General features: G+C 65.6%; 100 protein-coding genes, 2 pseudogenes and 2 riboswitches (2 of these 104 running past the window's edge). Of the genes and pseudogenes, 44 read left to right on the forward strand and 58 right to left on the reverse strand.

From position 1 onward, the window contains the following. Positions 1-451 carry the 5' portion of a cytochrome b/b6 domain-containing protein gene (locus ACN0V4_RS07110; RefSeq protein WP_417674447.1) on the reverse strand. It extends 155 nt beyond the left edge of the window, so 451 of the gene's 606 nt are visible here — the first part of the coding sequence; the start codon lies at positions 449-451; its stop codon lies beyond the left edge, outside the window. Between the two features lie 3 nt (positions 452-454). Beyond that, positions 455-739: a PepSY domain-containing protein gene (locus tag ACN0V4_RS07115; RefSeq protein ID WP_417674449.1), complete on the reverse strand. Its 285-nt coding sequence runs from the start codon at positions 737-739 to the stop codon at positions 455-457. A gap of 190 nt (positions 740-929) precedes the next feature. On the opposite strand from ACN0V4_RS07115, the gene ACN0V4_RS07120 reads away from it, so the two are divergent. After that, positions 930-1,403 carry a ferritin family protein gene (locus ACN0V4_RS07120; RefSeq protein ID WP_417674451.1) on the forward strand — a complete coding sequence of 158 codons (474 nt, stop codon included), beginning with the start codon at positions 930-932 and terminating at the stop codon, positions 1,401-1,403. Positions 1,404-1,561: 158 nt separating this feature from the next. On the opposite strand, the gene ACN0V4_RS07125 is transcribed toward ACN0V4_RS07120, so the two are convergent. The 7 genes from ACN0V4_RS07125 to ACN0V4_RS07155 are packed head-to-tail and all read right to left on the reverse strand — an operon-like array spanning position 1,562 to position 9,439. Then, positions 1,562-3,064 (reverse strand): succinylglutamate desuccinylase/aspartoacylase domain-containing protein, encoded by a 1,503-nt coding sequence (locus ACN0V4_RS07125; protein ID WP_417674453.1) that lies wholly within the window; start codon positions 3,062-3,064, stop codon positions 1,562-1,564. Beyond that, positions 3,061-4,038 carry an ABC transporter ATP-binding protein gene (locus ACN0V4_RS07130; RefSeq protein ID WP_417674455.1) on the reverse strand — a complete coding sequence of 326 codons (978 nt, stop codon included), beginning with the start codon at positions 4,036-4,038 and terminating at the stop codon, positions 3,061-3,063. Before ACN0V4_RS07130 ends, ACN0V4_RS07125 begins: the two co-directional genes overlap by 4 nt. Beyond that, positions 4,031-5,008 carry an ABC transporter ATP-binding protein gene (locus ACN0V4_RS07135; protein WP_417674457.1) on the reverse strand — a complete coding sequence of 326 codons (978 nt, stop codon included), beginning with the start codon at positions 5,006-5,008 and terminating at the stop codon, positions 4,031-4,033. The genes ACN0V4_RS07130 and ACN0V4_RS07135 overlap by 8 nt, the downstream gene beginning before the upstream one ends. After that, positions 5,005-5,832: an ABC transporter permease gene (locus ACN0V4_RS07140; protein WP_417674459.1), complete on the reverse strand. Its 828-nt coding sequence runs from the start codon at positions 5,830-5,832 to the stop codon at positions 5,005-5,007. The genes ACN0V4_RS07135 and ACN0V4_RS07140 overlap by 4 nt, the downstream gene beginning before the upstream one ends. Positions 5,833-5,843: 11 nt before the next feature. Then, positions 5,844-6,776, reverse strand: a complete 933-nt coding sequence (locus ACN0V4_RS07145; RefSeq protein ID WP_417674461.1) for an ABC transporter permease — start codon at positions 6,774-6,776, stop codon at positions 5,844-5,846. A gap of 57 nt (positions 6,777-6,833) precedes the next feature. Continuing rightward, positions 6,834-8,498 carry an ABC transporter substrate-binding protein gene (locus ACN0V4_RS07150; protein WP_417674463.1) on the reverse strand — a complete coding sequence of 555 codons (1,665 nt, stop codon included), beginning with the start codon at positions 8,496-8,498 and terminating at the stop codon, positions 6,834-6,836. Further along, positions 8,495-9,439: a hypothetical protein gene (locus ACN0V4_RS07155; protein ID WP_417674465.1), complete on the reverse strand. Its 945-nt coding sequence runs from the start codon at positions 9,437-9,439 to the stop codon at positions 8,495-8,497. The genes ACN0V4_RS07150 and ACN0V4_RS07155 overlap by 4 nt, the downstream gene beginning before the upstream one ends. A 140-nt stretch (positions 9,440-9,579) precedes the next feature. Here ACN0V4_RS07155 and ACN0V4_RS07160 point away from each other — a divergent pair, with 140 nt between their 5' ends. Together ACN0V4_RS07160 and ACN0V4_RS07165 are read left to right on the forward strand one after the other, a co-directional pair. After that, positions 9,580-10,512, forward strand: a complete 933-nt coding sequence (locus tag ACN0V4_RS07160) for a LysR family transcriptional regulator (RefSeq protein ID WP_417674467.1) — start codon at positions 9,580-9,582, stop codon at positions 10,510-10,512. 61 nt (positions 10,513-10,573) lie between these two features. Next, a pseudogene (locus ACN0V4_RS07165) lies at positions 10,574-11,077 on the forward strand (LysR family transcriptional regulator); the annotation flags it as partial. Positions 11,078-11,170: 93 nt separating this feature from the next. On the opposite strand, the gene ACN0V4_RS07170 reads toward ACN0V4_RS07165, so the two are convergent. Together ACN0V4_RS07170 and ACN0V4_RS07175 are read right to left on the reverse strand one after the other, a co-directional pair. Further along, positions 11,171-12,253, reverse strand: coding sequence for a 2Fe-2S iron-sulfur cluster-binding protein (locus ACN0V4_RS07170; protein ID WP_417674469.1), 1,083 nt, complete (start codon positions 12,251-12,253; stop codon positions 11,171-11,173). Between the two features lie 6 nt (positions 12,254-12,259). Next, positions 12,260-13,498 (reverse strand): aromatic ring-hydroxylating oxygenase subunit alpha, encoded by a 1,239-nt coding sequence (locus tag ACN0V4_RS07175; RefSeq protein WP_417674471.1) that lies wholly within the window; start codon positions 13,496-13,498, stop codon positions 12,260-12,262. Positions 13,499-13,655: 157 nt separating this feature from the next. On the opposite strand from ACN0V4_RS07175, the gene ACN0V4_RS07180 reads away from it, so the two are divergent. Then, positions 13,656-14,540: a LysR substrate-binding domain-containing protein gene (locus tag ACN0V4_RS07180; RefSeq protein WP_417674473.1), complete on the forward strand. Its 885-nt coding sequence runs from the start codon at positions 13,656-13,658 to the stop codon at positions 14,538-14,540. Between the two features lie 77 nt (positions 14,541-14,617). On the opposite strand, the gene ACN0V4_RS07185 is transcribed toward ACN0V4_RS07180, so the two are convergent. The 4 genes from ACN0V4_RS07185 to ACN0V4_RS07200 form a co-directional block, all read right to left on the reverse strand. After that, the gene (locus tag ACN0V4_RS07185) at positions 14,618-17,179 is read right to left on the reverse strand and encodes a GcvT family protein (RefSeq protein WP_417674475.1); all 2,562 of its coding nucleotides are present in this window, start codon (positions 17,177-17,179) and stop codon (positions 14,618-14,620) included. Between the two features lie 146 nt (positions 17,180-17,325). Next, complete coding sequence (gene folD / locus ACN0V4_RS07190) at positions 17,326-18,210, reverse strand: bifunctional methylenetetrahydrofolate dehydrogenase/methenyltetrahydrofolate cyclohydrolase FolD (RefSeq protein ID WP_417674477.1); 885 nt, start codon at positions 18,208-18,210, stop codon at positions 17,326-17,328. Positions 18,211-18,243: 33 nt separating this feature from the next. Further along, positions 18,244-19,179 (reverse strand): electron transfer flavoprotein subunit alpha/FixB family protein, encoded by a 936-nt coding sequence (locus ACN0V4_RS07195; protein WP_417674479.1) that lies wholly within the window; start codon positions 19,177-19,179, stop codon positions 18,244-18,246. A gap of 21 nt (positions 19,180-19,200) precedes the next feature. Then, the gene (locus ACN0V4_RS07200) at positions 19,201-19,950 is read right to left on the reverse strand and encodes an electron transfer flavoprotein subunit beta/FixA family protein (RefSeq protein WP_417674481.1); all 750 of its coding nucleotides are present in this window, start codon (positions 19,948-19,950) and stop codon (positions 19,201-19,203) included. 396 nt (positions 19,951-20,346) lie between these two features. On the opposite strand from ACN0V4_RS07200, the gene ACN0V4_RS07205 reads away from it, so the two are divergent. Then, positions 20,347-21,306, forward strand: a complete 960-nt coding sequence (locus tag ACN0V4_RS07205; protein ID WP_417674848.1) for a GlxA family transcriptional regulator — start codon at positions 20,347-20,349, stop codon at positions 21,304-21,306. A 72-nt stretch (positions 21,307-21,378) separates the two neighbouring features. On the opposite strand, the gene ACN0V4_RS07210 is transcribed toward ACN0V4_RS07205, so the two are convergent. Further along, positions 21,379-23,001: a BCCT family transporter gene (locus ACN0V4_RS07210; RefSeq protein ID WP_417674483.1), complete on the reverse strand. Its 1,623-nt coding sequence runs from the start codon at positions 22,999-23,001 to the stop codon at positions 21,379-21,381. 671 nt (positions 23,002-23,672) lie between these two features. Here ACN0V4_RS07210 and ACN0V4_RS07215 point away from each other — a divergent pair. The 7 genes from ACN0V4_RS07215 to purU are packed head-to-tail and all read left to right on the forward strand — an operon-like array spanning position 23,673 to position 32,429. Then, positions 23,673-24,926, forward strand: coding sequence for a sarcosine oxidase subunit beta family protein (locus ACN0V4_RS07215; protein ID WP_417674485.1), 1,254 nt, complete (start codon positions 23,673-23,675; stop codon positions 24,924-24,926). A gap of 27 nt (positions 24,927-24,953) precedes the next feature. Continuing rightward, on the forward strand, positions 24,954-25,256 hold the full coding sequence (locus tag ACN0V4_RS07220; protein WP_417674487.1) for a sarcosine oxidase subunit delta: 303 nt from the start codon (positions 24,954-24,956) through the stop codon (positions 25,254-25,256). Beyond that, positions 25,253-28,243, forward strand: coding sequence for a sarcosine oxidase subunit alpha (locus ACN0V4_RS07225; protein ID WP_417674489.1), 2,991 nt, complete (start codon positions 25,253-25,255; stop codon positions 28,241-28,243). Before ACN0V4_RS07220 ends, ACN0V4_RS07225 begins: the two co-directional genes overlap by 4 nt. 13 nt (positions 28,244-28,256) lie before the next feature. After that, complete coding sequence (gene soxG, locus ACN0V4_RS07230; protein WP_417674491.1) at positions 28,257-28,811, forward strand: sarcosine oxidase subunit gamma family protein; 555 nt, start codon at positions 28,257-28,259, stop codon at positions 28,809-28,811. Between the two features lie 19 nt (positions 28,812-28,830). Further along, positions 28,831-30,105, forward strand: a complete 1,275-nt coding sequence (glyA, locus tag ACN0V4_RS07235; protein WP_417674493.1) for a serine hydroxymethyltransferase — start codon at positions 28,831-28,833, stop codon at positions 30,103-30,105. A 1-nt stretch (position 30,106) separates the two neighbouring features. Then, on the forward strand, positions 30,107-31,522 hold the full coding sequence (locus ACN0V4_RS07240; protein WP_417674495.1) for an L-serine ammonia-lyase: 1,416 nt from the start codon (positions 30,107-30,109) through the stop codon (positions 31,520-31,522). Positions 31,523-31,544: 22 nt separating this feature from the next. After that, entirely contained in the window at positions 31,545-32,429 is an 885-nt protein-coding gene (purU, locus tag ACN0V4_RS07245; protein ID WP_417674497.1) for a formyltetrahydrofolate deformylase, read from the forward strand. 47 nt (positions 32,430-32,476) lie between these two features. Here purU and ACN0V4_RS07250 read toward each other — a convergent pair whose 3' ends face one another. The 9 genes from ACN0V4_RS07250 to ACN0V4_RS07290 all read right to left on the reverse strand — a co-directional run bounded on the left by ACN0V4_RS07250 (position 32,477) and on the right by ACN0V4_RS07290 (position 46,582). Continuing rightward, positions 32,477-33,694, reverse strand: coding sequence for a serine hydrolase domain-containing protein (locus ACN0V4_RS07250; RefSeq protein ID WP_417674499.1), 1,218 nt, complete (start codon positions 33,692-33,694; stop codon positions 32,477-32,479). A gap of 99 nt (positions 33,695-33,793) precedes the next feature. Further along, entirely contained in the window at positions 33,794-34,807 is a 1,014-nt protein-coding gene (locus tag ACN0V4_RS07255; RefSeq protein WP_417674501.1) for a helix-turn-helix domain-containing protein, read from the reverse strand. Between the two features lie 184 nt (positions 34,808-34,991). Next, positions 34,992-36,311: a type III glutamate--ammonia ligase gene (glnT, locus tag ACN0V4_RS07260; protein ID WP_417674503.1), complete on the reverse strand. Its 1,320-nt coding sequence runs from the start codon at positions 36,309-36,311 to the stop codon at positions 34,992-34,994. Between the two features lie 69 nt (positions 36,312-36,380). Next, positions 36,381-37,706: an FMN-binding glutamate synthase family protein gene (locus ACN0V4_RS07265; RefSeq protein ID WP_417674505.1), complete on the reverse strand. Its 1,326-nt coding sequence runs from the start codon at positions 37,704-37,706 to the stop codon at positions 36,381-36,383. Positions 37,707-37,716: 10 nt separating this feature from the next. Next, a complete protein-coding gene (locus ACN0V4_RS07270) occupies positions 37,717-38,400 on the reverse strand; it encodes a protein GlxC (protein ID WP_417674507.1) in 684 nt (227 codons plus the stop codon). 2 nt (positions 38,401-38,402) lie between these two features. Continuing rightward, positions 38,403-39,290, reverse strand: coding sequence for a class II glutamine amidotransferase (locus tag ACN0V4_RS07275; RefSeq protein WP_417674509.1), 888 nt, complete (start codon positions 39,288-39,290; stop codon positions 38,403-38,405). A gap of 176 nt (positions 39,291-39,466) precedes the next feature. Further along, complete coding sequence (locus tag ACN0V4_RS07280) at positions 39,467-40,114, reverse strand: helix-turn-helix domain-containing protein (protein WP_417674511.1); 648 nt, start codon at positions 40,112-40,114, stop codon at positions 39,467-39,469. 464 nt (positions 40,115-40,578) lie between these two features. Continuing rightward, entirely contained in the window at positions 40,579-44,364 is a 3,786-nt protein-coding gene (gene metH, locus ACN0V4_RS07285; protein WP_417674513.1) for a methionine synthase, read from the reverse strand. 637 nt (positions 44,365-45,001) lie between these two features. Beyond that, on the reverse strand, positions 45,002-46,582 hold the full coding sequence (locus ACN0V4_RS07290; protein ID WP_417674515.1) for a glucan biosynthesis protein: 1,581 nt from the start codon (positions 46,580-46,582) through the stop codon (positions 45,002-45,004). Positions 46,583-46,764: 182 nt separating this feature from the next. Here ACN0V4_RS07290 and ACN0V4_RS07295 point away from each other — a divergent pair. Beyond that, positions 46,765-47,324: pseudogene (locus ACN0V4_RS07295) on the forward strand (flavin reductase family protein); the annotation flags it as partial. Positions 47,325-47,443: 119 nt separating this feature from the next. Here ACN0V4_RS07295 and ACN0V4_RS07300 read toward each other — a convergent pair. The 6 genes from ACN0V4_RS07300 to ACN0V4_RS07325 all read right to left on the reverse strand — a co-directional run bounded on the left by ACN0V4_RS07300 (position 47,444) and on the right by ACN0V4_RS07325 (position 52,646). Then, complete coding sequence (locus ACN0V4_RS07300) at positions 47,444-47,845, reverse strand: phosphoribosyl-ATP diphosphatase (RefSeq protein ID WP_417674517.1); 402 nt, start codon at positions 47,843-47,845, stop codon at positions 47,444-47,446. Then, positions 47,845-48,822, reverse strand: a complete 978-nt coding sequence (nrdF, locus tag ACN0V4_RS07305) for a class 1b ribonucleoside-diphosphate reductase subunit beta (protein WP_417674519.1) — start codon at positions 48,820-48,822, stop codon at positions 47,845-47,847. Before nrdF ends, ACN0V4_RS07300 begins: the two co-directional genes overlap by 1 nt. Before the next feature lie 78 nt (positions 48,823-48,900). Beyond that, entirely contained in the window at positions 48,901-51,054 is a 2,154-nt protein-coding gene (nrdE, locus tag ACN0V4_RS07310; RefSeq protein WP_417674850.1) for a class 1b ribonucleoside-diphosphate reductase subunit alpha, read from the reverse strand. Beyond that, positions 51,051-51,467, reverse strand: coding sequence for a class Ib ribonucleoside-diphosphate reductase assembly flavoprotein NrdI (nrdI, locus tag ACN0V4_RS07315; protein ID WP_417674521.1), 417 nt, complete (start codon positions 51,465-51,467; stop codon positions 51,051-51,053). Before nrdI ends, nrdE begins: the two co-directional genes overlap by 4 nt. A gap of 8 nt (positions 51,468-51,475) precedes the next feature. Further along, positions 51,476-51,697, reverse strand: a complete 222-nt coding sequence (nrdH, locus tag ACN0V4_RS07320; RefSeq protein WP_417674523.1) for a glutaredoxin-like protein NrdH — start codon at positions 51,695-51,697, stop codon at positions 51,476-51,478. A 120-nt stretch (positions 51,698-51,817) separates the two neighbouring features. Beyond that, positions 51,818-52,009: riboswitch (cobalamin riboswitch) on the reverse strand. A 100-nt stretch (positions 52,010-52,109) separates the two neighbouring features. Beyond that, positions 52,110-52,646, reverse strand: coding sequence for a hypothetical protein (locus ACN0V4_RS07325; RefSeq protein WP_417674525.1), 537 nt, complete (start codon positions 52,644-52,646; stop codon positions 52,110-52,112). A 632-nt stretch (positions 52,647-53,278) separates the two neighbouring features. Between ACN0V4_RS07325 and rnk the strand changes: the two genes are divergently transcribed. The 5 genes from rnk (at position 53,279) to ACN0V4_RS07350 (ending at position 56,196) form a co-directional block, all read left to right on the forward strand. Beyond that, positions 53,279-53,734 (forward strand): nucleoside diphosphate kinase regulator, encoded by a 456-nt coding sequence (gene rnk, locus ACN0V4_RS07330; RefSeq protein WP_417674527.1) that lies wholly within the window; start codon positions 53,279-53,281, stop codon positions 53,732-53,734. Next, a complete protein-coding gene (locus tag ACN0V4_RS07335) occupies positions 53,731-53,949 on the forward strand; it encodes a hypothetical protein (RefSeq protein ID WP_417674529.1) in 219 nt (72 codons plus the stop codon). The genes rnk and ACN0V4_RS07335 overlap by 4 nt, the downstream gene beginning before the upstream one ends. A 128-nt stretch (positions 53,950-54,077) precedes the next feature. Beyond that, on the forward strand, positions 54,078-55,301 hold the full coding sequence (locus tag ACN0V4_RS07340) for a GTP-binding protein (RefSeq protein ID WP_417674531.1): 1,224 nt from the start codon (positions 54,078-54,080) through the stop codon (positions 55,299-55,301). Further along, on the forward strand, positions 55,301-55,912 hold the full coding sequence (locus ACN0V4_RS07345; protein ID WP_417674533.1) for a DUF1826 domain-containing protein: 612 nt from the start codon (positions 55,301-55,303) through the stop codon (positions 55,910-55,912). Before ACN0V4_RS07340 ends, ACN0V4_RS07345 begins: the two co-directional genes overlap by 1 nt. Then, positions 55,909-56,196, forward strand: coding sequence for a DUF6525 family protein (locus ACN0V4_RS07350; RefSeq protein ID WP_417674535.1), 288 nt, complete (start codon positions 55,909-55,911; stop codon positions 56,194-56,196). The genes ACN0V4_RS07345 and ACN0V4_RS07350 overlap by 4 nt, the downstream gene beginning before the upstream one ends. A 5-nt stretch (positions 56,197-56,201) precedes the next feature. Here the strand turns inward: ACN0V4_RS07350 and ACN0V4_RS07355 are convergent, their stop codons facing one another. From ACN0V4_RS07355 to ACN0V4_RS07365, 3 genes are read right to left on the reverse strand one after another with little or no spacing between them, the layout of a single operon-like run. After that, entirely contained in the window at positions 56,202-56,522 is a 321-nt protein-coding gene (locus tag ACN0V4_RS07355) for a DUF1992 domain-containing protein (protein WP_417674537.1), read from the reverse strand. A 9-nt stretch (positions 56,523-56,531) separates the two neighbouring features. Continuing rightward, a complete protein-coding gene (locus ACN0V4_RS07360) occupies positions 56,532-57,962 on the reverse strand; it encodes an MFS transporter (RefSeq protein WP_417674539.1) in 1,431 nt (476 codons plus the stop codon). Next, complete coding sequence (locus tag ACN0V4_RS07365; RefSeq protein ID WP_417674541.1) at positions 57,952-58,578, reverse strand: TetR/AcrR family transcriptional regulator; 627 nt, start codon at positions 58,576-58,578, stop codon at positions 57,952-57,954. Before ACN0V4_RS07365 ends, ACN0V4_RS07360 begins: the two co-directional genes overlap by 11 nt. 310 nt (positions 58,579-58,888) lie before the next feature. Between ACN0V4_RS07365 and ACN0V4_RS07370 the strand changes: the two genes are divergently transcribed. Continuing rightward, positions 58,889-59,950 (forward strand): 3-deoxy-7-phosphoheptulonate synthase, encoded by a 1,062-nt coding sequence (locus ACN0V4_RS07370; RefSeq protein WP_417674543.1) that lies wholly within the window; start codon positions 58,889-58,891, stop codon positions 59,948-59,950. A 4-nt stretch (positions 59,951-59,954) separates the two neighbouring features. Here ACN0V4_RS07370 and ACN0V4_RS07375 read toward each other — a convergent pair whose 3' ends face one another. From ACN0V4_RS07375 to ACN0V4_RS07385, 3 genes are all read right to left on the reverse strand, one after another. Then, the gene (locus tag ACN0V4_RS07375) at positions 59,955-61,073 is read right to left on the reverse strand and encodes a THUMP domain-containing class I SAM-dependent RNA methyltransferase (protein ID WP_417674545.1); all 1,119 of its coding nucleotides are present in this window, start codon (positions 61,071-61,073) and stop codon (positions 59,955-59,957) included. Between the two features lie 63 nt (positions 61,074-61,136). Next, positions 61,137-62,018 carry an N-carbamoylputrescine amidase gene (aguB, locus tag ACN0V4_RS07380; RefSeq protein WP_417674547.1) on the reverse strand — a complete coding sequence of 294 codons (882 nt, stop codon included), beginning with the start codon at positions 62,016-62,018 and terminating at the stop codon, positions 61,137-61,139. A gap of 33 nt (positions 62,019-62,051) precedes the next feature. Next, complete coding sequence (locus ACN0V4_RS07385) at positions 62,052-63,716, reverse strand: amidohydrolase (protein WP_417674549.1); 1,665 nt, start codon at positions 63,714-63,716, stop codon at positions 62,052-62,054. A gap of 345 nt (positions 63,717-64,061) precedes the next feature. Here ACN0V4_RS07385 and ACN0V4_RS07390 point away from each other — a divergent pair, with 345 nt between their 5' ends. The 5 genes from ACN0V4_RS07390 to ACN0V4_RS07410 all read left to right on the forward strand — a co-directional run bounded on the left by ACN0V4_RS07390 (position 64,062) and on the right by ACN0V4_RS07410 (position 69,607). Continuing rightward, positions 64,062-65,180 carry an ABC transporter ATP-binding protein gene (locus tag ACN0V4_RS07390; protein ID WP_417674551.1) on the forward strand — a complete coding sequence of 373 codons (1,119 nt, stop codon included), beginning with the start codon at positions 64,062-64,064 and terminating at the stop codon, positions 65,178-65,180. A 3-nt stretch (positions 65,181-65,183) separates the two neighbouring features. Then, entirely contained in the window at positions 65,184-66,125 is a 942-nt protein-coding gene (locus tag ACN0V4_RS07395; RefSeq protein WP_417674553.1) for an ABC transporter permease, read from the forward strand. Beyond that, the gene (locus tag ACN0V4_RS07400) at positions 66,118-66,945 is read left to right on the forward strand and encodes an ABC transporter permease (protein WP_417674555.1); all 828 of its coding nucleotides are present in this window, start codon (positions 66,118-66,120) and stop codon (positions 66,943-66,945) included. Before ACN0V4_RS07395 ends, ACN0V4_RS07400 begins: the two co-directional genes overlap by 8 nt. An 80-nt stretch (positions 66,946-67,025) precedes the next feature. Then, on the forward strand, positions 67,026-68,048 hold the full coding sequence (locus tag ACN0V4_RS07405; RefSeq protein ID WP_417674557.1) for an extracellular solute-binding protein: 1,023 nt from the start codon (positions 67,026-67,028) through the stop codon (positions 68,046-68,048). A gap of 140 nt (positions 68,049-68,188) precedes the next feature. Beyond that, a complete protein-coding gene (locus ACN0V4_RS07410) occupies positions 68,189-69,607 on the forward strand; it encodes an amidase (RefSeq protein WP_417674559.1) in 1,419 nt (472 codons plus the stop codon). A 25-nt stretch (positions 69,608-69,632) separates the two neighbouring features. Here the strand turns inward: ACN0V4_RS07410 and ACN0V4_RS07415 are convergent, their stop codons facing one another. Next, complete coding sequence (locus ACN0V4_RS07415) at positions 69,633-71,780, reverse strand: malate synthase G (RefSeq protein WP_417674561.1); 2,148 nt, start codon at positions 71,778-71,780, stop codon at positions 69,633-69,635. 216 nt (positions 71,781-71,996) lie between these two features. Here ACN0V4_RS07415 and pepN point away from each other — a divergent pair, with 216 nt between their 5' ends. From pepN to gatB, 5 genes are all read left to right on the forward strand, one after another. After that, entirely contained in the window at positions 71,997-74,549 is a 2,553-nt protein-coding gene (pepN, locus tag ACN0V4_RS07420) for an aminopeptidase N (protein ID WP_417674563.1), read from the forward strand. A 3-nt stretch (positions 74,550-74,552) separates the two neighbouring features. Continuing rightward, the gene (locus tag ACN0V4_RS07425; protein ID WP_417674565.1) at positions 74,553-75,296 is read left to right on the forward strand and encodes a glucose 1-dehydrogenase; all 744 of its coding nucleotides are present in this window, start codon (positions 74,553-74,555) and stop codon (positions 75,294-75,296) included. Continuing rightward, positions 75,277-75,723, forward strand: coding sequence for a hypothetical protein (locus ACN0V4_RS07430; protein ID WP_417674567.1), 447 nt, complete (start codon positions 75,277-75,279; stop codon positions 75,721-75,723). The genes ACN0V4_RS07425 and ACN0V4_RS07430 overlap by 20 nt, the downstream gene beginning before the upstream one ends. Positions 75,724-75,928: 205 nt before the next feature. Then, positions 75,929-77,182, forward strand: a complete 1,254-nt coding sequence (locus tag ACN0V4_RS07435) for a hypothetical protein (protein ID WP_417674569.1) — start codon at positions 75,929-75,931, stop codon at positions 77,180-77,182. 64 nt (positions 77,183-77,246) lie between these two features. Further along, a complete protein-coding gene (gene gatB, locus ACN0V4_RS07440) occupies positions 77,247-78,758 on the forward strand; it encodes an Asp-tRNA(Asn)/Glu-tRNA(Gln) amidotransferase subunit GatB (RefSeq protein ID WP_417674571.1) in 1,512 nt (503 codons plus the stop codon). Between the two features lie 108 nt (positions 78,759-78,866). Here the strand turns inward: gatB and ACN0V4_RS07445 are convergent, their stop codons facing one another. From ACN0V4_RS07445 to metZ, 5 genes are all read right to left on the reverse strand, one after another. After that, a complete protein-coding gene (locus ACN0V4_RS07445) occupies positions 78,867-80,315 on the reverse strand; it encodes a TrkH family potassium uptake protein (RefSeq protein ID WP_417674573.1) in 1,449 nt (482 codons plus the stop codon). An 82-nt stretch (positions 80,316-80,397) separates the two neighbouring features. After that, entirely contained in the window at positions 80,398-81,132 is a 735-nt protein-coding gene (locus tag ACN0V4_RS07450) for a hypothetical protein (RefSeq protein ID WP_417674575.1), read from the reverse strand. Next, complete coding sequence (locus ACN0V4_RS07455) at positions 81,129-81,359, reverse strand: hypothetical protein (protein ID WP_417674577.1); 231 nt, start codon at positions 81,357-81,359, stop codon at positions 81,129-81,131. The genes ACN0V4_RS07450 and ACN0V4_RS07455 overlap by 4 nt, the downstream gene beginning before the upstream one ends. A gap of 293 nt (positions 81,360-81,652) precedes the next feature. After that, positions 81,653-82,756, reverse strand: coding sequence for a GTP cyclohydrolase FolE2 (gene folE2 / locus ACN0V4_RS07460; RefSeq protein WP_417674579.1), 1,104 nt, complete (start codon positions 82,754-82,756; stop codon positions 81,653-81,655). Between the two features lie 126 nt (positions 82,757-82,882). After that, entirely contained in the window at positions 82,883-84,070 is a 1,188-nt protein-coding gene (gene metZ, locus ACN0V4_RS07465; RefSeq protein WP_417674581.1) for an O-succinylhomoserine sulfhydrylase, read from the reverse strand. A gap of 66 nt (positions 84,071-84,136) precedes the next feature. After that, positions 84,137-84,213, reverse strand: a riboswitch (SAM riboswitch). A gap of 136 nt (positions 84,214-84,349) precedes the next feature. Between metZ and ACN0V4_RS07470 the strand changes: the two genes are divergently transcribed. Beyond that, complete coding sequence (locus ACN0V4_RS07470; RefSeq protein ID WP_417674583.1) at positions 84,350-85,285, forward strand: alpha/beta hydrolase; 936 nt, start codon at positions 84,350-84,352, stop codon at positions 85,283-85,285. A 23-nt stretch (positions 85,286-85,308) separates the two neighbouring features. After that, positions 85,309-86,010 carry a glutathione S-transferase N-terminal domain-containing protein gene (locus tag ACN0V4_RS07475; protein WP_417674585.1) on the forward strand — a complete coding sequence of 234 codons (702 nt, stop codon included), beginning with the start codon at positions 85,309-85,311 and terminating at the stop codon, positions 86,008-86,010. Positions 86,011-86,145: 135 nt separating this feature from the next. On the opposite strand, the gene ACN0V4_RS07480 is transcribed toward ACN0V4_RS07475, so the two are convergent. Further along, the gene (locus ACN0V4_RS07480) at positions 86,146-86,658 is read right to left on the reverse strand and encodes a peptidoglycan-binding domain-containing protein (RefSeq protein ID WP_417674587.1); all 513 of its coding nucleotides are present in this window, start codon (positions 86,656-86,658) and stop codon (positions 86,146-86,148) included. Positions 86,659-86,861: 203 nt separating this feature from the next. On the opposite strand from ACN0V4_RS07480, the gene ACN0V4_RS07485 reads away from it, so the two are divergent. Next, entirely contained in the window at positions 86,862-87,185 is a 324-nt protein-coding gene (locus tag ACN0V4_RS07485; RefSeq protein WP_417674589.1) for a 2Fe-2S iron-sulfur cluster-binding protein, read from the forward strand. Beyond that, positions 87,185-87,931, forward strand: coding sequence for an FG-GAP repeat domain-containing protein (locus ACN0V4_RS07490; RefSeq protein WP_417674591.1), 747 nt, complete (start codon positions 87,185-87,187; stop codon positions 87,929-87,931). Before ACN0V4_RS07485 ends, ACN0V4_RS07490 begins: the two co-directional genes overlap by 1 nt. On the opposite strand, the gene ACN0V4_RS07495 is transcribed toward ACN0V4_RS07490, so the two are convergent. From ACN0V4_RS07495 to purD, 3 genes are all read right to left on the reverse strand, one after another. After that, a complete protein-coding gene (locus ACN0V4_RS07495) occupies positions 87,928-88,389 on the reverse strand; it encodes a GNAT family N-acetyltransferase (protein ID WP_417674593.1) in 462 nt (153 codons plus the stop codon). The two genes, ACN0V4_RS07490 and ACN0V4_RS07495, sit on opposite strands and share 4 nt — an antisense overlap. 1 nt (position 88,390) lies before the next feature. After that, on the reverse strand, positions 88,391-88,996 hold the full coding sequence (locus ACN0V4_RS07500) for a LuxR C-terminal-related transcriptional regulator (protein ID WP_417674595.1): 606 nt from the start codon (positions 88,994-88,996) through the stop codon (positions 88,391-88,393). A 161-nt stretch (positions 88,997-89,157) separates the two neighbouring features. After that, positions 89,158-90,429 carry a phosphoribosylamine--glycine ligase gene (purD, locus tag ACN0V4_RS07505; protein WP_417674597.1) on the reverse strand — a complete coding sequence of 424 codons (1,272 nt, stop codon included), beginning with the start codon at positions 90,427-90,429 and terminating at the stop codon, positions 89,158-89,160. A gap of 87 nt (positions 90,430-90,516) precedes the next feature. On the opposite strand from purD, the gene xseA reads away from it, so the two are divergent. Next, the gene (xseA, locus tag ACN0V4_RS07510) at positions 90,517-92,007 is read left to right on the forward strand and encodes an exodeoxyribonuclease VII large subunit (RefSeq protein ID WP_417674599.1); all 1,491 of its coding nucleotides are present in this window, start codon (positions 90,517-90,519) and stop codon (positions 92,005-92,007) included. 160 nt (positions 92,008-92,167) lie between these two features. On the opposite strand, the gene ACN0V4_RS07515 is transcribed toward xseA, so the two are convergent. Both ACN0V4_RS07515 and ACN0V4_RS07520 read right to left on the reverse strand, forming a co-directional pair. Then, complete coding sequence (locus ACN0V4_RS07515) at positions 92,168-92,563, reverse strand: hypothetical protein (protein ID WP_417674601.1); 396 nt, start codon at positions 92,561-92,563, stop codon at positions 92,168-92,170. Positions 92,564-92,606: 43 nt separating this feature from the next. Then, entirely contained in the window at positions 92,607-93,650 is a 1,044-nt protein-coding gene (locus ACN0V4_RS07520; protein WP_417674603.1) for an alkane 1-monooxygenase, read from the reverse strand. Between the two features lie 117 nt (positions 93,651-93,767). Between ACN0V4_RS07520 and ACN0V4_RS07525 the strand changes: the two genes are divergently transcribed. From ACN0V4_RS07525 to ACN0V4_RS07545, 5 genes are all read left to right on the forward strand, one after another. Then, positions 93,768-94,400 carry a lysoplasmalogenase gene (locus tag ACN0V4_RS07525; RefSeq protein ID WP_417674605.1) on the forward strand — a complete coding sequence of 211 codons (633 nt, stop codon included), beginning with the start codon at positions 93,768-93,770 and terminating at the stop codon, positions 94,398-94,400. 66 nt (positions 94,401-94,466) lie between these two features. Beyond that, on the forward strand, positions 94,467-95,663 hold the full coding sequence (gene ftsY / locus ACN0V4_RS07530) for a signal recognition particle-docking protein FtsY (RefSeq protein WP_417674607.1): 1,197 nt from the start codon (positions 94,467-94,469) through the stop codon (positions 95,661-95,663). 90 nt (positions 95,664-95,753) lie between these two features. Beyond that, positions 95,754-96,656, forward strand: a complete 903-nt coding sequence (locus ACN0V4_RS07535; RefSeq protein WP_417674609.1) for an EamA family transporter — start codon at positions 95,754-95,756, stop codon at positions 96,654-96,656. Between the two features lie 22 nt (positions 96,657-96,678). Further along, positions 96,679-97,293, forward strand: a complete 615-nt coding sequence (locus tag ACN0V4_RS07540) for an inner membrane-spanning protein YciB (protein ID WP_417674611.1) — start codon at positions 96,679-96,681, stop codon at positions 97,291-97,293. 105 nt (positions 97,294-97,398) lie between these two features. Continuing rightward, the gene (locus ACN0V4_RS07545) at positions 97,399-98,073 is read left to right on the forward strand and encodes a Crp/Fnr family transcriptional regulator (protein WP_417674613.1); all 675 of its coding nucleotides are present in this window, start codon (positions 97,399-97,401) and stop codon (positions 98,071-98,073) included. A 511-nt stretch (positions 98,074-98,584) separates the two neighbouring features. On the opposite strand, the gene ACN0V4_RS07550 is transcribed toward ACN0V4_RS07545, so the two are convergent. The 7 genes from ACN0V4_RS07550 to ACN0V4_RS07580 form a co-directional block, all read right to left on the reverse strand. Further along, on the reverse strand, positions 98,585-100,060 hold the full coding sequence (locus ACN0V4_RS07550) for a DegQ family serine endoprotease (protein ID WP_417674615.1): 1,476 nt from the start codon (positions 100,058-100,060) through the stop codon (positions 98,585-98,587). Positions 100,061-100,475: 415 nt separating this feature from the next. Beyond that, entirely contained in the window at positions 100,476-100,679 is a 204-nt protein-coding gene (locus ACN0V4_RS07555) for a DUF2065 domain-containing protein (RefSeq protein ID WP_417674617.1), read from the reverse strand. Continuing rightward, positions 100,679-101,563 carry a protease modulator HflC gene (gene hflC, locus ACN0V4_RS07560; RefSeq protein WP_417674619.1) on the reverse strand — a complete coding sequence of 295 codons (885 nt, stop codon included), beginning with the start codon at positions 101,561-101,563 and terminating at the stop codon, positions 100,679-100,681. The genes ACN0V4_RS07555 and hflC overlap by 1 nt, the downstream gene beginning before the upstream one ends. Then, a complete protein-coding gene (gene hflK / locus ACN0V4_RS07565; protein ID WP_417674621.1) occupies positions 101,563-102,726 on the reverse strand; it encodes an FtsH protease activity modulator HflK in 1,164 nt (387 codons plus the stop codon). The genes hflC and hflK overlap by 1 nt, the downstream gene beginning before the upstream one ends. Before the next feature lie 85 nt (positions 102,727-102,811). Continuing rightward, complete coding sequence (gene gor, locus ACN0V4_RS07570; protein ID WP_417674623.1) at positions 102,812-104,170, reverse strand: glutathione-disulfide reductase; 1,359 nt, start codon at positions 104,168-104,170, stop codon at positions 102,812-102,814. Positions 104,171-104,182: 12 nt separating this feature from the next. Continuing rightward, on the reverse strand, positions 104,183-104,971 hold the full coding sequence (rpiA, locus tag ACN0V4_RS07575) for a ribose-5-phosphate isomerase RpiA (RefSeq protein WP_417674625.1): 789 nt from the start codon (positions 104,969-104,971) through the stop codon (positions 104,183-104,185). A 61-nt stretch (positions 104,972-105,032) separates the two neighbouring features. Further along, positions 105,033-105,509 carry a MarR family winged helix-turn-helix transcriptional regulator gene (locus ACN0V4_RS07580; RefSeq protein ID WP_417674627.1) on the reverse strand — a complete coding sequence of 159 codons (477 nt, stop codon included), beginning with the start codon at positions 105,507-105,509 and terminating at the stop codon, positions 105,033-105,035. An 81-nt stretch (positions 105,510-105,590) separates the two neighbouring features. On the opposite strand from ACN0V4_RS07580, the gene ACN0V4_RS07585 reads away from it, so the two are divergent. Further along, entirely contained in the window at positions 105,591-106,037 is a 447-nt protein-coding gene (locus ACN0V4_RS07585; protein ID WP_417674629.1) for a hypothetical protein, read from the forward strand. A 43-nt stretch (positions 106,038-106,080) separates the two neighbouring features. Here ACN0V4_RS07585 and ACN0V4_RS07590 read toward each other — a convergent pair whose 3' ends face one another. Beyond that, entirely contained in the window at positions 106,081-107,226 is a 1,146-nt protein-coding gene (locus ACN0V4_RS07590) for an NADH:flavin oxidoreductase/NADH oxidase (protein WP_417674631.1), read from the reverse strand. Positions 107,227-107,508: 282 nt separating this feature from the next. Between ACN0V4_RS07590 and ACN0V4_RS07595 the strand changes: the two genes are divergently transcribed. Both ACN0V4_RS07595 and ACN0V4_RS07600 read left to right on the forward strand, forming a co-directional pair. After that, positions 107,509-108,882 carry an L-serine ammonia-lyase gene (locus ACN0V4_RS07595; RefSeq protein ID WP_417674633.1) on the forward strand — a complete coding sequence of 458 codons (1,374 nt, stop codon included), beginning with the start codon at positions 107,509-107,511 and terminating at the stop codon, positions 108,880-108,882. Positions 108,883-109,079: 197 nt separating this feature from the next. After that, on the forward strand, positions 109,080-110,000 hold the full coding sequence (locus ACN0V4_RS07600; RefSeq protein WP_417674635.1) for a DMT family transporter: 921 nt from the start codon (positions 109,080-109,082) through the stop codon (positions 109,998-110,000). On the opposite strand, the gene ACN0V4_RS07605 is transcribed toward ACN0V4_RS07600, so the two are convergent. Further along, positions 109,984-110,649, reverse strand: a complete 666-nt coding sequence (locus ACN0V4_RS07605) for a thiamine diphosphokinase (protein WP_417674637.1) — start codon at positions 110,647-110,649, stop codon at positions 109,984-109,986. The two genes, ACN0V4_RS07600 and ACN0V4_RS07605, sit on opposite strands and share 17 nt — an antisense overlap. Positions 110,650-110,786: 137 nt before the next feature. On the opposite strand from ACN0V4_RS07605, the gene ACN0V4_RS07610 reads away from it, so the two are divergent. Both ACN0V4_RS07610 and ACN0V4_RS07615 read left to right on the forward strand, forming a co-directional pair. Further along, on the forward strand, positions 110,787-112,835 hold the full coding sequence (locus tag ACN0V4_RS07610; RefSeq protein WP_417674639.1) for a chemotaxis protein CheA: 2,049 nt from the start codon (positions 110,787-110,789) through the stop codon (positions 112,833-112,835). 162 nt (positions 112,836-112,997) lie between these two features. Then, positions 112,998-113,039, forward strand: partial view of a hypothetical protein gene (locus ACN0V4_RS07615; RefSeq protein ID WP_417674641.1) — the beginning only. Its footprint extends 201 nt past the window's final position; 42 of the gene's 243 nt are visible here — the first part of the coding sequence; the start codon lies at positions 112,998-113,000; its stop codon lies off the right edge, out of view.

Here is a 113,039-nt window from a genome sequence, read left to right on the forward strand (position 1 = left end):
GGGACGCATGGAGGTTTTCAACCCAGATCACGCCCCAGAACATGTCGAGTTTTTGCATCCACCCGGTCAGGCAGAGCCCAGCCAGCATGACCATCATCAGCAGCATCATCGCGCCACCGGCGGGGTTGTGGCCGATATAGCGTGGGTCGCGCCCGCGCAGGGTGGCGACGAGATGCCGGATCACCCGGGCTGGCGATGCCACGAAATCGCGGAACCTGGCGTGCCTCGTCCCGATGAAGCCCCAGATCACCCGCAGGAGCAGGAGGCCGGCGATGCCATAGCCGATATAGCGATGCGCCAGCTTGCCGGGCTCCACTACCGCCTCGTTCAGCAGCACGCCGGTCACGATGCTCCAATGAAACACCCGGACGAAGGGATCCCAGACGCGGATCCGACCGTCCGGGCCGGATGCCGCCCCAGGGCGGACGGCTCCTGTGTCAGACAGGGCCATGGCTCAGTTCAGGTTCTCTTCGACGATCTCGCCGGTGACCGGATTGAAATAGACCTCGGCCCGCACCCCGTCCTTGTTATAGCCGTAGATTTCATAGCAGCCGGTGGTCGAGGTACGGAAAACCTTGATTTCGCGATAGCCCATCTCGGCGATCTTCTCTTTCATCTGCGCCTCGGTCAGCCAGGCGGATTTGGGCTCGGTGGTGCAGGTGGGGCTGGCAAATGCCGCTCCGGCGACGAGGCCGAGGCCAGAGACGAGAGCGGCAAGACTGATCTTAAAGCGCATCATTCAGGAGATCCTTTCTGCGACTGAGCGACTGCCCCGATCCGGGACTGTGCACAGAGTGCCGGGCGGAGCTGACAGAGACCTGACGGGACGGCAGAAAAAATCGCGACCACCGTCAGGATGTTGTCAGCGCGCGGAGCGAGGCTTGTGGCGTTGCCCCCGAAGGCAGCCTTCGAAACATGGAGCCAAACCAATGAAAACTCTCCGCATCCTCCTGCTCAGCGGCCTTGTCGCAGCCCCGCTCGCCGGCAGCCCCGCCCTTGCCGAGAACACGCTCAACCCGCAGACGGTCGAAAATCTGAAAACCGCCATGCATGGCGAGGCCTTCGCCAACCTCAAATATCTCGCCTATGCTGAATTCGCCCGTCGCAACGGCAATCCCGAGCTGGCGGCGCTGTTCAGCGAGAATGCCAACGTCGAGGCGAACGAACACTTCGATCGCGAGGCCTCGGCGCTGGGTCTGGTCGAGGGCAATGAGGCCGACCTGCTCGACGCGATGGCGGGCGAGCATTACGAGAACACCGTGATGTACGTGAAATTCGCCGAGCAAGCCCAGGCGGCCGGCGACACCAAGGTGGCCGAGATGTTCCGCCAGATCGCCGCTGATGAGGGCGACCACTACGCCTCTTACAAGGCCGCGCTGGAAACCCTCAAGGCCGGCAATTGATCCCTGGCCGCCCCGACCCCCGGTCCGGGGTCCGGGGCGGCTCAAAAATCGAATGCGATGATCGCGCTTCACGACCGTTCCGGCCTGCTTGTCTCCCGGCTGCCGATGGCAGTCCCTCTGCCCGGACAGGCCTTGCGACGGTGGCGCGGCGCCGGAGCTTAAGCGAACCGATCCGAGGGGCGGCAGAGGAAGGCCAGTTCGGTTCCCGCTGTCGCGGTCTCGCTGGCGAAGATGATGGCGCCATCCTCGGGGGCCAGGATTGGCGTGCCATCGGCGCGATGCCCGAGGATTTCGTCTCGCACGACGGGTTCCCCGGCGGCGAATTGGCGGATCATTCGGTCATCGTCATCGAGCGCCAGCAGCGCCTTGCCGATCTCGAGCCCGCGCGGCGGGGCGAGGTCGGGCAGGGGCCGGGCGATCATCCCGAGATGCGACAGCCCGTTCAGGATGACCTGCCAGCCGACCTCGGGCGCCTGCGGGTCGAGGTGTTGGCCGCATTCCACCGTCACCGCATAACCGCCGGCGAAGCGCATGAATTCCGTGGTACCGACGCCATGCGCGGCCACCCCGGCCGGGCCGCCCACGGCGCGACGCTGGGCCAGTGCCCCGGCATGGGCCGGCAGCCAGCCATGAACCACCAGCGGCAGGCCAAGGGCGCGGGCCAGCGCGGTTTCCTCGCGGGCGTGGTGGAAGGGTTCGAGGCTGCCATCGTTGTCATGGGGGCCGCAAAGCGCGAAGGCCTCACCCGGTGCCGAAAAGGAATGCAGGTCGATCAGCACGTCATGGGCGCGCAGGATCGGGCAGATCACATTGCCCAGCCGGTCCTCGTTGTCCTCGGGCATCGGGCGCTCGGCCAGGGCACGGTTGAGATTGCGCTCTCCCTCGCGGCTGTTCCGCGCCCAGGCGAGCGGATTCATCACCGGCACGAAGGTGACCGTGCCACGGGTCAGCCGCAGCGCGCCCGAACGGAAAGCGTCGATCGCGCGCGAGATGGCGAGGGGGCCGGCGGGTTCGTTGCCATGCACCGCCCCGGTGATCAGCAGTCGCGGCCCGGGCCGGGTGGCATGGAAGGTCACGCTTTCCAGCCCGGAATCGAGCGGGCTGGCCGCTTCCGCCGCACCCTCGGCGCGCCGGATGTCGATCAGCATCCCCGGGCGCAGCCGCCGCGCCAGCTCCATCAGATGTTCATGCGCCACCGCGACGCAGCCGGCAGTGCCCGAGAAATCGGGTCGCGCCGCGTGCATCAGGATGCCGCTGCCCTTGCCGCGCTCGGGCGTCGCGTCGTTCCAGCCGACCGGCACGAACAGGTCGAACAGCGCCTCGTTGTCGCGCGGTGCATCGGTGGGATATTGCGCCAGCCGGTTATAGAGCGGATCGGCCGCATCCTCGATCCAGTGCCAGTCCGCAGGCTTGGGAACGAAGGGGAACTCAAGCCCGCGCGGCGCGTCGCCGAAGATGGCGGAATCGTAGAAGCCATAGCGCAGCGGGAAGGTGCCGATCGGCGTGCAGCCGTCGCCCTCGCGTTTCAGCGCAGGCTCGGCCAGCCCGTTCCTGCCGGTGGCGCAGGGCACCTCCCAGTCGCCGATCCGCAGCGTGCCGCGATGCGGCGCCTTGCTGTCGGCGCCGCTGCGCACCTCGATTACACTTGCCCGATCGGTCATGCGGGGTCTCCTTGGGTCAACAGGTGGCAGCGGGCGCGGTGCCCCTCGGTCAGGGGGGTGAAGCCGGGCACGGTGCCGCTGGTGCAGGGGCCGAAGGCCCGGCTGCACCGGGGATGAAAGGCGCAGCCGGCGGGTGGGGTCAGCGCCGAAGGGGTTTCGCCCTGCAACCGTTCCCAGCTGTCCGCGGGGCGCGTCGGGTCGGGTATCGAGGCGATCAGGGTGCGGGTATAGGGATGGGCCGGGGCGGTGAAGATGTCGCGCCAGCCACCTTCCTCGACGATCCGGCCGAGATACATCACCGCGATACGGTCGCTCATGTGTTCGACCACGCCCAGATCGTGCGAGATCATCAGGAGCGCCACGCCCAACTCGTCCTTGAGCTGCAGCAGCAGGTTGATGATCTGCGCCCGGATCGACACGTCCAGCGCCGAGACGGGTTCATCGCAGACGACCAGCTTGGGGTCCACGATCAGGGCCCGGGCGATGCAGATCCGCTGTCGCTGGCCGCCGGAGAATTCATGCGGATGGCGCTTGGCGGCATCCGGATTCAGCCCGACCTTGCGCAGCATCTCGGCGACCCGGTCTTCGCGCTCCGAGCGGTTGGAAAACCCGTGGAGCTTCAGCGGGCCGGCAAGGCTCTGGCCGATGGTCTGGCGCGGATTGAGCGACGAGAACGGGTCCTGGAACACCATCTGCACGGTGCGGGCGCGGGCGAGCATGTCGTCGCCCCAATCCTCGCGTCCGGTCAGTTCGATCCGGCCCGAGGTGATCGGCACCAGCCCCATCACCGCCTGCGCCAGAGAGGATTTGCCACAGCCGGATTCCCCAACGAGGCCAAGGCATTCGCCGCGCCCGATGGTCAGATCGACGCCATCGACCGCCTTCAGCGCGCCCTGGGTGAAGCCATGGCCAAGGCGGACCGGGTAATGAACCTTGAGCCCTTCGAGGCGGAGCACGTCGTCTTTGTCAGTCATGGAGGAAGCACCGTATCCGACCGTCCTGCGGCAGTCGCCTTGTCTCGGGGAGGGCGGCGGCGCAGCGCGCCATCGCCTGCGGGCAGCGCGGCGCGAACCGGCAGCCCTGACCATAGTCGAGGATCGCGGGCACCGTGCCGGCGATCTCGGTCAGCGGCGTCTGGCCTTCTGTCAGGCGGCGGCCGAGGCGTGGCAGCGCCCCCACCAACCCGCGGGTATAGGGGTGTTGCGGCGCGAGAAAGATCTGTTCGGCCGGCTGCTCCTCGATCAGGTGGCCTGCATACATCACCGCCACCCGGTCGCAGATCCGCGCCACCAGCCCGAGATCGTGCGAGATCATCAGGACGGCGGTGCCGCGTTCGCGGCAGAGCCCGAGGATCAGGTCGATGATCTCGGCCTGGATGGTGACGTCCAGCGCCGTCGTCGGTTCGTCCGCGATCAGAAGGGCCGGGTCGCAGGCCAGCGCGATGGCGATCATCACCCGCTGCCGCATGCCGCCCGACAGCTGATGCGGATAATCGTCGACCCGCCGCGCGGCGCCCGGCACCTGCACCTGTTCCAAAGCCCGGATCGCTGCCTTGCGGGCGGCGCGGCGGCTCAGGCCCCGGTGCAGCACGAACATCTCGCCGATCTGGTCGCCGATGGTCATCAGCGGGTTCAGCGCCGTCATCGGCTCCTGGAAGATCATGGCGATGCGGTCGCCGCGCAGCGCCTGCATCGCGCGGGCGGGCAGGGCGACGACATCGCGTCCCTCGACCAGGATACGGCCGCCGGCGACATGCATCGGCGCGCTCAGCAGCCCGGCGATCGCCAGCGCCGTCAGGCTCTTGCCGCAGCCGGATTCGCCCACCAGGCCCACGACCTCGCCGCGCCCGATCGTCAGGGTCAGCCCGTCGACGGCGGGATGGTCCTGCCCCTCGACACGCAGGGCGATGCGCAGATCCTCGATCTTCAGGGTCGCCTCGCTCATCGTCTCGACCTCCCTTGCGGATCCAGCAGGTCGCGCAGCCCGTCGCCCATCAGGTTGAAGCCCAGCACGGTCAGAAAGATGGCGAGGCCCGGAAAGATGGCGATCCAGGGGGCGATGATCAGCTGTTCGCGCGCGCCCGACAGCATCGCGCCCCAGCTTGGCGCCGGTGGCATGACGCCCAGCCCGAGGAAGGACAGCGAGGCCTCGGCCATGATCGCCGAGCCCACGCCCATGGTCGCCACCACGATCAGCGGGCCGGCGATATTCGGCAGCAATTCGCGCGTCATGATGTGCATCGGACCATAGCCCATGGTCCGGGCCGCCTGCACGAAGGGGCGCGACTTCATCGACAGCACCTGGGCGCGCGAGATCCGGCAGCTATAGGCCCAGTCGGTCATGCCAAGCGCGATCAGCAGGCTGGGGATGCCGGGGCCCAGCACCGCCATCAGCGCCAGGGCGAAGACGATGGTGGGCACCGCCAGCATAACGTTGGTCAGCCCCTGCACGCATTCGTCCCACCAGCCGCCGAAATACCCGGCCGAAACGCCAAGCGCGATGCCGATCATCGCGTTCATTCCCTGCACCAGCAGGCCGATGATCAATGCGATCCGCGCGCCATAGAGCAGGCGCGAGAGGATGTCGCGCCCCTGATCGTCGGTGCCGAGCAGGAAGTCGGGGCTGGGCGGCTCGCCCGCGTACATCAGATTGGCATCCAGGATCGGGTCGTGCGGCGCCAGCAGCGGTGCCAAGAGGGCGACCAGCACCAGCAAAAGGACAATGCTGCCGCCGATGGCGAGGTTGGGGCGGAGGAGGCGCCTGAGCATCGGTCGTGACCTCACTTGTAACGGATGCGGGGGTCGATGATCAGATAGGCGATATCGACCAGCGTGTTGACGATGAGGAAGAACAGCACGATCACCAGGATGCAGCCCTGCACCACCGGGATGTCGCGCTGATCGACCGATTGGATCAGCAGCGAGCCGACGCCGGGCCAGGCGAACAGGCTTTCGATCACCACTGATCCGCCCATCATCGAGCCGAACTGCAGCCCGATCATGGTGAGGATCAGCACGAAGGCGTTGCGGGCCAGGTGCTTGCGCACCAGCCGCGCCTCGCCCATGCCTTTCGAGCGGGCGGTGCGGATGAAGTCGGCGGTCTGGGTTTCCAGAACGGCGGCACGGGTGGTGCGCGCCAGCAGCGCCATCGGGGCGATCCCCAGGGTCACCGCCGGCATGATCAGATGCGCCAGATCGCCACGACCATAGCCGAAGGTCGGCAGCCAGCCGAGCTGGAGCGACAGCAGGTACATCAGCAGAAGACCCAGCCAGAACCCCGGCACCGACAGGCCGGAGACGGCAAAGACCATTGCCAGCCCGTCGACCCAGCGGCCCTGCCGCGAGGCGGCGAGATAGCCGAGCGGCAGGCCCACGACGATGGCAAAGCACATCGCCGCCACCGCCAGCCGGAACGAGGCCTGGATGCGGCCGCCCAACATTTCGGCCACCGGTTGCTGGGTGGCGAAGGAGAACCCGAGATCGCCGCGCAGCAGTCCCGTCAGGTAACGGCCGAGCCGCACCAGCACCGGATCGTTCAGATGCAGCTGTGCCGCGATCCGCTCCGCCACGGCGGGGTCGATGGCGCGCTTGTCGGCCATCATCGAGCTTACGTAATCGCCGGGGATCACACTGAACAGCAGGAAAACCAGAGTCAGAACCACCGCGACAGTGATCAGCGCCTGCGCGAGGCGCCTCAGGATCACCAGGGCCATAGGGTCTCCTTATCGAAGGCCGACGCCGGACACGGGGGCCGGCGTCGGAAGGTCATGTCACTTGCGGCCCGGGGCGTCTTCGCCCAGCCAGAGCGTGTCGACCTCAAGGATCGCGGCCTCGGTCACATTGCCGCCGACACCGTTGATCCAGGGCTGCGAGGCAACCACGGCCTTGTTGGTGTTGAAGAACCATACCGGCGCCTGATCGAAGATATAACCGTCGGCGGCCATCGTCTTGACCTTGCGGGCCTCGGGGTCGGTCTCGGCGGCGGCATCGTCCAGCATCTTGTCGAAGACAGGATCGGCGAAGCCGGTGGCATTCCCGCCCGAACGGGTGGTCCGGCTGTCGAAGTTGCGCAGCGCCGCGATCGGGTCGGGCCCGGTGCCCGCGGAATAGAGCCAGGCCTGCGCCGTGCCAGCGCTCTTGGCGTCGCTCAGCACGCCCGATTCGACCACCTTCAGCGTCACCTTCAGGCCGATCTTGGCCAGGTAGGGGGTGATCGCCTGGGCCACGCCCGACCCATCGACGCCGTCGCGCGCCCAAATCTCGATCTCGGCCCCGTCGGGATAGGACGATTCCGCCATCAGTGCCTTCGCCTTGGCCTCGTCATAGGGATAGGGCGTGCGGCTGTCGTCGAAGGCGATCGAGGAGGCGGGCAGCCAGCTCACCGCCTCATAGGCCTTGCCCTTCAGCAGCTTCGCGATGATCAGCTTGCGGTCGATCGCATAGTTGATCGCCTGGCGGACCTTCACGTCGTCGAAGGGCGGCATCGCCAGGTTCATGCCGAGGTGACGGGTGAACAGCTCCTGCACCTCGACCAGCCCCTTCGACAGCTCGGGATCCCGCTTGTAAAGCTCATAGGCCGCACCGGACAGCACGGTGGCGTCGATCTCGCCCGAGCGGAAGGCCATGTCGAGCGCGCTGTAATCGCCGGAGATCACGAAGGTCACCGCGTCGGCATAGGGCAGGCCGGGCTTGTAGTACTTGTCGAACTTCTTGCCCGAGATGCTGGAGCCCGAGACATGCTCGGTGAAAACGAAGGGGCCGCAGCCGACCGGATGGGTCAGGAAGCTTTCCTTCTCGACCTCTTCCTTCGGCAGGATCGAGGTGATGCCATCGAAGAACAGCAGGCCCGGGTCGGTAAAGCTCTTCATCTTCATCAAGAAGGTCAGATCGTCGATCCGGCTCAGGCCCGAGATCGTCTCGGCCTCGCCCTTGCTGTATTCCTCGGCGCCCTCGACGTTCCAGACCACGGCCGAGCCGGGAAAGCCCTTCTCGGGGTTCATGATGCGGGTCAGCGACCAGATCACGTCCTCGGCGGTCAGTTGGCGGCCGTTATGGAAATAGATGTTGTCATGCAGCGTGAAGGTATAGGTCTTGCCATCCTCGCCCATCGCGACCGCGGCGGCCAGATCGAGTGCCGGCGCGTTGGTGGCGCTGTCCCAGGAATAGAGCGACCGGTGGAAGGCCTTGGAGACCACCATGTCCTGCGACCGCCAGGTCGCATGCGGGTCGAGCGATTTCAGCGCCGAGCCATAGGGGGCGGAGAGGTGCAGCGTGCCGCCCGGCAGTGGCGTCGCCTGTGCCTGTGCCGGGCGGGCGCCCAGCAGGGTCAGGGCGGTGCCATTGGCCAGCAGCGCCGCGGCACCCAGTCCACCGAGGCCGGTGAGAATACCCCGGCGGTTCGGCCGGAATGTGGAGGTCATGGTCTTGTCCGTCATGCTTGCAGTCCCTGATGTTCGGCCCGTTCCGCGCGGGCCTTTGTTAAGGTTGGAAGGGCGGCATGGCACAGCCGCGCCACCGCGGGGAGGAACGTGGTGTCGACCGAGCTCCAGTGGCTGTCGGTCATCACCGAGAGGATGAAGCCGGTATCGCCATCTTCGCCATAGAGCAGGTCGTGCCGGGTCCAGCTGGTATGACCGCCCTTCGACCAGGTGCGAACCCGATCGGGAAAGCCCTGGCCCAGAAAGCCGTGACGCTGGCCGTCCTCGCTGGGCTGGCCGCTGGCGGCCTCGGCAAGGCGGTATTCCTCGCGGTCGAGCAGCTCCATCATCCACTGGGCCCCGGGCACCGCGCCGCGCACGATGTCATGCAGCAGTGCCGCCCCGGCGCGTGCGGTCAGCCGGTTGCCGCTGGTCAGGTCGCGGATCTGCCGGGCGGCGCCATAGGGGCTGTCCGCATAGGTCGCATGCAGCACGCTGATCCCGGCGAGATCGGGGTTTTCCAGCGCATCGAACCAGTCCTGCAGCTGACGCCGGGCCCGGACGAACTCCTCCAGCGGCGCGGGCTCCAGCCAGGGCGCGTCGAAAGCGCCGCTCATGCGGCCGACCAGATAGGCGGTCGCCTCGTTCGAGGAGATGCCGATCATCGCCTTGGCGGCACGCCGGTCTTCCTCGGTCAGCACGATGCGGCCCTCGGCCTCGAGCCCGCAGAGTTCATAGAGGTGGAACAGCTTGACCACGCTGGCCGGATAGATCGGCGCATCGGCGCGATGGGTGACGCAATCCGTCAGTGTGAAACGCCCGGGATCGCTCAGACGTGGTGCGCGCTCATAGGCCTTCAGCACGAAGCTGAGACGATCCGGGCTGAGTTCGCCCGCACTGCTTTCTGCGGCGCAGCGCAGGATTTCGGCAGCAAGATCATTCGGGAAGGAAAAGGTCAATTTGTCACCCCGGCGCGGCGATAGGCCTGTGTGATCAGGCGTTTCTCTTGATTACTCGCAATAAAGTCGCCCTTGGCCTCGGCGAATACAAAAAATACTATGGGACTTTATTCAACTTGGATATGAGTGGACGCTTCATCATGGCCCATCAGCACCTTACCGAGCTCAATCTCAGACAGGTCGAGATTTTTCGCGCGGTGATGAAGTTCGGAACGGTCACCACCGCGGCGGCGGCGCTCGGATCCTCGCAGCCGACGATCACCCGCGAGATCCTGCGGCTCGAGGATACCGTGGGGTTCACGCTGTTCGAACGCCGTCGCCAGCGGCTGCATCCCACCGCCCGGGCGATGAAACTTTATCACGAGGTTCAGGCGGCTTTCGTCGGGCTCGAGCGGATCAACGAATACGTCAACCAGTTGCGCGGCGCCTATGACGAGGTGCTGCATATCTCGACCCTGCCGGCTTTCGCCCAGACCATCCTGCCGGCGGCGCTGGCGCGTCTGGCGGTGGCGCATCCCAATGTGACGATGCGGATCGACAGCACCGACCCGCGCGACCAGTCGCCGATCTCGGGGTTCAACTTCGACATCGGGCTGACCGAGTCGATCAATATCGTGCCCGATGCCGAGGTGATCGCGCTGGGGCAGTTCGAACAGGTCTGCGTCCTGCCCGAGGGGCACCGCCTGTGCGCCTTGCCGGTGCTCGGCCCGGAGGACTTCGTGGGGGAGGCCTTCGTTTCGCTCGGGGAATACGATCCCTACCGGCAATTGATCGACCGCGCGTTTGACGCCGCCGGTGTCAGCCGGCGGATGCCGATCAGCGTGCAATCCTCTCATGCCGCCTGCGAGATGGTCTGTCGTGGCCTGGGGGTGACGGTGCTGAACCCGCTCACCGCGCTCAGCTATGTCGGGCGCGGAGTCGAGCTGCGCCGCTTCCGCCCGGCGCTGCGCTTTCTGGTCTCGGCGATCTGCCCGGCGAACCGGCCCGAGGTCGGCACCGGCAAGAGCCTGGTGCGCCACCTGCGCGCCGTCTGCGTCGAAACCCGCCAGAGGCTGGACGAGCTTCTGGGGTGAGAGCGTTGTTTCAGCGCCGTCTTGAACGGACGCTGCAGCTCAGGTGGCGGCGGGGTGGCGCATGCGCCATCTCCGATTGCTGCACTATATCGTCGAAACCGCGCGCTCCCGATCAATCCGGCAGGTGGCGGAAAAGCTGAACATCACCGCCTCCGCCCTGAAACGCAGGATCCAGGACCTTGAGGACGAGCTTGGCGCACAGCTTTTCGAAAGGATGGTGCGTGGGGTCCGGCTGAGGGCGGTGGGTGAGATGTTCGTGCAGCATGCCCAGGCCCAGCTTGCGGAAGCCGATCAGGTCCGGTCGCAGATCGAGGACTTGGAGGGGCTGCGCTGCGGCCCCCTCCGCATCGCTTGCAGTCAGGCGGTCGCGACGGATTTTCTGCTGTTCCAGATCGCCCTCTTCGAAAAGGACCGGCGCCGCCTGACCTTCGAAACCCGCGTGATGGATCATGACCGCGCGGCGGAGGCGCTGATGGCCTATGAGGTGGAACTTGCCGTGATCTTCCGGTGGCCGTGTCGGCCTTTGCCGAGCGTCTGGCAAAGGAAATGGCGATCCGATCGGAGCGACTTTGAAAGCCGCCCTTCGTTCCCTTTACGGCGAAGGGCGGTTTTGTCCGTTAGCGATTGGCCCGAGGCTGTGGACAGCCACACCGAAGACCTAAAGCTCGAGCGTGACCTTGCCGCGTGGGTTGGAGCAGCAGGCGAGGATATAACCTTCCTCGATCTCCTCCTCGGTGATGCCGCCGTTGTGCACCATATGCACCTCGCCCGACAGTTTCTTGGTCTTGCAGGTGCCGCAGACGCCGAAGGTGCAGCCCGAGGGGATCGCGACACCGGCATTGCGCGCCACCGCCAGCACGGTTTCGGTCTCCGGGCAGGATTGCGTGATGCCCGAGATGTCGAAGACGATCTCGGCCATGACGTTCTCTTCCGGCAGGTGATCGTCCGGCAGCTCCACCTCGATCAGCTCGGGCCCCGGCGTGCCCGGCGCCTGGAAGCTTTCCTGGTGGTAGTGGTCCATGTCGAAGCCCAGACCCGCCAGGGCCTCGCGCACCGCCTGCATGAACCCGTCGGGGCCGCAGCAGAACACCTCGCGTTCCAGATAGTCCGGCGCCATGAGGCCCAGCATCAGCTGGTTGAAGGTGCCCTGATAGCCGGTCCAGGGCTGGTAGGGATCAGGCTCCTGCACGACCCATTTCAGGTGCAGCCCCTCGATCCGGGTCGCCATATGCTCGAGCCGGCGCTTGAAGATGATCTCAGAAGGCCGCCGGGCGCAGTTCACGAAGACGATGTCGCAATGGCGGCCAAGGTCATAGATCTCGGTGGTCATCGACATCATCGGCGTGATGCCCGAGCCGGCGGAGATGAACAGGTATTTCTCGGCCGGATATTCCGCCGAGGTGAACCGGCCGGCGGGGCCGGTCGCCTTCAGCGTCATGCCGGGCCGCATGTTGTCGATGATCCAGCGCACACCGATCGACGAGGGCTGGGCCTTCATCGTGATCGTCAGCGATTTCGGCCGCGACGGGGAGGATGAAATCGTGAAGGTCCGGTAGAGCGGCCCGCCGGGCACCGGCAGTTCAAGCGTCAGGAACTGCCCGGCCCGAAAGTCAAAGGACCGGCCCGAGGGCGCCTGAAAGCAGACCGTGACCACATTCGGCGATTCCGGTAGAATCGAGACGCATTCCAACACCTCGTCGTCGGTCCAGATTCCGGCGGCGGTTGCTTGGGTCTTGGCCATGCCGACTTACTCCGCTGCGAGGGTCTGGGGGGCGTGCGCGCTGCGCATCCGGTCGAGATACCAGTTGACGAACTGCAGCACACCATCCTCATGGGTGGTCGAATAGGGGCCAGGTTCATAGGCAGGCGAATTGATGCCCTGCTGGTTGTCTTCAACGACGCGGCGATCCTCGTCGTTGGTGTGTTCCCAGACCCGGGTCAGGTTCTCCAGATCGTAATCCACGCCTTCGACCGCATCCTTGTTCACCAGCCAGGTGGTTTGCACCTCGGTTTCCTGCGGACCGATCGGAGTCACGCGGAAGGTGATCGAGTGGTCAGTGAGGAAGTGGTTCCAGGTGGTCGGGTAGTGGAACAGCAGCAGCGTGCCGGCGTCGAGGAATGGGACCTGACCCAGACGTTTCTGCACGGCGATCTTGCCGTTGATGGTATAGCTTTCCGCGCCCTCGAGCAGCGGCATCCGCGCCACCCGGTACTGGCCGTCTTTGCCAAGCTGGAAGCGCGACGGCGCGCCCGCGGCTTCGAGACGGCGGAAGTGGTTTTCGACCTTCTCGGGGAAGGTGCCGTCAGGGCTCACCCCGGTGATCGTGGGATCCTCGGGGTAGGTGCGGCAAAGATCGGGGTGGTTGCCGGCGCAGTGATAGCACTCGCGGTTATTCTCCCAGACCAGCTTCCAGTTGCCCTTCTCGATGATGGTCGACTGATGCGCCACCTTGGCGTTGGACAGGTCATGCACGCCCAGATAGGGGCGCACGGTCTCGGCGAAGGCGTCGAAATCGGGCGCGTCTTCGGCCAAGCAGATATAGACCAACCCGGCGACTTCGCGGCAGTTCACCGGCTTTAGCCCATGTTTGGAGGCGTCGAAATCGGCGGCCATGTCGCGGGCCCAGATCAGGCGGCCGTCAAGGTCATAGGTCCACTGATGATAGGGGCAGGTCAGCTTGGCGACGCGACCCTTGGTGGCGGCGCAGATGATCGAGCCGCGGTGACGACAGGTATTGTGAAAGGCGCGGATGTCCCCCTTGCCGTCGCGCAGCACGATCACATCATAGACGCCGACCTTCAGCCGCTGGTAGCTGCCGGATTTGTCGAGCATGCAGGCCGGAAAGGCATAGAGCCATTCCCGATAGAAAATGGTCTCGAGATCCGCCTCAAAGATGTCGGGGGCGTTATAGAAGGGCTGCGGAAGGCCATATCCGGGGCGGTGCTGCATGAGCAGATCGGAGAGCGAGGCGGTCTGGCGTGCCATCTTGGTGTTCCTGTCGCGGCAGAGGGATATTCGCGCACGAAGCCATCACGCCGATCGGATGACAATTGTCAAAAATCTCATCTGAGTTTAGCCTATCTAAACTCAAAGTCCCCATGTCACGCGAACGACTTCTCTTGTCTGAAAGCGACCAGACCATATGCGAAAGCCCTATGATCTTCCGTCTCTCGGCGACTTGGCCTGCTTCGAATCGGCTGCACGAAATTTGAGCTTCAAGATGGCCTCAAGCGAAATGAACGTCACGCCGGCGGCCGTGAGTCATCGGATCAAGGCGTTGGAACAGGAATTGGGGCAGCCCCTGTTCAACCGTCAGTATCGGGGGGTGGAGCTGACCGAAGCGGGCGCCTTGCTGTTCGTGTCGCTGCAGCGGGGGTTCGAGGGGATTTCCGACAGCGTTGCGCGCATTCGCAACCGCCATGACCGGACAGCGGTTTCGATCGCGGCGACGACGGCGATGAGCGGGCTTTGGTTGACGCCGCGGCTGGCGGCCTTCTGGAAGGCGCACCCCGGCGTCGCGATCTCGCAGATCATCGAGGACAGTGGCAGGGCGCAGGGTGTCGATCTGAGCATTCACTATGGCGATCCGGCGCTGGAAGATGATGAAACCCGGGTTCTGTTTCGCGACCGGATTCTGGCCCTGGGCAGCGCGCATTTCGCCGAGGCTCATGGGATTGAACAGATTTCGGATTTGGCCGAAGTTCCGCTGATCCGCATCCAGTCCGGGGCCAACGCCTGGACCGACTGGCCGGAATGGTTCTCATCCCTGAACCGGTCGGCGCCGAAGGGGCCGGAGTTTTCGTTGAACAATTACCTGATCGGCTTGAAGGCCGCCGAAGACGACATCGGCGCGGCGCTCGGCTGGGAAGGGCTGCTGGGGGGATATCTCGACAGCGGGCGGCTCGTGCAGCTCGTTCCCGAGGCGATGGAGTCTCCCTATCCATTCTATTTGCGCATTCATGGCCGCGCCTCGGCCAACGCCCGGCTATTTGCCGACTGGTTGGCGGAACAGGAGCCTGAGGTCTAGGCCGCGCTGCCCCTGAAACGCCTGACGCCGGCGGGATTGCCCCGCCGGCGCCGTGATCTTCCGTCCTTCCCGGCAGCTTAGCTGCGCGGCTTGAGGTTTTCTGGATCGTAGAGCGGTTCGTAACCGACCCCCGCGACCTCGACCGGATAGACCTCATCGAAATAGGAGACGGTCAGCTTGCGACCCTTCTGGCAATAGTCCCACGGCAGATAGGCCAGGGCGATGTTCTTGCCGATGCTGGGCCCGAAGGCCACCGAGCTGGTGTAGGACCGGCGGCCAAGGTCGTCGATCAGCGTCTCGCCGGTTTCCGGGTCCATCACCGGCATGGTGGTGTTCGGATACCGCTTCACGCCATTCCGGTCGGTGTTTTCGGTCATCACCAGGGTGCAGAGCATGGCCGGCTGGTGATCACGGGCGCGATATTCGACATGCTTCGCCTTGCCGCGGAAATCGGCTTCCTTGACCTTGGGGCGGGCCAGATCGGCCTCGTAAAGGTTATACTGGGTGTGCAGGTCGGCGTTCTGCAGGCGCAGGGATTTTTCCAGGCGCCGCGAGTTGGCATAGGTTTCGACGCCCACCGCCATCACACCGGTCGACCGCAGCGCATCCCAGACCGCCAGGCCGTCCTCATAGGCCATGTGCAGCTCCCAGCCCTGTTCGCCCACATAGGAAATGCGGAAGGCGGAGACCTTTTTGCCGGCGATCTCGATGGTCTTGATCGCGGCGAAGGGGAAGTTCTCCTTCTCCAGCATGTCGGGATCGGCGACCACCTTCTTCAGGTTCTCGCGGGCGTTCGGCCCCCAGATGCCGATGGTGGTGAAAGCCTCGGTCACATCGGTGATGGTGACGTCGAGACCACGGTCTGCCGCCATGCGCCTCATGTACATCTGATCGCGCGGGCCGGCGTCGGCACCGTTCACCAGCCGGCAGCGATCCGCCATGCGGAAGACGGTGAAGTCGGCGCGCACATTGCCCTCATCATCCAGCATATGGGTATAGATGCCCTTGCCGATATTGGCGTCGCCGCCGATCTTCGCGGCGCAGAGGTATTCCATCAGCTCGACATGATCGGGACCGGAGATGTCGGTCATATGGAAGTGCGACAGGTTGATGAGGCCGCAATCCGCGCTCATCTCAAGCTGCTCGGCGTTCGAGACGCGCCAGAAATGGCGGTTGTCCCATTCGGCCTCGCGCAGCGGCACCTGATCGGCGTATTTCTCCAGCAGATGCTCGTTGGCGGCATAGCCATGAGCGCGTTCCCAGCCGCCCAGCTCCATGAAGTAGCCACCGAGTTCCACCTCACGCTCATAGAACGGCGAGCGGCGCAGGTTGCGACCCTTCGAGAAAGGCTCGCGCACGTGAACCGGCGGATTGTAGATCTTCTTCGCGGTTTCCCAGCACCGGTCGTGAATGAACTCTTCGGTCAACTGGAAGTCGCTGAAGCGGGAATAGTCGATGCCATGGTGGTCGATATGGGTGCGACCGTCGCTCATCCAGTCGGCGATCAGCTTGCCCATGCCGGGGCCGTCCTTGACCCAGATCGCCACGGCGTACCACAGACCACGCAGTTTGCGGCTTTCGCCCATCGACGGGCCGCCATCGGTGGTGGTCTGCAGCAGGCCGTTGAACGAATGGCTTTCGTTGAAGCCCAGTTCGGCCAGGATCGGGGTCAGTTCCATCGCTTTTTCAAGCGGTTCGATCACGTCTTCCAGCACGAGGTCGCGCATCGATGGCCCGAGGCGCGCCTGACCCTTTTCGAGAATGTCGCGCGGATGCACCAGACGCGGCTCTTCTTCATAGTAGTACCCCCATTCGATCTGGCCGCCTTCGGTGGTCGCGGGATCGCCGGTGTCACGCAGATAGGCCGAGTTGCCCTGGTCGCGCAGCAGTGGGCGGCCGATTTCCTTGCCGGTGCCGGCGAATTCGTCATAGGGCCCGAAGAAGGTCAGCGGGTGGTCGACCGGCATCACCGGCAGGTCTTCGCCCGCCATCGCGGCGATCAGCCGGCCCCAGATGCCGGCACAGACCACCACGTGATCGGCATAGATCGTGCCGCGCGTCGTCTTCACGCCCTTGACGCGGCCATCCTCGGTGATCAGCTCCAGCGCCGGGGTATTGGCAAAGGCCTTGAGCTTGCCGCTCTTCTCCGCCTGATCCACCAGTTTACCCGCCACGGTCTGCGACCGCGGGATCACCAGACCGGCGTCCGGATCCCACATGGCCCCCTGAATCTGGTCTTCTTCCAGCAGCGGGAACTTCTCTTTCGCCTCGGCGGCGGTGATGATCCTGACCCGGGTGCCGAAGGCGCGGCCGGAATCGACGCGGCGCTTCAGTTCCTCCATCCGCTCGTCATCGCCGACGCGGGCGACTTCGAGCCCGCCGATCCGGGCGTAGTGGCCCATCTTCTCGTAGAAATCGACGGAATACTGCGTCGACCAGGTGCTGAGCAGGTCGTGGCTGGTGGTGTAGCAGAAGTCCGAGGCATGCGCGGTCGACCCGATGTCGGTGGGGATACCGGACTTGTCGATGCCGACGATATCATCCCAGCCGCGCTCGATCAGGTGGTGCGCGACAGAGGCGCCGACGATGCCGCCGAGGCCGACGATGACGACTTTTGCGCGTTCAGGAAATGAAGACATGAGTCATTCCATTCGTTCGAGGAGTTTGCATTGCAGATTGGCTTTGAAACGGGGCGACGCTGCGGCCCAACCGGCATTCGTCGTGCGAAAAACGACTGTTTCCCGCAGGCCGCGGCCAGGACCGCCGGATATGTCCGCCCGCCGGCTCATCCGAGCTGCGGCGCCGGGCGTCCGGCGCGCCGGTAGGCGGCCAGAACCGTGTTGTGCATCAGGCACATGATCGTCATCGGGCCGACTCCACCGGGAACCGGCGTGATCGCCCGCGCGGCGATGGAGGCGGTGGCGAACTCGACGTCGCCGACCAATTCCTTCTTGCCGTCACGGATGACGCGGCTGGTGCCGACATCAATCACCGTCGCCCCCGGGTTGATCCAGCTTCCCTTGATCATTTCTGCCGAGCCGACGGCGGCCACCACGATATCCGCGGCCCCGACCTTTTGCGGCAGATCGCGGGTGCGGGAATGCGCCAACGTCACGGTGCAGTTTTCGGCCAGAAGAAGCTGCGCCATCGGCTTGCCGACCAGGATCGAACGCCCGACAACGATCGCATCGAGGCCGGAGAGATCGCCGAGCGTCTCCTTCAGAAGCATCAGACAGCCGAGCGGCGTGCAGGAAACCAGTCCGGGGAGACCCGAGGCGAGATAGCCCGCGTTCAACGGATGCAACCCGTCCACATCCTTGGCGGGAGAGATGGCCTCGACCACCGAAAGGCTGTCCAGATGACCCGGCAGGGGGAGCTGCACGAGGATACCGTCAACGGTGTCGTCTGCATTGAGCTGCGCGATGAGATCGAGCAGCGCCTCCTGCGTGGTGTCGGCGCTCAGGACATGTTCGAAGCTTTCCATGCCAAGCTGGCGCGCCATGCGGCCTTTGCTGCGGACGTAGATTTCGCTGGCCGGATCGGTTCCGACCAGCACCACCGCAAGCCCGGGGGCGCGACCGGCATCGCGCCGGAAGTCGGCAGCGCTTTCCGCGATCCGGTCACCGAGGCCAGCGGCGCAGGACTTTCCATCTATGATCTGTGCGGTCATTGGGGGGCTCCCTGAGATCGGTTGACGAACGGATCAGAGCTGACGTTCGATTTCCGGCAGAATCTCGAACAGATCTCCGACGATACCATAGTCGGCCACCTGGAAGATCGGCGCCTCTTCATCGGTGTTGATCGCAACGATCACCTTCGAGTCCTTCATCCCTGCGAGATGCTGGATCGCACCGGAGATACCGCAGGCGACATAGAGGTCGGGGGCGACAACCTTGCCGGTCTGACCGACCTGAAGATCGTTCGGGGCGAAACCCGCGTCCACCGCCGCGCGCGAGGCACCCACCGCCGCGCCAAGCTTGTCGGCCACAGGGTTCAGTACTTCGCGGAACTTTTCGTCCGAGCCGAGTGCCCGCCCGCCCGAGACGATGATCCGGGCCGCGCTCAGTTCGGGACGATCGTTCTTGGACAGGATGTTTTCGACAAAGCGCGACAGATCGGAGTTTCCGACTCCGGCCTCGACCGCCTTGATCGGCGCCGCGGTGCCGGCTTCGGCGGCGGCCGGGAAGCCCGCAGTGCGCAGGGTCAGAACTTTCTTGGCCTCGAGGCTTTGCACCACCTCAATGGCGTTTCCGGCATAGATCGGGCGCTTGAAGATGTCGGAGCTGACAACCTCGATCACCTCTGAGATCTGCATCACGTCGAGCAAAGCAGCAAGGCGCGGCATCACATTCTTGCCGGTGGTCGTGGCCGGAGCCAGGACGGTGTCGTAATCGCCCGACAGCGCCAGGAGCAGCGCGGCGGTCGGCTCGGCAAGGCGATGTTCCAGCGCCTCGGCCTCGGCCAGGAGGACGCTGCGCACACCGGCGAGTTTCGAAGCCTGTTCGGCGACGGCAGCGGCGTCCTTGCCGGCGATCAGGATATCGACCTCGGTGCCGATCTGCGTGGCGGCGGTCAGGGTTTTCGCGGTCTGTTCGGACAGCGCCGCATTGTCATGGTCTGCGAAAAGAAGAATGGCCATGGTCTGTGTTCCCGCTGTTGCTCAGATGACACTGGCTTCGTTTTTCAGTCTGTCGAGAAGTTCGGCGACGCTGCCGACCTTGATGCCGGCGCTGCGCGCTGCCGGCTCCTCGACCCGCAGCACGGTCAGCCGGGGCGCGACCTGAAGGCCGAAGTCCTCAGGAGTCTTGATCTCGAGCGGCTTCTTCTTGGCCTTCATGATGTTCGGAAGCGAGGCGTAGCGCGGTTCATTCAGGCGCAGATCGACGGTAACGACCGTGGGCAGGGCAACCTCGATCGCCTGCAGACCCCCGTCCACTTCGCGGGTGACCTTGGCCTTGCCGTCGCCGAGTGCGATTTCCGATGCGAAGGTTGCCTGACTCCAGCCCAGCAGCGCCGCCAACATCTGGCCGGTCTGGTTGCAATCGTCGTCGATCGCCTGTTTGCCGAGAAGCACCAGCTCGGGTTCTTCCGTCGCGATCACGCCCTTCAGGAGTTTCGCGACAGCCAGGGGCTCAACCGCATGGTCCACGGTGATCAGGATCGCCCGGTCGGCGCCCATCGCCAGGGCGGTGCGCAGCACCTCCTGCGCCTGCGCCGGGCCGACCGAAACGACGATCACCTCATCCGCGGTGCCGGCTTCCTTCAGGCGAACAGCGGCCTCGATCGCGATCTCGTCGAAGGGGTTCATCGACATTTTCACGTTGGCCAGATCGACGCCGCTGCCATCCGCCTTGACGCGGATCTTCACATTGTGATCAACGACCCGCTTTATCGGGACCAATACCTTCATGTCATCCTCTCTGCCGGTCTCCCAGGGTGCTCCGAATGCGCGCATGTCGCCGATTGCGGCGGTATATTCGGCGGCTCGGGACAGAACGAAGGCGACGCAACGACCGCGATCTCTGTCGTCCTGCCAAACGCAACAGTCGGGCCTGAGACCATAGTTTTTTCCCTTTCAGAGTAGTCAGAAAGGGGTGTTGTGGTTCTTGTGGACGCCAGTATTGCGATCGTGGCTCACAAAAAAACAGAACGATTGCGTCAATGCGGGATTAAGGCTACGACAGCAGATTAGAAATTTCTGCGATCCACCGTGTGCGGGCCAATGGACCCTAAAACCGAACTGCAAAAGCTGCCCCATCGCGGCACAACGGCGCATGCCCTGCGGCCTCGACCCAGCGGGGTGCGCCTGTCTGTGGGGTTCATTCTCGCCAAGCGCTTCACGCTCTGCGCTTTCGCGAATTTCGTGGATGTGCTGAGGCTTGCCGCCGACGAAGGCGACCGCAGCCGACCGATCCTGTGCAACTGGACCGTGCTGTCGGATACGATGGACGCGGTCTCATCGAGCTGCGGAATTACCGTACAGCCGAAGGAGCGGTTGGGGGATCCGTCGCGATTCGACTATATCGTCGTCGTCGGCGGGCTGATGGACGAGATGTCGAATCTCAGCCCCGCCTATATCCGGTTTCTGCATCAGGCCGCCGACTCGGGCGTGCCGTTGGTGGGGCTCTGCACCGGCGCCTTCATGTTGCACCAGGCTGGGCTGCTCGACGGCTATCGGTGTTGCGTCAGCTGGTTTCACCACGCCGATTTCCTCGAGCAGTTCGAGGGGCTCAATCCGGTCACCGATCAGATCTTCGTGGTGGACGGTGATCGGCTGACCTGCTCGGGTGGGGCGAGTTCGGCGCATCTTGCCGCCTATCTGGTCGACAAGCATGTCGGCCGCGCGCAGGCGAGCAAGAGCCTGCATATCATGATCATCGACGATGCGCTGCAGCCGGAAAAGCCGCAGCCGGGGATCACGCTGGATTTCAAGACGCGGGATCCGATCGTGTTGCGCGCGCTGCTGCTGATGCAGCAGAACATTGATACGCCACTGTCGGTCGAGGATATCGCCCGCCGGATCGGACACAGCAAGCGCCAGCTTGAACGTCATTTCCGGACTGCGCTCGATATCTCGCCGCAGGCGGCCTTTCTGACCATTCGGCTGTCGTTGGCACATCATCTGATTTCGACCAGCGAGAAGTCGATTGCCCAGATCGCCGTCGATTGCGGCTTTTGCGATTCCTCGCATCTGAGCCGGATGTTCCGGCGCCGGTTCGAGACGACGCCGCATGCCTTGCGGCGAGGGGCCGACGCCGAGGGGTGACGGGGTCCCGGTTCGGACTGCCGCCCCCCTCGGGCGTGACGCCCGGCCCTTTCGGACCGGGCGTTGTCATCGTCAGCGCGGTTCGCTGGCGAGACCTCGCCAGATTGCCACGCACATCACCAGAAGCACGACGGTGAAGGGCAGGCCGGTTGAGATCACCATGGATTGCAGGGATTTCAGCCCACCCGCCGACAGCAGCAGGACGATGGCGATGACGCCTTCGAACAGGCACCAGAACACCCGCTGCGCGACGGGGGCATCGACCTTGCCGCCAGAGGTGATGGTGTCGATCACCAGGCTGCCGGAGTCGGAGGAGGTGACGAAGAACACGATCACCAGGACGATACCGACAAGCGAGGTGATCTGGCTCATCGGCAGCGCGTTGAGCATCGCGAAGAGCTGCAGCGGCAGAGCGGCTTCCGTGGCGGCGGTATAGCCGTCGCGCACCACCTGGCTGATCGCAGCGCCACCGAAGATCGACATCCAGATCACGCAGACCAGCGAGGGGATCAGCAGCACGCTGACCAGGAATTCCCGGACGGTCCGGCCACGGCTGACGCGGGCGATGAACATGCCGACGAAGGGCGACCAGGAGATCCACCAGGCCCAGTAGAACGAGGTCCAGCCCTGCATGAAGTTCACGTCGTCGCGCCCGACCGGGTTCGACAGCGCCGGCAGATATTCCAGATAGGCCAGCAGGAAATCCCCGGCGTCGGTCACCAGCAGCAGCGTCGGTCCGGCGGCCAGCACGAAGACCAGCAGCAGGAAGGCGAGGCCCATGTTGATCTCGGACAGGAGTTTCACCCCGGCTTCCAACCCGCGGATGACCGAGAAGAGCGCGATGGAGGTGATTATGACGATCAGGACGATTTGCGAGGTGGTGTCGATCGGGATACCGAAGATCTTGTTGAGACCGGCATTCGCCTGCGCCGCCCCAAGCCCGAGCGAGGTGGCCAGGCCGAAGAGCGTGGCGAAAACGGCGAGAATGTCGATGATATGGCCTGGCCAGCCCCAGATCCGTTCTCCGAAGATCGGATAGAAAGCCGAGCGGATCGTCAGCGGCAGCCCCTTGTTGTAGCTGAAAAGCGCAAGGCTGAGCGCAAGGATCGCATAGATCGCCCAGGGGTGCAGGGCCCAGTGGAAGATCGAGGCCGCCATACCGAGCCGGACCGCCTCCGCCTGGTTCGGCGCCGCGCCCAGGGGAGCCCAGTCGGTGCGCAGGCCATCGGCCCCAGCCGCCGTGCCGCCCAGTGAGGAGGAGAAATGGCTCAGGGGTTCGGAGACGCCGTAGAACATCAACCCGATCCCCATGCCGGCAGCAAAGAGCATCGAGAACCAGCTCACATAGCTGAAGTCAGGTGTCGCATCCTGCCCGCCCAGGCGGATTTTTCCGTAGGGGCTGACGATCAGCACAAGGCAGAGAAGAACGAAAACATCAGCGGCGCCGATGAAGAACCAGTCAAAGCCTTTCGTCACCTCCGAGAAGAGCAAGCTGAACAGGCTGCTGGCCTGTTCGGGAAGGGCCAGAGTGAAAACCACGAAAGCGATTACTGCCAGGGCGGAAATCAGGAAGACCGGATTGTGAACATCGAAACCGAAGGGGCCGATCGCGCCTTCGATATTGTCGCGACCAATGGTGTAGTCTGTCTTGATTTGACCCGAAGGCGCGGTTTCGGACGGGAGTTCCGCAGTCAAGGCATCAGTATTCTCTAAATTCGTCAAAGGCGTTTCTCCGTGTTGGTTCAGGGATGAGATCCCCAATTGACGCCCGGTTTTCCGGGTCTTCTTGTGTGCGGGCACAGGGGAGTCGGGCCGTCGCCAAAGCGCCGGCCATCTATCTTTTCCGCCCCAGTCTGCCGGGTCCGGATTGCCCCCGATCAGTCCGGCAGTCAGGCCATCACAAAGGACCGACACCGGGCGAAGCGCCCCATGTCGAAAGTTATTGATGGAGGGGCAAAAGAAGGCAGAAATTTTGCGACGATGCTGCGGTAGAAATACGACGCCCCCACGCACTGCAGTCGGTTCCCTCACCCTGATACGGGGCTGATGCAGGTCTCAGGGGGCTGGTCGCATCATTGCCCTTTCAGCGCCGTCGCCCAGCCCTGGAGGCCTATCGATTCGCTCGGAACCGTTGCGGAACCGGTGCGGTTTGAGTGCGACGCGGGTCCTTGGCATTTCTCTGAAAGCACGGCCCAGCATCTTTTCCGGTCGCGAAGGGCGGCTTTTCTGCTTCCAAGAGACCGCGTTGATCCGATGTGATGGGCGCTGGCGCTTATCTCCGGTCCAGATGTCGCAAATATTCAATTCCGTCGCGTCGCAGAGGTCTACCAACCCTGTCAGACTTTTTCTCAGCCGGGGGCTCGCCCATGACGCGTTTCAACGCTTTCAACCTGCTCAAGAACGCTCTGAGCGGTCATAAAAACTGGACCGAGCAATGGCCGGACAGCCAGCCCAAGCCCGAATACGACGTGGTCATCGTCGGGGCAGGGGGCCACGGCCTTGGTGCCGCCTATTATCTTGCGTCGCAGCACGGCATCACCAATATCGCGGTGATCGACAAGGGCTGGCTGGGCGGCGGCAATACCGGCCGCAACACCACCATCATCCGCTCGAACTATCTCTATGACGAAAGCCAGCGGCTGTTCGATCACTCGGTGGATCTGTGGCAGGGGCTCAGCCAGGAGCTGAACTATAACGTCATGTATTCGAACCGGGGCTGCCTGATGCTGGCGCATACGGTGCATGACGTTCAAAGCTTCAAGCGTCACGTCCATGCCAACCGGCTGAACGGCATCGACAACCGCTGGCTGACGCCCGAGGAATGCAAGGAATACTGTCCGCCGGTGAACATCGCCAAGGATGCCCGCTATCCGGTGATGGGCGGCGCGCTGCAGGAGCGTGCGGGGACCGCCCGGCACGATGCGGTGGCCTGGGGCTATGCCCGGGGCGCGGCGGCGCGCGGCGTCGACATCATCCAGAATTGCGCCGTCATCGCGATCCGCCGCAATGCCGACGGCTCGGTCGCCGGGGTGGACACCGAAAAGGGCTTCATCAAGGCGAAGAAGGTCGCGGTCAGCGCCTCGGGCCACAACTCCATGGTCATGGCGACCGCAGGGGTGCGCCTGCCGCTGGAATCGATGCCGCTGCAAGCGCTGGTGTCTGAGCCCGTGAAGCCGATCTTCCCCTGCGTGGTCATGTCCAACGCGGTGCACGCCTATTGCAGCCAGTCCGACAAGGGCGAGCTGGTGATCGGATCGGGGACCGATCAATACGTCTCCTATTCGCAGCGCGGCGGCCTGCCGCTGATCGAACACACCATCGCCGCGATCTCGGAAGTGTTCCCGATCTTCAACCGTATGCGGATGCTGCGCAAATGGGGCGGGATCACCGACAACACCCCCGACCGGTCGCCGATCATCGGCAAGACTCCGGTGCCGAACCTCTATGTCAACTGCGGCTGGGGCACTGGCGGCTTCAAGGCCACGCCGGGGTCGGCCCACGTCTTTGCCCATACCATTGCCAAGGACGAACCGCACCCGATCAACGCCCCCTTCACGCTCGAGCGTTTCCGCACCGGCCGTCTGATCGACGAAGCCGCTGCCGCCGCCGTCGCGCACTGACCAAGCACGCTCACCGAGGTCAAACAGATGCTTCTGATCCATTGCCCCTATTGCAACGAGACCCTGCCCGAGGTCGAATTCGCCTATGCCAGCGAGGCGCATATCGCCCGCCCGGCGAACCCCTCCGAGACCACCGATGCGGAATGGGCCGAATTCCTCTTCATGCGTTCCAACGTGAAGGGGCCGCTTTACGAACGCTGGCGGCATGTCCACGGCTGCGGCCGGTTCTTCAACGCGGTGCGCGACACCGTCACCGACAAGTTCCTGACCACCTACAAGGCGGGCGAACCGCGCCCCGCCCTCTCCACCCTGACGGGGGACCAGAAATGAGCAGCTATCGCGTTTCCGGCCGGGGCCGGGTGGATATCTCCCGCCCCGTGACCTTCACCTTTGACGGCAAGAGCTATCGCGGCGTCCAGGGCGACACCGTCGCCTCGGCCCTGCTGGCGAACGGCGTGCATCTGATGGGACGGTCGTTCAAGTATCACCGTCCGCGCGGCGCCATCGCGGCCGGCTCGGAAGAGCCCAACGCGCTGATCGGCACCCGTCGCGGCTCGGGCCGGTTCGAACCCAACACCCGCGCCACCGTGCAGGAGATCTGGGACGGGCTCGAAACCAATTCCCAGAACAAATTCCCCAGCCTCAAGTTCGACGTGGGCGCGGTGAACGACGCAGCCTATATGCTGTTCTCGGCCGGCTTCTACTACAAGACCTTCATGTGGCCGCGATCCTTCTGGGACAAGGTCTATGAGCCGTTCATTCGCGCCGCCGCCGGTCTGGGCGTGAGCCCGACCGAGGAGGATCCGGATACCTACGCCTCTCGCAACCTGCATTGCGACGTGCTGATCGTCGGCGCCGGGCCCACCGGGCTCGCCGCCGCCCGTGCCGCCGCGGTCGAGGGGCTGCGCGTGGTGCTGGTGGATGAAAACGCCGAAGCCGGCGGCACGCTCCTGTCCGAGCCGCAGGCACGGATCGACGGCAAGCCGGCCTGGGACTGGCTGGCCGCCGAGCTGGAGGCGCTGAAGGCCCTGGGCGTGAAGATCATGACCCGCACCACCGCCATCGCCTATTACCATCAGAACATGATCGGGCTGGTCGAAAAGCTGACCGACCATCTGCCCAAGCTGCCCGCCGATACCCCGCGCGAACGGCTGTGGCGGGTGCGGTCAAAGCAGGTCGTGCTGGCGCAAGGGGCGCTGGAAAAGCCGCTGGTGTTCCATGGCAACGACCGCCCCGGCGTGATGCTGGCGGGCTCGGCCCAGACCTTCCTGAACCGCTACGGCGTTCTGGTCGGCAAGCGACCGGTGATCCTGACCTCGCATGATTCCGCCTGGTACGCGGCCTTCGATCTGCAGGATGCCGGTGCCCAGGTGCAGGCCATCGTGGACACCCGTGCCGATGTCGACGCATTGTTGCAAAACGAGGCGCGCGCACGCGGCATTGCCGTCAAGCTGTCGCATACCGCGACCGCAACCTCGGGCCGGCTGCGGGTCACCTCGCTGCGGATCAACCCGGTGGTGGGCGGCACCGTCGGCGCCGGTCAGGACATTCGCTGTGACGCGGTGCTGATGTCGGGTGGCTGGACGCCCTCGCTGCATCTGTTCTCTCATACCAAAGGGTCGCTGACCTGGGACGACGACCGCACCACCTTCCTGCCGGAAAAGACGCCGGAAGACTGCGTGATCGCCGGCGCCAGCCGTGGGCTCTGGGGCATCGGGGCCGCCTTGGCGGATGGTGCTGAGAAAGGCCGTGCTGTGGCCGAGGCACTGGGCAAGGCTGGCGTGCAGGTGACCTATGGGGTCGAGGCCGACCGCCCCGGCACCGGCGTGTCGCACAAGGAACTGCCGACCGACCTCAGCGCCGGCAAGGCCAAGGCCTTCGTCGACTTCCAGAACGATGTGACCGCCAAGGATCTGCGCCTGGCCGTGCGCGAGGGCATGCGGTCGATCGAACACGTCAAGCGCTATACCACCAACGGGATGGCGACCGATCAGGGCAAGATGTCCAATATCAACGGTCTCAACATCGCCGCCGATGCGCTTGGCAAGAAGCAGCCGCAGGTGGGCCTGACCACCTTCCGGCCGCCCTATACGCCGACCAGCTTCGGCGCCTTCGCCGGCTATCACCGTGGCGAGCATTTCGAGGTGACCCGCAAGACCCATATCGACAGCTGGGCCGAGGCGAAGGGCGCGGTCTTTGAACCCGTCGGCCAATGGCGCCGGGCCTGGTACTTCCCGAAACCAGGCGAAGATATGGATACCGCCGTGCGCCGCGAATGCGCCGCCACCCGCGCCTCTGTCGGCATCTTCGATGCCTCGACCCTGGGCAAGATCGAGGTGGTGGGCCCCGATGCGGTGGAATTCATGAACCGCATGTACACCAACCCCTGGACCAAGCTGGCGCCGGGCCGCTGTCGCTATGGCCTGCTGCTGGGCGATGACGGCTATATCCGCGACGACGGTGTCATTGGCCGCATGACCGAGGATCGTTTCCACGTCACCACCACCACCGGCGGCGCGGCGCGGGTTCTCAACATGATGGAGGATTACCTCCAGACCGAATGGCCCGATCTGAACGTCTGGCTGACCTCGACGACTGAACACTGGTCGACCGTGGCGCTGAACGGCCCCAATGCCGCCAAGCTGCTGGCGCCCTTCGTCGAAGGCGTCGAGCTGACCGAAGAGGCCTTCCCGCATATGTCCTGCGTGGAATGCACCGTGGCCGGCATGCCGGCGCGGCTGTTCCGGGTCAGCTTCACCGGCGAGATCGGCTTCGAGGTCAACGTGCCGGCGCATCTGGGCCAGAAGCTGTGGGAAACCCTGTGGGAGGCGGGGCAGCAATACGGCATCACCGCCTATGGCACCGAGACGATGCACGTCCTGCGCGCCGAGAAGGGTTATATCATCGTCGGCCAGGATACCGATGGCACGGTCACGCCCTATGACGCGGGTATGGGCTGGGCCGTGGGCAAGTCGAAGCCCGATTTCGTCGGCATGCGCGGGCTGGCGCGCCCGGATCTTCAGGCGAAGAACCGCAAGCAGCTGGTCGGCCTGCTGACCGAGGATGGATCGAAGCTGGAAGAGGGCGCGCAGATCGTCTTCGACCCGAAACAGGCGATCCCGATGACCATGGTGGGGCATGTGACCTCTTCCTACGACGTCGGCACCACCGATCAGCCGATCGCGCTGGCGTTGGTCGAGGGCGGCCACGGCAAGATGGGCGAGACCGTCTATATCCCGATGCCGGACCGCACCATCGCGGCGAAGATCACCGCGACGGTTTTCGTCGATCCCGAAAACACCCGTCTGAAAATCTGACCCGGAGGCGAAGATGACCGCACCGATTTCTTCCTTCATTCCCGGCGTTCTCACGGCAAGTGCAGCCGCCCGGGTTGGCTTCGCCCCTCGCTGCGCCCGGTTCTCGCTGCGCGCCCGGGGCGATCTGGCGCCGATCGAGGCGGCCCTGGGTCTGAGCCTGCCGACCCGGATCGGCCTTCGCGCCAGTGTCGGCGAACTTGAGGCGCTTTGCCTCGGGCCCGACGAATGGATGCTGCATGCGCCCGAGAGCGCGGCCGCCGGCATCGTCACCGCCTGCGCCGGTGTCTATGCCACCCATCCCCACAGCCTGGTCGATATCTCTGAGCGCGAGGTCAGCTTCGTCATCGACGGGCCGCGCGCCGCGGAATTGTTAACGCTCGGCTGCGCCCGCGACCTTGATACCATCGCGGTGGGCGAAGGGCGCCGCACCCTGTTCGACGGCGCCACCGTGATCCTCTGGCGCGACGCCGACGACAGCTTCCGGCTGGATTGCTGGACCAGCTTCGCGACGCATCTCTTCCACCTGCTCGACACCGGTGTGCGTGAACTCGCCGCCGAAAGCCGCTGACCCTGAAAGGACGTCCCCGATGATCCATACCCTTCCCAAGGCCGGTATCTCCGACACCGTGATCGCTTCGGCCATCGCCGAAGAACTCGACCGTCAGCAGACCCAGATCGAGCTGATCGCGTCGGAAAACATCGTCTCTGCCGATGTCATGGCAGCGCAGGGATCCGTGCTGACCAACAAATATGCCGAAGGCTATCCCGGCAAACGCTATTACGGCGGCTGCGAATTCGTCGACAAGGTCGAGGCCGTCGCCATCGACCGGCTCAAGCAACTGTTCGGGGCGGGCTTCGTCAACGTGCAGCCGCATTCCGGGGCGCAGGCCAACCAGGCGGTGTTCCTGGCGCTGCTGCAGCCGGGCGATCGCATCATGGGCCTGTCGCTGGCGCATGGCGGCCATCTGACCCACGGCTCGCCGGTGACGATGTCGGGCAAATGGTTCGACGTGGTGTCCTATGAGGTCGACGCGCAGACCCATCTGATCGACATGGAGAAGGTGCGCGAAAAGGCGCTGGAAACCAAACCCAAGTTGATCGTCGCCGGCGCCTCGGCCTATCCGCGCAAGATCGACTTCGAAGGGTTCCGCAAGATCGCGGACGAGGTCGGCGCCTATCTGATGGTCGACATGGCGCATTACGCCGGGCTGATCGCCGGCGGGAAATATCCCAACCCGGTGCCGCATGCCCATGTCACCACCTCGACCACCCACAAGACGCTGCGCGGTCCGCGCGGCGGGGTGATCCTGACCAATGACGAGGCGCTGGCGAAAAAGCTGAACTCGGCCGTCTTCCCGGGCAACCAGGGCGGGCCGCTGATGCATGTGATCGCCGCCAAGGCGGTGGCCTTCGGCGAGGCGCTCGATCCCTCCTTCGCCACCTATGCCGAGCAGGTGATCGACAACGCCCGCGCGCTGGCCGATGTGCTGATGGTTGGCGGCGTCGGCATCGTCTCTGGCGGCACGGACAGCCACATGGTGCTGGTCGATCTGCAACCCAAGGGGGTGACCGGCAAGGCCGCCGAGATCGCGCTGGAGCGGGCCGGTCTCACCTGCAACAAGAACGCGATCCCGAATGACCCGGAGAAACCCTTCGTGACTTCGGGCATCCGTCTGGGCACCTCGGCCGGCACCACCCGCGGTTTCCGCGAGGCCGAGTTCGAACAGATCGGCAGCCTGATCCTGCGGGTTCTGAACGCGCTGGCGGAAAACCCGGAAGGGAATGCCGAGGTCGAGGCCGAGGTGCGGGCCGAGGTGCGTGCGCTTTGCGCGGCCTTCCCGATCTACGCGTCGGCGGGCTGAGATGTTCCTGTCGGTCTTCGACGTCTTCAAGATCGGCGTCGGCCCGTCGTCTTCGCATACGATGGGGCCGATGATCGCCGCCGCGCGGTTCCTCGACGATCTGCGCGGCGGGGTCGAGAAAATCCCCGGGGCGGGACAGCTGCACCGCCTGGGGGCGAGCCTGCACGGCTCGCTCGCCTTCACCGGCAAGGGGCATGCGACTGACCGCGCGGTGATCCTGGGCTTTTGCGGCCTGTTGCCGGAAACGCTGGAGCCGGATCGTGCCGAGGATCTCGAGGCGCAGGTGCGGCGCGAGGGGGTGGTCCGGCCCGATGGATTGGGAGAGCTGCGCTTCGCGCCCGACGGCGATCTCGTGTTCGACTGGGGGGCACCGCTGCCGGGCCATGCCAATGGGCTGATCCTGCGCGCCTATGACACCGCCGGAAACACCTGGCATCAGCAAACCTATTACTCGATCGGTGGCGGTTTTGTTCTGACGGCGGCCGAGCTTGAGGCGCAGAAGGCCGCCGGAGCCGATCTGCATGACGAGAAGGCCGCGCAGGCGTTTCCGTTTCCGTTTCCGTTCGGCACGGCCGCCGAGATGCTGGAGATGGGCACAGGCTCCGGTCTTTCCATCGCGCAGATGAAACGCGCCAACGAGACCGTGCTGCACGGCGCCGCGCTCGACGACAAGATCGACCGCATCCTCAAGACCATGGACGATTGCATCGACCGGGGTCTGGCGCAGGAGGGGATCCTGCCGGGCGGGCTGAAGGTGAAACGCCGCGCCAAGGCGATTCATGATCAGCTCCAGGCCGAGAAGGGGCTGAACCTGGCGCAGCCGCATCAGGCCAACGACTGGATGAGCGTCTATGCCATGGCGGTGAACGAGGAAAACGCCGCCGGTGGTCGGATCGTGACCGCCCCCACAAACGGGGCGGCGGGGGTAGTGCCGGCGGTGCTGCGCTATTATCGCGACCATTGCGTCGGGGCCACCCATGCGGGATGCCGCGATCTCTTGCTGGTGGCCGCGGCCATCGGCGGGCTGATCAAGCACAACGCCTCGATCTCGGGCGCCGAGGTGGGTTGTCAGGGCGAAGTCGGCTCGGCTGCGGCGATGGCGGCGGCGGGGCTTTGCGCCGCGCTCGGCGGCAGCAACGCGCAGGTGGAAAACGCCGCCGAGATCGCGCTTGAACATCACCTGGGCATGACCTGCGATCCGGCGGCGGGCCTGGTGCAGGTGCCCTGCATCGAACGGAATGCGCTTGGCGCGATCAAGGCGGTCTCTGCCGCGTCGCTGGCGCTGAAGGGCGACGGGCAGCATTTCATGCCGCTCGACAATTGCGTGCGCGTCATGCTCGAAACCGGGCAGGACATGAACCTCAAATACAAAGAAACCTCAACCGGTGGGATTGCCGTCAACCTGCCGGAATGCTGATCCTCAGAAAGGTCCAACAGACATGTCCCAGATCACCCTGACAGTTTCCTGCCCGGTTCGCCCGGGCATCGTCGCGGCGATTGCGACCTACCTGTCGGAGCAGGGCTGCAATATTCACGACAGCTCGCAGTTCTCCGATCTTGAAAACGACCGCTTTTTCATGCGCTTGCGCTTCGATTCCGAAGAGGGCCGCAGCCGCGAGGAGCTGAGCGAGAGCTTTGTTGCGACGGCGGATCGATTTGGCATGGAGTTCGCCTTTCACAATCCGTCGGAGAAGATGAAGGTGGTCATCATGGTGTCGCGCTTCGGCCATTGCCTGAACGACCTGCTCTATCGCTGGCGGATCGGTGCGCTGCCGATCGACATCGTGGCGGTGATCTCGAACCACATGGACTATCAGAAGGTCGTCGTGAACCACGACATCCCGTTCCACTGCATCAAGGTGACGAAGGAGAACAAGCCGCTGGCCGAGGCTGCCATCATGCAGGTGGTCGAGGACTCGGGCGCCGAACTGATCGTGCTGGCCCGCTACATGCAGATCCTCTCGGATGAGATGTGCCAGAAGATGTCCGGCCGGATCATCAACATCCACCATTCCTTCCTGCCCAGCTTCAAGGGGGCCAACCCCTACAAGCAGGCCTATGAGAGGGGCGTGAAGCTGATCGGGGCGACCTCGCACTATGTGACGGCCGATCTGGACGAGGGCCCGATCATCGAACAGGACGTGGTCCGGGTGACCCATGCGCAATCGGCCGAGGATTACGTCTCGCTTGGCCGCGATGTGGAAAGCCAGGTGCTGGCCCGCGCGATCCATGCCCATGCCCATCGCCGGGCCTTCGTGAACGGCAACAGGACGGTGGTCTTCCCCGCCTCGCCCGGCTCCTATTCCAGCGAACGCATGGGCTGACCCCCGCGCGACAAAGCCTTGATCGGGCGGGGCTTGCCCCGCCCTCTTCAGATCAGCCGCAGCGGCACCGGGGCCGGCTCGGCCATGCGTCTGAGGGCGTGATAGACGGTCGCCTCGAAATCCTGCGAGCCGATATAGGAAACCGGATCGCCGAAGGGCAGGATCTGGGTTGCCCAATAGCCGCCGATCCCGGTCTTGCGGTCGATCCAGTAGAAACTGTTGGCGACCCCGGCCCAGCCCAGTGATCCCGTCGCCCGACCGGTGGGGGCGCGGTTCAGGTTGATCATGAAGGGATAGGCCCAGCCCTTCTTGAGCCCGGGGAACAGATCCACGTCGCAGGAGATCGACGGCTCCGCGCTGTAGAGGCGGTGGACATCAAGCTCGCGCTGCAGGCCGTTGCGCACCGCCCAGCCCACCGTCTGGGGCCGCAGTACCGGACCATTCGGGCCGCGCCCGTCGTTCAGCCACATGCGGATGAACTTCATGTAATCGGGCACCGTTCCGAACAGCCCGTGGCCACCCATATCGGTTTCAGGCACATCGGGAAGAATCCACTCCCCCGTCGCGATCAACGCGCCCGTCGCGTCACGACGATGAAAGGCGGCGCTGCGGGCCGCCATCTCGGGGCTGCGGGTGAAACCGATGTCACGCATCTCCAGCGGATCGAAGATGTGATCGCGCAGCACCCTGCCCAGACGCTTGCCGCGGACCGCCTCGACAATCAGCCCGACCCAGTCGAGACTGATCCCATAGGTCCAGCGCGCGCCCGGGTCGGACAGCAGCGGCGCGTTCAGCGCGGCGCGACATCCGCTGGCGATGCTGGGCACATGACCCGACTGGACCAGCCGGTGATAGTCTTCACTGAAGAACTCATAACCGAAGCCGGCGGTATGCAGCAGAAGCTGGCGCGTGGTCAGATCGCCTGTCGGGGCGCGCAGCCGGGGTGTTCCGTCGGCCTCGATCCCCTCGAGCACCTGCAGCGCGCCGATCTCAGGCACATAGTCGCGCGCCGGCGCATCGAGCAGCAAGAGCCCCTCTTCGACACATTGCAGAGCTGCCGTGGCAGTGATGGCCTGAGTGGCGGAGAACAGGTTGAAAACCGTGTCCTCGGTCATCGCCTCACCCCCCAGCCGACGCTCGCCAAACGCACCGGAATAGATCGAACCGTCGCGGGTGGTAACCATGGCAACGACCCCCGGCACCCGCAGGGAATCCTCGGTCACGCTGCGCAAGACCTCGTCACAGGCGGCTTTGAAGTCGCTCATTCACTGCTCCCAGCCTGATTTATATCTCTACCGCAAAGCTGGCGCGACAGCGCGCAGGTCGCCACCCCCGACCGGCAGGCGTTGTTCGAAATCGGAGATTTATGAATGTCGCTGCAGCGTTTGCGACGGGTTTTCGCCGAACCTCAGGCGATAGATCCGCGCCAATGCGCCGAAATTGCTATACCCCCAATCCGCGGCAACCGATGTAACCGATTGTCCCGGAAGCGCATTTTCCAGCGCCGCATGAATACCATCGAGCCTGCGATCGCGCAGGAACTCACGCGGGGCGATGCCACGAAACCGGCGGAAACCTTCGGACAAGGTCCGCGCCGAAACCCCGACCCGGGCCGCGACCTCTCCAATGGTCGGGGCCTCGCGCGCCTCGGCCTCCATGATCTGCTCCGCCTCGCGAACGTAATGCGGCGCCGCCGTGCGCGCGCCCTCGCGCAGCGACAGGCCGCTTCCCTGCGCCCAGGACTGAAGCAGCTCGATACAGAGCAATTCCTCGAGATGGCGCGCCATCGGGTTGGCCCCCTGCACCGCGCCTTCCGGCCCGATGCAGCTCACGGCATAGTTCAATAGCGATATCCAGCGCGAGCCGCGCCCGCCGAAGGCCAGCCGCCGGGTCCAGAGCCGGTCATCGGGCACGAAGCCGAACCAGCGCTGCGCGATCTCGGCCAATACATCGTGCGGGATCGTCAGGTTCAGCTGCAAATGCGCCGCGTCGGCCTCGAGCCAGTGATCGACCCGGGTGCAATCGACCACAAAGCTCTCCGCGCGGCGGGTGACCGCCTCGCTCCGCTCGTTGACCTTGTGGTTCAGCGCCCCGGCCAAGGTGTTCATCACGACCACCTGCCCCTTGGAGAGGTCCAGATCATCCAGATAGATCGGCACCCCATAGGAAAACCGCGTCATCAGGATCCGCCCCACCCGCGCCTGCCGCATGGTGGCATCCGGCCATAGAAACCGGCCGACAGGCCGAACCTGAAACGGCAGATAGACCTCGCGACAGAAGGCGGCGACCTCGTCCCAGTCGCGCGACACGGTCACGCCCTGCTGGCGGATCGGACGCCCTGAGGTGTCCAGGATCAAGGCCTGATCAAATATCGGCACAGATTCGCTAAATCCTTGTATCCGGTCGGTAATCCCGGAAGCGAAGAACATAATTTCGAAGATGTATCAACGACCTGTCAGGTTCAGTCCCCGGCTAATTCGAAATCCCGCGCCATAAAATGAAACGCCCCGCCCGGGGGAGATCGGACAGGGCGCAGGGCAGAGGGCCGGTGGAGCAGATGGGTCAGATGTCGAGCGTGTTGTCGCGTTCCCAATGGGAGAAATGGGAAACGAAGGAATTCCACTCCTGCATCTTCATCTTCATGTAGGAGGCAGAGAAGTCATCGCCCAGCATCGCCTTCAGCTCGGCATCGGCGTCGAAGGCGCGGATCGCGTCGAGCATGTTCAGCGGGAGCTTCGGCGCGCCCTCGATCTTGTGGCCCTCGGCATACATGTCGATGTCATAGCGCGGGCCGGGATCGGCCTTTGAGCGGATGCCGGAGAGCCCGGCGGCGATGATCACCGCCTGCAGCAGATAGGGGTTCACCGCCCCGTCGGGCAGCCGCAGTTCGAACCGGCCGGGCCCCGGCACGCGGACCATATGGGTGCGGTTGTTGCCGGTCCAGGTGACGGTGTTGGGAGCCCAGGTCGCCCCCGAAATGGTGCGCGGCGCATTGATCCGCTTGTAGCTGTTGACCGTCGGATTGGTGATCGCCGCCAGCGCCTCGGCGTGTTTCATGATGCCGCCGAGGAAATGCGCCCCCTGCTCCGACAGGCCGACCTCGCCGGTCTGGCCGCTGCCGTCCTTCGAGGCGAAAGCATTGGTCTTGCCGTCCAGATCCCAGACCGAGACATGGGCGTGGCAGCCGTTGCCGGTCAGCCCCTCGATCGGTTTCGGCATGAAGGTGGCACGCAGCCCATGCTTTTCAGCCACCGATTTCACCATGAACTTGAAAAAGCTGTGGCGATCGGCGGTGACCAGCGCATCGTCGAATTCCCAGTTCATCTCGAACTGGCCGTTGGCGTCCTCGTGATCGTTCTGATAGGGGCCCCAGCCCAGCTCCAGCATGTAATCGCAGATCTCGCTGATCACGTCATAGCGGCGCATCACCGCCTGCTGGTCATAGCAGGGCTTGGCGGCGGTATCGGCGGGGTCCGAAATCTCGGTCCCCTCGGGCGTCAGCAGGAAGAACTCCGCCTCGATCCCGGTCTTGACCCGCAACCCTTCCTTGGCCGCCTCGCCGATCAGCCTGCGCAGCACATTGCGCGGCGCCTGTTCGACCTCGACGCCTTCCATCACGCAATTGGCGGCGACCCAGGCGACCTCGGGCTTCCAGGGAAGCTGGATCACCATCTCGGGATCCGGCACCGCCAGCATGTCGGGATGCGCCGGCGTCAGGTCGAGCCAGGTGGCGAAGCCGGCGAAGCCCGCGCCATCCTCCTGCATCCCCGCGATCGCCTGCGCCGGCACCAGCTTGGCCCGCTGGCCACCGAACAGGTCGGTATAGGAGATCATGAAATACTTGACGCCCTTCTCCTTGGCGAAGGCGGCGAGATCGGTCATCGGCTTATCCTCGGTAGTCCCTGTTGAATGGAAAAGGGCGGGGTTGATCCCCGCCCTGTCTTTATGGGTTCAGAACCCGTTCTGCCCCGGGATCCAGTTGGTGCCGGCCAGCGGCACACCGGCCATGGCGGCGGCCTCGATGGTCAGCGCGCAGAGGTCCTCGGGCTCCAGGTTGTGGACATGGCTCTTGCCGCAGGCGCGCGCGATGGTCTGGCATTCCAGCGTCAGCACGCTCAGGTAATTGCGCAGCCGCCGCCCCGCCTCGACCGGGTCGAGCCGTTTCATCAGCTCGGGGTCCTGGGTGGTGATCCCGGCCGGATCCTTGCCCTCGTGCCAATCGTCATAGGCGCCGGTGGTGGTGCCGAGCTTTTGATACTCCGCCTCCCACTTCGGATCATTGTCGCCGATGGCGATCAGCGCCGCAGTGCCGATCGACACCGCGTCAGCCCCCAGCGCCAGCGCCTTGGCCACATCGGCGCCGGTGCGGATACCGCCCGAGACCACCAGCTGCACCTTGCGATGCATGCCCAGATCCTGCAGCGCCTTCACCGCCGGACGGATGCAGGCCAGCGTCGGCTGGCCGACGTTCTCGATGAACACATCCTGCGTCGCCGCGGTGCCGCCCTGCATGCCGTCCAGAACCACCACATCGGCGCCCGCCTTCACCGCCAGCGCGGTGTCGTAATAGGGCCGCGCGCCACCGACCTTGATATAGATCGGCTTTTCCCAATTGGTGATCTCGCGCAGCTCGAGGATCTTGATCTCCAGATCGTCCGGCCCGGTCCAGTCCGGATGCCGGCAGGCCGACCGCTGGTCGATCCCCACCGGCAGATCGCGCATGCCGGCGACCCGTTCGGTGATCTTCTGGCCGAGCAGCATGCCGCCGCCGCCCGGCTTGGCGCCCTGCCCCACCACCACCTCGATGGCGTCGGCGCGGCGCAGATCGTCGGGGTTCATGCCATAGCGCGAGGGCAGATATTGATAGACCAGCTTTTCGCTGTGCCCGCGTTCCTCGGGCGTCATGCCGCCGTCGCCGGTGGTGGTCGAGGTGCCGGCCATGGTGGCGCCACGCCCCAGCGCCTCCTTGGCATGGGCCGAAAGCGCGCCGAAGGACATGCCGGCGATGGTGACGGGGATCTTCAGCTCGATCGGTTTCTTGGCGAACCGGGTACCCAGCACCACATCGGTGCCGCATTTCTCGCGGTAGCCTTCCAGCGGATAGCGCGACATCGAGGCCCCCAGAAACAGCAGGTCGTCGAAATGCGGCACCCGCCGCTTGGCACCGCCACCGCGAATGTCATAGATGCCGGTCGCCGCCGCCCGGCGGATTTCCGAATTGATCTCGTTCGAGAAGGTCCAGCTCTGCCGCGGCAGGGTTTGGGGAGTCTTTTCCATAACGCTGTCCTCAATAATCGCCGGCGTGATCGACGTGGAAATTGTAGAGCTTGCGGGCCGAGCCATAGCGTTTGAACTCTTCCGGTTTGGCCTCGGCGCCGGCGCGTGCCAAAAGATCGGTCAGAATCGCCAGATGTTCGGGCCGCATCTCCTTTTCGACGCAATCGGCGCCCAGCGATTTGACCGCGCCGCGCACGAACAGCCGCGCCTCGTAAAGCGAATCCCCCAGCGCGTCGCCGGCATCGCCCAGCACCACCAGATTGCCCGATTGCGCCATGAAGGCGGACATATGGCCGATGGAACCATGCACCACGATGTCGATGCCCTTCATCGAAATCCCGCAGCGCGACGAGGCATTGCCCTTGATCACCAACAGCCCGCCATGGCCGGTGGCGCCGGCATATTGGCTGGCATCGCCGTCGATGATGACGGTGCCCGACATCATGTTCTCGGCAACCCCCGGCCCGGCGGAACCTTCGACATGGACGGTGGCCTCTTGGTTCATCCCGGCGCAGTAATAGCCGGTCGAGCCCTTCACCGTGACCTCGAGCGGCCCGTCGAGCCCCACCGCCACGGCGTGCGAGCCGCGCGGGTTCTCTATCACATAGGCCTCGTTCGCCAGTGCCTTGGCGGCGGCCTGCAGGGTGGAATTGACCTCGCGCAGCGGGGTCAGGGACATGTCCAATACGGGCATTCTCAACGCTCCCAGAAATAGACGGTTGCGGGTTCGGGTTCCCAGACGCGGGCGGTCTCGATCCCCGGCAGATTGGCGAGCGCCCGGTATTCCGAGCCGAAGGCCACGTAATCCTCGGTCTCGGCCATCACCGCGGGCTTGCAGGCGATCGGATCGCGGACCACGCCAAAGCCGTTCTTGGTGCCGACGACAAAGGTGAAGAACCCGTCCAGATCCTTCAGCGTGCCCTCCAGCGCCTCGCCCAGATTGGCCCCCTCGGCCAGACGCGAGGAGATGTAGCAGGCGGCGACCTCGGTATCGTTCTCGGTCTGCGGCGCGAACCCCTTCTCGGTCAGCACCCGGCGCATCTGGTTGTGGTTCGACAGCGAGCCATTGTGCACCAGGCACTGGTCGTCGCCGGTCGAGAACGGGTGCGCGCCCAGCGTGGTGACCGCGCTTTCGGTCGCCATGCGGGTATGGCCGATGCCGTGGCTGCCACCCATGGCGCGGATGCCGAAGCGATCCGCCACCTCCCTGGGCAGGCCGACCTCCTTGAAGATCTCCATCGCCCGACCGGCGCCCATCACCCGGATTCCTCGCGCCGCCAGATAGGCGCGCGCCTCGGCCTCGGCCGCTTCGGGCAGGGTCAGCACCGCATGGGTGTCGATCACCTCGATGCCGACGCGCTGGCCGAGCGCCGCCTCGAGCCCGCCGTCGAGCCCGGGGAAATCCGCCTCGGGGGTATCCGACTGGATGGTCATCTTCAGACCTTCCGTCTCATCGCCATAGATCGCGATGCCCGCGCTGTCGGGGCCGCGATCCGTCATGGTGATGAGCATATCGGTCAGCATGTCACCCAGACGCGGGCGCAAGTCTTCCTTCTTCAGGAACAGGCCAACGATGCCGCACATGTTTGTCTCCGTCATGGCGCGACTCGAGTGTCGCTGGCCTCTTGCTACCGACGACGAGAGTTGCCTTGAAGGATATATATTTTCTTTTCAGGAAATTTCTTGACGCAAAAACAGAACGCCCAATATCCGGGCGCACCACCGCCCGGATTGCGCAGTTTCAAGGCGGTGCGAAAACCTCAGGTCTTCTGCGGATAGGTGATGATCGACAGGTAGCGCGCCGGCAGCTCCACCAGCCCCTCGGGTCCGTGCGGCGCATCGGAATCGAACAGCAGGCTGTCCCCCGGCTCCAGCCGATAGCTGCCATCGCCATGGCGGTAGTCCACCGTCCCCTCCAGCATGTAGAGGAATTCCATCCCCTCGTGCTGAAAGGCCGGGAAGCGGTCGCTCTCGGTCGAAAGGGTGATCATGTAAGGTTCCACCACCACCCCAGACGGGTTGGACCCGATATGGCCCAGCAGCGTGTACTGATGCCCGGCCCGCGTGCCGGCGCGCTCGACCTCGACCCCGGTGCCGGCCTTGACGTGCACGCAGCCGTGCTCCTCCTCATAGTCGGAGAAGAGCTGCACCAGCGGCACCCGCAGCGCATGGGCCAGCGTCTGCAGCGTGTTGAGCGAGGGCGAGATCACCCCGTTCTCGATCTTCGACAGCATGCCGACCGAGAGACCGGCCTCCTGCGCCAGATCAGACCCGGTCATCCGGGCGCGCTTGCGCAATTCGCGGACCTGGCGGCCGATGGCGAGTTCCAGGTTCTTCTCCCGCGGTTCCCTGGTGGCATGCGGGTTCTGCGTCAGGCGCGGATGGGCGGGATCGCTGTCGCTGGACATCGGGGGACTACTCCGTTCGGGGGCGCGGACGCCGTGCCCTCCAGCTAGCACCCCGCCGCGTCCCGGGGCAAGCCGGGCACCGGCCCGCTCCTTCCCCCGAACAGGCAAAGGGGGCTGTCTGCCCCCTCTTGGCCCTTCGGGCCAATTCACCCCCGAGGATATTTGAACCAGATCGAAGGCCGCAAAGGATTTCTTTACCCTGTCATCGCAGACTGATCCCACGGTACAGGCGGGGACGCCGATGACCGTCCAGGTCGAAGGCACCCGGTCCCGCGCCAGCCGGATCGGGTGTCTTTGCGACATGAGAGGCTGTCAACCGGCTACCCGCTGCCGGCGCCTTCGATCTGGCCCAAATATCCCGGGGGAATCGCCGCAGGCGATGGGGGCAGAGCCCCCTGCCCGCCGGGTGCGCAGCACAAGGCCCAATCGAAAGTGATCGGGCGCCGCAGCGCCCGGCCATTGGGTTATTCCGCCGCGATCGCCTTGCCGGGGGTGTAGTTCAGGATCGGGCCCAGCCAGCGTTCGACCTCGACCACATCCATCCCCTTGCGGCTGGCGTAATCCTCGACCTGGTCACGCTCGACCTTGGCGACGCCGAAATAATAGCTGTCGGGATGACCGATATAGAGCCCCGAGACCGAGGAGCCCGGCCACATCGCATAGCTTTCGGTCAGTTCGACCCCGGTCGCCTTGGTGGCATCGAGCAGATCGAAGAGCGTCACCTTCTCGGTATGATCGGGCTGAGCCGGATAGCCCGGCGCCGGACGGATGCCGGCATAGGGCTCGCCAATCAGCTCCTGCGGCGCATAGCTTTCCTCAGGCGCATAGGCCCAGAGCTCCTTGCGGACCATCTCGTGCATGCGTTCGGCGAAGGCTTCGGCGAAGCGGTCGGCCAGCGCCTTGACCAGGATCGAGGAGTAGTCGTCGTTCTTGCGCTCGAAAGCCTCGGCGATGGCGATCTCCTCCGCCCCGGCGGTGACCACGAAGCCGCCGACATAGTCGGGCACCGACCCCCTGGGCGCCACGAAATCAGAAAGCGCCACATTCGGGCGCCCCTCGCGCTTGGCGGTCTGCTGGCGCAGGGTGAAGAGGGTGGCGAGATCTTCGGAGCGGGTGTCATCGGTGAAGAGGTGGATATCATCGCCCACCGCATTGGCCGGCCAGAAACCGACGACGGCGCGGGGATGGAACCATTTTTCCTTGATGATCCGCTTCAGCATCGCCTGCGCGTCGGCAAAGAGCGCGCGCGCCGCCTCGCCCTGTTTCTCATCCTCGAGGATCTTCGGATAGACCCCCTTCATCTCCCAGGTCTGGAAGAAGGGCGTCCAGTCGATATAGCGCGCCAGGTCTTCGAGATCCCAGCCGTCGAACACCTTGGTGCCAAGGAAGCTCGGCGCCGGCACGTGATAGTCGGAGAAGTCGATCTTCAGCGCGTTGGCGCGGGCCTGCTCCAGCGTGATCCGCTTCTTGGCAAGCTCGGCGCGGGCGTGTTTTTCCGAGACATCGGCATATTCGGCCCGGATATTGGCGATGTAGTCGGGCTTCTGGTTTTCCGACAGCAGGGCGGAGACCACCCCCACCGCGCGGGAGGCATCGGTGACATAGACCGCCTGCCCCTGGTGATAGCGCGGGTGGATCTTCACCGCCGTATGCACGCGCGAGGTGGTGGCGCCGCCGATCAGCAGCGGGATGTCGAAGCCCTCGCGCTCCATCTCGGCCGCGACATGCACCATCTCGTCGAGCGAGGGGGTGATCAGCCCGGACAGGCCGATGACATCGACGCCCTCGGCCTTGGCGGTGGCGAGGATCTTTTCCGCCGGCACCATGACGCCCAGGTCGATGATCTCGTAATTGTTGCAGGCCAGCACGACGCCCACGATGTTCTTGCCGATGTCGTGCACATCGCCCTTCACCGTCGCCATCAGCACCTTGCCGGCGGCCTCGCGGCCATCACCGCCGGTCAGGCGCTTTTCCTCTTCCATATAGGGCAGCAGCACGGCGACCGCCTGTTTCATCACGCGGGCCGATTTCACCACCTGGGGCAGGAACATCTTGCCCGAGCCGAAGAGATCGCCCACCACGTTCATCCCGGCCATCAGCGGGCCTTCGATCACATGCAGCGGACGCTCGGCGGCCAGCCGCGCCTCTTCGGTGTCCGCGTCGATGAATTCGGTGATGCCGTTGACCAGCGCGTGTTCCAGCCGTTTCTCCACCGGCCATTCGCGCCAGGACATGTCCTTTTCCTTGCCCTTGGCGCCACCCTGGCCGCGGTATTTCTCGGCGATCTCAAGCAGGTTCTCGGTGGCCGAGCCGCCCTTGGCCGGCACCCGGTTCAGCACCACGTCCTCGCAGGCCTCGCGCAATTCCGGGTCGATCTGGTCATAGACCGCCAGTTGCCCGGCGTTGACGATGCCCATGTCCATGCCGTTCTGGATCGCGTGATAGAGGAAGACGGCGTGCATCGCCTCGCGCACCGGCTCGTTGCCGCGGAAGGAGAAGCTCAGGTTCGACACCCCGCCCGAGATATGGACATGCGGGCAATCCTGCACGATCCGGCGGGTCGCCTGGATGAAATCGACGCCGTAATTGTCGTGTTCCTCGATCCCGGTGGCGACGGCAAAGACGTTGGGGTCGAAGATGATGTCTTCCGGCGGGAAACCCACCTCTTCGGTCAGCAGCTTGTAGGCGCGGGCGCAGATCTCGACCTTGCGGTCCTCGGTATCGGCCTGGCCGGCCTCGTCAAAGGCCATGACCACCACGGCGGCGCCATAGGCGCGGCAGAGCCGGGCGTGATGCAGAAACGCCTCCTCCCCCTCCTTCATCGAGATGGAGTTGACGATGGACTTGCCCTGCACGCATTTCAGCCCGGCCTCGATCACCTCCCATTTCGAGCTGTCGATCATGATCGGCACGCGGGCGATATCGGGTTCGGCAGCGATCAGGTTGAGGAATTCGACCATCGCCTGTTTGCTGTCGATCAGCCCCTCGTCCATGTTGATGTCGATCACCTGGGCGCCGTTTTCGACCTGATCGCGCGCCACGTCGAGCGCTGCGGCATAATCGGCATTGGTGATCAGCTTGCGGAACCGGGCGGAGCCGGTGACATTGGTGCGCTCGCCGACGTTGACGAAGGGGATGTCCTTGGTCAGCGTGAAGGGCTCCAGCCCCGACAGGCGCATCAGCTTCGGCGGCTCGGGGATCTGGCGGGGGGCGAAATCCTTCACCGCCTGGGCGATGGCGCGGATATGGTCATAGGTCGAGCCGCAGCAGCCGCCGACGATATTGACCAGCCCGTCGCGGGCGAATCCCGCGACCTGGGCCGCCATATGGTCGGGCGTCTCGTCGTATTGGCCCATCTCGTTCGGCAGGCCGGCATTGGGATAGGCGCAGATCATCGTGTCGGCGACACCGGAAAGCTCGGCGATATGGGCACGCATCGCCTCGGCGCCAAGCGCACAGTTCAGCCCCACGGTCAGCGGCTGGGCATGGCGCACCGAATACCAGAAGGCGGTCGGCGTCTGGCCCGACAGGGTGCGGCCCGACAGATCGGTGATGGTGCCAGAGATCATCACCGGCAGGCGCAGCCCGCGGTCGGCAAAGACCTCTTCGCAGGCGAAGATCGCGGCCTTGGCGTTCAGCGTGTCGAAGATGGTCTCGATCAGCAGGATATCGGCGCCGCCGTCGATCAGGGCACGGGCCTGTTCGCCGTAAGCCGCGCGAAGCTGGTCGAAGGTGACCGCGCGATAGCCGGGGTTGTTCACATCCGGGCTGATCGAGGCGGTGCGGTTGGTCGGCCCCAGGGCGCCGGCGACAAAGCGTTTGCGCCCGTCGGTTGCCTCGGCCCGGTCCATCGCCTGGCGGGCCAGCTTGGCGCCCTGATAGTTCAGGTCATAGACCGCCCCTTCCATCGCATAATCGGCCTGGGCGATGGTGGTCGAGGAAAAGGTGTTGGTCTCGACGATATCGGCGCCGGCCATGGCGTATTGATAGTGGATCTCTTCGATCACATCGGGCCGGGTCAGGTTCAGCAGGTCGTTGTTGCCCTGCTGCGGCTTGTCGCTGGGGTGCGGCAGATGGCAACCGCAGGCGCCGCCGCCACAGCCCTGAAAATCATCCTCGGTCAAGCCGAGCTTCTGGATCTGCGTCCCCATCGCCCCGTCGAGGATCAGGATCCGGTCGCGCGCGGCGGCGCTGAGCTGATCGAAGACGGCGGACTTCACGGGGAGCTTGGAAGCGGTTGAGGAGGACATGAGTTTCCGATCTCGGTTTTCTCTCTGGGCCTGAAGTGCCCTATCTAATGCGCAGAAATTCGCAAATCCAGCTCACATTGATCAACCACATCATGAGGCGCGCTCATGTTCACATCAGGCTTGCAGGGGCGCCGCCGCAAAATCCCGAGTGAAAATATCGGATAAAAACACCTGATAAAATAACTCAACTATTTGATTTTCAAAAGTTTTCCTTGACCCTTGGGGCACCTCGACCTAAGTTGGGTATCAAGAAAGCTCGCCAGCCAGACGCCAGCCAGCCATTCGCATCCCCAGCCAGCCAGACATCTCCGATCCCCGCCGCCGCGGCGATGGTCGCATGATGTGATCGCCAGCTCAGCCAGCCTTTCGCCAGCCCTCCGGATGCCAGCTCATGCCCCGCAGGGGGTCAAGCGCGGGTCGCGCGCCAACAAGCCAGATCGCCAGTCGCCTCCAGCCCGAACGCCAGAGACCAGGCCGCAAGCCATCGCCCGCAAGCCGTCCAGCAGATCGCCAGACACACGGCCCGCCAGCCACAGCCAGCCGCCAGCGACACGCGCTCTCCCCGCCCGAGGGGAAACTGGAAAAGCCCCGAAGCTTGCGCTTCGGGGCTTTTCCGCGATCAGAGGGTCCGGAGGCCTCAGGCCTGGAACTGATAAAGCCAGGTCTCGGTCAGCGGCTCCCCGTCCAGCGCCAGATACATGCGCAGATCGGCCAGTTCGCCCGGCATCAGCTTCAGGTCGAAATTGCCGCGCCAGACGTTGCCGTTCGGCACCGGTTCGGCAAAGAGGCGGCTGACCTCGCCCCGCGAGGCCGAAACCACCACCTCGGGGAAGACGCCATAGGGCAGCTTGGTCAACACCGAGGGGCGATCAAATTCCACCGCGAAGTGATAGACGTCCGCCGGCCGCGGATGCCCCGGCTGGCCGCCCCGGCCAATCCGGGTGGCAACGGTCTGGGCGATATTGGTGGCCGGGAAAGGCTCGTTGCTCTGCCAATAGAGCCGATAGTGCATATCATAGCTGTTGCCCTTCTCCGCCGGCCCCTCCGGCACCCAGAAGGCGCCGATATTGTCGTGGATTTCGTCGTCGGTCGGGATCTCCAGCAGTTGCACCGCCCCCCTGCCCAAGGGCTTGATCGGCTCGACCCAGAGGCTGGGGCGGCGGTCATAGAACACCCCATCCAGGTAATGATCGAAGTTGCGGTCGCGCTGCAACAGGCCGAAGCCGCGCGGGCTTTCGTCACCGAAGGCCGAGACGCTGGTGTAATCGGGGTTATTCAGCGGCCGCCAGATCCGCTCGCCCGAGCCGGCCCACATCGCCAAGCCGTCGGAATCATGCACCTCGGGCCGCCAGTCCTGCATCCGGCCCTTGCCGTATTCGCCATACCAGAACATCGAGGTCAGCGGGATCAGCCCCAGACGCGACACCGATTTGCGCAGGAAGACCCGGGCCTCGATCTCCATGATCACGCCCTTGCTGCGGTCTAGCCCGCGGGTGATGCGGAACCGGTAAGCCCCCGTCACGCTGGGCCCGTCGAGCAGCGCACAGATGGTGACGGGGGTGTCGGGTGTCGAACCGGGCTGCTGTTCGATATAGAATTCGCGGAAATCCGGGAATTCCTCGGGCAGGCCGGCGACGGCGGCGTCGATCAGGATGCCGCGGGCCGACAGCCCATATTGCCCGTCCGCCCCGATCGCGCGGAAATAGGAGGCGCCCTGAAAGGCGACCCAGTCCTGCCGGGTCCAATCGGGTTCGGTGTACCACTCCTGCAGCCGGAAACCCGCGAAGCCGGCGTTCGACGGCAATTCCCGCGCCGGGTTGTCGGCGGGCATGTTGAAGAAATCGGGGGTATAGAGGATCTCGGTCGCCCGACCGCTCTCCACCGCGAACATCTGCACCCGCTTGGTGGCGTATTTGCCCAAGGGGAAGAACTCCAGCGGATAGCCCTTTTCGGCGCCGGTATCCGGCTGGCCCGAGAACATCGCCCTCTGGGTCCGGAAGACCAGCTCGCCATGGCGGGCATAGTCGATCCGGTCCACCACCTCGGGCGCGGGTCTGAGCGGCGGCTCATAGGCCTGGCCTGCCATCTCCTGCGCTCGGGCGATCAGCGCCTCATAGCTGAAAGGCTGAGCCTCGGGCGCGGCCCATAGCCCTCCTGCGGGGAGAATCATCGCGCCAGAGAGTGCGGTCGCGCCGCGCAGAAAGGTTCGTCGTTTCATCATTGCGATCTGCTCTGAATTGGGTCTCGCCCCCTGCGGGGCACAGACATAGGATAATCGAGGTCGAAGACCATGGCCACGGCATCAAGAAGCGGCTTTTTGCCGGAGGCAAGAGGCAATCGGAGAAGCGCTGCCCGCCGCTGCGGTCCTGCCTCGTTCCCTCGGCCACCGGGGGGCGAAAGTCTCGAATGAGCCGCTCGATGTCGATGACCACCTGGATGTTCGACCTGGGCCGACCGATGTGGTCTTCGTCACCTGCGCCAGGCATCCCTCCGAGATCATCTTTCGCGAACGGCTGGAACATATGGCCAGCCGGGTGCTTGGGATCGACCTGAAGTTCGTGGTGGGAGGCACCGATCTCTATCCCCCCTGGACCGGCTATCAGGGCACGCTCAACCAGCTCCTGATGGTTCCGGATTATCTGGAACGCGAGGTGGTCTGCTGCGGCCCCGAGCCCTTCATGCAGGCGATGCGCGAGGCCGTGGCGGCGGAGGTGGCCTTCACCCTTTCCGGCGTCCAGCAGACCTGCGCCGAGACCGGCACCATCCTGGCGACAACGCGGGCGGCAGGGCGGAACATCCCCTCGGGCTGCACCTTCGGCGTCTGCGGCACCTGCAAGATCAAGAATCTCCCGGGCCAGGTGCACATTGTGCACAACGGCGGCATCACCAAGGAGGATATCGCGGCGGGCTATGTGCAGGCCTGCTGCTCGCATCCGATCGGCCGGGTGGAGCTGGAGGTCTCGGAGGCCACTTCCCTCCATCAGCCACACGTCCCGCCCGGCGGCAACGCCGGGCAGCGCCCGAACGGGGGGACGAAAGCTGCCCGGTGAAACCACCGATGAACTGATTGGCGGCCCCTCTATTTCTCCCCCGCCAGCACGGCGGCCAGATCGGGGCGGAAGAAGGCCGGGCCCTTCAGCACCTTGCCGTCCTCGCGCAGCACCGGGCGGCCGTCGGCGCCCAGTTTCGACATGTTGGACGCGTGCACCTCGGCCATGCCGGGGGCCTTCAACCCGTGCATGCCGAACTCCAGGAAGGTGCCATCCAGCACATATTGGATGTCACAGAGCGCATCGAGCACCTCGACCAGATCGCCGGCCTCGACCGCCTCGCGCAGCTCGGCCACCTCTTCCTCGAGGATGGCCAGCCGCATCTGCGCCCGGTCCGCCGGAATGCCGGGGGCATCCACCACCGGCACCGCGAATTTCTCATGCCATTCACGGACCAGCGACAGCGTATCCCGAGAGTTTTCGACCGCCATCAGAAATCCCAATCCTCATCCTCGGTCGCAACCGCCTTGCCGATCACATAGGACGAGCCCGAGCCCGAGAAGAAGTCGTGGTTCTCATCCGCGTTGGGGCTGAGCGCTGCCATGATCGCCGGGTTCACCTTGCAAAGCTCATCCGGGAAAAGGCTTTCGAATCCAAGGTTTTGCAGCGCCTTGTTGGCGTTGTAGTGCAGGAAGTTCTTCACATCCTCGGTCAACCCCAGCGGGTCATAGAGGCTTTCGGTATAGCGCGTCTCGATCTCGTAGAGATCGAAGATCAGCGCAAAGGCGAAATCCTTCAGCTCGGCCCGCTCGGCCTCGGACAACCGCTCCAGCCCGCGCTGGAACTTGTAGCCGATGTAATAGCCATGCACCGCCTCGTCGCGGATGATCAGGCGGATCAGGTCGGCGGTATTGGTCAGCCGCGCGCGGCTCGACCAATGCATCGGCAGGTAGAAGCCGGAATAGAACAGGAAGCTTTCCAGAAAGACACTGGCGATCTTCTTCTTCAAGGGATGCGAGGCGGCATCATATTCCTGCAGGATCAGCCGGGATTTCTGCTGCAGATGCGGGTTCTCCTCCGACCAGCGGAAGGCCTCGTCGACCTCGACCGTCGAACAGAGCGTCGAGAAGATCGAGGAATAGGAGCGCGCGTGCACCGCCTCCATGAAGGCGACATTGGTCAGCACCGCCTCTTCGTGCGGGGTGATCGCATCGGGCATCAGCGAAGGCGCGCCGACGGTGTTCTGGATGGTGTCGAGCAGCGTCAGCCCGGTGAAGACGCGGATGGTCAGCCGCTGCTCCTCTTCGGTCAGCTGCGACCAGGACTGGATGTCGTTCGACAGCGGCACCTTTTCCGGCAGCCAGAAGTTGACGGTCAGGCGGTTCCAGATTTCCAGATCCTTGTCGTCCTGCAGCCGGTTCCAGTTGATGGCGCGGGGGACAGGACGGGCGGTGGTGAGGTCTTTCATGACAGCATTCCTCTGGCAGAGGTCATTCGGAACAAGGGGTGGCGCCCGGAACGCACTTCGCGCCCCGGACCATATGGATCACAACGAACAGGACACGCAGCCCTGCACCTCGGTCCCTTCCAGGGCCATCTGGCGCAGGCGGATGTAGTAGATCGTCTTGATCCCCTTCTTCCAGGCGTAGATCTGGGCGCGGTTGATATCCCGCGTCGTCGCCGTGTCCTTGAAGAACAGCGTCAGCGACAGCCCCTGATCGACATGCTGGGTCGCCGCCGCATAGGTGTCGATGATCTTCTCGGCGCCAATCTCATAGGCGTCCTTGTAGTACTCGAGATTGTCGTTGGTCATATAGGCCGCCGGGTAATAGACGCGGCCGATCTTGCCTTCCTTGCGGATCTCGATCTTGGAGGTGATCGGGTGGATCGAGGAGGTCGAGTTGTTGATATAGCTGATCGAGCCGGTCGGCGGCACCGCCTGCAGGTTGCGATTGTAAAGCCCGTCCGCGATCACCGCGTCGCGCAGCGCCGCCCAATCCTCGCGGCTAGGCACATGCACGTCGAATTTCTCGAACAGCGCCTTGACCGTCTCGGTCTCGGGCAGCCAGTCGCGGTCAACGTATTTGTCGAAGAAGGAGCCATCGGCATAGGTCGAGCGTTCGAACCCGGCAAAGCTGCGCCCGCGCTCGCGCGCCAGCGCGTTCGAGGCGCGCAGGCAGTGATAGAGCACGGTGCAGAAGTAGATATTGGTGAAATCGACGCCCTCGGCACTGCCGTAGTGGACCCGCTCGCGCGCCAGGAAGCCGTGCAGGTTCATCTGGCCCAGGCCGATGGCATGGCTTTCGTCATTGCCGCGCCGGATCGAGGGCACCGCGTCGATCGCCGACATCTCGGAGACCGCGTTCAGCGCCCGGATCGCGGCCTCGACCGTCGCGCCCAGATCGCCGCCATCCATCGCCTTGGCGATATTGAGCGAGCCGAGGTTGCAGGAGATATCGGTGCCGAGGTGCTTGTAGCTCAGATCCTCGTTGAACTCCGAGGCCTCGTTGACCTGCAGGATCTCGGAACAGAGGTTCGACATGTTGATGCGACCGGCGACCGGATTGGCGCGGTTCACCGTGTCCTCGAACATGATATAGGGATAGCCGCTTTCGAACTGGATCTCGGCGATGGTCTGGAAGAAGGCGCGCGCGTTGATCTTCTTCTTGCGGATGCGCGGGTTGTCGACCATCTCGTGATACTTCTCGGTCACCGAGATTTCCGAGAAGGCGCGACCATAGACCTTTTCCACGTCGTGCGGCGAAAAGAGGTACATGTCCTCGTTCTTCTTCGCCAGTTCGAAGGTGATGTCGGGCACCACCACACCAAGGCTCAGCGTCTTGATGCGGATCTTCTCATCCGCGTTCTCGCGTTTGGTATCGAGGAAGCGCAGGATATCCGGATGGTGGGCGTTCAGATAGACCGCCCCCGCCCCCTGACGGGCACCGAGCTGATTGGCATAGCTGAAGGAATCCTCAAGCAGCTTCATCACCGGGATGACACCGGAGGATTGGTTTTCGATGCCTTTGATCGGCGCGCCATATTCGCGGATGTTGGTCAGCAGCAGCGCCACCCCACCGCCGCGTTTCGACAGTTGCAGCGCCGAGTTGATGCCGCGACCGATGCTTTCCATGTTGTCTTCCAGCCGCAGCAGGAAGCAGGAAATCAGCTCGCCCCGCTGCGCCTTGCCGGCATTCAGGAAGGTCGGCGTGGCGGGTTGGAAGCGGCCGGCGATGATTTCCTGCATCAGGGACATGGCCTGCGCCTCATCCCCTTGAGCAAGCGTCAGGGCGACCATGACGACCCGATCCTCGAACCGTTCGAGGTATCGTTTGCCGTCGAAGGTCTTCAGCGTATAGCTGGTGTAATATTTGAAGGCGCCCAGGAAGGTCGGAAAGCGGAACTTGGCGGCATAGACCGCATCCCAGATCTGGCGGCGGAACTCGGTCGAGTATTGCTCCAGCACATGGGCCTCGTAATAGCCCTCCTCGACCAGATAGCGCAGCTTCTCTTCCAGCGAATGGAAGAAGACGGTATTCTGGTTCACATGCTGCAGGAAATACTGCCGCGCCGCCATGCGATCGGCATCGAAGCGGATGTTCCCCTGATCGTCATAGAGGTTCAGCATCGCGTTCAGCGCGTGGTAATCCAGACCCTGCCATTCGGCCGGGACCGCCTTGGCGGGGGCGGCGTCGCTCACATCGCGGTCAAGCACTGCGTTTTCCAAAACCTGTCCAATCCCTCAATGACGCGGGCGACATCCGTGTCTGTCCCCGCGAGTTCGAAACGATAAAGCACCGGCACACCACATTTCCGCGCCACCACATCGCCGGCGGAGGCGAAGAGTGTTCCGAAATTGCGATTGCCCGAGGCGATGACACCACGCAGGTGGCGGCGGGTGTCCGGATCATTCAGGAACCGGATCACCTGTTTATGGACCGCGCCCCGCCCTTGGCCATCGGCATAGGTGGGCGTGATCAGCACGAAGGGGGAACGGGGGGCGGGCATCGGCGCCTCGGTCTCGATCGGGATCCGCGTCGCCGTCAGACCCAGCCGGTCGACGAAGCGCCGCGTGTTCCCCGATCGTGAGGAGTAATAGACCAGGCCCCCCATCGGCCGGCTCAGGCCAGAGCGGCGATCTTGTCGGGGCGGAAGCCGGCCCAATGGTCGTCACCCGCCATCACCACCGGCGCCTGGCGATAGCCCAGCTCGGTCACCCGGGCCATTGCCTCGGCGTCCTCGGTCAGATCGACCAGATCGAATTCGATCCCCTTGGCGGCCAGCGCCCGGGTGGTGGCGGTGCATTGCACACAGGCGGGTTTGGAATAGACGGTGATGGTCATGGCAGTGTCCCCTTGCCGATCCTTTGGTTCCGGTCGTTCAGCGCCGGCCAGCAGGGGAAGAGACGCCAAGGGATGCCCCCGAAGGACATCCCATAACACGTCCCGGACCCACCGCCCGGCTTGGTCTCGTCTCGTCCTGGCAGGTCTCCTGACTCATGGCTTATACGTCCGGCCCTCCTTCCCAGCGCGCAAGACGCCAGTGGATATGCGACCAAACCTCACCATTCACAGTTGCGGGGGCAGTGCCGGATTTGCGCCGGCTTCCCTCTTCACCCGCTTTGAATCGCGGGCACCAAGACAACATCATATAGACGCGTATTGGCAGAGGCTGTCAATATCTTGTTTGCGCAAGAGAGGTACCCACTAGAGCCGGTAGGCGAAGGTAAGCCTCATCCCTGAGCGGCACCGACACTCAGGCCGGCAGAATACCACCCTGCCCCGGCACCGCAACCGGCAAGCGGACCGCGACCTGCCCCCGCGGCGCGGCGCGCAGGTCGGTCAACGTCACCTCGGTCAGGCTGCCGTCTGACAGCAGCAGAGGCGCCGTTTCCCCCAGGTGCATGCCGATCAGCGTCGCCCCCAGAAGCGACCGCAGCGGCACCACCCCGGGCTCCTCCCGCAGGCGCACGCGGTAACTCAACCGGGCCAGGATAGGGGGCTGATCGCCGCCCAGCCGATAGCCAAGCACGACCCCGCCGGTGGCGATCCGATCCGTCAGCGTCTCTGGCCCCAGCCGGCGGGCATAGGCGAGCTTTTGTCGCAACAGCTCACCGATCAGCGCGACAACCCCGCTTGGCTGCGCCTGACAGTGTTGCAGCTCACGCTGCATCATCTCGATATCCTGCGGCGATAGCCAAGCCCGCTGCGCCGCCCCGTGCAGCCGCCCCATGACCTCGACACTCAAATCCTCAGGGCCGATCGGCCCCCGATGCTCGAACATATCCTTCATGAGACCCCACAATGCCTTCTGGCGTTGAAATCCTGACTCTAACTATATCTTTGCGCGCCGAAGGAGACCGGCGCCATGATGCGCCCCTGTCTCGGTGCCGGCGGCATATCGAAACCCTATCTCAAAGATACTTAAGAAGTATTCATGCAGTCCTGAATAGGCCCTTCCTTAAAATGGCGTCAATCCGATGACGCCAATGGCATGATACCGTGTCTTTGGGGCCACCAAAATTCCTGTGCGCCGCCCCAGATTGACTTTCGTGATCAGCGTTCCTAGCTTCCAGGCCATGTCGAGACACCCGCATAAGGGCAGGTTCATCCTGTTTTCCGGTTCGCTCCTGAACCGCAGGCTTCCCCGGGCGGTCTGAGCGCACGCGCTATTCCCTCCGTTCGGGGCCCTCTTCCTTCGTCTGGTCCGGCATCAAAGCGGGTCGTCACACCGCAGGGGCAACTCCCCCCTGAGGTTCGACACCTCCCTGTTCATGCGACCTCGCATTAGACCTGCAGCGGCCTGAGTCCGCCCATGATCCGCTCACCCTGACGCTTCGGCTGGCCCGGCCAGCCGCCTGCCCGGCGCGGCCCCACCGTGCCGACATCTCCTTCATCTTCCTCTTCCATCGAAAGGAAACCATCATGCCGGTTTTCACCCCGGAGCCCCTGAAACACGCCACCACGACGCCACCGGCCGTCCGCCCCGCGCGACTGGTCATCGCCGAGGACCAGCTCGAAACGCTCGAGGCGCTGACGACCGGCTTTGCCCGGCGCAACCCGGCGCTGGCCGATCTGCTACTGTCCAGCCTCAGCCGCGCCCGCATCGTAACGCCCGAGCGGCTGCCCGCCGACGTGATCGGGCTGGGCCGCCCGCTGCGCTATCGCGACAGCCTGGACGACAGCGAAAAGACCGTCACGCTTGTCCTGCCCGAACAGGCCGACATCTCGCTCGGGCGCGTCTCGGTGATGACCCCGATCGGGGTGGCGCTGCTTGGCATGCCGGTGGGGGCACGCGCGAAATGGACCACCCGCACCGGCGAGAAGCGCCAGCTCGAGGTGCTGGAGGTGTTCGACGCCGATCCGGCGACCGAACCGTGAGCGGCACCGTGCCGGCCACCGCGCCCCGCTCGCGCTGTCCGACCTGCCACACGCCGGTGCCGCGGGCGGCCGGGTTCCGCTGTCCGGCCTGCCGCAGCGCCCTGCGTCCCGCCGGCCGCCGGCTGCGCCCCTGCCACGGTTGCGGAGCGCCGCTGCCGCTGGCCGCGGTGCGCAACTGCCCGGCCTGCGGTCAGGCGATCACCGTCCCGGGCTGAGCCCGGCGATACCATCCCCCCGGTGGCGGCCGCCAAACCGCCACCGCCAGCGGAGATCCACCCGGGGCTTGATTGTGATCCTCCCCTCGGATAATCGTTACGTTATAACATTTCAAATGGAGAGCCCCATGCCCGCCCCCGCCTCCGATCCTCGCCTGCCGGTCACCGTGTTGTCCGGCTTCCTCGGCGCCGGCAAGACCACGCTGCTGAACGATGTGCTGAACAACCGCCAGGGCCGCCGAGTCGCCGTCATCGTCAACGATATGTCCGAGGTGAATATCGACGCCGATCTGATCCGCGAGGGCGGCGCCGACCTGAACCATGCCGAGGAAAAGCTGGTCGAGATGACCAACGGCTGCATCTGCTGCACCCTGCGCGACGACCTGCTGACCGAAGTGCGCCGCCTCGCCGAAGAGAAACGCTTCGACTATCTGCTGATCGAATCCACCGGCATCGCCGAACCGCTGCCGGTCGCCGCCACCTTCGAGTTCCGCGATGAACACGGGCATAGCCTGTCGGATGTCGCCCGGCTCGACACCATGGTGACGGTGGTGGATACGGTGAACCTGCTGAAGGATTACGCCAGCCACGATTTCATCCGCGACCGCGGCGAATCCCTTGGCGAGGAAGATGAACGCACGCTGGTCGATCTGCTGGTCGATCAGATCGAATTCTCGGATATCGTGGTGCTGAACAAGGTCTCGGCCGCAGGCCCTGAACGACTCGAGGCCGCGCGCAAGATCGTCACCGCGCTGAACCCCGATGCCGCGATGATCGAAACCGATTTCGGCAAGGTGGAGCCCACCGACATCTTCGACACCGGTCTGTTCGATTTCGAGACCGCCCACGACCATCCGCTTTGGGCGAAAGAACTTTACGGCTTCACCGACCACATTCCCGAGACCGAGGAATATGGGGTCTCCTCTTTCGTCTATCGCGCCCGCCGGCCGTTCGATCCGCAGAAGATCCACGATGTGCTGAACGGCGACCTGCCCGGCGTGATCCGCGCCAAGGGGCATTTCTGGATCGCCACCCGACCCGATTGGCTGGCCGAATTCTCGCTCGCCGGGGCGCTGAGTTCGGTGCGCCCGATGGGGATGTGGTGGGCCACCGTGCCGGAGGAGCGTCGCCCGACCCATGCGCAGGCCCGCGCCTATCTGGATCGCCATTGGCAGGACCCCTTCGGCGATCGCCGGCAGGAACTGGTGTTCATCGGCTCCGGCATGGACCGGGCGGCAATCACCGCCGCGCTCGATGCGGCGCTGGTGCCGGGCGAGCGGTTCACGCCCGAGGCCTGGCGCGCCCTGCCCGATCCCTTCCCCGCCTGGCGCCGGGCGCCGCAGGCGGCCTGATGCTGACGGCGAAGCCGGCAACGGCCATCGCCGAGGGCGCCGCGCCCGAGATCCTCGGAGAGCTGCGCAATCCCGGTTGCGCCGCCGCGATCTGGCAGCGTCGACCCGACCCACTGCTCTCTGCCTGGCTGGAGCGCCTGCCGCCCGAGCGGTTGCCGGCGCTGCGCCAGGATCTGGCGGTGGAGGAGGTCGCGGCAGCGGTCGATCGCGCCTGCGCCCGGGCCGGAATGACGGCCGGCACCGGGCGGGATCGTCTTCGCGTCGATGTCACCGATCAGGCCCGGCGCTTTGCCGGGCTGATGCGCCAAGGCCGGCTGCATCTGCGGCTGGACGTGGTGCGGGGCAACGCCTGCAGCCGGTTCCACGTCGATTACGTACCGGCGCGGATGCTCTGCACCTATCGCGGGCGGGGCACGGAATACGGCGTCGCGGGGGCCGACGGCCAGCCGACAGAGGTGCACCAGATGGCTGCCGGCTGGGTCGGCCTGTTCCGCGGCCGGCTCTGGCCCGGGGCCAGCCCCACCGGGCTGGTGCACCGCTCTCCCCCGATCGAGGGCAGCGGCGAGACCCGGCTTCTGCTGGTGCTCGATGTGGCGGAGACAGAGGGATGACCCGTGCAACCCCGACCCCCAATGCGCAAAGCTGCCTGAAACGCCGCCGCCAAGCGGGCGATCCAATGACCGCCTATGACCGGCTGCCGGCAGAGTTGCGCCAATGGCTCGCCTCGGCCGCCCTGCCCTGGTCGCCGCGCTCGGCACTCAGGGCCTGGCGGGCGGCGCTGGCCCGGGCGGGGGGCGATCCCGACGTCGCCCGCGCCCGGCTGAGCGCCACCGAGGCCCGTCAACTCCGCCGCGACACCGCGCGCATCTGGGGCACGGCGCATCCGCAGGCCTGAGCGGCCTAGCCGCCGTAATACTTGCGCCGCGCCTCTTCCTGAATGGCCAGGGCCTGCGTCAGCTCGGCGAACTTGCGCATCTCCTCCTTGCGCTTCTCGGGGTCGGTGGTGTTTTTCAGCACCTCGGCCTGGGCCTGCACCGCCTTGCGCAGCTCGATCTCCTTCGGCAGGGCACCTGCCTCGGCCATGATGCGAAAACCCGCCTCTTCGGCGTAATCCCCGCCACCTCGGGGCGGCAGCGGCTTGCCCGCGCCCTTGAGGTTGTCGAACTGCCCCTCGGCCTGCGCCTTGAGGATCTGCCGTTCCGAAAGCTTCGAGAATTTCATTGCCCCCTCCTATCCGATCTGGGGTTGCGCGGCCCCACCCCGGAGCCAACGATAGATGAAAAGCGCCAGGAACCCGGCGAAGCACAGGATCGCCCCCAGGGTGCCGGCGGCAAAGGCCGTGGTCCAGCCCAGCCCGACGTCGAGCCTGGAAAAGAACAGACTGCCCATCACCGCCACGCCAAGGGCGCTGCCGATCTGCTGGAAGGTCTGCAACAGGGCGGAGGCGATGCCGGCCTCGGCCTCGGTCACCCGCTCCAGCGCCAGATGGAACAGCGGCCCGACCGCCAGACCAAAGCCGATCCCGGCCACCAGCAGCCCGCCCATCAGCCAGGGCTGATCGGCCCCCCCGTCGAAGCCACGGATCAGGCTGCGCACCAGCCCCAGCCCCACGAGCAGCAACGCCCCGCCCAGTGCCACCCGAAGCTGCGGCGACACCCGCGTCAGCGCCGGAGTGAGGATCGAGGCCAGCATGATCCCCAGCGACAGCGGAAAGGCCGTCACCCCCGATTGCAGCGGCGAAAAGCCGAAACCGGCCTGCAGAAACAGCGCCAGGATCATGAAGAACCCCGGCAGCCCGGCAAAGAACAGCCCCACCGCCGGCACATACCAGCGAAACGCCCCCTGCCCGAGCAGCGCCAACGGCAGAAGCTGGGTCCGCCCGGCCCGGCCGCGACGACGCTCCCACCAGATCAGCGCGCCGAAAACCGGCAGCGCCGCCAGCAGCATCGCCCAGGCCCAGACCGGCCAGCCGAAGCGCCGTCCCTCGATCAGCGGGATCAGCACGCAGAGCAGACCCAGCGCCGAAAGCGCCACGGCGGCAGGATCGAAATGCACCCGCGCGTCGCCGCGGATCGCGGCGATCCGATGGCGCAGGGCGAAGACCAGCAGCACCGCCAGCGGCGGGTTGATCAGAAAGATCGGCCGCCAGCCCAGGCCGAACAGATCGGCGCTGACCAGCCAGCCGCCGACCAGCGGCCCCAGCACCGAGGCCAGCCCGGCCACCAGCCCGAAGATGGCGAAGGCGCCGGCGCGATCAGGCCCCTTGAACATCCGATGCGCAATGGCCATCGCCTGCGGCGAGACCATCGCCGCCCCGATCCCCTGCGCCACCCGGCCGATCTGCAGCCAGACCATCGACGGCGCCATCCCGCACAGGAGCGAGCCAAGCGCGAACCCCCCGAGCCCGGCCAGCAGGATGGTACGCGGGCCAAAGCGGTCACCCAGCCGACCGGCCGGCAACAACCCCAGCGCATAGGTCAGCGTATAGCCCGAGACCAGCCATTGCAGCGCGGCGCCCCCGCCGGTGAATTCCCGACCGATCGCAGGCAGCGCCACGTTGATGATGGTCACATCCAGCAGGACCAGAAAATTCACCGCCGCCAGCAGCAGCAAAAGGCCACGATTGCCGGTGGCTCCGGTCTCTGCGATCTCAATTTGCATCGTCCGTCCCCTCGACTTGCCGCGCCAGCAGCCCGCGTTCGATTTCCCGATAGACCGGCCAGAAGTAGGCCAGCCCCTCGGGCCCGCGCGGCGCGAAGGCGGTCAGCGCGCCGGTTGCCATCAGCGCCGCCGGATAGGGATCGACATCGGCACGAAACACCCCCTGATCGCGCCCGAGGCCGATGATCGCGGCATAGCGGCCGGCCCAGCCCCGGGTGAAGCCTTCAAGCGTCGCGGCGATCGCCGCGTCGGTCTCGGCCAGTTGCGCCAGTTGCCCGAAGCAGCGGAACAGCTCAGGACGGTCGCGCAGACTGTCGTGAAAGGCCTGCACCTCGGCCCTGAGCTGGGTCAGCGCATCGCGGTCGGGCGCGGGATCGGGCGGCAGCAGCGACAAAAAGGCGTCGCGGCTGGTTTCGGCCACCAGCGTCAGCAGCGCCGCCTTGGAGCGCACATGGAAATGCAGGGTCGAGATATTGATTCCCACCCGCTCCGCCACATCACGGGTGCGCAGGGCGGCGAGCCCCTTTTCGGCGATCAACTGGCGGGCGGCGTCGGCGATCATCTCGCGGCGTTCGTCCTTGCGCACATAGGCTTGGGGTTTGTTGTTCTCGGTCATGACTCAATCATTTGATTGATTATTACCAAAAGTCAATCTCCCACCGGTTCCGCCTCCTTCCCTCTGAGCGATCGGGGTGCAATTAATGCGTGACAGGGCGGCGCGGATCGGCTACCGATTCCGCCATGACCCAAACTTACGCCTTCGCAACCTATTTTTATTGGTTCCGCTCATCCCAGCGGACGATGGTTGCCGTGTAAGCGAGGAAACGCGAGACACCGAACCTTCAAGCCGCTGGTCTGACCGGCGGCTTTTCAGTTTGGAACCCCCGGTCAGGCCCTCAGAAAAACCCAGAGGACCCGAAAGACCGATGCTCACCGAAACCCAGGACCTTCGCATTGTCGATCTCACACCCCTGCCCACCCCGGCCGAGGTGATCCGCACCCTGCCCCGCGACGCCGCCATCACCCGCACGGTGCTGGAGGGGCGCGATGCGATCCGCGCGATCTTCGAAAACCACGATGATCGGCTGCTGGTCATGGTCGGCCCCTGTTCGATCCATGACCCCGAGGCCGCCCGCGACTATGCCGCGCGCCTCGCCGAACAGCGCGCCCGGCTGTCGGATCGGCTGGAGATCGTGATGCGGGTCTATTTCGAAAAGCCCCGCACCACGGTGGGCTGGAAGGGGCTGATCAACGACCCCTACCTCGACGACTCCTGCAAGATCGACGAAGGGCTGCGCATCGGCCGGCATCTGCTGTTGGACATCAACCGCATGGGTCTGCCGGCCGGGACCGAATTCCTCGACCCGATCACGCCGCAGTATTTTTCAGATCTGATCACCTGGGGCGCGATCGGCGCGCGCACCACAGAAAGCCAGATTCACCGGCAGCTCGCCTCGGGCCTGTCCTGTCCGGTGGGGTTCAAGAACGGCACCGACGGCGGGGTGAAGGTGGCGCTCGACGCGATCCAGTCGGCCAGCCAGCCGCATCACTTCCCCGCCGTCACCAGCGACGGGCGGGCGGCGGTGGCGCATACCACCGGCAATGCCGATTGCCATGTGATCCTGCGCGGCGGCAATGGCACCAATTATGACGCCGCCTCGGTCGAGGCGGTGGTCGAGGCGGCAGCCAAGGCCGGGGTCGATCCGCGCATCGTGATCGACGCCAGCCATGCCAACAGCGGCAAGGATCCGGCGCGCCAACCCGCCGTGGCCCATGACGTGGCCGAGCAGATCCGCGCGGGCAACAGCCGGGTGCGCGGCATGATGATCGAAAGCAACCTGGTCGCCGGCGCCCAGACGCTGGTGCCGGGCGAGCCGCTGACCTATGGGCAGAGCATCACCGACGGCTGCCTCGGCTGGGAGGAGACCGTCGCGGTGCTGGAAGATCTGGCAGATGCCGCCGCCTCCCGTCGCCGGGTGGCGGCCTGAGCCGTCAGCTCAACGTGCAGCGGTAGAGCCGCACCTTCAATCCGCCGTGGGCCACGAATGCCCCCGGCGGATCGAACGGCAGGTTGCAGGCCTTGGCGAGCCCCGCCTCGCTGGTGACCACGCCGACGCGCCAGCCCGCGAACCGTTCGCGCAGCACACCGCCCAGCGCGCCGTAAAGCCCATAGAGCAATTTCTTGTTGCCGATCCGGGCGCCATAGGGCGGGTTGACCATCACCAGCCCCGGCGCGCCCTCGGGCGGGGTCAGATCGCTGAACGGCATCTGGGTGAAGCTGCACCATTCCGCCACGCCGGCGCGTTCGGCGTTCTCGCTCGCCATCCGCACAGCACCGGCATCGCGGTCGGAGCCATAGAAGCGTTGTGCCGGGATGCGTTGCGGCTCTGCCGCGCTTGCCCGCATCCGTGCCCAGGCCTCGGCATCGAACCCCGCCAGATCCTCGAAGGCGAAGCGGCGCGACCTTCCGGGGGCGAGGCCAGCGGCGATCTCTGCCGCCTCGATCACGAAGGTGCCCGAGCCGCACATCGGATCCACCACCGTTTCCCGCCCGGTATAGCCGCATTGGCGCAGGAACAGCGCCGCCATGGATTCGCGCAAGGGCGCCTTGCCCATCGCCTGCTTGTGGCCGCGCTTGTGCAGGGGCTCGCCGGTCGCGTCGATGCTGAAGGTGCAGAGGTTATCCTCGATCCTGAGCATCACCCTCAGCGAGGCCTCGGCCGAGATCGGCGCGCCCAGCTCTTCGGCGATCGCCTTTTCCACCCGCTGGGTGGCGGCGCCGGCGTGATAGATTTTCGAGGCCTTGCAGGTCGCCTCGACCCGCAGCGGCACATCGGCGCGCAGGAAATCGCCCCAGGGAAACTTGCGCGCCCGCTTGTCGAGCTGGGCCAGGTGAAAGGCGCGGAATTCGCCGATCCGCACCACCACCCGGGTGGCCCCCCGCAGCCAGAGGTTGGCGCGCCAGACCTCGGCCCAATCGCCACGGCAGGTCACCCCGCCCGGGGTCAGCGCGGCGCCGGCGAAGCCCAGGCCCCGCACCTCGTCCAGAAGCGCAGGTTCCAGCCCCGGCAGGGCCACCAGAAAGATCTCGAATTCAGCAGATTTATCCATCGCGCCTGATTACAGCGAAGCGGGCGCCACGGCGAGGGGGATTTTCGCCCCTCGCCCCTGCTCCTATCCGCGTGGGCGCGTCGCGCCGTCGAGCGTCATCAGCGCGCCATAACGATCCGGGCGACGATCGCGGAACAGGCCCCAAGTTTCGCGCAAGCCCGCGGTGGCATCAAGATCGACGGTGGCGATCAGATGTGTCTGGCTCTGCCGGTCGGCATCGACCAGAATTTCCCCCGTCGGGCCAGCGATGAAAGAGGTGCCATAGAAGGTGATTTCGCGCTCCCCCTCCCGCTCCGTCCCGATGCGGTTCGAGGCGATCAGCGGCATGATATTGGCCGCCGCGTGCCCCTGCATGGTGCGCCGCCAATGCGCCGCGCTGTCATAACTGGGGTCCGCCGGCTCCGATCCGATGGCGGTGGGGAAGAGCAGCACCTCCGCCCCCAGCAGCGCCAGGGACCGCGCGGTTTCCGGAAACCACTGATCCCAACAAATGCCGCAGCCGATCCGGCCGAACCGCGTCTCGACCACCCCGAACCCGGTATCGCCCGGAGAGAAATAGAACTTCTCCTCGTACCCCGGGTTCTGCGGGATATGGGTCTTGCGATAGTTTTGCACGAGGGCCCCATCGGCATCGGCCACCACCAGCGAATTGTAGAACGCCTGCCCCGCCTTTTCGAAGAAGGAGATTGGCAGAACCACGCCCAGCTCCTTCGCCAGCGCGCGGAAGTGGGAGACGACCCGGCTTTCCCCGGTCGCGCGGGCCAGGGCGAAATGGCGCGGCTGCTGGTCGATGCAGAAATAGGGCGTCTCGAACAGCTCCTGCAGCAGGATGATCTGGGCACCCTCCCCGGCGGCGGCGCGCACCAGCGCCTCGGCCCGGGCGATATTGTCGTCGATATCCCAACTGCAGGCGAACTGCGTCGCCGCCAGCGTTACATTGCGCATAGCTCGTCTCCCCAGCTTCGGTTCCGGCAGGCCTCAGGCCTGCCAGATCACCGCGCCATCGCAAATCGTCACAGCGGCATGGGCCGCGCCGACCTCCTCCGGCGCCAAGGCCTCGACATCGCGATCCATCACCACGATATCGGCCAGCATTCCCGGCTTCAGACTGCCCAGCCGCCCCTCGTCAAAGCCCGCGTAGGCGCCGCCATAGGTATAGTAATTCAGCGCATCCTGCAGACCAACGCTATTGTCCGGATCGCCTTCGCGCCAGGGCTTGCGGGTGATCGCCGCCTGCACGCTGCGCATCGGGTCGATATCGGCCACCGGCCAGTCCGAAGCGAAACAGATCGGCACCCCCAGATCGCGCAACGCCCCCAGCGGGAAGGCATAGGGCCAGCGCGCCTCGCCCACCTTGGCGGCCCAGGGCAGCAGCGGGAAATCCATCGCCCCTGGCGGATGCGACGGCTGCATGGAGTAGATCACCCCCAGCTCCTTCACCCGGGGAATGTCATCGGGGTGGATCACCTCGATATGTTCGATCCGGTGGCGGGAATCGCGGGGGCCATTGACCTTCTGCGCCGCCTCATAACCGTCGAGCACCCGGCGCACCGCGCCATCGCCGATGGCATGGACCGAGATTTGCAGACCGCGCTTGTCCGCCTCGGTGCAGATGGCGTTGAACACATCCGGCTGATGCAGCGGCTCCCCCTTCCAGCCGGGTTGATCGGCGTAATCCTCGATCATCACGGCGGTGCCGCTGTCGATCACCCCATCCATGAACATCTTTACCCGCCCCGAGCGCAGCCGGTCGGAATTGAACTCCGCCGTCATCTGGCTGGCGGTTTCCAGCGCCTCGGCGGTCATGCCGGGGGTCAGATGAAACGGCACCTCGATCCGGCAGATCAGTTCCCCCCGGTTTTCCAGTTCGCGCAGCAGTTTGAGCTGATAGACGTTGCCATCCATATTGTGCAGCGAGGTGAAGCCGAAGGAGGCGCAATAGGCCAGCCCCCGGCGCATGGTCTCAAGGTCTTCCTCCCATTGCTCGGGCGCGACCTCGACATCCGGCTCACTGCCGGTCATGCCCAGATTCTCACGCCCGCCGCCGTTGCGATGACGCATGACCAGCATATAGGCGTCGAATTCGCGCAGCTCGCCGGTGGCGGTGCCATCTTCGCCCATCACCACCTCGGTCCCCACCGCAGTCTCGGCCCCCTGCAGGATGCCCGCCATCTCGAGCGCCGCGGTATTGGCCCAGGCGGTGTGGTGATCGCCGGAGATCAGGATCACCGGCCGATCCGCCATCGCCTGATCCAGCATCTGCCGGGTGGTCGAGACGCCCGGCCCGAAGAGATTATAGTCCGCCGCCTTGCAGATCAGCAGCGTGGCGTCAGGATTGTTCGCCGCATATCCGGCCAGCGCCTCGCGCAGCGCCTCCAGCCCGTGAACCTGCGCCAGTTGAAGCTGGCTGAGGCCGGCGGCGCCGGAAAAGACATGCAGATGCGCCTCGGTCATCCCGGGCAGGACGGTGGCGCCTTCGGCATCGATTCGGCGGGTATCCGGCCCGGCGAGCGCGGCGATCTCCGCCGCCGACCCGACGGCGAGGATTCGGTTCCCCGCAATCGCCACGGCCTCGGCCCTGGGATGATCCGGGTCCATGGTCAGCACCCTGGCGTTGTCGATTATTAGGCTGGCAGTTGCCATCTATGATCCCTTCCCTGTTGCGCGGTCCCGTTCCGGTTTCTCCGGTACGACTGTTTATTTTTCTGGCCTCTACAGGCGCAAATTGATCAAATGTTGAGGCTGAACAGTTGTCAAGCAATGCGGCAGCGACCTGCCTGAAAACAGGGTGTTTCCCCCAAATGGCCATCCCCGCACGTATACCTGCAGTCATTTGATCAAAGTTTCACCGTTCCCCCCGAAATCGCCCCCCAGCCTTAAAACGCGAAAACAAGGGGCTTGCCAAACGTCCCTCACCCTGTAGCGTTTGATCAAAATACGCGGCGCATTGAGCGACCGCATACAAAAAGCTGACAGGGAAAACACATCATGCAGCACCAAACCCAGTCGATGCCCGGCCCTGACAGCGACGAGAATGTCGCTGTCAGGGTGGATCGCATCTCGAAGATTTTCCAAGGCGGTGACGACGAGGTACGCGCGCTCGACGACGTGTCAGTGTCGATCGGCCGCAACGAGTTCTTCACCCTGCTCGGCCCCTCGGGCTGCGGCAAGACCACGCTTTTGCGGGTGATCGCCGGGTTCGAGCCGCCCACCATGGGGGCGCTTTACCTCGGCGGGCGCGACATCTCCCGGCTGCCGCCGAACCAGCGGCCGGTGAACACGGTGTTCCAGAACTATGCGCTCTTCCCGCACATGAGCGTGGCCAACAACATCGCCTTCGGGCTCGAGATGCTGGGCAAGTCCAAGGGCGAAATCCAGACCACCGTCTATGACATGCTGAAACTGGTGCAGATGGAGCATCTGAAGGCGCGGCGGACCTCGGAAATCTCCGGTGGTCAGCAGCAGCGCGTCGCCCTCGCCCGCGCCCTGGCGCCGCAACCCGAGGTTCTGCTGCTGGACGAGCCGCTCAGCGCGCTCGACCTCAAGCTGCGCCGCGACATGCAGATCGAGCTGAAGCGCCTGCAGCACGAGACCGGGATCACCTTCATCTTCGTCACCCACGACCAGGAAGAGGCGCTGACCATGTCCGACCGCATCGCGGTGATGAGCGCCGGCAAAATCCTGCAGGTCGGCACCCCGCGCGAGATCTACGAACGCCCCGCCGAACGCTTCGTCGCCAACTTCATCGGCGAATCGAACTTCCTCGATGCCGAGCTGTCGGGCGGCGCGGTCCGGCTCAAGGCCGGCGGCCCCGCTTTCGCCGCCACCCCGCCCCAGGGTGTCACCGATGGCGAGGTCAGCATTCTGGTGCGACCGGAACACGGGCTGGTCCGCATGGGCACCGCCGCCGAGGGCGAACTGCCGGCCACCATCTCGAACGTGGTCTATTCCGGCGAGGCGACCACCGTGCATCTGCGGCTGGCGACGGGCGAACTGTTCAAGGCCAAGATGGCCAACACGCCGGCCGATGACGGCGCCGGCATGCTGCAGGGGGCCGAGGCTGCGCTCAGCATCGCCCCGGGTGCCGTCACCGTGCTGAGGGATTGACCCATGGCACAGGCGCCCGACACCCCGCTCGCCCCCGGCGCTCTGGAGCACGAGCTTGAGCAGGCCGATACCCGCACCCGCTGGCTGCTGTCGCTGCCGGCGATCCTGATCATCACCTTCTTCGCGGCGGCGCCGCTGCTGGTGATGGTCGTCTATTCCTTCCTGACGCCTGGCGATTACGGCAACGTCAAATGGCAGTTCTCGACCGAGGGCTGGACCGGCGTGCTGATGCAGCGCGACATCTTCGACGACAACATGACCTGGGCCGATGCCCATCTGTCGATCTTCTGGCGGTCGCTGAAACTGTCGATGGTGACCACGGTACTGACGCTGATCTTCGGCGTGCCCACTGCCTGGTTCGTTGCCACCCGCCCGCGCGGCAAGCGCGAACTCTGGCTATTTCTGATCACCGTGCCGTTCTGGACCAACCTGCTGGTCCGCACCATCGCCATTCAGGAGCTGATCCGCGCCGAGGGGGTGATCAACAACGTACTGATGTTCCTGCACATCATCGACGCGCCGATCCAGATGATGTTCACCGATTTCGCCATCGGCTTCGGCATGACCTATGTCTACCTGCCGCTGATGGTGCTGCCGGTCTACGCCGCGGTCGAAAAGCTCGACTTCCGGCTGGTCGAGGCGGCGCATGACCTCTACGCCGGGCGCTGGACCGCCTTCCGCCGGGTCATCCTGCCGATGATCAAGCCCGGCATCATCGCCGGTTCGATCCTGGTCTTCATCCCCTGCCTCGGCGCCTATGTGACGCCGCGGGTGCTGGGCGGCGGCAAGAACCTGATGTTCGGCAACCTGATCGAGCTGCAATTCGGTGCCGGTCGCAACTGGCCGCTGGGCGCGGCCCTGTCCTTCACCCTGATGGCGATCGTCATGGTGGCGCTGATCTACTACGTGCGCATCACCTCGCGTGAGGAGAAAACCGATGTCTGACACCGCCGTCCCCCGCCGCGGCCCGCGCGGCTATTCGGTGCGCAGCCTGCCCGGCTTCGCCATCGTGGCGCTCTTCACCATGGTCACGCTCTACGCGCCGATCCTGATCCTGGTGGTCTATTCCTTCAACGCCGGCACCTCGCTGGCGAACTGGGAGGGGTTCTCGCTGCGCTGGTACATGCAGGCCGCCCAGAACGGCGAGGTGATCGACGCCGCGATCCGCTCGCTCTATCTGGCGCTGACCGCCGCCGGGATCGCCACCGTCGCCGCCACCATGGCGGCGCTGGCCACCACCCGGACCCGCCGCTTTCCCGGCAAGACGATGATCTATGCGCTGATCAACCAGCCGCTGATGGTGCCCGAGATCGTCACCGCGGTGGCGCTGCTGATCGTCTTCGCCTGGATCAAGGTCGCCACCGGCTATACCAGCATGATCTATCTGATCGCCGCCCATACCGCCTTTTGCGTGCCCTTCGCCTATCTGCCGATCCGGGCCCGGCTGGAAACCATGGACAACACGCTGGAGATCGCCGCCCGCGATCTCTATGCACCGCCGATGAAAGTGTTCCTGCGGATCACCCTGCCGCAGATCTGGCCCGGCATCATCGCCGGCATGATGCTGGCCTTCGTGATCTCGATGGATGACGTGGTGATCACCGAATTCGTCAAATCCGCCGGTCAGGATACCATCCCGACCTATATGCTAGGCCAGCTCCGCCGGGTGGTGACGCCCGAGGTCAACGCGATCTCGACCGTGATCCTCGTTGCAGGCGCGCTCCTGGTCTCGCTGTTTTTCTGGGTCAGCCGGGAACGGCGCTGATACTCTGCTTTCACCGACTCCAACCGGGCAATCAAGAATCCGGGACCAACAACAGACACCCAACAAGGAGACATGAACCCATGAAACGTCTGTTTGCCGCAGCCTCTGTCCTGGCGATGGCCGCTGCCGCCGCCTCGGCGGAAGAGCTGAACCTCTATAACTGGGGCAACTACACCAGCCCCGAACTGCTGGAGAAATTCGAGAAGGAGACCGGCATCAAGGTCGTCGTCACCGATTTCGACAGCAACGACACCGCGCTCGCCAAGATCAAGGCCGGCGGCCATGGCTTCGACCTGGTGGTGCCCTCGGCCGGCTATGTGCCGCTCTGGATCCAGGAGGGCCTGCTGGCCGAGGCCCGCCCCGACCAGATGGAGAACTTCAAGAACATGGACCCGATGTGGGTCAACGTCGCTTGGGATCCGGGCCGCCACTATACCGTGCCGTGGCAATGGGGCACCACCGGCATCGTGGTGAACACCAAATACTACAGCGGCGATATCGACACCTCGGCCATCTTCCTCGACCCGCCGGAAGAGCTGAAGGGCAAGATCAACGTGGTGCCCGAAATGGGCGACGTGATGGGCCTGGCGATCATGTATTACGGCGGCCAGCCCTGCACCGACGACAAGGAGATCCTCAAGAAGGTGCACACCGGCCTGATGGAAGCCAAGAAGAGCTGGCTTGGCATGGATTACGGCAATATCGAGAAATTCGTCAAAGAGGATCTCTGGGCCGGGGTGAACTGGAACGGCTCGACCTTCCGCATGCGGCTTGAGAACCCGGCGGTCCACTATGGCTATCCGAAGGAGGGCTATGTGGTCTGGATGGACTCGGTCGCGCTGCTGAAGGACGCCAAGAACCCCGAAGCCGGCAAGAAGTTCATGAATTTCATCATGGAGCCGGAAAACGCCGCGCTGATCTCGAAATTCGCCCGCTATGCCAACGGCATCAAGGGATCGGAAGCATTCATGCCGGAGGACATGAAGACCGCGCGTGAGATCGTCATCCCGGAAGAGCTGAAATCGGCCGGCCACTTCCTGCCGACCTGCCCGCCCGAGGTGCAGAAGCTCTATACCCGGATCTGGACCGATCTGCAGAAGTGACCGCGCGGGGGTGACACCCCTGAGCTGACAGGGCTTGGCCCCTCCTGTCCCTCCCCCGGTCCGGGGGAGGGACCTTTGACCGATTGACCAGGCACCCATCCGGTCCATCCCCTGCGCCCCGTCCCTGAAAGGCCTCGGCGATGAGCGACGATCTGATCTATATGACCGCCACCGAGGCCTTGCGGCGCTTCGCCGACAGGAGCCTGTCGCCGCTGGAATTGCTCGATGCGCAGATCGCCCGGGCCGAGGCGGTGCGCGATCCGGTCAACGCCTTTACCGATTGCTATTTCGACGAGGCGCGCGAGGCTGCCCGCGCCGCGGCCGACCGCTGGGCCAGAGGCACCCCAAAGGGCGCGCTCGACGGGTTGACGGTGGCGGCCAAGGACGAAAGCCATATCGCCGGCAAGCGCACCACCTATGGCTCTCTCATCACCCGGGACTTCGTGCCCGAGGAGACCTCGGTCAACAACGAACGCATCCTGGCCGAGGGCGGCATCGTCCACGCCCGGACCACGACGCCGGAATTCTCCTGCGGCGCGGTGACCTGGAGCCGGCTTTGGGGCGTCACCCGAAACCCCTGGAACCCGGACTATACCCCCGGCGGCTCCTCCGGCGGATCTGCGGCGGCGCTGGCGGCGGGGATGACCACGCTCGCCACCGGCTCCGACATCGGCGGGTCGATCCGCATCCCCTCGTCCTGCTGCGGGCTGGTGGGCTACAAGCCGCCCTATGGGCGCAACCCCGATGACGCCCCCTTCAATCTGGACTTCTACTGCCACACCGGCCCCTTGGCGCGCAGCGTGTCGGATGCGATCCTGCTGCAGAACGTGATGTGCGGCCCCTCGCCCCGCGATATCGCCACGCTCTATCCCAAGCTGGTGCTGCCGGCGGACTATCCCGATCTCAAGGGCTGGCGCATCGCGCTGTCGATGGATCTGGGCAGCTATACCGTCACCGAGGAGGTACAGGCCAACACCCGCGCCGCCGCGCAAATTTTCCGCGATCTGGGCGCCACGGTCGATGAGATCGACATCGGCTGGGGCGATGAGGTTCAGCGCGCCTGCTGGGCGCACCTGTCGCATGTGCTGGGTGGATCGCTCGCCGGGCTGTTGGCCGAGCATGGCGACCAGATGACCGCCTATTGCCGCGACTTCGCGACCCGATCGCGCGACAGCACCGTGGCGCAATTCGTCGAGGCGCTGGAGATCGCCAATGCCGCCTATGCCCGGCTCGGCCCCCTGCTGGAAACCTATAACGTGCTGATCTGCCCCACCACCGCCCTGCCGGCGGTGCCGGCCGACTACGACCAGAGCACGCTTGAGATCGACGGCACCCCGGTGCGTCCGGAACTCGGCTGGACGCTGACCACGCCCTTCAACATGCTGAGCCGCTGCCCGGTGCTGCAGGTGCCGACAGGCTTTGGCAAAAGCGGTGTGCCGACGGGGATGCAGATCGTCGGCCCCACCTATCGCGACGCGACCGTGTTCCAGGCCGCCATGGCCTTTGAGCGCGCGGTGGGCGGCTGGTACGGCAGCGGCGCGGCCCGCCCGGCGCTGTGACGCGCGGGCCGCGAGCGGCGGCCTGTCAGCCGCGCGCCCTCTTCAACTCAAGCCGGCGGCGGTGCAGCACCGGCTCGGTATAGCCCGAAGGTTGCACCCGCCCCCTGAAGACCAGATCGCAGGCGGCCTGGAAGGCGATGTCATCGCAGCCCGGCGCCATCGGGCTATAGGCCGGATCGCCCTGGTTCTGCCGGTCGACCACGGCGGCCATCTTGCGCATCGCCGCCATCACCTGATCCTCGCCGATCACCCCGTGATAGAGCCAATTGGCAAGCGCCTGGCTGGAGATCCGACAGGTGGCGCGATCCTCCATCAGCCCGACATCATGGATATCGGGCACCTTGGAACAGCCCACCCCCTGATCGACCCAGCGCACCACATAGCCAAGGATGCCCTGCGCGTTGTTCTCGATCTCCCGCGTGATCTCCTCATCACTCAGGTTGCGGCCTTCCATCACCGGGATGGTCAGCAGATCGGCGAGCGTCCCGCGCGGGCCGCCCTTGGCGATCTCGTCCTGACGGGCGAAGACATCGACCAGGTGATAATGCGTCGCGTGCAGCGTGGCGGCGGTGGGCGACGGCACCCAGGCGCAATTGGCGCCGGCCTGCGGGTGACCGATCTTGGCCACCAGCATATCGGCCATCCTGTCGGGCATCGCCCACATCCCCTTGCCGATCTGCGCCTTGCCCTGCAACCCGCAGGCCAGGCCGATATCGACATTGCGATCCTCGTAAGAGGCGATCCAGGGGGTCGACTTCATCTCGCCCTTCGGCAGCATCGGCCCCGCCTCCATCGAGGTGTGGATTTCATCCCCCGTCCGATCCAGGAAACCGGTATTGATAAAGGCCACCCGCGATTTCGCCGCCCGGATGCAGGCCTTGAGGTTGACGCTGGTGCGCCGTTCCTCGTCCATGATGCCGATCTTGACGGTATTGCGCGGCAGGCCGAGGATATCCTCGACCATATCGAAGATCTCGACGGCGAAGGCGACCTCGGCCGGGCCGTGCATCTTGGGTTTCACCACATAGACCGACCCATGCACCGAATTGCCCGAGGGCTTGTGCAGATCGTGCATGGCGATCATCACGGTGCAGAGCGCATCCAGCAGCCCTTCGGGGATCTCGCCGCCCTCGGCGTCCAGGATGGCCGGGTTGGTCATCAGGTGGCCAACGTTGCGCACCAGCATCAGCGACCGGCCCTTGAGCACGATCGGCATGCCATTGGGCGCCACGAATTCCACATCCTGCGCCAGCACCCGGTCGAAAGTCTTGCCGCCCTTGGTGACGCTTTCCTTCAGATCGCCCCTCATCAGGCCCAGCCAGTTGGAATAGGCCAGCACCTTGTCCTCGGCATCGACCGCGGCAACGCTGTCCTCGCAATCCATGATGGTGGAGACGGCGGATTCAAGGATCACATCACAGATCCCCGCCGGATCATCGCGGCCCACGGGCGTCTCGGGGTCGATCACGACCCGGATATGCAAGCCATTGCAGGAGAACAGATATTCAGACCGGTCCGCCGTCCGCCCGGAATATTGCGCGGGCTTGGCAAGGCGCAGCTCGCCGGTCTCGGTGGTCAGGATCACACCGGCCTTGTCCTGGTCGATGCCGGTCACCTCCGCCCAGCTTCCGCCCTTCAGCGGCAAGGCCCTGTCCAGATGCGCCTTGGCCCAGGCGATCACCCGCGCGCCCCGCGCGCTGTCATAGCCGCCCGCCGCCGGCAGATCACCCAGCGCATCAGTGCCATAGAGCGCATCATAGAGCGACCCCCAGCGCGCATTCGCCGCGTTCAGGGCGAAACGCGCGTTGGTGATCGGCACCACCAGTTGCGGCCCGGGGATCGTGGCGATCTCGGGATCGACGCCCTTGATGTCGATGGCGAAATCCTCCCCCTCGGGCAGCAGATAACCGATCTCGCGCAAGAAGGCCTCATAGGCCGCCGCGTCATGCGGCTGGCCGCGCCGGGCCATGTGCCAGGCGTCGATCTTGCCTTGGATATCGTCGCGGATCGCCAGAAACTCCCGGTTCTTCGGACCCAGCTCCGCCACCATCCGCGCCAGCCCGTCCCAGAAGATGGCGGGCTCCACCCCGGTCTCGGGTAGCGCCTGCCCCTCGATGAAGCTCGCCAGTTCCGCGGCCACTTGCAGCCCGCTGCGTTCCACTCTCTCCACCATTCGTCGTGTCTCCTGCTGAAACGGGGGTTGTCCACTGTCTAGGGCAGAAGTTTCCTATCGGCAACAAATCCGGTCAGGCGATTTTACCGATTTTGCGGAAAGCAGTTTCAAACCGAACCGGGAAAACCCGAGCCGTCTCACTTGTCTCAATCCGGTGACTTGCGGCAGGCCGGGGCACGGCCTAACGTCGGGCCCGATCAAGCAAGAGGGAATGCCATGCGCGACGCCGCCCCGGAAACCGTTTATCTCAAGGATTACAAACCCTTCGGCTATGTGGTCGACTCGGTGCACCTGACCTTCGATCTGGCGCCGCATGCCACCCGGGTGACCTCTCGCATCGCGTTCAGCCCGAACCCCGAGACCACGGACCGGACCTTTTTCCTGCATGGCGAAAAGCTGAAGCTGATCCGCGCCACCATTGACGGCGCCGAGATCGCGCCGCAGGTGACGCCCGAGGGGCTGACCGCCACCGCCCCCGATGCGCCCTTTGTCTGGGAGGCTGAGGTCGAGATCGACCCGGCGGGCAACACGGCGCTGGAAGGGCTTTATATGTCGAACGGCATGTATTGCACCCAATGCGAGGCCGAGGGCTTTCGCAAGATCACCTATTACCCCGACCGCCCCGACGTGATGTCCACCTTCACCGTGCGGATCAACGGCGATCTGCCGGTGCTGCTGTCGAACGGCAACCCCAAGGGGCAAGGTGCCGGCTGGGCCGAATGGCACGATCCCTGGCCCAAGCCCGCCTATCTTTTCGCGCTGGTCGCGGGCGATCTGGTGGCGACCGAGGACACATTCACCACCGTTTCCGGTCAGCCGGTGGCGCTGAAGCTCTGGGTGCGTCCGGGCGACGAACACAAGACCGCCTTCGGCATGGAAGCGCTGAAGAAGTCGATGAAATGGGACGAGGACAGCTATGGCCGCGAATATGACCTCAAGGTCTTCAACATCGTGGCGGTCGATGATTTCAACATGGGCGCGATGGAGAACAAGGGGCTGAACATCTTCAACTCCTCCTGCGTTCTGGCCTCTCCCGACACTTCGACCGACATGAATTTCGAGCGGATCGAGGCGATCATCGCGCATGAATATTTCCACAACTGGACCGGCGACCGGATCACCTGCCGCGACTGGTTCCAGCTCTGTCTGAAAGAGGGGCTGACGGTCTTCCGCGACAGCCAGTTCACCGCCGACATGCGCTCTGCCCCGGTCAAGCGCATCCATGACGTGATCGACCTGCGCACCCGCCAGTTCCCCGAGGACAACGGCCCGCTGTCGCACCCGGTGCGCCCCGAAAGCTTCCAGGAGATCAACAACTTCTACACCGCCACCGTCTATGAGAAGGGCGCCGAGGTGATCGGCATGCTCAAGCGCCTCGTGGGGGACGCCGCCTATGCAGAGGCGCTGGATCTCTATTTCGCGCGCCATGACGGCCAGGCCTGCACCATCGAGGATTGGCTAAAGGTCTTCGAAGACGTCACCGGGCGCGACCTGACCCAGTTCAAGCGCTGGTATTCGCAATCGGGCACCCCACGGGTCAAGGTGACCGAGGATTGGGCCGAGGGCACCTATACACTCAATTTCGAACAGACCACCCTGCCCACCCCCGGCCAACCCGAAAAGCTGCCGCAGGTGCTCCCGATCGCCGTCGGGCTGATCGGCCCCAATGGCGACGAGCTGCAGGAAACCACCGTGCTGGAGATGACGGAAGCCAAGCAGAGCTTCAGCTTCGACGGGCTGCCGGCGCGTCCCGTCCCCTCGATCCTGCGCGGCTTCTCCGCCCCGGTGATCCTCGAACGGGAAAGCACCAATACCGAACGCGCCTTCCTGCTGGCGCATGACACCGATCCCTTCAACCGCTGGGAGGCCGGCCGCGCCCTGGCGCAGGATACGCTGCTGCAGATGGCGACCGGCGCGGGAGAACCCGATGCCGATTACCTCGACGGTCTGCGCTCGCTGATGCGCGACGACACGCTCGACCCGGCCTATCGCGCCCTGATGCTGGGCCTGCCCGGTCAGGCGGAACTGGCGGGGCTGCTGGCCGATCGCGGCATCACGCCCGATCCGATGGCGATCTGGCAGGCGGTGGAACATCTGCGCGACGCCCAGGCCCAGGCGCTGGGGCCGCTGCTGGAGGAGCTTTACGAGGCCAATCAGGTCACCGATCCCTATCGGCCTGATGCCGAGCAATCCGGCAAGCGGGCGCTGGCCGGCGCCCTGCTGCGGCTGATCACCCGGCGTGACGGCGGCGCGCGCGCCTCGGCGCTCTACACGGCGGCGGACAACATGACCCTGGCGCTCACCGCGCTCTCCTGCCTGCTGCAGGCCGGTCAGGGAGAGGCCGAGCTTGCGGCCTTCTATGACCGCTGGAAGGATGACCGGCTGGTGATCGACAAATGGTTCATGCTGCAGATCGCCGAAGCCACGCCGGAGCGCGCGGTATCGGTGGCGCAGGCGCTGACCGAACATCCGGATTTCAACTGGAAGAACCCCAACCGCTTCCGCGCCCTCTTCGGCGCGCTCACGGCCAATCACGCGGGTTTCCACGATGCGACCGGCGCCGGCTATCAGCTGCTGGCCGACTGGCTGATCCGGCTCGACCCGCTGAACCCGCAAACCACGGCACGGATGTGCACCGCCTTCCAGACCTGGAAGCGCTATGACCCCGCGCGCCAGGCCAAGATCGCGGTCGAGCTGGACCGTATCGCCGCCACTCCTGATCTCTCCCGCGACACCTCGGAGATGATCAGCCGCATCCGGGGGGCCTGAGCCATGTCGCGTCCCACCCTGCTGATCACCGGCGCCAGTGCCGGCATCGGCGCCGCCACCGCCCGGCTGGCGGCCGAGCGCGGCTATGATCTGGCGCTGAACTATCGTTCCGACCGCGAGGGGGTCGAGGCGGTGGCGGCCGACGTCCGCGCCACCGGCGCCCGGGCGCTGATCCTGCAAGCCGACCTGGCCGAGCCCGAGGCGATCGACGAGATGTTCGCGCGGCTAGACCGCGACTTCGGCCAGCTCGACGCGCTGGTGAACAATGCCGGCATCAACGAACCCATCGCCCAGGTCGTGGAGATGGATCACGCCCGGCTGCGCCGCACCTTCGACATCAACGTGATCGCCCCCTTCCTGGTGGCGAAACAGGCGGTGCTGCGGATGCAGGCGCAGGGCGACGGCGGGGTGATCGTCAATGTCTCCTCCGCCGCCGCGCGGCTGGGATCGGCCAATACCTTCGTTGATTACGCCGCCTCCAAGGCCGCCATCGACATTTTCACCAAGGGGTTGGCCGAAGAGGTGGCGCGCGACGATATCCGCGTCAACGCGGTGCGCCCGGGGCTGATCGACACCGGCATTCACGCCAAGGCCGGCGATCCCGGCAGGCCCGAGCGGCTGAGCGGCGGGGTGCCGATGGGCCGCACCGGATCGGCCGAGGAAGTGGCCGAGGCGATCCTCTATCTGCTGTCTGATCGCGCGTCCTACGTTACCGGAACGACGCTCGATGTCTCCGGTGGGCGCTGAGGCCGCCTTCCGCTTTCATCAACGGGCGCGCTCGGCCCGGCTGATTGTCAGTCTGGCGGTGGTCTATCTGGTGCTGATCGCCGCCTATCTGTTTCTCGACGCGCTCTGGTGGCTGATGGTGCTGCTGGCACTGCCCACCCTGCCGGCGCTCTGGGAGCTGATCCGGAACCCCGACGCCGGGCTGGAGATCGACGCCACCACCTTCCATTGGTGGCGCGGCAGGCACCGGGGCGAAGTGGCGCTGTCCGAGATCGACCATATCCGCATGGACACCCGCTGGGATTTCTCGGTCCGGGTGCGGCTGATGCTGAAATCGGGGCGTCGGCTCCAGCTCCCGCATGAGTCGCTGCCGCCCCACGGCGCCTTGGAAACCGCGCTCTCCGCCCATGGCCTCAAGGTCGAGCGGCACCACTTTACCGTTTTTTAACCGGCAGTTATCCGCCGCCCCCGGGGCCGCCGCGTCAACAATCGCGGCGCGCCCCGCCGTTTCCAACCCAGAGGGCGCGGGACGGTAAACAATGCCGCCCAAAAACCGCAAAGCCTGGCCGGAAAGACCGCAGAGCCGCCCCATTTGCGCCCCAATGGCGCATCAGGTTCGCATCTATTCCGAAGACTTTCTGCCCGGACCAAAAATGCTCAATACCCCCCGCCGCGCCCTCGGCGCGCTGCCATCCAAACTCTTTGGCCAGACCATGGCCCGCCTCCGGCAGGGCCTCGCGCCCCAGGCCGCCGCGGTGCCCGAGGATCTGCTCGACATCCCGGTGCGCGATCTCAGCCCCGAGGATGAGGCCGCCCGCGACAGTCGCGACCAAGGCCTGTTCCTCGCCCGTCAGGACCGGTGGGAGGAACTGGCCCAGGCGCTGCGCGCGGTGGACCAGGCCCGCGCCCTGACCCCCGGCGGCACGCCCTTGGCCGATCACCTGTCCTATGGCGCGCGGTCCGACGTGGTGCTGGCGGTCGAAGAGGCGCTGGCCGACGGCAAGGGTCGCAAGACGAACGATCGCGCCCTGCTCGACGGCATCATGGCGCTCGAGGCGATGCGGCAGGACCATCGTCACGATCCCTATGTCAACCTGGTGCTGGCGCAGGCCCATATCGACATCGGCTGGGCCTGGCGCGGCACCGGCGAGCCGCAGGCGCTGCCCAAGTTGAACCGCCACCGCTGCGCCGCCCATTTCGATCGCGCCGCCCATCTGCTGGCCCCCTTCACCGCCGAGACCGAGACCAGCCCGGCGCTGGCCGCTGCGCGCTGCGCGCTGCTGGCCGCCCGCCATGGCCGCACCGGCGAGATCGCCGATGCCTATGCGGCGCTGATCAACCTCGACCCGCGCAACGCCCAGCCGTTCCGCGCCCTGGGGTTGCATCTGCTGCCCAGCCGCGCCGGCTCCTATGGCGAACTTGAATTGGAGGCCCGCCGCACCGCCGCGCGCAGCCAGCCGACCTGGGGCGCTGGCGGCTATGCCTGGGTCATGTTCGATGCCATCGCCCGGGATCCGCAGGCGCTGACGCAGGTCGATACGGATTTCTTCATCGACGGGTTGCAGGATATCGTCACCCGCCGCCCCGATCAGGCGATGATCAACCTGCTGGCCGCCTATTGCGCCGTCACCCTGCGCCGCGATGACGGCGGCGCGCCGCGCAGGCGCATCGCCGCCTGCGCCTCTTGGCTGATCCGCGACCACCTGAGCGAATTGCACCCGCTGGTCTGGGCCCATGCGGCGCAGGGCTTTGACAACAACGCCCGCGTCGGCTCTCCCCGCCGGTTCGCCGCCCGTGGCCAGGCCGATGCGCTGCGCGCCATCGCCGAGCAATTCCGCGACGATCTCGATCACGGGCTGCGCATCACCTTCACCCCCGAAGGGCCGATCATCGCCCCCGGCGCCTGAAGCCCTTGCTCCGCCCGGCGCTCTGCCCTAGAACGCAAGCCGGTATTCTGCGGAGACGAGGCACATGCTGGATCTGACATTCGAGACCCCCAAGCCCAAGGTGATCGCCGGGGCGAAATACGATTGGGAGCTGGTGATCGGGATGGAAATCCACGCCCAGGTCAGCTCCAAGTCGAAACTCTTCTCCGGCGCCTCCACCCAATTCGGGGCGGAGCCGAACTCGAACGTCTCCTTCGTCGATGCGGCGATGCCCGGCATGCTGCCGGTGATCAACGAATTCTGTGTCGAACAGGCGGTGCGCACCGGGCTGGGCCTGAAGGCCGAGATCAACCTGATGAGCGCGTTTGACCGCAAGAACTATTTCTATCCCGACTTGCCGCAGGGCTATCAGATCAGCCAGCTCTATCACCCGATCGTGGGCGAAGGCGAAGTCATCGTCGACATGGGCCCGGGCATCGCCCGCAAGGTCCGGATCGAACGCATCCACCTGGAACAGGACGCCGGCAAGTCGATCCACGACATGGATCCGAACATGTCCTTCGTCGACCTCAACCGCACCGGCGTCGCGCTGATGGAAATCGTCTCGCGCCCGGATATCCGTGGCCCCGAGGAAGCGGCGGCCTATGTCGGCAAGCTGCGCCAGATCCTGCGCTATCTCGGCACCTGCGACGGCAACATGCAGAACGGCAACCTGCGCGCCGACGTCAACGTCTCGGTCTGCCGGCCGGGCGATTACGAGCGCTATCAGGAGACCCAGGATTTCAGCCACCTCGGCACCCGCTGCGAGATCAAGAACATGAACTCCATGCGGTTCATCCAGGCGGCGATCGAATATGAGGCGCGGCGCCAGATCAAGATCCTCGAAGAGGGTGGCAAGGTCGATCAGGAAACCCGGCTCTACGATCCGGACAAGAACGAGACCCGCTCGATGCGGTCGAAGGAAGAGGCGCATGATTACCGCTACTTCCCCGATCCCGACCTGCTGCCGCTGGAAATCGAACAGGCCTGGGTCGACGACATCAAGGCCTCGCTTCCCGAACTGCCGGATGCGCGCAAGGCCCGTTACATGGCTGACTTCGGCCTGACCGATTACGACGCCTCGGTGCTCACCGCCGAGGTCGAGACCGCCGCCTATTTCGAAGCGGTCGCCGAGGGCCGCGATGGCAAGATGGCGGCGAACTGGGTGATCAACGAACTGTTCGGCCGGCTGAAGAAAGACGACCACGACATCACCACCAGCCCGGTCACCCCGGCGCAGCTGGGCGGCATCGTCGATCTGATCGCCAAGGGCGACATCTCGGGCAAGATCGCCAAGGATCTGTTCGAGATCGTCTATACCGAAGGCGGCGATCCGGCGGCGATCGTCGAGGCGCGCGGCATGAAGCAGGTGACCGACACCGGCGCCATCGAGGCGGCGGTGGACGAGGTGATCGCGGCCAACCCGGCGCAGGTCGAAAAGGCGCAGGCCAACCCGAAACTCGCCGGCTGGTTCGTCGGCCAGGTGATGAAGGTCACCGGCGGCAAGGCCAACCCGAAGGCGGTCAACGACATCGTTCTGGCAAAACTGGGGCTGTAAACGGCCCCCTTTCACTTTGGACAGTGAAACCCCGAAGCCCCGGCCGCCGCGCCGGGGCTTTTTCATGTGCCGGGGGCGCCTCTGCCCCCTGCCCGCCTCCAGCGCCGCTCAGGCGCGCCAGAAGCGCAGCGTCAGCACCGTATAGACCACCATCAGCTCCAGCCGGCCGACGAACATGGCAGCCGCCAGAATCCATTTCGCCGGATCGTTCAGCCCCGCGAAATTCCCCGCCGGCCCGATCTTGTCGCCCAGCCCCGGGCCGATATTGGCCAGCGCCGTCGCCGCCCCCGTGATCGAAGTGGTCATGTCGAGCCCGGTCAGCGACAGCGCCCAGGCGAACATCCCCAGCGAGACCACGAAGAACATGAAGAAGGAGATCACCGAGCTGAGCACATCCGCCCCGACGGCACGGCCCTGGAACCGCGGCGTGAAAATGCCATGCGGCTGGCGGATCCGGCGGATCTGCACCGCGATCGAGGAAAACAGGATCTGATAGCGGAAGATCTTGACCGAACAGGCGGTCGAGCCGGCGCAGCCGCCGATCAGCCCGATGAAGAAGAACAGCATGATCAGGAAGCTGCCCCAGGTCATGTAATCGACGCTGGCGTATCCGGTGCCCGAGATGATCGAGGTGATGTTAAAGAGCGCCTCGCGAAAGGCCTGCTCCCAATGGTGCGGGAAGATCGAGGTCAGCACCAGCGTGGTGACCAGCACGAGAACGCCGATGATCGCCAGAAAGGTCCAGATCTGGCTGTCGCGGAACAGCGGCTTGGCGTCCCCGTGCAGAAGCTGGACATAGCGCACGAAGGGCAGCGCCGCGAGGATCATGAAGACCGAGGCGACATATTCCGCCGGGCCGGAAAAATTGGCGAAGGAATTGTCGTAATTGGCAAACCCGCCGGTGGAACAGGTGGTCAGCGCATGCGACAGCGCATCGAAGAACGACATGCCAAGCCCCAGATAGGCCAGCATGCAGGCCACCGTCAGCCCGATGTAGATGGTTGATATCTGACCCGCGATCGCCGTGGCGCGCGGCAGGATTTTCCCCATCGTGTCAAAGGCTTCGGACTGGAAGATCTGCATCCCCCCGACCCTGAGCTCAGGCAGGAAGACCATCGCCACCACGATGATACCTATGCCGCCCAGCCATTGCAGGATCGCCCGCCACAAGAGGATCCCCTTGGGCAGGTTCTCAAGCCCGGTGATCACGGTGGAGCCGGTGGTGGTCATCCCCGACATCGCCTCGAAGAAGGCATCGACAAAGCGCAGCTCGGTCTCGCCCAGGATGAAGGGGATCGCGCCGAACAGTGGCAGCGCCACCCAGACGCCCGAGGCCAGCAGGAAGGTCTGCTGAATCGTCAGCCCCTGGCCCACGCCGTTCATGCAGCTCAGCGCGATACCGCCGCCGATCAGCACGGTCAAAAGCCCGCTTTGGAAAAACACGTGCCATTCGCCACGCCCCTCGGCGAGATCGGCGATCATGGGCAGCATCATGGTGGCGCCCAGAATGGTCACCAGCAGGCCGATCACATATCCAACAGGGCGCAGATCAAACATGAGGCGCACCGTTGGCGGCAGCGGCCGGAAGTGTCAAGCGCGGCCCGACCCGCCAAAGGGCCGGGACCGCATCGCGGGCAGATTACTCCTCCGCCTCCGGCATCACCGGCGGTTTCGCCGGAGCGCGCGGGCTGCGGCGCGGCGCGGCAGCAGCGGGCTTGCCAGCCGTCTCGGGCGCGGCGGCGGGCTTGGCCACCGCAGGCTTGGACGCGGCGGCTTTCGCCACCGTCGAACCGGCCGGGGCGGTCCGGGCCGCAGCGGGCTTGCGCGCCGGGGCCTTCTTGACCGGTGCCGCCGGTTGGGCGGCAGCGGCAGGCTTGGGCGCCGGGTCTGCCGCGGGTTCGACGACTTCGGTGACGGCGGCGACCTCGGCAACCACAGGGGCCTCAGCAACCGGGGCCTCGGCGGCGGGGGTCTCGGCAACCGGGGTCACGGTGGCGGGCGTCTCGGTGACGGGAGTTTCGGCGGGCGCCGGGACGACGGCCACCTCAACCGCCACGGCCTCGATCACCTCGCCTTTCGGAGCCGGCGTCTCGGCGGCGGCCGCCTTCGTGGCCTTGGCCGGCTGGCTCTGCGCCGCCTTGACGCCGGGGGTGGCGAAGGAGAAGCCGGCGACAAAGCCAAAGGGGCTTACCGGAAGTTCGGGCAAATCCGGCGACAGCGCGGCAACGGATTGCAGCATCCGGGCCTGAATCTCTGGGATTTGCAGGGCCGATCGGGTCATGCTCTGGATCAGCTTCATCTGGGTGCTGATCGCGTAGCCCGCCATCCGGCAGGCGGCCGCGTGAACCTGAAGCGGAATGGGTTTCGGGGTCATGGTGCTGTCGCTCCGTTCTGGGATTGCAGATCATCCTTCCGGCCGAAGACCGCGATGCCCAGCATCACCGGCCCCCGCCGCACCAGCCTTTCGCGGTTCTCCCGCGCGCGGGCTGAGATCGGTCCGACCACTGCCAGCATGACCTGATCGGGGCCCTGCCCCTCCCAGGCCGTCAGAACGCCGGCCACGAAACCTTCGGTGAACGCAGGCACCTTTTCCCGGATCATGTCTTGGGATTCCCCTGGCGGCACCGACCAGATGCCGGACAACCCCAACAGACGCATGGCAACAACGCATTGCGCATCTTCGGCAAGCACCGCGACTCGCCACCACAGGCGGGTCATTTCATTGGCACAATCAAGGACGGGCAACATCACAGTGACCTCCGGGTCGGCGCCCGCACCGGCGGCGCAGGCGTGGTCAAAGAGACCATAGCGGATTCTCCAGTCGGGCGCAGCAAAAAATGCTGCACCGCGGCGAAATTGCGGCAGGCGTCACGCGAAAGCCTCATCCAGCCTCATCAACCGGCATGCACCAACGTGGAAAACAGTTTCGGATCAATGCTTTCCGCGGCAAAGGTCTCCCCTTCCACCAACAGGCTAACGGCATCGTGGCTGTGCAGGCTTTCTTGATGGCTGGCGACGACGCGGAAATCTCCGATCCGTTGGTCGGCCTGCAATTCGGCACAGAACAGCCGAACCGCATCCTCGACGAAGATCGGATTGGCGGCATTGAGTTCGGCAAAGGCCTGCTCGTCCTCGCGCTTGACCATCACCTGCGTCTCGGTCGGCACCGCCCGGCGGCAGGCCTCGATCAAATCCTCGAACCACAGGCAATCGCCGGTGCAATCCAGCTCGACCGAAATCCGCGCTACCGAGCGCTGCGAATGCGGCGTCGCCAGCTGGCCCCGCTGCGACCGGGCATGTTCGCTCAGCTCCAGCGAACAGGGGCAGGTCGAGGAATAGACGTAATCGAGGTGCATGATCTTCTTGCGCACCCCGGCGCGTTCGACCAGCTCCAGCGCGATGTCGTAATACTGATATCCCGACAGGCCCGACCGCAGGCTTTCCACCCGCATCGGGAAGGAAAACCGCATCTGGATGCGAGCGTCGAAGCTGTCCAGATCCGATTTGTAATCGTCGAGCGCCGCCTCGATCACCTCGAAGCTGAAGGTGCGTTCCGCATGGGTGTAGAAGGAGCGCATGATGCGGGACATGTTGATGCCCTTTTTCTCCGCATCAAGGCTCACGGTGCCGGTCACGCTGGTTTCCAGCGTCAGATCGCCGTTGTCGCGGGTATGAAAGCGGATCGGCAGGCGGAAATTGGAAATCCCCACATGCTGGATCTGCTGCTTTGCCCCCTTGATCAGGCTGGACGGTCCGTTCTGCAGATCGGGCAGCGTCGCCTTATAGCTGTCGTCGACGATGAAGCCTTCGGGGTAAACCCGGGACAGATCAGGATAATTCGTCAGCGCATGATCCGGCAGCAGACGGGCGATGGCAGGATCAAGCTCGGCCACTTCGGTCGGCGTCGCGGTCTTCGCCCAGGCGCGCAAAAGCTCCAGCGCGGCGGTGGCCTCGTCGCGGTCGGGGGCATGGTCGAGCTTGGACATATGTAGATTCATCGCCGTTTCCTTCGCAGCGGATCATCACGACCCGCCCGCTTAAACCTAGGGGCGCGGGCGCGGAAATCAAATCCTAAAGCTCCGCGCCCCGAAGGTACAGCCGCTGGCCTCCACCCCCGAAGGGGATCAGAGCGCCGCGTCGAGCGCCTGCAGGATATCGGCGGTCAGATCCGCGCCATCCTCGATCCCAAGCGAGATGCGGATCAGCCCGGGGGTGATCCCCAGCGTCGCCTTCTGTTCATCGCTCAGCCGCTGGTGGGTGGTGGTCGCCGGATGGGTGACGATGGTCTTGGCGTCACCGAGGTTGTTCGAGATCAGCGCCACCTGCAGCGCGTTCAGAAAGCGGAAAGCCGCCTCTTTCCCGCCCTTGACGTCAATCGCCACCATGGTGCCGCCGGATCCGCCCATCTGCGCCATCGCCAGATCGTGCTGCGGATGGCTTTCCAACCCCGGGTAAAGCACCCGACCCAGCGCCGGATGCCCCTCGATCGCGGCGGCGACGGCGGCGGCATTAGCGGCCTGCGCCCGCACCCGCAGATCCAGCGTCTCCAGCCCCTTCAGCAAGACCCAGGCCGTGAACGGGCTCATCGCCGCGCCGGTATGCTTCATGTAAGTTTCGATCTTGCCTCGGATCAGCTCTTTGGAGCCGAGGATCACGCCGCCCAGGGTACGCCCCTGCCCGTCGATATGCTTGGTCGCCGAATAGACCACCAGATCGGCGCCCTGTGCCACGGCCTCGGAGAAGACCGGCGTCGCGAACACGTTGTCGACCACCACCAGCGCGCCGGCCGCATGGGCCAGATCGGCCACCGCCTTGAGGTCGGTCACCTCCAGCGTCGGGTTCGACACGGTCTCAAAGAACACCAGCTTGGTATCGGGGCGGATGGCGGCCCGCCACTGATCCAGATCGGTGCCATCGACAAAGGTGACCTCGACGCCGTAGCGGCCCAGAACCTCCTCAAGCACGTAGATGCAGGAACCGAACAGCGCCCGGGCAGAGACCACATGATCCCCCGCCTTCAGCAGCGCCGTCAGCGCGCCCGACACCGCCGCCATGCCCGAGGCACAGGCGAAAGCGTCTTCCGCCCCCTCGATCTGGGCGATGCGATCCTCGAACATGCGCACCGTGGGGTTGCCGTAACGGGCATAGATGAACTCATCCTCTCCCGCCTCGATGAACCGCGCTTCCGCCGCCTCGGCCGTCTCATAGACGAAGCCCTGGGTCAGAAAGATCGCCTCGCTCATTTCACCATACTGGCTGCGGCGGGTGCCGCCGTGTACGGCCTTGGTGCGTGATTTCCAGTTGTCGCTCATGTCCCTATCTCCCGGCCCTCGTGTTCCAGAAGGCACAAAAAAACCCCGATCGCGGCCAAGCGAAAGGGGTCTTTCATCCTGACCTTTTAGCGGAGTGTTTAACGTGGCCCGCAATCCGGTAACAAATCGCCACGATTCAATGATGTGCTTCGGCACATACGCCCATGCCCCGCAGAGGTCAAGCGCGGCGCCTTCACGAAGCTGTAACCGATCCGTCACCACCATGTCACGGCCCGGAGTCATAGGCCGAACAGCGAAACGGGCATGGGGCTCAGGGCCATGGCGATTGTCAGGATCAACGCGATCGGGGAAACTCCGCTGCTGCACGGCGGCGCCAGCCCGGCAGAGCCGGCGCTCAGACGGGCCGATACCGGCGATGGCCCGGCCATCGTGATGATCCACGGGTTCAAATACCTGCCCGGCCATCGGATGCACTGCCCGCACCGACATATCCTGTCGCTGCACCCTGAGGAGCTGCCCTGGCGCTCGCCCTCCTGGCCGCGGCAGTTGGGGTTCGGCACCGGGTTGCAGGACGAAGGCCTGGCGGTGGCCTTCGGCTGGCAGGCGCGTGGTGGGCTGCGCGCCGCGCAACGCCGCGCCGGTCAGGCCGGCCGCGCCCTGGCTGAGGTGGTCACCACCCTGCGGGCGACCCGCCCCGAGCGGCCGGTCCACGTCGTCGCCCATTCGCTCGGCACCGAGGTGGCGCTCGAGGCGCTCGCCCATCTGCCGGCCGGCGCCATCGGCCGGGTGATCTCGCTCACCGGGGCCTGCTATCGCTCGCGGACCGAGGCGGCGCTGCGCACCGAGGCCGGCCGCGCGGCGGAATTTCTCAACATCAGCAGCCGCGAAAATGACCCCTTCGACTTTCTCTTCGAACGGCTGATCACGCCGCCCTGCCCCGGCGATCGCGCGCTCGGCCACGGGATCGAGGCGCCCAATGCGGTGACCCTGCAGCTTGATTGCCCCGGCACGCTGGCCCATCTCGACCGGCTCGGCGCCGCCATCGGCGCCCCCGAGCACCGTATCTGCCACTGGTCGAGCTACATGCGCCCGGGCGTGCTGCAATTCTACAAGGAGCTGCTGCGCCGCCCCGACAGCCTGCCGCTCAGCCTGCTGCGCCTCGGCCTGCCCGCGCGGCCGGCGCGACGCTGGTCGCGGCTGATCGCCCCGCCCAGCCTGTCGCTGCCCTTGCCCTTTGCGCAGAAAGCCTCATGATCCTGCCCAAACGGGAGGAAGAGATGACAAATCCGATCGCACTGTATTTCTGGCCCACGCCCAACGGCTGGAAGATCTCCATCGCGCTGGAGGAGATGGGGCTGCCCTATGAGCTGCATCTGGTCGATATCACCGCCGGCGATCAGTTCGCCCCCGAGTTCCTGAAGATATCGCCCAACAACCGGATGCCGGCGATCACCGATCCCGACGGGCCGGATCATGCGCCGGTGTCGATCTTCGAATCCGGCGCCATCCTGCAGTATCTCGCCCGCAAGACCGGGCGCTTCTGCGGCGCCACCGAACGCGAACGGCTCGCCGTCGAGCAATGGCTGATGTGGCAGATGGGAGGCCTTGGCCCGATGGCAGGCCAGGCGCATCACTTCCTGCATTACGCCCCGGCGATGCAGCCGCCGCAGGACATCCCCTATGCCAAGAACCGCTATCGCGCCGAGGTTGCGCGGCTTTATGGCGTGCTCGACCGGCAACTGGCCCGACATGCCTATGTGGCGGGAGATTTCTTCTCGATCGCCGACATGGCGATCTGGCCCTGGGCGCATCTGTGGGAACGCCAGGAGCAAACGCTTGAGGACAAGCCGCATCTGGCGCGCTGGCTGGAGACCGTCGGCAGCCGCCCCGGTGTCCAGCGCGGCCGCGCCCTGGCGGCGGAAAAGCGCGGTGAGATCGCCGGCAACGCCCAGGCGCAATCGGTGCTCTTCACCCGCTGACGATGCGCCCGGCCCCGCCTGCGCGAGCCTCCGGCGGACCTGTCAGCGCGAAGAAGAGGCCCGAAAGCGCGCGCGCCCAGCCGCCTCTTCTCTGCAAGGATGCTCGAAGGGCTGCGCTAGCCACCCACGCCGGCGTCAGCCCTTTTTCAATGCGATCGCCACCAGCCCCAGCTTGCGCGCGGTCTCGAGCGTGAGGATGCCGGTGTCTAGGCCCAGAGGCTTCTGATAGCGCCGCACCGCCGCCTCGGTCCGGCTGTCCATCCGCCCGGTCACCGGCCCGTGATAGAGATTGCGAACGGCGAGCGCGCGTTGCAGGCTGGCGACGAACTCCTCGGTCAAGACCTCGTCGCAGGGGCGTTCGAACCAGGTCTCCACCCGTTCGCGCACGATCCGCTGCACCGTCTCGGTCTTGTAGACCGCCGGGCGTAGGACGCTGCCGTCCTCGTTCAGCTTGGCGGGCCGCGCCACCACCTGCTCGGTCACCGTCTCGATCACCGCGGGGCTGACGTATTTGCCCCAGCAGGTGCCGGGGGCGGCCCCCGGAGGCGCCTCCTCGCTGCGGCGGCTGACCTCGGGCGCACCGCCCGGCGCGCAGGCCGCAACGGCGATGAGCGCCAGGGCGCTCAGAACCAGGGATATCGTTCTCATACTCGTGCCTCAGATGGGGCGGTGACCGCCTTTGGCCGCATCCTAGCCCACATCCCGGCGCCGGCAAAGCCATCTGCCGCCTCAGGCGCGTGCAGCCGGGGCAACAGCCCGCGACGAAGCGGTCTTTGCACAGCAATGGGACTGGAAACCAAGCCCGGCCTTGTCTAAGGACGAAACCAGCAAGCCAGAAGGAACCTCCCTCCATGCCCAAGATCACCTATATCGAGCATAACGGAACCGAACATGTGGTCGACGTGCCCCTTGGCCTGACCGTGATGGAAGGCGCCCGCGACAACAACATTCCCGGCATCGAAGCCGATTGCGGCGGCGCCTGCGCCTGTTCCACCTGCCACGTCTATATCGACCCCGCCTGGGTCGACAAGCTGCCGCCGAAGGAAGACATGGAAGAGGACATGCTGGACTTTGCCTTCGCCCCCGATCCGGCACGCTCGCGCCTGACCTGCCAGATCAAGGTGACGCCCGAGCTGGAAGGGTTGATCGTGCAGATGCCCGAAAAGCAGATCTGATGATCCGGGCCGCGCGGATCGTCGCGGCCTGTCTTGCCCTCTGCCCCGCCATGGCGCTGGCAGAGGGATGCGGCTCCGGCCCGATCGGTGCCGCCTATGCCTCCCCCACCGACCGCTATCCGCATGGCGCCCTCGGCGATCCGCTGGAATGGGGGCGGCTCACCGTCACCCTGCCCGCCTGCGTCGACCGCCCCGCGATGATCTCGGTCGATCTGCCGCGCGAGCTTGTCTTCGAGGATGAGGCGCCGCGATTGCACGATGTCGACGGCGATGGGCTGGCCGAGGTGATCGTGGTTGAATCGCACCGCGATCTGGGATCGCGGCTGGTCGTCTGGCATCTGCAGGGCGCCCGGCTCACGCGGCTGGCGGCGACCCCCTTCATCGGCCAGGCCAACCGCTGGCTGGCGCCCCTGGGCGCCGCCGATCTGGATGGCGACGGCCGCGTCGAACTGGCCTATATCGACCGCCCGCATCTGGCCAAGACATTGCGCCTGTGGCGGCTCGAGAATGGCGCGCTGGTCCCCGTCGCCTCCGCCCCCGGGCTGACCAACCATCATTTCGGCGAGGCGCGGATTTCCGGCGGCATCCGGGATTGCGGCCAAGGCGCCGAGATCGTGACCGCCAATGCCGATTGGTCGCGGCTGATGGCGGGCCGGCTGGTCGACGGCAGGATCGAAAGCCGCGAGATCGGGCACGATACCGGCCCCGAAGGCTTTGCCGCCGCGCTGGCCTGCACGCTGCGCTAGGCCGGGCGCCGCATGGTGATCGAGGTCGGCCGGTCATAGCCCTCATGCGCGCTGCGACCGGTTTCGGCAAAACCGAGGCGCGCGAAGGCGGCCTGGTTTTCGACCAGCTCCACCCGCACCTGCAACTCCACCTGCGGCAGGCCCAACGCGCGGGCGCGGCTCACCGCCAGATCGACCAGCCGCCGCGCAAGACCCGCCCGGCGCAGCCGCCCGTTCACCGCCAGCTTGCCGAGATAGAGGCAATCGGGTTTCGGCGTCAGCACCACGCAGGCCGCGACCGGGTCGCCCAGCGCCCAGACCTCGGCCTGGCCCGCCTGCCGCTCCATCTCCTCCAGCGTCAGCCGATGCATCGAGCTGGGCGGGTCGATCCGCCCGTCCATGAAGGCAAAGCTGTCGCGGATCAGCCGCAGCACCTCGGCCAGCCGGGGGTCACCCGGCAGCAGACGATAGGCGTCCATCTCAGGCCCCCACCACGTGATCGCCGCCGATATCGCCCAGCGACTGGAACAGCCCGGCGGTATTGCTGGCGCCGAATTTCTTCAAAAGCCGGGCGCGGTGCACCTCGACCGTGCGATAGCTCAGCTCCAGCGTGCGGGCGATCTCCTTGCTGGTCTTGCCCTCGCCCAGCAGCGCGAAGACCTCGCGCTCGCGCCGGGTCAACGGCTGATAGGGGCGGGTGTCGGAAAGATCGGCGAAACTCCAGACCGCGCGGCCGAGTGGTGCATCCGGGGTGAAGGTATAGCCGCGCACCCGGCACCAGAAGAGTTCACCGCCCTTGCGCATCATCACCCGCTCGTCCCAATAGCGGCCCCGCTCCTGCAGATCGCGCACACCGCGATTGCGGATGTTCACGAATTCCTCCTCGCTGGGATAGAGGATGGCGAAGGTGCTGTCGCGCAAATCGTCGCGGCCATAGTCGAACATCGCCGCGAAGGCGAGGTTGCAGTCGCGGATCACCCGATTCTCGGTCACCACCAGACCCACCGGCGCATGGGTAAAGGCCAGCTCGGTCAGCTCCCGGCGGGCAAACAGATTGTCCAGCACCTCTTCGGTCAACGCGGTCATCTGCTCTCCCTCTTGCCCCCTCACGCTAGCCGGGCGGCCCCGCGCTTGCAATCGTCACGCCACCGGGCGCGCCGCAGGCTCAGAGCCGGCCGCCCCCTTCGACCTGGATCCAAATATCCCGGGGGACGGCCGCAGGCCGGGGGGCAGCGCCCCCTGCGCGCTCAACTCTCTCCCAGCGCGCGCCAGCCGATGTCGCGGCGATAGAAGCCTTCGGGCCAGTCGATCGCCTCGGCCATGGCATAGGCGCGGTCGCGCGCCTCGGCCAGCGTCTTGCCCCGCGCGGTGGCATTCAGCACCCGGCCGCCATTGGCCAGGATCTTGCCGTCCTTCTCCACCGTGCCGGCGTGGAAGCAGATTTCCTCGCTGGTCTCCGGCAGGGTGTCGAGGCCGCAAATCTCGGTCCCCTTCTGATAGGCGCCGGGATAGCCCCTGGCGGCCAGAACCACGGTGATCGCGTGATCATCGGCCCAGTTCACCTTGGCGCCGGCAAGCCGGCCTTCGGCCGCGGCATGCATCAGATCCATCGCCTGGGCACCCAGCCGCATCATCAGCACCTGGCATTCCGGGTCGCCGAAGCGGGCATTGTATTCCACCAGCCGCGGCTGGCCGTCCTTGATCATCAACCCGACATAGAGAACGCCCTGATAGGGCGTGCCGCGCCGGGCCATCTCGGCCATGGTCGGGCGGACGATCTGATCCAGCGCCTTCTGCGTCACCGCATCGGTCATCACCGGGGCGGGCGAATAGGCGCCCATGCCGCCGGTATTGGGGCCGGTGTCGCCCTCGCCCACGCGCTTGTGGTCCTGCGCGGTGCCGATCGGCAGCACGGTTTCGCCGTCGCAGAGCACGAAGAACGACGCCTCCTCGCCCTCCATGAATTCCTCGATCACCACCTCGGCGCCGGCGGCGCCGAATTCACCGCCGAACATGTCGTCGATGGCGGCCAGCGCGGTGTCGACATCCATCGCCACGATCACCCCCTTGCCGGCGGCCAGCCCATCGGCCTTGACCACGATGGGGGCGCCTTGGGCCCGGATATACTCCTTGGCCGGCGCGGCTTCGGTGAAGCGGGCATAGCCGGCCGTGGGCGCGCCCGCGGCATCGCAGATTTCCTTGGTGAAGCCCTTCGAGGCCTCGAGCCGCGCCGCCGCCTTACTGGGTCCGAAGACCAGAACACCGGCATCGCGCAGCCGATCGGCCACCCCGGCGGCCAGCGGCGCCTCGGGACCCACGATCACGAAGTCGATGGCATTGCCCTCGACGAATTCGACCACATCGGCGCCATTCTCGATATCCAGGCTGGCGCAATCGGCGATCTTGGCGATCCCCGCATTGCCCGGCGCCACGATCAGCCGGTCGCACTTGGGGTTCTGCAACACCGCCCAGGCCAGCGCATGTTCACGCCCGCCGCCGCCGAGGATAAGGATGTTCATGGGGCTTTCATCTCCGATCTGCTTGGCCTTGCCTGCGGCGCGTTCTATTCTGGGCGGCGCGCCAGAACAAGGAACAAGGTGATCCCAATGTCCGACCTTATCGACGATCCGCTTCCCGGTCAGAACCTGCCGGAGTTCAGCGTTTCCGAGATCTCGGGCGAGATCAAACGCACGCTGGAGGGCGCCTTTGGTCGTATCCGGGTCAAGGGCGAGGTCGGCCGCGTGTTCAAGGCGCGCTCGGGACATCTCTATTTCGACATCAAGGACGATCGCAACGTGCTGTCCTGCACCACCTGGAAGGGCCAGGTCGCAGGCCTCAGCGTTGTCCCCGAGGAGGGGATGGAGGTCGTCATCACCGGCCGGCTCACCGCCTTCGGGGCACAGTCGAAATACAACCTCAATGTCGATGACGTCGCCGTCGCCGGGCAAGGCGCGCTGATGGCGCTCCTGGAGAAACGCAAGAAACAACTCGCCGCCGAGGGGCTCTTCGCGCCCGAGCGCAAGCAACCCCTGCCCTATCTGCCGCGCATCATCGGCGTCGTCACCTCGCCCTCGGGCGCGGTGATCCGCGACATCCTGCACCGGCTGCGCGACCGCTTCCCGCGCAAGGTGCTGATCTGGCCGGTCGCCGTCCAGGGCGCCACTTGCGCCGCGGAGGTCGCCCGCGCCATCGAGGGCTTCAACCGCCTCACCCCGGGCGGCGCCCTGCCGCGTCCCGATCTGATCATCGTCGCCCGCGGCGGCGGTTCGGTCGAGGATCTCTGGGGCTTCAACGAGGAGATCGTCGCCCGCGCCGCCGCCGCCTCCGACATCCCGCTGATCTCCGCCGTGGGCCACGAGACCGACACCACGCTGATCGACTATGTCGCCGACATGCGGGCACCGACGCCGACGGCGGCCGCCGAACTCGCCGTGCCGGTGCGGCTGGATCTGATGGCCTGGACCGATGGCATGGGCGCGCGGCTTTCCCGCGCCGCGACGCTCGGGATCACGCAACGGCGCCAGCGGCTCAATGATCTCTCCCGCGCGCTGCCGCGGGGCGAGGCGCTGCTCGAGGCGCCGCGCCAAAGGCTCGACTGGATCTCCGACCGGCTGCCGCAGGCGCTGACCCACGGGGTGCAGCGCCGCCGCATCGCCCTGTCCGAGGTGGCCGGCGGGCTGCGCCCCTCGGCCCTGCGCGCGCTGGTGGCGCGCCGGCGCGACCGGCTGGCGGCGGCCCGGCTCAGCCTGACACCGCTGCGCCGCGAGATCGCCCAGGGGGCCGAACGGCTCACCCGGCTGTCACAACGGCTCGACGCGGCGCAGCTCCAGCGCCTCGACCGGCTGCGCCGACAGTTGGAGGCGACCGATCGGCTGCGCGAGACGCTCTCCTACAAGGCGACGCTCGAGCGCGGCTATGCGGTGGTGCGCGCCGGCGATCAGGTGGTGACCACGGCCCAGGCCGCTGCCAAGGCCACCACGCTCGAGATCGAATTCCGCGACGGCCGCATCCTGGCGGCCCCCACCGAAACGCCGCCAAGCCCGCCGCGCAAGGCCGCCAAGCCCAAGCGACCACCGGAACAGGGCTCGCTGTTCTGAACGGGCGCTCCCCGGCCCGCCGCGCGCGTATTCGGATACAGAAGACGCCGCAGCGGCGCCCGGGTCTCGAACCCCGCGCCCGGCGTGGGCTCGCGCCTTTTTCTAGCTGAAAATATCCCGGGGGCAGGCCGCAGGCCGTAGGGGGCAGCGCCCCCTCCCCTCAGACCCCGACCTTGGGGCCGAGACAGACCATCGCCTGGCCGCTATCCTCGGCCTCGTAAAGCTCGGTCGCCTGCGGGTCGTTCTCGAAGCGCGCGATCAACCCGTTCGAGCCCTTGGAGAAGCTCCAGCACTGCGGATCCTGGCGATCCTCATAGACAAAACAGATCTGCCCCGCCTGCTCGTACCACTGGCCATAGCGGCAATTGCCGTCAAGGAATGACCAGATCACCTTGCGCCCCTCGAGATAGCGTTCGACGCCATAGGCCTGCCCGCCCTGGCCATAGAACAACGTCTTGCCCCGGGTGTAGGCATCGAAAGCCTCGGCCGAGAGGCTTTCCTGCGCCACGACCGGCGCGGCGGCGAGACAGAGGGGAATCAGGAATGACAACCGCATGGGGCGACTGTGGCAGATCCCCGGGGCGGTTGCCAACGGGGGATCAGCGCCGCCGGCTCCCGCCCGGCGGAGGGGCGCCGGCGGCCCAGGCGCGGGCGCGGGCGTCCATCACCCGCCGCCAGAGCGGCGGCACCAGCGCGATCGCCGCCATCGCCGGCATTGGATGCGGCAGCACCGGCATGGTCGCGCGATCAAGCCGCAGCGCCGGATAGGCCCGGCCGGGGTTCTGATGGTGGTCGGAATGGCGCGGCGCATTCAGCATCAGCGCCGAGGAATACCACTCGGCCCCATTCCAGGAATGCTGCGGTCCTGCCGGTTCCGCCTTGCCCTCCGGACCATCTCGCCGCCTCAGCCCATAGTGTTGCACGTAGTCGGCCAGCAGAAGCTGCATCTGCGCATAGGCGCAAAGCGCCACATAGATCCCGAGCCCCCGCGCCCCCGCCAGCGCCCAGGCCAGGAGCAGCCCCAGCAGCGCGCCGCCGACATAAACCACATAGGGATGCAGACCGCCGCGCCCGGCGCGCCGGCGGGCTGCCGTCTCGGCCTGAAACCCGGCCATGAAGGAGCCGACCCAGGCGCGCGGCCAGAACCGATAGAATCCCTCACCGGGACGTGCTGAATTGGGATCGCGCGGGGTGGCCACATGGACATGATGCACCTTCGGATGCGCCGAGGCATGATGGCCGAAGAGGATCGAGATATAGACCGCCACCCCCAGCCGGCGCAGCCAGCGGTTGCCGCGGTGGATCAGCTCATGCGCATTGGGATGCGACACCTGCCCCAGGAACATCCCCAGCGCCAGCCCGGTCATGCCGCGCGCCCAGCCGCCCAGCCAGGGGGCAGCCGCGATCGCCCAGACCCCCAGGGGCAGCAGCAGGAAATTCAGCCCTCCCAGCAGCACCGACAGGCCATTCGCCGCGCGCTCCGCCCCTTGGATATCCGGCAGCGCCTCGGGGCCGAGCCGATCCGCCAGCGCCACGAAGACCGTCATGTAGAGCAGCGCCAGCGCCGGCCAGACCCCGCCAAGAAGACAGGCGAGGGTGATCAGCCCGACAGGGGTCAGCGTGGCGACATAGAAACGCAGCATGCAAGGGCTCTCCGATCCACCCGCCCGCCGGACGGTCTGGTGCCAGTCTCCGACGCTGGCGCGAGACTGTCAAATGGGCGATGCTGGCGGTGATCCGATCCCGCAGGCCAACCCGCGATGCCCGTTCTCCTCCTTGCCGCGCTGCTCTGCGCGCTGGCCTATCTGGGGCTTACCACCCGGCCAGCGGGCTGGCTGCGCTCCACCCTCAAGACCGCCGCCGTGGCGCTGCTGGCACTCTTCGCCCTGCAGGCGGGGGCGCCGGTGCTGCTGGTGCTGGCGCTTGGCCTCTGCGCGGCTGGGGATTACGCGCTCTCGCGCCCGGGAGAGCGCGCCTTTCTCGCCGGTGCCCTGGCCTTCGGTGCCGGCCATCTGAGCTATATCGCGCTTTTCCTCTCCGCCCCCGCCGCCGATCCCGCCCGGCTGAGCGATCCCATCCGGCTGGGCGCGCTGATCGGGCTGATCGGTCTCGGCGCCCTCATGCTCCGCCTGGTGGTGCCGCGCGCCGGACGGCTGAAGGGCGCGGCCCTGGCCTATACGCCGGTGATCCTGACGATGGCCGCCGCCGCGCTCACCCTGCCCGGTGCGGTTCCTCTCGCCGCCCTGGCTTTCCTGATCTCCGATATCATCCTGGCCGCCGATGTCTTCCTGATGCGCCCCGGGCAGAGCCGCCGCCGCTGGGCCCCCTATGCGATCTGGCCGCTCTACTGGGGCGCTCAGGCGGGGTTTCTGGACGCTTTCCTTTCCGGCTGAGCCCCGTCCCCTTTGCAACCCCGGCCAATCCGCATTAGGTGAAGGGAACACTGCGCGGAGATCACGATGGCGTTTTTCTCGAAACTCAAGGACCGGCTGTTCAAATCCTCGTCCAAGCTCGAACAGGGGCTTGAGGCCATCGTCGAGGACGGCGGCGAGGAGGAGCTGGTTGCCGACCAGCCCGAGGAGCAGCCAGCACCCGCCCCGGAGCCTGTGCCTGAACCCGCCCCGGCGGAAGAGGAGCCCGCCCCGGCGGAGCAGCCCGAGCCGATGCCGTTCGAGGAGCCGGCCCCGGCCGATGTCCCGGCGGAAATCCCCGCCGAGCTTCCCTCGGAAATTCCCATGGCCCCCCCCAGTGACACCGCCGCCACGCCCGGCTTTCTCGGCCGGTTGCTGGGCCGCGGCGCCCCCAGACACGGCGTCACCCGTCGGGTGCTCGACGACGAGATGCTCGAACAGCTCGAAGAGCTGCTGATCGCCTCGGACATGGGAGTGGACACCGCGCTCAGGATCACCGCCAACCTGGCCGAGGGCCGCTATGGCAAGAAGGTCTCGACCGAGGAGATCAAGGAACTCTTGGCGGCGGAAATCGCCCGCATCATGGAGCCGGTCGCCCGGCCGCTGCCGATCTATGCCAAACGGCCGCAGGTGGTGCTGGTGGTGGGCGTCAACGGGTCCGGCAAGACCACGACCATCGGCAAGCTCGCCAGCCAGTTCAAGGCCGCCGGCAAATCCGTCGTTATCGCCGCCGGCGACACCTTTCGCGCCGCGGCCGTCGAACAGCTCCAGGTCTGGGGCGATCGCGCCGGGGTGCCGGTGCTGACGGCGCCCGAAGGCTCCGACCCCGCCTCGCTCGCCTTCGACGCGATGACCAAGGCGCAGGAAGATGGCGCCGATCTTTTGCTGATCGACACCGCCGGCCGGCTGCAGAACCGTACCGACCTAATGGAGGAGCTGGCCAAGATCGTCCGCGTCATCCGCAAGAAGGACGAGACCGCGCCGCACAACACCCTTCTGGTGCTTGACGCCACCACCGGCCAGAACGCACTGAGCCAGGTGGAGATCTTCAAGAAGATCTCCGACGTCTCGGGCCTGGTGATGACGAAACTCGACGGCACCGCCAAGGGTGGCGTGCTGGTGGCGCTGGCCGACAAGTTCGGCCTGCCGATCCATGCCATCGGGGTGGGCGAACAGATCGACGATCTCGCCCCCTTCGACCCCGAGGATTTCGCCGCCGCCCTTACCGGGCTCGACCGTGGCTGAGCCGCCACTGTTTCATCTGCACCGAAATACCCGCATGTCCCGCCCTCGCCACCGTCCCGCCCACCGCCGTCCTGATCGGGCCCTCGGCGCATGAGCGATTATCTCCTCTCTCTTGAAGGCACCGAGGCCGGTCATACCGCCGCGCTCTTCCTCGCCATTCTCGCCGCCGTCCTGCATGCGGTCTTCGGCGCCTTGCAGAAGGGGCGGCACGATCCCTGGCTCAGCCGGGGCGCGATCGACGGGGCCTACTTCATCATGGCGCTGCCCTTCGCGCTCTTCGTGGTGCCCTGGCCCGAACCGCATATGTGGCCGATCTTCGCCGGCGCCTGGGCGATCCATGTGGGCTATAAGCTGTTGCAGGCGCTGGCCTATACCAAGGGCGCCTATACCGTGGTCTATCCGGTGGTGCGCGGCACCGGGCCGCTCTTTGCGGTGATCGGCGCCGGGGTGATCTTCGGCGAACATTTCACCGTGGTGCAATGGCTGGGGGTTGCGGTGCTGCTGGCCGGCATCTTCGGGCTGGCGGTCTATAACCTGATGTTCCTGACCACCGCGCGGGACACTCTGGTGCCGGCGCTGCTGCTGGCGGTGGCGACCGGGCTTTTCGTCGCGCTCTATACCACCTACGACGCCTACGGCATCCGTTCCACCACCGATCCCTTCACCTTCCTGGCCTGGTTCTTCACCTTTGACGGCATCGTGATGCCGGTGATCGCCGCGCTGCGCTACAAGTCGATGACCGACCGGCCGGCGCTGGGGCCGCTGGCGATCCGGGGTTTTTCCGGCGGCGTGGTGGCCTTCTTCAGCTTCGGCGCCATCATGCTGGCCACCCGACTCGACAAGGTGGGCCAGGCGGCGGTCCTGCGCGAAACCTCCACCGTCTTCGCGGCGCTGATCGGCTGGTTGGTGCTGAAGGAGACCGTCGGCCCCCGCCGCATCGCGCTGATGGCTTTGATCGCGCTCGGCGCGGTGATAGTGGAATTGGGCGGCTGAGACGCGAAAGGCAGCAAGACAGATGAGCGACCAGAAAAAAGACGTGAACCCGATCCTGCGCCAGGTGCTGGAGCTGGGGCCGACCCTGATCTTCTTCCTGCTCTACATGAAGCTCAAGGAACAGAGTTTCACCATCGGCGGCACCGAATATTCCGGCTTCATCATCGCCACCGTGCTGTTCGTGCCGGTGCTGCTGATCTCGATCGGCCTGCTGTGGAAGCTGACCGGCCAGCTCAGCCGGCTGCAGATCTTCACCGCCTTCGTGGTGATCTTCTTCGGCGCGCTCACCGCCTGGTTCAACGACGAACGCTTCTTCAAGATGAAGACCACCATCGTCTATGGCCTGTTCGCCGCCATCCTCGGCGCCGGGCTGTTGCAGGGGCGATCCTATCTCGCCTATGTGCTGCACGAGATGATGCCGATGCAGGAAACCGGCTGGATGATCCTGACCCGCCGGCTGTGCTTCGGCTTCGCGGCGCTGGCGGTCGCCAACGAGGTGGTCTGGCGCACGCTGTCGACCGATCTCTGGGTCAAGATCGAGACCTTCGGTTTTCCGATCCTGCTGTTTCTCTATCTCTGGTGGCAGGTGATGGCGCTGCAGAAGTACCTGATCGACCCCGCCGACCGCGATCTTTGATGTCGCACGGGCCGGTCCGGGCTTGCCCCCGTGGCGCGGTTTGCTAGCTTGCCGGGGACACCGCCGCCGCTCGCGACTGACCCGGCCCGCGCAGGAGCCTTGACCATGTCCCCGCTTTCGCTGCCCGACAGCAGCTTTCTGTCCGCTGCCTCGGACGAACTGAAACGAATGCTTTCCGCCCAAGCGGTCGAGGTCACCCTCGCCGAGGGCGAGGTGCTGTTCGAACAGGGCACCCGGGGGGAATCGCTCTACGCCATTCTCGAAGGCCAGCTCGAATTCTCGATCCTCGCCGCCGACGGGCGCAAGCTGTCGCTCGACATGATGGGGCCGGGCGCGATCTTTGGCGAGATCACCCTGTTCGATCCCGGCCCGCGCACCGCCACGGTGACCGCGCTGGCGCGGTGCCGACTGCTGCGGGTGCGCCATGACGACATGCTGGGCAATATCCGCCGCAACCCCGACCTGGCCGAGGATCTGATCCGGCTCGCCGGCCAGCGGATGCGCTGGATGGGGCGCCTGCTGAACGAACAGGTATTCCTGCCCCTGCCCACCCGGCTGGCGCGCAAGCTGCTGCATCTGACCGAGGTCGCCGGCGGCGATGGCGCCGCATTGGCGCTGTCGCAGGCGGAGCTGGCGGAATTCGTCGGTGCCACCCGCGAGGCGGTGTCGAAGACCCTGTCGGCCTGGCGCAAGGACGGGGTGATCGCCGCCGGACGCGGCGGGCTGACGATCCGGGATCGCCGGGCGCTTCTGGCCCTGGCCGACCCCGACGCGATCTGATCCCCCTCGTCCGAAACAATCAGAACGGCTTCGAGAAGAAAATCGCATTTTATTGCGAATTTCCGGCTGGCTGTGAACTGGGTCACAGAAGCCCTGCGCCACAGGGGCTATGACAGACCCAGGAGCGCAACACTGCCCCCACGGTGGCAAGCTCCAGGAGGGTGACCTCCGATGGGCCGGCCCACCTTCCCGTACCGTACCCGGGTTGGTCCAGGTTCGAGCCATGTGTCTCCAGGCACATGGCTCGTTTTGTTAAACCGCGATTGTACCGCGGACGGACGGCGGCGGGCGCAAGCCCCCGCCGATCCCGCGCCTGGATCACCATCACGATAACCGGGCCAGACCCTGCTCCCCCTCTCCCCTTAAGATGGCCCCCCTGCGCAACAGGGCCAGTTTCCCACCTCAGGCGACGGCGGCGGAGCGCGTCGCCGGAAACGCCGTCTCCTCAAACGAAAAAAGGCCGGGCGCTCTGCCCGGCCTTTCCTTTTCGGCGGCAGAACCGCCCTTGTGCTTATTCGGTGCTGTCGACGGTCAGCGCCACGAAGCGCGGGTCACCGCCGCGACGGATCAGCAGCAGGATCGACTTGCGGCCCGCGTCTTTCGCCTCGGTGATACGGGCGGTCAGATCGGCGACCGAGGTCACCTTCTGCTGCCCCGCCTCGGTGATCAGATCACCGGCGCGCAGGCCCTTTTCGAAGGCTTCCGCCGCCTCATCGACATCGGTGACCACCAGCCCCTTGGCATCGTCCGGCAGCCCCAGTTCCTGACGCATCTCATCGGTGGGGGCGGTCAGGGTCATACCCAGAACCTTTTCCTCGCCCGGAGCGGCCTGATCGCCGGTCGTCTCCGTGGGGGTGGTCTTTTCAGCGTCTTCCCGACGGCCCAGCGTCACCAGCAGGGTCTTGGTGCCGCTGTCACGATAGACCACCACGCGGACGGTCTTGCCGACCTCGGTATTGCCGACCTGACGCACCAGAGCGCGGGTGTCCTTCACTTCCACACCGTCGAAGGTGACGATCACGTCGCCCGACTGCATGCCGGCATCCTTGGCGGGACCATCCGGCACATCGGTGACCAGCGCGCCTTCGGGCTTGGTCAGGGCGATCGCCTCGGCCACGTCCTTGGTCACGTCCTGGATCCGAACACCGAGCCAGCCGCGGCGGGTTTCACCGAACTGCTTGAGCTGATCGACCACCTTGCTGACCACATTCGACGCCATCGAGAAGCCGATGCCGATCGACCCGCCGTTGGGGGACAGGATCGCGGTGTTCACGCCGATCACCTCGCCGTCCATGTTGAACAGCGGCCCACCCGAGTTGCCGCGGTTGATGGCGGCATCGGTCTGGATGTAATCGTCATAGGTGCCCGAGAGCGCCCGGTTGCGGGCCGAGACGATACCGGCCGAGACCGAGAACCCCTGGCCGAGCGGGTTGCCCATGGCCATCACCCAATCACCGACGCGGGCGGTGTCGCTGTCGCCGAACTTGACGAAGGGCAGCGGCTCTTTTTCCTCGACCTTCAGCAGCGCGATATCGGTGTTGGGGTCGGTGCCGACGACTTTCGCCTTCAGCTCCTTGCCGTCGAAGAATTCGATCTGAATTTCGTCAGCGCCCTCGATCACGTGGTTGTTGGTGACGACATAGCCATCCTCGGAGACCACGAAGCCCGATCCCAGCGCGGTCGACCGCCGCGGCCGCTCCTGATCACGGTTCCGATCCTGGAAGTCCTTGAAGAAATCCTCGAAGGGCGACCCCTTGGGAACGATGCCCTGCGGTGCGGCCCGCCCTTCGACCATGGTGGTGGTGGTGATATTGACCACCGCCGGGCTGACCTTGTCGACCAGCGGGGCAAGGCTTTCCGGCTTGGCCTGCGCCAGCGCCACCTGTGCCAGCACCAGAACGGTCGTCAGAAGAGTCAGCCAAAGCGTCCGGAACCGGACGATCGGGCTGGCCAGCCCGTTAGATGAAATGATTGCCTGTGGCTGCACGGATAGCCTCCTTGTCAAAGCCTTGCTGAATCGGAAACCCCCGCCCGGCACGCCGACCCGAGGCTTTTATTCCCGGGGTGGAATGTAGTGGCTCCCCCCCGACCTGCAACGAGTGTTGCATGATCTCAACGGCTTGTGAATCATGCGTGACGCGGCTTGACAACCCGGCAGAAAAAACCGGCGATCCACCGCCACCCCATTGCCGCGCGGTCCAAGAAAGCAGAGGCATTCGGCCCGTCCCCAAGGGCGTGAGCAGAACCGATATTCCGCCAAGCCACCATCTCTGCACCATAAAACCGCGCCGGAACTCGGCCCCGGACGGCACCTCGACCTGCGCCGCCTCACCGGCCGCCATGCGGGTGTCGCGGCAGCGCGCCCCTACACGAAGTGTTACAGTTCCGTGCCAAGGACCGCCTTACAGCCCCGGTGCGCCGAGGCGCGCCGCGATCCACAGCAGGATCAGCCCGCTGACCAGCGTCAAGGCCCCGATCTGGCGCCGTGCCGGCAGCGGCAGATCGCGCAGCATTTCGAGCAGACGCTCTACAAGCGAAGGGGCCAGCACCCAGGCCAGCCCCTCCACGATCAACACCAGCCCGAAAGCCAGAAGGATAAACCCCATCACTTGCCCCCGGCAGCGTTGCCTTGGGGGGATTTGAGGTAATTGAAGAACTCCGAATCCGGGCTCACCACCATGGAGGAGTTATCGCCCTTCAGCGCCCGGTCATAAGCCATCAGAGACCGATAGAAGGCGAAGAACTCGGGATCCTTGCCATAGGCCTCGGCATAGACCTTGTTACGCTCGGCGTCGGCCTCACCGCGGATGATCTCGGCCTCGCGCTGCGCGTCAGACACCAGCTCGACCTTGGTCCGGTCGGCCTGGGCACGCACCCGCTGCGCCGCCTCGTTGCCGCGGGCCCGTTCATCGGTCGCCTCGCGTTCACGTTCCGCCCGCATCCGGTCGAAGGTGGCGGCAAGGTTCTGCGACGGCAGATCGGTGGCCTTCAGCCGGACGTCGATGATCTCGACCCCCAGCGCGCGGGCCTCGGTCTCGGCTCCGTCACGGATGCGCGACATCAGCGCGGCGCGATCCGAACTCAGGATATCGCCCGAGCTGACCGAGCCCAGAATCTCCCGCGTTTTCGAGCGCAGGATGGAATCGAGCCGCGCCTCGGCGGCGGTCATGCCGCCGGTGCCGATGGCCTGACGGAACTTGGTCACATCGGTGATGCGATAGCGCGCGAAGGCGTCAATCACCAACCGGCGATCATCAAGCGGCGTCACCTCGAGCGGTTGCACGTCGCGGCTGAGGATCCGGTCGTCATAGCGCACGACCTGCTGGATCAGCGGGATCTTGAAGGCGAGCCCGGGCTGTTCCTTGACCGACACGACGCGGCCGAACTGCAGCACCAGCGCCTTTTCGCGCTCGTCGACGATGAAGATCGAAGACAGGCCGACAGCGGCCACGATCGCGATGGCGGGCAGGATGAAGGTGGTCTTGCGCATCACTTGCTCTCCTGCTTGCTGGTGGAGGCTGCGGACCCGTCACGGCGCAGCTCGTTCAGAGGCAGATAGGGCACCACGCCCTGGCCCCCGGCGCCCTCGTCCAGGATGATCTTGTCCATCCCGCCGAGCACCTTTTCCATCGTCTCCAGATACATCCGCTTGCGGGTGACATCCGGCGCCTTCTCGTATTCGGCGCGCACCGCGGAGAAGCGGCTGGCCTCACCCTGGGCCTCGTTGACGACCTGGGCGCGATAACCTTCGGCCTCTTCCAGAAGCTGGGCGGCCTGACCGCGCGCCTCGGCCAACACGCGGTTGGCATAGGCATCGGCGACATTCTGCAGCCGATCGCGTTCCTGTTCCGCCGCCTGAACCTCGCGGAAGGCGTCGATCACCTGCTGCGGCGGATCGGCCTTGTCGAAGTTGACCCGCACGACGTGCACACCGCTGTCATAGCTGTCGAGCGTGCTCTGGATCAGCTCATAGAGCCGGTCGGCGATCTGACCGCGGTCGCGGTTCAGGATCGGTGCCAGCTTCGACTGAGCGATGATTTCGCGCATCGCCGATTCCGACACCGCGCGAATGGTCTGGCGCGGATCGCGCAGGTTGAACAGATATTTGGCCGGATCGCTGATGTTCCAGATCACCTGGAAATCGATATCGACCACATTCTCGTCCCCGGTCAGCATCAGCCCGGCATCCTGGCCGCGGCCGGTGCCGATATCCTCGCGCTGTTCGGTGGTGACCGGGATCACCTCTGCCGTGACCAGCGGCCAGGGCGCAAAGTTCAGGCCCGGCTCACCAATCCCGTAGAACTTGCCAAGAAACAGCTCGACCGACTTCTCTTCCGGTTTGACGGTATAAAAGCTCGCCACCCCCCAGAGGATGACGGCGGCGATCACGCCAAGCCCGACGGTGCCCTTGGTGAACATCGGACCGCCGCCGCCCTGGCCCGAAGGCCCGCCAGCGCCGCCCTTGCCACCACGACCGCCCATCAGAACGCGCAGTTGCTCCTGCCCCTTCTTCACCAGTTGGTCGATTTCCGGGATCTGCGGTCCCTCGTCCTCAGGCCGCCGGCCACCGCCCCCACCTTGGTTGCCGTTCCGGTTGCCCTCGCCCCCAGACGACCCACCGCCGCCCCAGGGGCCACCGCTGTTGCCCGCCATAGATAATCCTCTCTCGTTCCGCCAGAAGCGGCTTATTTCTCTTTCAGCTCTGCTGATCACTAAACTGTGTACGCAGCGCGAAAATTCAAGCGCTACGTACCGGAGACTTCATGGTGACGATCTCCTCTGCCATGGTCGGGTGCACCGCCACGGTGCGATCGAAATCCTCTTTCGTGGCCCCCATCTTCACCGCGATGCCGGCAAGCTGGATCATTTCCCCTGCTCCCGGCGCGACGATATGACAGCCCAGAACCTTGCGGGTCGCCTTGCTGACCACCAGCTTCATCAGCACCCGGTCGGTGCGTCCGGCAAAGCCCATCTGCATCGGCTTGAAGCTGGTGGAATAAACCTCGATCGGTTCCTGCCTGGCCGCATCTTCCTCGGAAAGGCCCACGGTGCCCATCTCGGGCTGGGTGAAGATCGCGGTCGGGATCAGCTCGTGATCGACCGGCGTGGGGTTGCCCTTGAAGACGGTCTGCACGAAGGCCATGCCTTCGCGGATCGCGACGGGCGTCAGGTTCACCCGGTCGGTCACATCGCCAATGGCATAGACCGACGGCACCGAGGTCTGGCTGTATTGATCGACCACGATCTCGCCCTTGCGGCCACGTTCGACGCCGATCGACTCGAGCCCGAGATCGTCGGCATTCGGAGTGCGCCCGGTGGCGAACATGACTTGATCGAACACCCGTTCGTCGCCGTTCGAGGCCTTGACGAGGATCGCCTCGCCGTCACGCGCCATCTCAAGCACATTGATGCCGAAATGCAGGTCAATTCCGTTCTTGCGCATTTCGTCGCTGACCAGGCCGCGCGCCTCGTCGTCGAAGCCGCGCAGGATCTGGGCGCCCCGATAGAATTGCGTCACCTCGACGCCGAGCCCGTTCATGATCCCGGCGAATTCGCAGGCGATATAGCCGCCGCCGACGATCAGGATCGACTTCGGCAGTTTCGGCAGGTGGAAGATCTCGTTCGAGGTGATGGCAAGCTCCGCCCCCGGAACATCGGGGGTCACCGGACGCCCGCCGGTGGCGATCAGGATATGCTTGGCCGTCTTGCGGCTGCCGTCGGCCAGTTCGACCGTATGGGCATCGACCAGCTTCGCCCGCTGGTCGAAGGTTTCGACGCCGGAATTCTTCAGCAGGTTGCGATAGATGCCTTCCAGCCGGTCAAGCTCGGCGGCGAGCTTGCCATGGAACATGTCCCAGTCGAAGGCGCCCGGGGCGATCGACCAGCCATAGGCCTGGGCGTCTCCCACCATGCCGGAATATTCGCTGGCGAAGACCATCAGCTTCTTCGGTACGCAGCCACGGATCACGCAGGTGCCGCCATAGCGGTCCTCTTCGGCCAGCGCCACCTTGGCTCCGGCCTCTCCCGCCGCGACACGCGCCGCCCGAACCCCGCCAGAGCCGCCGCCGATGACGAATAGGTCGTAGTCAAATGTCATGAAAGTCAGTCCTTACTCCGACAGATCGGTAAACAGGTTCTCGCTTTCGACGAAGTCCAGCCTGTCATGCTCGATCGTGCCCTCGTTGATGTCGTGCAGTTCGACCCGGCCGTCGCCGTAACCGATCACAACCGTGTCACAGATATCAATGAACAGCCCGTTTTCAACCACGCCCGGCATCTGGTTCAGGACCAGCGCCAGCTGACGCGGATTGCCGATGCGGTGCAGGTGCAGATCAAGGATGAAATTGCCCTCGTCGGTGACAAAGGGCGCCGCGCCATTCATCCTGAGCGTCGCGTCGCGCCCCAGCACGTCCATCGAAATCAGCGTCTCTTCGATCAAGGCCTGGGTGGTGCGCCAGCCGAAGGGGACCACCTCGACCGGCAGCGGAAAGGCGCCCAGCGTCTCGACCTGCTTGCCGGCATCGGCGATCACCACCATCCGGTCCGAGGCGGTCGCGACGATCTTTTCCTGCAGCAGGGCGCCGCCGCCGCCCTTGATCAGGTTCAGATCACCGTCGAATTCATCGGCCCCGTCGATCGTCAGGTCGAGCCAGCGCGCCTGATCCAGGCTGACCACCTCGATGCCCACCTCGCGGGCCAGCGCCGCGGTGCGGGTCGAGGTCGGCACGCCGCGGAACTTCAGCCCGTCCTCGCGCACCATCTCACCGAGACAGCGAACCAGCCAGGCGGCGGTCGACCCGGTGCCCAACCCGACCCGCATGCCGTCTTCGACATAATCGGCGGCGCGGCGGGCGGCGACGAACTTGGCCTTGTCGATGGGGGAGAGTTCTCCGGTCATGGCTGCCTCTTTGTCACAGGGTCAGCCAACTTATAGGCAATGCCTCCCGCTTCTGCGAGGGCTATTCGTCCTTCGCCCGCCCCTCCGATCCCGGCACGGGGGCATGGCGGGTCTTCTGCATCGTGGCGATCACTTTTTTCATCAGCATCAAAAACTGCGCCATCTCCTCGGGTGCCAGACCGGTGAGCGCCTGCGCATTCTGTGCCTGGGCGGCGGCGATCGCCGGCCCCCGCAGCGCGTCGGCCTTGGCAGTCAGACAGATCAGCCGGGCCCGCCGATCGGTGGGGCTGGGGCGGCGTTCGATCAACCCGTCCCGCTCCATCCGCGCCAGCGTATTGGCCATGGTCGCCTGTTCGACATCCAGCCGGGCGACCAGATCGGCCTGCGACAGCCCGTCCTCCTCCCAGAGTTCGAGCAGCACCATGAACTGCGCCGGCGCCAGCCCCAGCGGACGGATACGCCGGGACAGCCCGGCAAAGAACAGCCGGGCCATATGGTTGGCCAGATATCCAGCCGAGGCGTCTTTCGAAAAGCTCATTCCACACATTAGCTATTGAATAGCATGCTATTCAACCCCGACATACATAGCACGCTATTCTTATCGAGTCGGGAGCCCCTCATGATACAGAAACTTCACGCCGCCGCCGGCGCCCTCGCCCTTTTGATGATTGCCGGTTTCTGGGGCGCCACCGCATTGACCGAGCTTGTCGGCGACGCGCATCGGATCACCACCGTCAAAACCGGCATCCTCTACGGTATGGTGGTGATGATCCCCGCCATGGCCACCGCCGGGATCACCGGCGCAGGGCTGGGCCGGGGTATGCGGCTGCCCGCGGTCGCCGTCAAACTCAATCGCATGAAGGTGATCGCCGGCAACGGCATCCTCATCCTGCTGCCCAGCGCGGTGTTCCTCGCCCTGCGCGCCCAGGCCGGCCAGTTCGACAGCGGCTTCGTCATCGTCCAGACGTTGGAGCTGCTGGCCGGCGCGGTGAACATCACCCTCCTCGGCCTCAACATGCGCGACGGGCTAAGGCTTGCGGCCCGTCGGCGCAGGGTTCGCGGCTGAATGCGCCCCTGTCGCTGCCCGCCCGCGCCGCGACAGGGAGGCATCACTCCGGCCGATAGACGTCCGAGGTCTTCTCGCGCCCGGCCAGCCACCAGCCCGACTGCGCCGGCCAGGTGCTGTAATCGGTATCCTGGCCCAGCGCCCGGGCCGCATGCAGCGCCCACATCGGATCGACCAGCGCCTCGCGCCCGATGGCGATCAGATCGGCCTTGCCCGCGGCCAGGATATCCTCGGCCTGCTGCGGATGGGTGATCAGCCCCACCGCCATGGTGGACAGGCCCGCCTCGTGCCGCACCGCATCGGCATAGGGCACCTGGAACCCCGGCTGGCGCTTGCCACCGCCCGCCGCAGTCGCCGACCCGGCGATGCCGGAGGAGGAGCAATCCATCACATCGACGCCCAACGCCTTCAGCCGCTTGGCCAGCTCCACCGTGTCGGGCAGGGTCCAGCCCGCAGGGTCGCCATCGACGGCAGAGGTCCGGAAGAACATCGGCAAATCCTCAGGCCAGACCGCCCGCACCGCCACCGCCACCTCCAGCGCCAGCCGCATCCGCCCTGCAAGATCGCCGCCATAACCATCGGTGCGCTTGTTCGATAGCGGCGACAGGAAGGAATGGATCAGATAGCCATGCGCGCCGTGCACCTCGACGATCTTATAGCCGGCGGCCAGTGCCCGGCGGGCGGCGGCGGCGAAATCCTCGATCAGCGCGGCGATCTCCGCCTCGCTCAGCGCATGGGGCACAGGCCAGCCCTCGCCCACCGGCATGGCCGAAGGACCGACCGGCGTCCAGGGCATGTCGCCACGGGCGAAATCGGCCTCGGTCAACGGACCATTGCCGAACCAGGGCCGCTGCATCCCCGACTTTCGCCCGGCATGGCCAAGCTGCACCGCCGGGATGGCGCCATGGGCCAGCGCGAATTGCGCCACCCTTGCGTGGCCGATGATCTGGCTGTCGGTCCAGAGCCCCGGGCAGCCATGGGTGATCCGCCCGCCCTTCTGCACCGCCGTCGCCTCGGTAAAGACAATCCCCGCCCCGCCGATGGCGAAGCGGCCCAGATTGACCAGATGCCAATCCTCCAGATGCCCGTCGTGCGCGGAATATTGGCACATGGGAGAGATCACCACGCGGTTGCGACTGGTGATCCCGCGCAGGGTGAACGGGCGGAACAGATGCGGCGTCTCGGTCAAGGCGAAGCTCCGGAAATTGGCGAATGAATTGGATCTCGCGCAAGCTAGCGCGCCGATGCGGGCCCGGCAATCGACCCGGGCGCCCGGAGAGATGACTTGTTTCCCATCGGAAACGTCGCTTTGGTGCGACGGACCGCCCGCCCCTTCGGATAGGAGAGTCGCATGACCTCGCGCTACCTTCTCCATTATGCCCCCGACAACGTCACCCCCGCCGAAAGCCTGGGGCCCACGCCCTTCACCGCCCCGCACCCCGCCATGCCCCCAGAAGGATCGCCGACCTAGATGTTCCTCTCCGTCTTCGACATGTTCAAAGTGGGCATCGGCCCCTCCTCCTCCCACACCATGGGGCCGATGGTCGCCGGCGCGCGGTTCCTTGACAAGGTGCGTGCCGCCCCCTTCGGGGTGGTCGGGCTGCGCGCCTCGCTGCACGGGTCGCTGGCCTTCACCGGGGTCGGCCACGCCACCGACCGCGCCACCATCCTCGGCCTCGCCGGGTTTCGCCCCGACACCTATGACAGGGATCAGGCCGGGACCGTCCTGGATGCGATCCACCGGACCAAGATCATCCTGCACGATGATCTGGGCGCCTTGCGCTTCGACCCCGACCGCGACCTGATCTTCGACTATGACACCCCCCTGCCCGGCCATGCCAATGCGATGATCCTGATGGCAACCGACGCCCAGGGCGACGTCATCCTGCAGGAGATCTATTATTCCATCGGCGGCGGCTTTGTCCTGACCGCGGCGGAGCTGGCCGAGGGCCGCGACAGCGATCAAGGTCCGGCCGTCCCCTACCCCTTCCACTCCGCTGCGCAGATGCTGGAGATGGCCCGCGACAGCGGCATGAGCATCGCCGCGATGAAGCGCGCCAATGAGATATCGCGCGGCAGCCGGGAAAAACTCGCGACGGGCACCGCCCGGATCTGGGCGGTGATGACCGCCTGCATCGACCGCGGGTTGACCACCGATGGCATCCTGCCCGGTGGACTGAACGTCAAACGCCGCGCCAAGGGCATCCATGATGCCTTGCAGGCCGAACGCGGGCTGAACCTTGCCGCTCCGCATGTGGTGAACGACTGGATCAGCACCTATGCGCTCGCCGTCAATGAAGAGAACGCCGCCGGCGGTCAGGTGGTCACCGCGCCGACCAATGGCGCGGCCGGCGTGGTGCCGGCGGTGATCCGCTATTGGTTGGACCATGTGCCCGGCGCCAGCGCCACCCGGGTCGAGGAGTTCCTGCTCACCGCCGCCGCGATTGGCGGGCTGGTGAAATACAACGCCTCGATCTCGGGCGCCGAGGCCGGCTGTCAGGCCGAGGTGGGCAGTGCCGCCGCCATGGCCGCCGCCGGTCTCTGCGCCGTGCTGGGAGGCACGCCCGAGCAGATCGAGAACGCCGCCGAGATCGCGCTTGAACATCACCTGGGCATGACCTGCGACCCGGTGAAGGGGTTGGTGCAAGTGCCCTGCATCGAAAGAAACGGGCTCGGCGCGATCAAGGCGGTCGCGGCGGCGAGCCTGGCGCTGAGGGGCGACGGGCAGCATGTGGTGCCGCTCGACGCCTGCATCGAGACGATGCGCCAGACCGGCGCCGACATGAGCGAGAAGTACAAGGAGACCTCGCTTGGCGGGCTGGCGGTGAATGTGCCGAATTGTTGAGCGGCAGGCGCCAGTCTCTGGTTTGAGAGACCCGAGCAGGCACCGGCCGGATGCCCGGCAAAACCGCCCGATTCTCGGCAAAACCGAGCCGCGTCGCGCCTGCGTGCGGGGCGCCGACAGATCCTTGCCAAAATCGCGCGCACTTTCCCCTCAACCTAAGCTTGCACCCTGCGATCTTGCCCCCTAGCGTTCCGGACATGACCGATGATCGGCCCGTTCTGGGCATCCTTCTGATGCTGCTCTTCTGCCTGCTCGCCCCGATGGGGGATGCGGTGGCCAAGCTTCTGGGCGGCCATATCCCGCTGGGCCAGCTCCTGCTGGTGCGCTTCGCCTTGCAAGCGGCGCTGCTCTATCCGCTGCTGGCGCGAAGCGGACGGCTCTGGCGGATCACCCCGCGCCTGTTCTGGCTGATGCTGATCCGGACGCTGCTGCACATGACAGGCATCGGCTTCATGTTCTCGGCGCTGCGATACCTGCCGCTGGCCGATGCCACCGCCATCGCCTTTGTCATGCCCTTCCTGATGCTGCTGCTGGGTAAATTCGTGCTGGACGAAGAGGTCGGCTGGCGCCGGCTCGCCGCCTGCGCGGTGGGCTTTGCCGGTACATTGCTGGTGATCCAGCCGAGCTTTACCGATGTCGGCTGGCCGGCGCTGCTGCCGCTGGGGGTGGCGGTGGTTTTCTCGCTCTTCATGCTGGTGACCCGGCAGCTTGCCAAGGACACCGATCCCATTGGCCTGCAGGCGATCAGCGGCATGATGGCGACGGTGATCATGCTGCCGCTGCTGCTGCTCGGGCACGGCGCCGGGATCGAACCGCTGAGCCTGCTGATGCCGACCACTGCGGAATGGTTGCTGCTGGCGGCGATCGGCCTGCTTGGCACCGCGGCGCATCTGGTGATGACCTGGTCGCTGCGCTATGCCCCCGCCGCCACCCTGGCCCCGATGCAATATCTGGAAATCCCCATCGCCACCTTCGTCGGCTGGCTGATCTTCCACGACCTGCCCAATGCCGAAGCCGCCCTCGGCATCCTGATCACCATCGCCGCCGGGCTTTATATCGTGATGCGCGAAAGGGCCATGGCACGGACAATGGCCCGCGCGGCTAGAGAGCCGGCATGAGCGCCGCCACCACCGCCTCAAGGGCGCGGCGCGGCAGAATGGTCAGCATCCCCGGCCCATCGGTTTCGATCGTCACCCGCCCCAGCGCCCGGTTCGAGGTGCCAACCCGCCCGTCCGGCGCGAAATGAAGCCCGTCGATCGGCCATTCCAGCCCCTGCGACCGGCCGGTGACCGGCCCCAGCGGGAAGAGGGAGACCACCTCCCCCGGCACGAGGTCGAGACTGAGCCGCGGCGGGGCGTGAAACACCACCTCATGCGCCCCGAGCAGGATGCAGGGGCGATGCGCCTGCCGCACCAGCACATTGAAAGACGCCAGCTGATGATCGACCCGCTCGCCCAGAAAGCCCACCGCGATCACCAAAGGCGCCGCGACCGAGCGCAGCGCCTTGTCGAAATCGGTGCTGTCCTGTTCACGAATGGGAAACAGCCGCTCTGCCGGAATGCGGGCGCGCATTGCATCGGTCAGGGAATCAAAGTCGCCGATCACCGCCCGCGGCATATGACCCGCCGCCAGCGCCGCCCCGGCGCCACCATCCGCCGCCACCAGTTCAGGCGCCAGCGCCAGCGCCGTTTCCAGATCGTCGACACCGACAGATCCGCCTCCGATCAGGGTTACAGGGGTTTCAGATTGGACAATGGCTGAGAGCATGCGCGTTTTATGGGCTTTTTGGAAACAGATCACAATCTGGTCACAAAATGATACGGTGATGGGCACAGATTCGGACCGAATTTGTCTTGTCTGCGGTGTTAGGTCAGTCCAACGTTTTTGAAAAGGACGAGCAGCCTATGGTACAAAGTAACAAGGTGTTGACCGTTTCCTACGGCACATTCTCGTGTACGCTCGAAGGGTTTGAAGATTCTTTCGACACCATGAAGGCGATTGCGGAATACTTCCGCGATCTTGCCGCCGACGACCGCTATTTCGGCGCCGAACCACCGCAGCCGGACGCCGAGATGCTGGCCCGGATCGCCCAGCGCGAGATCGCCCGTCAGGTCGAGGCACGCCGAGAGGGCTCGGGCTTCGTCCTGCGCGCGGCCGAGATGGCGCCGGTCCCGATGGCCGCCCCTCCCGCCGCCGCGCCTGCGGTTGCGCCCGTCGCCCCGGCGGCCCCGGCCACCGAGGAGATCGTCGCCGAAGCGGCCGAAGAGATCGCCGAAACCGCTGTCGCCACCCTGGCCGAGGCCGAGGCGCCGATGCTCGCCGCCGAAGAGGTCGCGACCGATGCGGTGCTGCCGGAGGCCCAAGAGGACATCCTGGCCGGCGCGTCCCCCTCCGAGGATGCGGTTGCGGCCTTCATGGCCACCGCAGAACCCGTCGAGGACATCGAAGAGGACGAGGCCCCCGAACTGGTGGCCGAGCCGGTGGCCGAAGCCCCCGCCCCCTCGCCCGACAGCATCGCCGCCAAGCTGCAGCGCATCCGCGCCGTGGTCTCGCGCAACGAAAAGGCCGGCTCCGCCCCTGCCACGCCCGAAGCCTATGACGAGGAACCGCAGTCGGGTGCCGATTTCATCGCCCAGGCCGCCCGCGACATCGCCGCCGCGCTCGACGAGGACCATGGGGATCACGCAGAAGAGCTTCTCGAGATCGAGGATCATGCAGAGGAAGCGCCGCTGGTCCTGACCGGCGAGATCACCGAGCCTGAGGAAGAGGATCACGAGGACGAGGTGGCGCTGTTCGACGATCTCGACAGCGCGCCCCAGCCCGAGGAAGACACCGCCGCGACACCCGAAAACATCCTGGTCCAAGCCGACGAACGGCCGCATGCCCGCGTGATCAAGATCAAGCGCGCCGAGTTGGAGGCCGCGCTCGCCGCCGGCGATCTCGAAGAGGTCGACGATGACGATGACGCAGATATCGAGCTGGAGGTCGAGGACGAAGACGACGAGGCCAGCGCCGAAGACCACATCGCCGTTGCCATCAAACACCCGCGCGCGCCGGCGCAACCGCTGCCGCCCGGCACCCTGTCGCCCGAGGATGAGGCCGATCTGCTGCGCGAACTGGCCGAGGTCGAGGCCGAGCTGCGCGGCGATCACGCCGAGCTCGACGACGAGGAGCCCGAGGTCGAGACCCCGGCCGCCGCGCAACACGAGGCGGAAGAGGAGCTGCCGGTCGCCGCGCCGGTCGCCGCCTTCGAGCCCGCTCGGCAGGCGCAATCCGATCTGTCGCGTCTGATGGCAGCGGCCGATGCCCGGCTGGAAGACCCCGAAACCGCCTCGACCCGCGAGACCTATTCGCATCTGCGTGCCGCCGTCGCCGCCACCGAGGCGGAGAATTCCGCCACCGGCCTGGCGCCGAAACATCCCGATGCCGAGGCCTATCGCGACGATCTGGCCCGGGCGGTTCAGCCGCGCCGTCCCGTCGTCACCGGCAGCAGCCGCCGGCCGCGCAGCGACGACGATGGCGCGCCGCGTCCGGCACCGCTGAAGCTGGTGGCCGAACAGCGGGTTGACGACATGGCCCCCGCCACCGTCCGGCCCGGTCCGATCCATCCGCGCCGCGTCGCTGCCGCCCATGAGACGCCGCGCCCGGTCGAAACTCCGTCGGAGGGCTTCGCGCAATTCGCCCATGAGATGGGCGCCACCGAACTGCCGGCCTTGCTGGAAGCCGCTGCCGCCTACATGCAATTCGTCGAGGGCCGCGAACAATTCACCCGCCCGCAGCTGATCCACAAGGCGCGCGAGGCCTCGGTCGAGGAGTTCAACCGCGAGGACGGGCTGCGCAGCTTCGGGGTGCTGCTGCGCGAAGGCAAGATCGTCAAGAAGGATCCGGGCCGTTTCGTCGCCTCGGGCGAGATCGGCTTTCAGCCGACCTCCTCCACCCGCGCGGCGGGCTGAGCCGAAATTTCGCGGCGCGGCTTTGGAGAGTCCGCGCCCACCTGGGGGAAAAGGCAGGCCTTGCGCCTGCCTTTTCATTTTTGACCAAAGGCCGGCAGGTCGGCCGCCGCCCGACAACATTTCGCCATTGCGCCCACGATCGGCAAACGGCAGCCTGGCGCCATGGACCAGCTCCAGATCAGATCTGCGGATCACGGCGACCTC

It is taken from the genome of Pseudodonghicola sp., assembly GCF_048268305.1.
In the GTDB taxonomy this organism is placed as follows: domain Bacteria; phylum Pseudomonadota; class Alphaproteobacteria; order Rhodobacterales; family Rhodobacteraceae; genus Pseudodonghicola.

Excerpts from the sequence above, each read along its gene's own strand:
- ACN0V4_RS07115 (WP_417674449.1), bottom strand. The coding sequence starts at position 739 with ATGATGCGCTTTAAGATCAGTCTTGCCGCTCTCGTCTCTGGCCTCGGC.
- ACN0V4_RS07120 (WP_417674451.1), top strand. The coding sequence starts at position 930 with ATGAAAACTCTCCGCATCCTCCTGCTCAGCGGCCTTGTCGCAGCCCCG.
- ACN0V4_RS07125 (WP_417674453.1), bottom strand. The coding sequence starts at position 3,064 with ATGACCGATCGGGCAAGTGTAATCGAGGTGCGCAGCGGCGCCGACAGC.
- ACN0V4_RS07130 (WP_417674455.1), bottom strand. The coding sequence starts at position 4,038 with ATGACTGACAAAGACGACGTGCTCCGCCTCGAAGGGCTCAAGGTTCAT.
- ACN0V4_RS07135 (WP_417674457.1), bottom strand. The coding sequence starts at position 5,008 with ATGAGCGAGGCGACCCTGAAGATCGAGGATCTGCGCATCGCCCTGCGT.
- ACN0V4_RS07140 (WP_417674459.1), bottom strand. The coding sequence starts at position 5,832 with ATGCTCAGGCGCCTCCTCCGCCCCAACCTCGCCATCGGCGGCAGCATT.
- ACN0V4_RS07145 (WP_417674461.1), bottom strand. The coding sequence starts at position 6,776 with ATGGCCCTGGTGATCCTGAGGCGCCTCGCGCAGGCGCTGATCACTGTC.
- ACN0V4_RS07150 (WP_417674463.1), bottom strand. The coding sequence starts at position 8,498 with ATGACGGACAAGACCATGACCTCCACATTCCGGCCGAACCGCCGGGGT.
- ACN0V4_RS07160 (WP_417674467.1), top strand. The coding sequence starts at position 9,580 with ATGGCCCATCAGCACCTTACCGAGCTCAATCTCAGACAGGTCGAGATT.
- ACN0V4_RS07170 (WP_417674469.1), bottom strand. The coding sequence starts at position 12,253 with ATGGCCAAGACCCAAGCAACCGCCGCCGGAATCTGGACCGACGACGAG.
- ACN0V4_RS07175 (WP_417674471.1), bottom strand. The coding sequence starts at position 13,498 with ATGGCACGCCAGACCGCCTCGCTCTCCGATCTGCTCATGCAGCACCGC.
- ACN0V4_RS07180 (WP_417674473.1), top strand. The coding sequence starts at position 13,656 with ATGCGAAAGCCCTATGATCTTCCGTCTCTCGGCGACTTGGCCTGCTTC.
- ACN0V4_RS07185 (WP_417674475.1), bottom strand. The coding sequence starts at position 17,179 with ATGTCTTCATTTCCTGAACGCGCAAAAGTCGTCATCGTCGGCCTCGGC.
- folD (WP_417674477.1), bottom strand. The coding sequence starts at position 18,210 with ATGACCGCACAGATCATAGATGGAAAGTCCTGCGCCGCTGGCCTCGGT.
- ACN0V4_RS07195 (WP_417674479.1), bottom strand. The coding sequence starts at position 19,179 with ATGGCCATTCTTCTTTTCGCAGACCATGACAATGCGGCGCTGTCCGAA.
- ACN0V4_RS07200 (WP_417674481.1), bottom strand. The coding sequence starts at position 19,950 with ATGAAGGTATTGGTCCCGATAAAGCGGGTCGTTGATCACAATGTGAAG.
- ACN0V4_RS07215 (WP_417674485.1), top strand. The coding sequence starts at position 23,673 with ATGACGCGTTTCAACGCTTTCAACCTGCTCAAGAACGCTCTGAGCGGT.
- ACN0V4_RS07220 (WP_417674487.1), top strand. The coding sequence starts at position 24,954 with ATGCTTCTGATCCATTGCCCCTATTGCAACGAGACCCTGCCCGAGGTC.
- ACN0V4_RS07225 (WP_417674489.1), top strand. The coding sequence starts at position 25,253 with ATGAGCAGCTATCGCGTTTCCGGCCGGGGCCGGGTGGATATCTCCCGC.
- soxG (WP_417674491.1), top strand. The coding sequence starts at position 28,257 with ATGACCGCACCGATTTCTTCCTTCATTCCCGGCGTTCTCACGGCAAGT.
- glyA (WP_417674493.1), top strand. The coding sequence starts at position 28,831 with ATGATCCATACCCTTCCCAAGGCCGGTATCTCCGACACCGTGATCGCT.
- ACN0V4_RS07240 (WP_417674495.1), top strand. The coding sequence starts at position 30,107 with ATGTTCCTGTCGGTCTTCGACGTCTTCAAGATCGGCGTCGGCCCGTCG.
- purU (WP_417674497.1), top strand. The coding sequence starts at position 31,545 with ATGTCCCAGATCACCCTGACAGTTTCCTGCCCGGTTCGCCCGGGCATC.
- ACN0V4_RS07250 (WP_417674499.1), bottom strand. The coding sequence starts at position 33,694 with ATGAGCGACTTCAAAGCCGCCTGTGACGAGGTCTTGCGCAGCGTGACC.
- glnT (WP_417674503.1), bottom strand. The coding sequence starts at position 36,311 with ATGACCGATCTCGCCGCCTTCGCCAAGGAGAAGGGCGTCAAGTATTTC.
- ACN0V4_RS07265 (WP_417674505.1), bottom strand. The coding sequence starts at position 37,706 with ATGGAAAAGACTCCCCAAACCCTGCCGCGGCAGAGCTGGACCTTCTCG.
- ACN0V4_RS07270 (WP_417674507.1), bottom strand. The coding sequence starts at position 38,400 with ATGCCCGTATTGGACATGTCCCTGACCCCGCTGCGCGAGGTCAATTCC.
- ACN0V4_RS07275 (WP_417674509.1), bottom strand. The coding sequence starts at position 39,290 with ATGTGCGGCATCGTTGGCCTGTTCCTGAAGAAGGAAGACTTGCGCCCG.
- ACN0V4_RS07280 (WP_417674511.1), bottom strand. The coding sequence starts at position 40,114 with ATGTCCAGCGACAGCGATCCCGCCCATCCGCGCCTGACGCAGAACCCG.
- metH (WP_417674513.1), bottom strand. The coding sequence starts at position 44,364 with ATGTCCTCCTCAACCGCTTCCAAGCTCCCCGTGAAGTCCGCCGTCTTC.
- ACN0V4_RS07290 (WP_417674515.1), bottom strand. The coding sequence starts at position 46,582 with ATGAAACGACGAACCTTTCTGCGCGGCGCGACCGCACTCTCTGGCGCG.
- ACN0V4_RS07300 (WP_417674517.1), bottom strand. The coding sequence starts at position 47,845 with ATGGCGGTCGAAAACTCTCGGGATACGCTGTCGCTGGTCCGTGAATGG.
- nrdF (WP_417674519.1), bottom strand. The coding sequence starts at position 48,822 with ATGAAAGACCTCACCACCGCCCGTCCTGTCCCCCGCGCCATCAACTGG.
- nrdI (WP_417674521.1), bottom strand. The coding sequence starts at position 51,467 with ATGGGGGGCCTGGTCTATTACTCCTCACGATCGGGGAACACGCGGCGC.
- nrdH (WP_417674523.1), bottom strand. The coding sequence starts at position 51,697 with ATGACCATCACCGTCTATTCCAAACCCGCCTGTGTGCAATGCACCGCC.
- ACN0V4_RS07325 (WP_417674525.1), bottom strand. The coding sequence starts at position 52,646 with ATGAAGGATATGTTCGAGCATCGGGGGCCGATCGGCCCTGAGGATTTG.
- rnk (WP_417674527.1), top strand. The coding sequence starts at position 53,279 with ATGCCGGTTTTCACCCCGGAGCCCCTGAAACACGCCACCACGACGCCA.
- ACN0V4_RS07340 (WP_417674531.1), top strand. The coding sequence starts at position 54,078 with ATGCCCGCCCCCGCCTCCGATCCTCGCCTGCCGGTCACCGTGTTGTCC.
- ACN0V4_RS07345 (WP_417674533.1), top strand. The coding sequence starts at position 55,301 with ATGCTGACGGCGAAGCCGGCAACGGCCATCGCCGAGGGCGCCGCGCCC.
- ACN0V4_RS07350 (WP_417674535.1), top strand. The coding sequence starts at position 55,909 with ATGACCCGTGCAACCCCGACCCCCAATGCGCAAAGCTGCCTGAAACGC.
- ACN0V4_RS07355 (WP_417674537.1), bottom strand. The coding sequence starts at position 56,522 with ATGAAATTCTCGAAGCTTTCGGAACGGCAGATCCTCAAGGCGCAGGCC.
- ACN0V4_RS07360 (WP_417674539.1), bottom strand. The coding sequence starts at position 57,962 with ATGCAAATTGAGATCGCAGAGACCGGAGCCACCGGCAATCGTGGCCTT.
- ACN0V4_RS07365 (WP_417674541.1), bottom strand. The coding sequence starts at position 58,578 with ATGACCGAGAACAACAAACCCCAAGCCTATGTGCGCAAGGACGAACGC.
- ACN0V4_RS07370 (WP_417674543.1), top strand. The coding sequence starts at position 58,889 with ATGCTCACCGAAACCCAGGACCTTCGCATTGTCGATCTCACACCCCTG.
- ACN0V4_RS07375 (WP_417674545.1), bottom strand. The coding sequence starts at position 61,073 with ATGGATAAATCTGCTGAATTCGAGATCTTTCTGGTGGCCCTGCCGGGG.
- aguB (WP_417674547.1), bottom strand. The coding sequence starts at position 62,018 with ATGCGCAATGTAACGCTGGCGGCGACGCAGTTCGCCTGCAGTTGGGAT.
- ACN0V4_RS07385 (WP_417674549.1), bottom strand. The coding sequence starts at position 63,716 with ATGGCAACTGCCAGCCTAATAATCGACAACGCCAGGGTGCTGACCATG.
- ACN0V4_RS07390 (WP_417674551.1), top strand. The coding sequence starts at position 64,062 with ATGCAGCACCAAACCCAGTCGATGCCCGGCCCTGACAGCGACGAGAAT.
- ACN0V4_RS07395 (WP_417674553.1), top strand. The coding sequence starts at position 65,184 with ATGGCACAGGCGCCCGACACCCCGCTCGCCCCCGGCGCTCTGGAGCAC.
- ACN0V4_RS07400 (WP_417674555.1), top strand. The coding sequence starts at position 66,118 with ATGTCTGACACCGCCGTCCCCCGCCGCGGCCCGCGCGGCTATTCGGTG.
- ACN0V4_RS07405 (WP_417674557.1), top strand. The coding sequence starts at position 67,026 with ATGAAACGTCTGTTTGCCGCAGCCTCTGTCCTGGCGATGGCCGCTGCC.
- ACN0V4_RS07410 (WP_417674559.1), top strand. The coding sequence starts at position 68,189 with ATGAGCGACGATCTGATCTATATGACCGCCACCGAGGCCTTGCGGCGC.
- ACN0V4_RS07415 (WP_417674561.1), bottom strand. The coding sequence starts at position 71,780 with ATGGTGGAGAGAGTGGAACGCAGCGGGCTGCAAGTGGCCGCGGAACTG.
- pepN (WP_417674563.1), top strand. The coding sequence starts at position 71,997 with ATGCGCGACGCCGCCCCGGAAACCGTTTATCTCAAGGATTACAAACCC.
- ACN0V4_RS07425 (WP_417674565.1), top strand. The coding sequence starts at position 74,553 with ATGTCGCGTCCCACCCTGCTGATCACCGGCGCCAGTGCCGGCATCGGC.
- ACN0V4_RS07430 (WP_417674567.1), top strand. The coding sequence starts at position 75,277 with ATGTCTCCGGTGGGCGCTGAGGCCGCCTTCCGCTTTCATCAACGGGCG.
- ACN0V4_RS07435 (WP_417674569.1), top strand. The coding sequence starts at position 75,929 with ATGCTCAATACCCCCCGCCGCGCCCTCGGCGCGCTGCCATCCAAACTC.
- gatB (WP_417674571.1), top strand. The coding sequence starts at position 77,247 with ATGCTGGATCTGACATTCGAGACCCCCAAGCCCAAGGTGATCGCCGGG.
- ACN0V4_RS07445 (WP_417674573.1), bottom strand. The coding sequence starts at position 80,315 with ATGTTTGATCTGCGCCCTGTTGGATATGTGATCGGCCTGCTGGTGACC.
- ACN0V4_RS07450 (WP_417674575.1), bottom strand. The coding sequence starts at position 81,132 with ATGACCCCGAAACCCATTCCGCTTCAGGTTCACGCGGCCGCCTGCCGG.
- ACN0V4_RS07455 (WP_417674577.1), bottom strand. The coding sequence starts at position 81,359 with ATGATCCGGGAAAAGGTGCCTGCGTTCACCGAAGGTTTCGTGGCCGGC.
- folE2 (WP_417674579.1), bottom strand. The coding sequence starts at position 82,756 with ATGAATCTACATATGTCCAAGCTCGACCATGCCCCCGACCGCGACGAG.
- metZ (WP_417674581.1), bottom strand. The coding sequence starts at position 84,070 with ATGAGCGACAACTGGAAATCACGCACCAAGGCCGTACACGGCGGCACC.
- ACN0V4_RS07470 (WP_417674583.1), top strand. The coding sequence starts at position 84,350 with ATGGCGATTGTCAGGATCAACGCGATCGGGGAAACTCCGCTGCTGCAC.
- ACN0V4_RS07475 (WP_417674585.1), top strand. The coding sequence starts at position 85,309 with ATGACAAATCCGATCGCACTGTATTTCTGGCCCACGCCCAACGGCTGG.
- ACN0V4_RS07480 (WP_417674587.1), bottom strand. The coding sequence starts at position 86,658 with ATGAGAACGATATCCCTGGTTCTGAGCGCCCTGGCGCTCATCGCCGTT.
- ACN0V4_RS07485 (WP_417674589.1), top strand. The coding sequence starts at position 86,862 with ATGCCCAAGATCACCTATATCGAGCATAACGGAACCGAACATGTGGTC.
- ACN0V4_RS07490 (WP_417674591.1), top strand. The coding sequence starts at position 87,185 with ATGATCCGGGCCGCGCGGATCGTCGCGGCCTGTCTTGCCCTCTGCCCC.
- ACN0V4_RS07495 (WP_417674593.1), bottom strand. The coding sequence starts at position 88,389 with ATGGACGCCTATCGTCTGCTGCCGGGTGACCCCCGGCTGGCCGAGGTG.
- ACN0V4_RS07500 (WP_417674595.1), bottom strand. The coding sequence starts at position 88,996 with ATGACCGCGTTGACCGAAGAGGTGCTGGACAATCTGTTTGCCCGCCGG.
- purD (WP_417674597.1), bottom strand. The coding sequence starts at position 90,429 with ATGAACATCCTTATCCTCGGCGGCGGCGGGCGTGAACATGCGCTGGCC.
- xseA (WP_417674599.1), top strand. The coding sequence starts at position 90,517 with ATGTCCGACCTTATCGACGATCCGCTTCCCGGTCAGAACCTGCCGGAG.
- ACN0V4_RS07515 (WP_417674601.1), bottom strand. The coding sequence starts at position 92,563 with ATGCGGTTGTCATTCCTGATTCCCCTCTGTCTCGCCGCCGCGCCGGTC.
- ACN0V4_RS07520 (WP_417674603.1), bottom strand. The coding sequence starts at position 93,650 with ATGCTGCGTTTCTATGTCGCCACGCTGACCCCTGTCGGGCTGATCACC.
- ACN0V4_RS07525 (WP_417674605.1), top strand. The coding sequence starts at position 93,768 with ATGCCCGTTCTCCTCCTTGCCGCGCTGCTCTGCGCGCTGGCCTATCTG.
- ftsY (WP_417674607.1), top strand. The coding sequence starts at position 94,467 with ATGGCGTTTTTCTCGAAACTCAAGGACCGGCTGTTCAAATCCTCGTCC.
- ACN0V4_RS07535 (WP_417674609.1), top strand. The coding sequence starts at position 95,754 with ATGAGCGATTATCTCCTCTCTCTTGAAGGCACCGAGGCCGGTCATACC.
- ACN0V4_RS07540 (WP_417674611.1), top strand. The coding sequence starts at position 96,679 with ATGAGCGACCAGAAAAAAGACGTGAACCCGATCCTGCGCCAGGTGCTG.
- ACN0V4_RS07545 (WP_417674613.1), top strand. The coding sequence starts at position 97,399 with ATGTCCCCGCTTTCGCTGCCCGACAGCAGCTTTCTGTCCGCTGCCTCG.
- ACN0V4_RS07555 (WP_417674617.1), bottom strand. The coding sequence starts at position 100,679 with ATGGGGTTTATCCTTCTGGCTTTCGGGCTGGTGTTGATCGTGGAGGGG.
- hflC (WP_417674619.1), bottom strand. The coding sequence starts at position 101,563 with ATGCGCAAGACCACCTTCATCCTGCCCGCCATCGCGATCGTGGCCGCT.
- hflK (WP_417674621.1), bottom strand. The coding sequence starts at position 102,726 with ATGGCGGGCAACAGCGGTGGCCCCTGGGGCGGCGGTGGGTCGTCTGGG.
- gor (WP_417674623.1), bottom strand. The coding sequence starts at position 104,170 with ATGACATTTGACTACGACCTATTCGTCATCGGCGGCGGCTCTGGCGGG.
- rpiA (WP_417674625.1), bottom strand. The coding sequence starts at position 104,971 with ATGACCGGAGAACTCTCCCCCATCGACAAGGCCAAGTTCGTCGCCGCC.
- ACN0V4_RS07580 (WP_417674627.1), bottom strand. The coding sequence starts at position 105,509 with ATGAGCTTTTCGAAAGACGCCTCGGCTGGATATCTGGCCAACCATATG.
- ACN0V4_RS07585 (WP_417674629.1), top strand. The coding sequence starts at position 105,591 with ATGATACAGAAACTTCACGCCGCCGCCGGCGCCCTCGCCCTTTTGATG.
- ACN0V4_RS07595 (WP_417674633.1), top strand. The coding sequence starts at position 107,509 with ATGTTCCTCTCCGTCTTCGACATGTTCAAAGTGGGCATCGGCCCCTCC.
- ACN0V4_RS07600 (WP_417674635.1), top strand. The coding sequence starts at position 109,080 with ATGACCGATGATCGGCCCGTTCTGGGCATCCTTCTGATGCTGCTCTTC.
- ACN0V4_RS07605 (WP_417674637.1), bottom strand. The coding sequence starts at position 110,649 with ATGCTCTCAGCCATTGTCCAATCTGAAACCCCTGTAACCCTGATCGGA.
- ACN0V4_RS07610 (WP_417674639.1), top strand. The coding sequence starts at position 110,787 with ATGGTACAAAGTAACAAGGTGTTGACCGTTTCCTACGGCACATTCTCG.